The 115,343-nt window shown below is 67.8% G+C and carries 87 protein-coding genes and 1 pseudogene (2 of these 88 only partly in view); 46 read left to right on the top strand and 42 right to left on the bottom strand.

Going from position 1 to position 115,343, the window contains the following annotated elements; all coding sequences use genetic code 11:
* The 15 genes from CKCBHOJB_RS08435 to CKCBHOJB_RS08365 all read right to left on the bottom strand — a co-directional run.
* Nucleotides 1-497: the 5' end (the start) of a hypothetical protein gene (locus CKCBHOJB_RS08435; protein WP_281051524.1), read on the bottom strand. 715 nt of this gene lie to the left of the window's left edge; only the first 497 of its 1,212 coding nucleotides appear in the window; it begins with the start codon at nucleotides 495-497; its stop codon lies beyond the left edge, outside the window.
* A gap of 39 nt (nucleotides 498-536) precedes the next feature.
* Complete coding sequence (locus CKCBHOJB_RS08430; protein WP_281051523.1) at nucleotides 537-1,565, bottom strand: glycosyltransferase; 1,029 nt, start codon at nucleotides 1,563-1,565, stop codon at nucleotides 537-539.
* 158 nt (nucleotides 1,566-1,723) lie between these two features.
* Nucleotides 1,724-2,860 carry a glycosyltransferase gene (locus CKCBHOJB_RS08425; RefSeq protein ID WP_281051522.1) on the bottom strand — a complete coding sequence of 379 codons (1,137 nt, stop codon included), beginning with the start codon at nucleotides 2,858-2,860 and terminating at the stop codon, nucleotides 1,724-1,726.
* On the bottom strand, nucleotides 2,857-3,816 hold the full coding sequence (locus CKCBHOJB_RS08420) for a glycosyltransferase (protein WP_281051521.1): 960 nt from the start codon (nucleotides 3,814-3,816) through the stop codon (nucleotides 2,857-2,859). The genes CKCBHOJB_RS08425 and CKCBHOJB_RS08420 overlap by 4 nt, the downstream gene beginning before the upstream one ends.
* Nucleotides 3,817-3,899: 83 nt before the next feature.
* Complete coding sequence (locus CKCBHOJB_RS08415; RefSeq protein ID WP_281051520.1) at nucleotides 3,900-4,967, bottom strand: glycosyltransferase; 1,068 nt, start codon at nucleotides 4,965-4,967, stop codon at nucleotides 3,900-3,902.
* A complete protein-coding gene (locus CKCBHOJB_RS08410; RefSeq protein ID WP_281051519.1) occupies nucleotides 4,960-6,051 on the bottom strand; it encodes a DegT/DnrJ/EryC1/StrS family aminotransferase in 1,092 nt (363 codons plus the stop codon). Before CKCBHOJB_RS08410 ends, CKCBHOJB_RS08415 begins: the two co-directional genes overlap by 8 nt.
* Nucleotides 6,048-6,458, bottom strand: a complete 411-nt coding sequence (locus CKCBHOJB_RS08405; RefSeq protein WP_281051518.1) for an FdtA/QdtA family cupin domain-containing protein — start codon at nucleotides 6,456-6,458, stop codon at nucleotides 6,048-6,050. The genes CKCBHOJB_RS08410 and CKCBHOJB_RS08405 overlap by 4 nt, the downstream gene beginning before the upstream one ends.
* Entirely contained in the window at nucleotides 6,455-6,673 is a 219-nt protein-coding gene (locus tag CKCBHOJB_RS08400; protein WP_281051517.1) for a hypothetical protein, read from the bottom strand. Before CKCBHOJB_RS08400 ends, CKCBHOJB_RS08405 begins: the two co-directional genes overlap by 4 nt.
* A gap of 20 nt (nucleotides 6,674-6,693) precedes the next feature.
* Nucleotides 6,694-6,975, bottom strand: a complete 282-nt coding sequence (locus CKCBHOJB_RS08395; RefSeq protein WP_281051516.1) for a hypothetical protein — start codon at nucleotides 6,973-6,975, stop codon at nucleotides 6,694-6,696.
* The gene (locus tag CKCBHOJB_RS08390) at nucleotides 6,965-8,287 is read right to left on the bottom strand and encodes an ISL3 family transposase (protein ID WP_281048728.1); all 1,323 of its coding nucleotides are present in this window, start codon (nucleotides 8,285-8,287) and stop codon (nucleotides 6,965-6,967) included. The genes CKCBHOJB_RS08395 and CKCBHOJB_RS08390 overlap by 11 nt, the downstream gene beginning before the upstream one ends.
* Before the next feature lie 84 nt (nucleotides 8,288-8,371).
* Nucleotides 8,372-8,965: a class I SAM-dependent methyltransferase gene (locus CKCBHOJB_RS08385; RefSeq protein WP_281051515.1), complete on the bottom strand. Its 594-nt coding sequence runs from the start codon at nucleotides 8,963-8,965 to the stop codon at nucleotides 8,372-8,374.
* Complete coding sequence (locus tag CKCBHOJB_RS08380; protein WP_281051514.1) at nucleotides 8,901-9,542, bottom strand: HAD family hydrolase; 642 nt, start codon at nucleotides 9,540-9,542, stop codon at nucleotides 8,901-8,903. Before CKCBHOJB_RS08380 ends, CKCBHOJB_RS08385 begins: the two co-directional genes overlap by 65 nt.
* Nucleotides 9,539-10,528, bottom strand: coding sequence for an ATP-grasp domain-containing protein (locus CKCBHOJB_RS08375; protein WP_281051513.1), 990 nt, complete (start codon nucleotides 10,526-10,528; stop codon nucleotides 9,539-9,541). Before CKCBHOJB_RS08375 ends, CKCBHOJB_RS08380 begins: the two co-directional genes overlap by 4 nt.
* 99 nt (nucleotides 10,529-10,627) lie before the next feature.
* Nucleotides 10,628-12,157: an O-antigen translocase gene (locus tag CKCBHOJB_RS08370; protein ID WP_281051512.1), complete on the bottom strand. Its 1,530-nt coding sequence runs from the start codon at nucleotides 12,155-12,157 to the stop codon at nucleotides 10,628-10,630.
* A gap of 496 nt (nucleotides 12,158-12,653) precedes the next feature.
* Nucleotides 12,654-13,217 (bottom strand): transcription termination/antitermination NusG family protein, encoded by a 564-nt coding sequence (locus CKCBHOJB_RS08365; RefSeq protein ID WP_281051511.1) that lies wholly within the window; start codon nucleotides 13,215-13,217, stop codon nucleotides 12,654-12,656.
* 156 nt (nucleotides 13,218-13,373) lie between these two features.
* Here CKCBHOJB_RS08365 and CKCBHOJB_RS08360 point away from each other — a divergent pair, with 156 nt between their 5' ends.
* The 17 genes and pseudogenes from CKCBHOJB_RS08360 to CKCBHOJB_RS08280 all read left to right on the top strand — a co-directional run.
* Complete coding sequence (locus tag CKCBHOJB_RS08360; RefSeq protein WP_281051510.1) at nucleotides 13,374-14,558, top strand: MraY family glycosyltransferase; 1,185 nt, start codon at nucleotides 13,374-13,376, stop codon at nucleotides 14,556-14,558.
* Nucleotides 14,558-15,919 (top strand): O-antigen ligase family protein, encoded by a 1,362-nt coding sequence (locus CKCBHOJB_RS08355; protein ID WP_281051509.1) that lies wholly within the window; start codon nucleotides 14,558-14,560, stop codon nucleotides 15,917-15,919. The genes CKCBHOJB_RS08360 and CKCBHOJB_RS08355 overlap by 1 nt, the downstream gene beginning before the upstream one ends.
* A gap of 70 nt (nucleotides 15,920-15,989) precedes the next feature.
* Nucleotides 15,990-16,646, top strand: coding sequence for a hypothetical protein (locus CKCBHOJB_RS08350; protein ID WP_281051508.1), 657 nt, complete (start codon nucleotides 15,990-15,992; stop codon nucleotides 16,644-16,646).
* An 88-nt stretch (nucleotides 16,647-16,734) separates the two neighbouring features.
* Nucleotides 16,735-17,868, top strand: a complete 1,134-nt coding sequence (locus tag CKCBHOJB_RS08345; RefSeq protein ID WP_281051507.1) for an outer membrane beta-barrel protein — start codon at nucleotides 16,735-16,737, stop codon at nucleotides 17,866-17,868.
* 26 nt (nucleotides 17,869-17,894) lie between these two features.
* Nucleotides 17,895-18,470 (top strand): polysaccharide biosynthesis/export family protein, encoded by a 576-nt coding sequence (locus CKCBHOJB_RS08340; protein ID WP_281051506.1) that lies wholly within the window; start codon nucleotides 17,895-17,897, stop codon nucleotides 18,468-18,470.
* 26 nt (nucleotides 18,471-18,496) lie between these two features.
* A complete protein-coding gene (locus CKCBHOJB_RS08335) occupies nucleotides 18,497-20,767 on the top strand; it encodes a polysaccharide biosynthesis tyrosine autokinase (RefSeq protein ID WP_281051505.1) in 2,271 nt (756 codons plus the stop codon).
* Between the two features lie 42 nt (nucleotides 20,768-20,809).
* Nucleotides 20,810-21,535 (top strand): CpsB/CapC family capsule biosynthesis tyrosine phosphatase, encoded by a 726-nt coding sequence (locus tag CKCBHOJB_RS08330; protein ID WP_281051504.1) that lies wholly within the window; start codon nucleotides 20,810-20,812, stop codon nucleotides 21,533-21,535.
* Nucleotides 21,532-22,215 carry a hypothetical protein gene (locus CKCBHOJB_RS08325; protein ID WP_281051503.1) on the top strand — a complete coding sequence of 228 codons (684 nt, stop codon included), beginning with the start codon at nucleotides 21,532-21,534 and terminating at the stop codon, nucleotides 22,213-22,215. The genes CKCBHOJB_RS08330 and CKCBHOJB_RS08325 overlap by 4 nt, the downstream gene beginning before the upstream one ends.
* Nucleotides 22,216-22,312: 97 nt before the next feature.
* Nucleotides 22,313-23,029 (top strand): response regulator transcription factor, encoded by a 717-nt coding sequence (locus CKCBHOJB_RS08320; protein ID WP_281051502.1) that lies wholly within the window; start codon nucleotides 22,313-22,315, stop codon nucleotides 23,027-23,029.
* A complete protein-coding gene (locus tag CKCBHOJB_RS08315) occupies nucleotides 23,026-24,960 on the top strand; it encodes an ATP-binding protein (RefSeq protein WP_281051501.1) in 1,935 nt (644 codons plus the stop codon). The genes CKCBHOJB_RS08320 and CKCBHOJB_RS08315 overlap by 4 nt, the downstream gene beginning before the upstream one ends.
* A gap of 220 nt (nucleotides 24,961-25,180) precedes the next feature.
* Nucleotides 25,181-25,954: a response regulator transcription factor gene (locus CKCBHOJB_RS08310; protein ID WP_281051500.1), complete on the top strand. Its 774-nt coding sequence runs from the start codon at nucleotides 25,181-25,183 to the stop codon at nucleotides 25,952-25,954.
* A gap of 451 nt (nucleotides 25,955-26,405) precedes the next feature.
* The gene (locus tag CKCBHOJB_RS08305; RefSeq protein WP_281051499.1) at nucleotides 26,406-27,704 is read left to right on the top strand and encodes a TolC family protein; all 1,299 of its coding nucleotides are present in this window, start codon (nucleotides 26,406-26,408) and stop codon (nucleotides 27,702-27,704) included.
* The gene (locus CKCBHOJB_RS08300) at nucleotides 27,691-29,988 is read left to right on the top strand and encodes a type I secretion system permease/ATPase (protein WP_281051498.1); all 2,298 of its coding nucleotides are present in this window, start codon (nucleotides 27,691-27,693) and stop codon (nucleotides 29,986-29,988) included. The genes CKCBHOJB_RS08305 and CKCBHOJB_RS08300 overlap by 14 nt, the downstream gene beginning before the upstream one ends.
* On the top strand, nucleotides 29,985-31,163 hold the full coding sequence (locus tag CKCBHOJB_RS08295; protein WP_281051497.1) for an HlyD family type I secretion periplasmic adaptor subunit: 1,179 nt from the start codon (nucleotides 29,985-29,987) through the stop codon (nucleotides 31,161-31,163). Before CKCBHOJB_RS08300 ends, CKCBHOJB_RS08295 begins: the two co-directional genes overlap by 4 nt.
* Nucleotides 31,164-31,346: 183 nt before the next feature.
* Nucleotides 31,347-41,486: a VCBS domain-containing protein gene (locus tag CKCBHOJB_RS08290; protein WP_281051496.1), complete on the top strand. Its 10,140-nt coding sequence runs from the start codon at nucleotides 31,347-31,349 to the stop codon at nucleotides 41,484-41,486.
* A 325-nt stretch (nucleotides 41,487-41,811) separates the two neighbouring features.
* Nucleotides 41,812-43,083 carry a glycosyltransferase gene (locus CKCBHOJB_RS08285; protein ID WP_281051495.1) on the top strand — a complete coding sequence of 424 codons (1,272 nt, stop codon included), beginning with the start codon at nucleotides 41,812-41,814 and terminating at the stop codon, nucleotides 43,081-43,083.
* A 271-nt stretch (nucleotides 43,084-43,354) separates the two neighbouring features.
* Nucleotides 43,355-43,447: pseudogene (locus CKCBHOJB_RS08280) on the top strand (transposase); the annotation flags it as partial.
* Between the two features lie 51 nt (nucleotides 43,448-43,498).
* Here the strand turns inward: CKCBHOJB_RS08280 and CKCBHOJB_RS08275 are convergent.
* The 4 genes from CKCBHOJB_RS08275 to acnB form a co-directional block, all read right to left on the bottom strand.
* A complete protein-coding gene (locus tag CKCBHOJB_RS08275) occupies nucleotides 43,499-44,488 on the bottom strand; it encodes a cytochrome-c peroxidase (protein WP_281051494.1) in 990 nt (329 codons plus the stop codon).
* A gap of 413 nt (nucleotides 44,489-44,901) precedes the next feature.
* Entirely contained in the window at nucleotides 44,902-46,392 is a 1,491-nt protein-coding gene (locus CKCBHOJB_RS08270) for a Fic family protein (RefSeq protein ID WP_281051493.1), read from the bottom strand.
* Between the two features lie 114 nt (nucleotides 46,393-46,506).
* Nucleotides 46,507-47,385: an HD domain-containing protein gene (locus CKCBHOJB_RS08265; protein ID WP_281051492.1), complete on the bottom strand. Its 879-nt coding sequence runs from the start codon at nucleotides 47,383-47,385 to the stop codon at nucleotides 46,507-46,509.
* Between the two features lie 715 nt (nucleotides 47,386-48,100).
* Complete coding sequence (gene acnB, locus CKCBHOJB_RS08260; protein WP_281051491.1) at nucleotides 48,101-50,698, bottom strand: bifunctional aconitate hydratase 2/2-methylisocitrate dehydratase; 2,598 nt, start codon at nucleotides 50,696-50,698, stop codon at nucleotides 48,101-48,103.
* 286 nt (nucleotides 50,699-50,984) lie between these two features.
* Here acnB and CKCBHOJB_RS08255 point away from each other — a divergent pair, with 286 nt between their 5' ends.
* From CKCBHOJB_RS08255 to CKCBHOJB_RS08245, 3 genes are all read left to right on the top strand, one after another.
* Nucleotides 50,985-51,374, top strand: a complete 390-nt coding sequence (locus CKCBHOJB_RS08255) for a YchJ family metal-binding protein (protein ID WP_281051490.1) — start codon at nucleotides 50,985-50,987, stop codon at nucleotides 51,372-51,374.
* A gap of 103 nt (nucleotides 51,375-51,477) precedes the next feature.
* Entirely contained in the window at nucleotides 51,478-51,861 is a 384-nt protein-coding gene (locus CKCBHOJB_RS08250; RefSeq protein ID WP_281051489.1) for a DUF6394 family protein, read from the top strand.
* Between the two features lie 22 nt (nucleotides 51,862-51,883).
* Nucleotides 51,884-53,620: an NAD-binding protein gene (locus CKCBHOJB_RS08245; protein WP_281051488.1), complete on the top strand. Its 1,737-nt coding sequence runs from the start codon at nucleotides 51,884-51,886 to the stop codon at nucleotides 53,618-53,620.
* 102 nt (nucleotides 53,621-53,722) lie between these two features.
* Here CKCBHOJB_RS08245 and CKCBHOJB_RS08240 read toward each other — a convergent pair whose 3' ends face one another.
* Nucleotides 53,723-53,941 (bottom strand): RNA-binding S4 domain-containing protein, encoded by a 219-nt coding sequence (locus tag CKCBHOJB_RS08240; protein WP_281051487.1) that lies wholly within the window; start codon nucleotides 53,939-53,941, stop codon nucleotides 53,723-53,725.
* A 94-nt stretch (nucleotides 53,942-54,035) separates the two neighbouring features.
* Between CKCBHOJB_RS08240 and CKCBHOJB_RS08235 the strand changes: the two genes are divergently transcribed.
* A complete protein-coding gene (locus CKCBHOJB_RS08235; protein ID WP_281051486.1) occupies nucleotides 54,036-54,944 on the top strand; it encodes a DUF4922 domain-containing protein in 909 nt (302 codons plus the stop codon).
* A gap of 44 nt (nucleotides 54,945-54,988) precedes the next feature.
* On the opposite strand, the gene CKCBHOJB_RS08230 is transcribed toward CKCBHOJB_RS08235, so the two are convergent.
* The 5 genes from CKCBHOJB_RS08230 to CKCBHOJB_RS08210 form a co-directional block, all read right to left on the bottom strand.
* Complete coding sequence (locus CKCBHOJB_RS08230; RefSeq protein WP_281051485.1) at nucleotides 54,989-55,348, bottom strand: YkgJ family cysteine cluster protein; 360 nt, start codon at nucleotides 55,346-55,348, stop codon at nucleotides 54,989-54,991.
* 129 nt (nucleotides 55,349-55,477) lie between these two features.
* Nucleotides 55,478-55,807, bottom strand: a complete 330-nt coding sequence (locus CKCBHOJB_RS08225) for a YkgJ family cysteine cluster protein (RefSeq protein ID WP_281051484.1) — start codon at nucleotides 55,805-55,807, stop codon at nucleotides 55,478-55,480.
* Entirely contained in the window at nucleotides 55,800-56,558 is a 759-nt protein-coding gene (locus CKCBHOJB_RS08220; protein WP_281051483.1) for a UPF0149 family protein, read from the bottom strand. The genes CKCBHOJB_RS08225 and CKCBHOJB_RS08220 overlap by 8 nt, the downstream gene beginning before the upstream one ends.
* Before the next feature lie 54 nt (nucleotides 56,559-56,612).
* Nucleotides 56,613-57,305: a methyltransferase domain-containing protein gene (locus CKCBHOJB_RS08215; RefSeq protein WP_281051482.1), complete on the bottom strand. Its 693-nt coding sequence runs from the start codon at nucleotides 57,303-57,305 to the stop codon at nucleotides 56,613-56,615.
* A 75-nt stretch (nucleotides 57,306-57,380) separates the two neighbouring features.
* Entirely contained in the window at nucleotides 57,381-58,442 is a 1,062-nt protein-coding gene (locus CKCBHOJB_RS08210; protein WP_281051481.1) for a tRNA-dihydrouridine synthase, read from the bottom strand.
* A gap of 184 nt (nucleotides 58,443-58,626) precedes the next feature.
* Between CKCBHOJB_RS08210 and rpmE the strand changes: the two genes are divergently transcribed.
* On the top strand, nucleotides 58,627-58,845 hold the full coding sequence (gene rpmE, locus CKCBHOJB_RS08205; protein ID WP_281051480.1) for a 50S ribosomal protein L31: 219 nt from the start codon (nucleotides 58,627-58,629) through the stop codon (nucleotides 58,843-58,845).
* Nucleotides 58,846-59,024: 179 nt separating this feature from the next.
* Nucleotides 59,025-60,683: a hypothetical protein gene (locus CKCBHOJB_RS08200; RefSeq protein ID WP_281051479.1), complete on the top strand. Its 1,659-nt coding sequence runs from the start codon at nucleotides 59,025-59,027 to the stop codon at nucleotides 60,681-60,683.
* Between the two features lie 11 nt (nucleotides 60,684-60,694).
* Here the strand turns inward: CKCBHOJB_RS08200 and orn are convergent, their stop codons facing one another.
* The gene (orn, locus tag CKCBHOJB_RS08195; RefSeq protein WP_281051478.1) at nucleotides 60,695-61,243 is read right to left on the bottom strand and encodes an oligoribonuclease; all 549 of its coding nucleotides are present in this window, start codon (nucleotides 61,241-61,243) and stop codon (nucleotides 60,695-60,697) included.
* Between the two features lie 202 nt (nucleotides 61,244-61,445).
* Between orn and CKCBHOJB_RS08190 the strand changes: the two genes are divergently transcribed.
* Genes CKCBHOJB_RS08190 through rsgA form a run of 3 tightly spaced genes read left to right on the top strand, consistent with a single transcriptional unit; the run spans nucleotide 61,446 to nucleotide 64,010 of the window.
* A complete protein-coding gene (locus tag CKCBHOJB_RS08190) occupies nucleotides 61,446-62,693 on the top strand; it encodes a M48 family metallopeptidase (protein WP_281051659.1) in 1,248 nt (415 codons plus the stop codon).
* Between the two features lie 28 nt (nucleotides 62,694-62,721).
* Nucleotides 62,722-63,045 carry a hypothetical protein gene (locus CKCBHOJB_RS08185; protein WP_281051477.1) on the top strand — a complete coding sequence of 108 codons (324 nt, stop codon included), beginning with the start codon at nucleotides 62,722-62,724 and terminating at the stop codon, nucleotides 63,043-63,045.
* Nucleotides 63,042-64,010 carry a ribosome small subunit-dependent GTPase A gene (gene rsgA, locus CKCBHOJB_RS08180; protein ID WP_281051476.1) on the top strand — a complete coding sequence of 323 codons (969 nt, stop codon included), beginning with the start codon at nucleotides 63,042-63,044 and terminating at the stop codon, nucleotides 64,008-64,010. The genes CKCBHOJB_RS08185 and rsgA overlap by 4 nt, the downstream gene beginning before the upstream one ends.
* 34 nt (nucleotides 64,011-64,044) lie before the next feature.
* On the opposite strand, the gene CKCBHOJB_RS08175 is transcribed toward rsgA, so the two are convergent.
* Together CKCBHOJB_RS08175 and CKCBHOJB_RS08170 are read right to left on the bottom strand one after the other, a co-directional pair.
* A complete protein-coding gene (locus CKCBHOJB_RS08175; protein ID WP_281051658.1) occupies nucleotides 64,045-64,899 on the bottom strand; it encodes an alpha/beta hydrolase in 855 nt (284 codons plus the stop codon).
* Nucleotides 64,900-65,108: 209 nt separating this feature from the next.
* The gene (locus CKCBHOJB_RS08170) at nucleotides 65,109-67,508 is read right to left on the bottom strand and encodes a DNA internalization-related competence protein ComEC/Rec2 (RefSeq protein ID WP_281051475.1); all 2,400 of its coding nucleotides are present in this window, start codon (nucleotides 67,506-67,508) and stop codon (nucleotides 65,109-65,111) included.
* A 205-nt stretch (nucleotides 67,509-67,713) separates the two neighbouring features.
* Between CKCBHOJB_RS08170 and CKCBHOJB_RS08165 the strand changes: the two genes are divergently transcribed.
* A complete protein-coding gene (locus CKCBHOJB_RS08165) occupies nucleotides 67,714-68,250 on the top strand; it encodes a DUF2062 domain-containing protein (RefSeq protein ID WP_281051474.1) in 537 nt (178 codons plus the stop codon).
* A 55-nt stretch (nucleotides 68,251-68,305) separates the two neighbouring features.
* On the opposite strand, the gene lolD is transcribed toward CKCBHOJB_RS08165, so the two are convergent.
* Complete coding sequence (lolD, locus tag CKCBHOJB_RS08160) at nucleotides 68,306-69,013, bottom strand: lipoprotein-releasing ABC transporter ATP-binding protein LolD (protein ID WP_281051473.1); 708 nt, start codon at nucleotides 69,011-69,013, stop codon at nucleotides 68,306-68,308.
* Complete coding sequence (locus CKCBHOJB_RS08155; RefSeq protein ID WP_281051472.1) at nucleotides 69,006-70,262, bottom strand: lipoprotein-releasing ABC transporter permease subunit; 1,257 nt, start codon at nucleotides 70,260-70,262, stop codon at nucleotides 69,006-69,008. Before CKCBHOJB_RS08155 ends, lolD begins: the two co-directional genes overlap by 8 nt.
* Before the next feature lie 262 nt (nucleotides 70,263-70,524).
* On the opposite strand from CKCBHOJB_RS08155, the gene CKCBHOJB_RS08150 reads away from it, so the two are divergent.
* Nucleotides 70,525-72,450, top strand: a complete 1,926-nt coding sequence (locus CKCBHOJB_RS08150) for a GGDEF domain-containing protein (RefSeq protein ID WP_281051471.1) — start codon at nucleotides 70,525-70,527, stop codon at nucleotides 72,448-72,450.
* On the opposite strand, the gene CKCBHOJB_RS08145 is transcribed toward CKCBHOJB_RS08150, so the two are convergent.
* The 3 genes from CKCBHOJB_RS08145 to CKCBHOJB_RS08135 all read right to left on the bottom strand — a co-directional run bounded on the left by CKCBHOJB_RS08145 (nucleotide 72,447) and on the right by CKCBHOJB_RS08135 (nucleotide 75,864).
* Nucleotides 72,447-74,588: a YgiQ family radical SAM protein gene (locus CKCBHOJB_RS08145; RefSeq protein WP_281051657.1), complete on the bottom strand. Its 2,142-nt coding sequence runs from the start codon at nucleotides 74,586-74,588 to the stop codon at nucleotides 72,447-72,449. The two genes, CKCBHOJB_RS08150 and CKCBHOJB_RS08145, sit on opposite strands and share 4 nt — an antisense overlap.
* Nucleotides 74,589-74,789: 201 nt before the next feature.
* A complete protein-coding gene (locus tag CKCBHOJB_RS08140; RefSeq protein ID WP_281051470.1) occupies nucleotides 74,790-75,437 on the bottom strand; it encodes an RES family NAD+ phosphorylase in 648 nt (215 codons plus the stop codon).
* Nucleotides 75,438-75,468: 31 nt separating this feature from the next.
* Nucleotides 75,469-75,864: an antitoxin Xre/MbcA/ParS toxin-binding domain-containing protein gene (locus CKCBHOJB_RS08135; RefSeq protein ID WP_281051469.1), complete on the bottom strand. Its 396-nt coding sequence runs from the start codon at nucleotides 75,862-75,864 to the stop codon at nucleotides 75,469-75,471.
* A 146-nt stretch (nucleotides 75,865-76,010) separates the two neighbouring features.
* Between CKCBHOJB_RS08135 and CKCBHOJB_RS08130 the strand changes: the two genes are divergently transcribed.
* Complete coding sequence (locus tag CKCBHOJB_RS08130; RefSeq protein ID WP_281051468.1) at nucleotides 76,011-77,099, top strand: hypothetical protein; 1,089 nt, start codon at nucleotides 76,011-76,013, stop codon at nucleotides 77,097-77,099.
* Nucleotides 77,096-78,787 (top strand): single-stranded-DNA-specific exonuclease RecJ, encoded by a 1,692-nt coding sequence (gene recJ, locus CKCBHOJB_RS08125; RefSeq protein ID WP_281051467.1) that lies wholly within the window; start codon nucleotides 77,096-77,098, stop codon nucleotides 78,785-78,787. Before CKCBHOJB_RS08130 ends, recJ begins: the two co-directional genes overlap by 4 nt.
* A 60-nt stretch (nucleotides 78,788-78,847) precedes the next feature.
* Here recJ and CKCBHOJB_RS08120 read toward each other — a convergent pair whose 3' ends face one another.
* Together CKCBHOJB_RS08120 and CKCBHOJB_RS08115 are read right to left on the bottom strand one after the other, a co-directional pair.
* Nucleotides 78,848-82,426, bottom strand: a complete 3,579-nt coding sequence (locus CKCBHOJB_RS08120) for a bacteriohemerythrin (protein ID WP_281051466.1) — start codon at nucleotides 82,424-82,426, stop codon at nucleotides 78,848-78,850.
* Between the two features lie 3 nt (nucleotides 82,427-82,429).
* On the bottom strand, nucleotides 82,430-83,245 hold the full coding sequence (locus CKCBHOJB_RS08115; RefSeq protein ID WP_281051465.1) for an ankyrin repeat domain-containing protein: 816 nt from the start codon (nucleotides 83,243-83,245) through the stop codon (nucleotides 82,430-82,432).
* A 428-nt stretch (nucleotides 83,246-83,673) separates the two neighbouring features.
* On the opposite strand from CKCBHOJB_RS08115, the gene CKCBHOJB_RS08110 reads away from it, so the two are divergent.
* From CKCBHOJB_RS08110 to CKCBHOJB_RS08055, 12 genes are all read left to right on the top strand, one after another.
* The gene (locus CKCBHOJB_RS08110) at nucleotides 83,674-85,932 is read left to right on the top strand and encodes a patatin-like phospholipase family protein (RefSeq protein WP_281051464.1); all 2,259 of its coding nucleotides are present in this window, start codon (nucleotides 83,674-83,676) and stop codon (nucleotides 85,930-85,932) included.
* A 164-nt stretch (nucleotides 85,933-86,096) separates the two neighbouring features.
* Nucleotides 86,097-87,201, top strand: a protein-coding gene (gene prfB / locus CKCBHOJB_RS08105; RefSeq protein WP_281051463.1) for a peptide chain release factor 2 whose coding sequence is annotated in 2 segments (ribosomal slippage) — nucleotides 86,097-86,177 and nucleotides 86,179-87,201 — 1,104 coding nt in all. Because the reading frame shifts where the segments join, the coding sequence is not laid out codon by codon here.
* A gap of 18 nt (nucleotides 87,202-87,219) precedes the next feature.
* A complete protein-coding gene (locus CKCBHOJB_RS08100) occupies nucleotides 87,220-88,491 on the top strand; it encodes a hypothetical protein (RefSeq protein WP_281051462.1) in 1,272 nt (423 codons plus the stop codon).
* Between the two features lie 16 nt (nucleotides 88,492-88,507).
* A complete protein-coding gene (locus tag CKCBHOJB_RS08095) occupies nucleotides 88,508-89,218 on the top strand; it encodes a hypothetical protein (protein WP_281051461.1) in 711 nt (236 codons plus the stop codon).
* 68 nt (nucleotides 89,219-89,286) lie between these two features.
* On the top strand, nucleotides 89,287-90,393 hold the full coding sequence (gene trmA, locus CKCBHOJB_RS08090) for a tRNA (uridine(54)-C5)-methyltransferase TrmA (protein WP_281051460.1): 1,107 nt from the start codon (nucleotides 89,287-89,289) through the stop codon (nucleotides 90,391-90,393).
* 23 nt (nucleotides 90,394-90,416) lie between these two features.
* On the top strand, nucleotides 90,417-93,209 hold the full coding sequence (locus tag CKCBHOJB_RS08085; protein ID WP_281051459.1) for an AAA family ATPase: 2,793 nt from the start codon (nucleotides 90,417-90,419) through the stop codon (nucleotides 93,207-93,209).
* 10 nt (nucleotides 93,210-93,219) lie between these two features.
* Nucleotides 93,220-94,470, top strand: a complete 1,251-nt coding sequence (locus tag CKCBHOJB_RS08080) for a hypothetical protein (RefSeq protein ID WP_281051458.1) — start codon at nucleotides 93,220-93,222, stop codon at nucleotides 94,468-94,470.
* Between the two features lie 181 nt (nucleotides 94,471-94,651).
* A complete protein-coding gene (gene lysS / locus CKCBHOJB_RS08075; RefSeq protein ID WP_281051457.1) occupies nucleotides 94,652-96,187 on the top strand; it encodes a lysine--tRNA ligase in 1,536 nt (511 codons plus the stop codon).
* 69 nt (nucleotides 96,188-96,256) lie between these two features.
* Nucleotides 96,257-98,173, top strand: a complete 1,917-nt coding sequence (gene mnmC, locus CKCBHOJB_RS08070) for a bifunctional tRNA (5-methylaminomethyl-2-thiouridine)(34)-methyltransferase MnmD/FAD-dependent 5-carboxymethylaminomethyl-2-thiouridine(34) oxidoreductase MnmC (protein ID WP_281051456.1) — start codon at nucleotides 96,257-96,259, stop codon at nucleotides 98,171-98,173.
* A complete protein-coding gene (locus CKCBHOJB_RS08065; protein ID WP_281051455.1) occupies nucleotides 98,170-99,315 on the top strand; it encodes a sensor histidine kinase in 1,146 nt (381 codons plus the stop codon). Before mnmC ends, CKCBHOJB_RS08065 begins: the two co-directional genes overlap by 4 nt.
* Nucleotides 99,312-99,983 (top strand): response regulator transcription factor, encoded by a 672-nt coding sequence (locus tag CKCBHOJB_RS08060; protein WP_281051454.1) that lies wholly within the window; start codon nucleotides 99,312-99,314, stop codon nucleotides 99,981-99,983. The genes CKCBHOJB_RS08065 and CKCBHOJB_RS08060 overlap by 4 nt, the downstream gene beginning before the upstream one ends.
* A gap of 135 nt (nucleotides 99,984-100,118) precedes the next feature.
* Complete coding sequence (locus CKCBHOJB_RS08055) at nucleotides 100,119-100,559, top strand: phasin family protein (protein ID WP_281051453.1); 441 nt, start codon at nucleotides 100,119-100,121, stop codon at nucleotides 100,557-100,559.
* A gap of 114 nt (nucleotides 100,560-100,673) precedes the next feature.
* Here the strand turns inward: CKCBHOJB_RS08055 and gltX are convergent, their stop codons facing one another.
* From gltX to CKCBHOJB_RS08035, 4 genes are all read right to left on the bottom strand, one after another.
* The gene (gene gltX / locus CKCBHOJB_RS08050; RefSeq protein ID WP_281051452.1) at nucleotides 100,674-102,080 is read right to left on the bottom strand and encodes a glutamate--tRNA ligase; all 1,407 of its coding nucleotides are present in this window, start codon (nucleotides 102,078-102,080) and stop codon (nucleotides 100,674-100,676) included.
* A gap of 83 nt (nucleotides 102,081-102,163) precedes the next feature.
* The gene (locus CKCBHOJB_RS08045) at nucleotides 102,164-102,958 is read right to left on the bottom strand and encodes an ABC transporter ATP-binding protein (protein ID WP_281051451.1); all 795 of its coding nucleotides are present in this window, start codon (nucleotides 102,956-102,958) and stop codon (nucleotides 102,164-102,166) included.
* A 1-nt stretch (nucleotide 102,959) separates the two neighbouring features.
* Nucleotides 102,960-103,850, bottom strand: coding sequence for an ABC transporter permease (locus tag CKCBHOJB_RS08040; RefSeq protein ID WP_281051450.1), 891 nt, complete (start codon nucleotides 103,848-103,850; stop codon nucleotides 102,960-102,962).
* 99 nt (nucleotides 103,851-103,949) lie between these two features.
* Complete coding sequence (locus tag CKCBHOJB_RS08035) at nucleotides 103,950-104,921, bottom strand: ABC transporter substrate-binding protein (RefSeq protein ID WP_281051449.1); 972 nt, start codon at nucleotides 104,919-104,921, stop codon at nucleotides 103,950-103,952.
* A gap of 199 nt (nucleotides 104,922-105,120) precedes the next feature.
* Here CKCBHOJB_RS08035 and CKCBHOJB_RS08030 point away from each other — a divergent pair, with 199 nt between their 5' ends.
* On the top strand, nucleotides 105,121-108,405 hold the full coding sequence (locus tag CKCBHOJB_RS08030) for an error-prone DNA polymerase (RefSeq protein WP_281051448.1): 3,285 nt from the start codon (nucleotides 105,121-105,123) through the stop codon (nucleotides 108,403-108,405).
* On the opposite strand, the gene CKCBHOJB_RS08025 is transcribed toward CKCBHOJB_RS08030, so the two are convergent.
* Genes CKCBHOJB_RS08025 through CKCBHOJB_RS08015 form a run of 3 tightly spaced genes read right to left on the bottom strand, consistent with a single transcriptional unit; the run spans nucleotide 108,354 to nucleotide 110,567 of the window.
* Nucleotides 108,354-108,764 carry a DUF423 domain-containing protein gene (locus tag CKCBHOJB_RS08025; RefSeq protein ID WP_281051447.1) on the bottom strand — a complete coding sequence of 137 codons (411 nt, stop codon included), beginning with the start codon at nucleotides 108,762-108,764 and terminating at the stop codon, nucleotides 108,354-108,356. The genes CKCBHOJB_RS08030 and CKCBHOJB_RS08025 overlap by 52 nt on opposite strands.
* 43 nt (nucleotides 108,765-108,807) lie before the next feature.
* Nucleotides 108,808-109,392: an ACP phosphodiesterase gene (locus CKCBHOJB_RS08020; RefSeq protein ID WP_281051446.1), complete on the bottom strand. Its 585-nt coding sequence runs from the start codon at nucleotides 109,390-109,392 to the stop codon at nucleotides 108,808-108,810.
* Complete coding sequence (locus CKCBHOJB_RS08015) at nucleotides 109,389-110,567, bottom strand: MFS transporter (RefSeq protein WP_281051445.1); 1,179 nt, start codon at nucleotides 110,565-110,567, stop codon at nucleotides 109,389-109,391. Before CKCBHOJB_RS08015 ends, CKCBHOJB_RS08020 begins: the two co-directional genes overlap by 4 nt.
* Before the next feature lie 193 nt (nucleotides 110,568-110,760).
* Here CKCBHOJB_RS08015 and CKCBHOJB_RS08010 point away from each other — a divergent pair, with 193 nt between their 5' ends.
* From CKCBHOJB_RS08010 to CKCBHOJB_RS08000, 3 genes are all read left to right on the top strand, one after another.
* Complete coding sequence (locus tag CKCBHOJB_RS08010) at nucleotides 110,761-111,918, top strand: iron-containing alcohol dehydrogenase (protein WP_281051444.1); 1,158 nt, start codon at nucleotides 110,761-110,763, stop codon at nucleotides 111,916-111,918.
* 291 nt (nucleotides 111,919-112,209) lie between these two features.
* Nucleotides 112,210-114,384, top strand: coding sequence for a catalase/peroxidase HPI (gene katG, locus CKCBHOJB_RS08005; protein ID WP_281051443.1), 2,175 nt, complete (start codon nucleotides 112,210-112,212; stop codon nucleotides 114,382-114,384).
* 115 nt (nucleotides 114,385-114,499) lie between these two features.
* Nucleotides 114,500-115,343, top strand: partial view of an NADH:flavin oxidoreductase/NADH oxidase gene (locus CKCBHOJB_RS08000; protein WP_281051442.1) — the 5' portion only. Its footprint extends 254 nt past the window's final position; 844 of the gene's 1,098 nt are visible here — the first part of the coding sequence; the start codon lies at nucleotides 114,500-114,502; its stop codon lies beyond the right edge, outside the window.

The following is a 115,343-nucleotide window of genomic DNA, read 5'->3' as shown; positions in this document are numbered from 1 at the left end:
GATGCGATCACGTGCGCGAACTCCGCCGACTTGCGTTCGAAGAACCAGGCGAGCTTGTACTGCAGGCTGTTCTCGTCCCATGCGCCGGCGTCGCGCGAGACCTCGCTGTGGGGTTCGTATTGGTACAGAAAGAGGCGCATGCCCAGTACCGCGGCGCACATGTAGGCGAATGAACCGGCCACCGATCCGAGCGACACGATGTGTCGATAGCCACGACGCCTGAGCCTGGCCAAGGCGGCAAAACCGGCGGCCACATCCTTGGCTTTCTGCAGGAGGCTCATGCCGGGGTGCCAGGTGAGGGCCGTCCATTCCAGTCCTTGTCGCTGCCACTGCTCGACCAGCGCAAGCTGTTCGGCAGTGAGCGGATGCTTTGGGTCTTCGTAAGTAAGGACGTGGAACTTCACCGATGAGGCGGGTGATGCGAGGTAATCCTTGATGTACAGCCAGAAGTTGCCTTGGATCAGCGGGTCGAAGAGCCGGTTGTAGAGAAAGATCACCACTGTGGTTGGGGCTGGGGGCATAGAAGCGGCCATGGTTCAGGTGGGTAAAAGTTGGTGTTGCCGGAGAAGCCCGAATACGCGGTCAAGTTGTCTTTCGTAGGAATGCTCTTCGGCAAACGCTTTGCGCTCGGCCTGCCGTGCGGGGCTGTTGTATTCGTCAAGCCCCTGGATTACTCGACCAAACGCGGCAAGATAGTCCGCGTTGTCGTCCACCATCTCCAGGAGATGGCGCTTGTCCTTGTATTCATCGGTGTAGGTAGCGACTATTACCTTGCCGCTGGCGAGGTATTCCATGAACTTGTGTGGGCTGGCTAATTGAGCCCGGTATTCCGCCGCCTTGTAAGTCACTAGCTGTACGTCGACCCGCTGAAGGATTGCCGGAATGAGCTCGCTACCGACCTTGCCCCACCAGATCACGTTGGGAAGATCTTGGGTGAGCGTGTGGAGCGCGCCGTGTTCGCTGTAGCCGCCAACAAAGTGGAAGCGGACAGCGGGAAAACTTCGTGCAGCTTCTGATAGCAACTCAGCGTCGAGATAGGCGATGTCGAGGTTGCCGATGTACACAGCGTGTGGCCCGGTCTGATCAAACCAAGCCTCCTGTTGATCCGACAACTTAGTCTGGCTTACGTGGGCAGCCAGCCCATGATGAATCTTGAAAGTCCGAGCGTTATGGGGCAGAAGCCGATCACGGATGAAGTCCGTCGTGCAGAAGCAGATGTCTGCGGTGGCGGCGGCTGTTTCTACTTGGAAGTCCTGATTCAGGTCAACCTGGTGATAGATCTTCAAGCGGTCGCCGGCAAAGCGAAGATCAAAGAAACGCGAGTTTTCGAAAAGCCAAATTGCATCTATATGGCAACCGGTAGTCTTTTCAAGTCGGGCGAGCCAGAGCGTCTCGCGCCAGCGCCGCAGGAAGGGTGGATGAAACCTAAGCCCCGCTGCAACCTTTGGCCCGCGCACAACCGTGAGGTTTGGATGTCCGTCGATGGGGGCCAGGAAAAACTCCTGCAAGGACTCATCTGGAGGATCCAAGAAGAAAACAAGATGATCCAGCCTTGCCAAGTTCATCGCGTAGTGGTGCTTACTTACGGCGTGGGCATGCCACGGCTCTGGCGAGATCACTAAAAAAGTTTTTAATTTCAGAGATTCTGCTTTTCGAGATTTACAATGGTCAATTGTTGCTGAATTTCTGTCAGAGCTCGACGACCTTAAGGTATGCACAGCACTTACCTGGCTGTATGGCTGATATAGGTATCTCTAAGGCGGGAACCCACTACATCCGGAGTGAAACGCTCTCGTGCAGATTCAGCGATCGTTACACGATCCCACTTCGATATCTCGGAAAACGCCCTCTCCAAAGCTTCAGTCCACGCTTTATCAGTATTTTCCACCAATAAGCCATTTGTTTTATCAACGAACTCGGGGATTCCGCCTACATTCGATGCAATCACCGGTAAGCCCGAGCATAGCGCCTCCGCACAGACGACGGAGAAGGTCTCGTATTCCGAGGGATGGAGAAATAGATCAGCTGAGCGCATTTCGGAGGCAACAGCGGCCTTGTCGCGAGGCCCAAGGAACACAATGTGCTGCTCCAACTTGGCGCGGTGTACGAACTCCTTCATGGCAGGCAATTGCTGTCCTCCGCCGATCACACGCAACTGGGCAGACGGCCAGCGCGATAGCATTTTCGCGAACGCGGCCATCGCCAGTAGTGGCCTCTTGATTGGCGCCCAACTGGCCACCATTAGGCAGATGGGTCCAAAGGTTTTTGGCGTCGAAGCGGACGGGAAGAACAGGCGCGGATCGACAACGTTCGGAACGACGTGTTTAGGAAAGCGATCGGTTCCCGCAAAGCGAACGATGTCGGTAAGCAGCGCCTGAGAAACTGCCACAACGGGAATGTTGTGATGAAAAATTTCCGCAATCCGTCGGCGGCCCGGGTTCGCTGGCGCGAGGTTAAAGCCGCGGTGATAAGCCGACCAATGCTCCGTAATGACTACCTTGGGTCCGAAGAGCCAGCGGAACAGCTTTGGAAAGCGCAAAAGCGGATAAGCTACATGCACATTCACTACGTCCCACCACCTACGTCCTAGGCGCAGGCGCACGAAAATCAAAAGCAGGAGTGTTAGCCACTCGACTGCCCGCCCTGAGGGAAGGGGAGCGAAGAACACCGCATAGCGCTCGACCTCGCTCGTTTGGCCACATCGCCATTTAAGGCCAGGGCCATCATCACGCACTTGAACATGCCAAAGCTCCTGCCGCACTCGTCCGTGCAGTGCGTCGAAATGTTCCTTGATGAAGGGGGCCTCAAGTTGGTTCCAAGGGTTTCTGTACCAACTAGTGAGGTGAAGTACGGCGGTCAACGTGCAGCCTCCCCACCGTGCCGCCGTTTGGTCAGGAAAAGGCGCACCACCGCTAGTGCGTTAGCAGAGCGGAGGCAGACCCAGCGTAGCTGCAATAACTGCCAGAAAAGTGCCGCGCTGAATTTCCAATGGTGCAGTGCGTAATACTCGCCTTTCCAGTAGAAGTAGCGATAGAACTCGGCCGAAGGCGGTGATGAAAGTAAGGCCGCGTTTTCTCGCAGCCAATGCGCAAACAAAACTCGAGCGCGCATTTTCTCGGCGCCGTCATCCCGCTGCGATGAAATGTTGTCCCCGCTCTGGCGAAATCCGAACCATGCCCGATTCAGCGGGGCGATCAGTGAGCCAGCGCTCGCACGAAGGATCGTTGCGTGATCGCTGCCCCAGCCTTTCGGCAGTTCGACAAAACCGCCGCGCCCCATCAGCGCCTCGCGCCGGAAAATGTTCTCGCCGAGGCTTGAGCCCTGCATCTCGCCCTTGAGTTGCTTCAAGTAGAAATCGTAATTGCGAACCGGGGCATGCAAGGGTACGCCTTCGCTCGTTATGTGCCCAGTTGAGTCTATGACTCGGGCCGGAAATGCGAACACATTGACACCCTCAGCTCGGCCTTCACGCAACGCAGCCATAAACTCGGCCACGCAATTGGGGGCGGGGAGGTCATCATCGGGAATGATCCAGATCCAGGGCTCGCCTTGTGTTAGGTCGAGACAACGGTTCCAATGAGCGGCAAGCGAAACACCGCCCAATCGATTTGCGAAGCGGAAGTAATTGAGCGGAAAACGGCTACTCAACTCTGCGATAAGATCGCTTGGATCTTCGGGTGAGCAATCGTCCCCGATATAAATATTGAACGACTGATCCGATTGTTGTAGCAGCGCATCAAGCAAGGCTAACAGAAAGCGCTTTTTGTAGAACGGTATAACGACTGCAAGAGGATGCTTTAAAGCCTGACTGCTCATGGAAATGCCAAAGGGGTAGAGTGAGTGGCAGCGATAACTATCATTTGAAACAGGCTTATTAACTATTTATCTGTGATGGGTAGCTAAATGAAATTTTTATTAGGCGGCGTCTGACGATAGCGGTCCGTTTGAAATTTGGCGAAAAATGCTTTCGGTTGGTAATGAGGAAATTTACCAAGTAGGCGAGCTGTCTGCCATTTCGCTAACCGCCCTTTGTGAAATATTATCTCGCACAGTAGGCGGCTAAATCTCTGGGCTGTTGATAGTTCATTCCAAGATTTAATTAATGTACAGCGCCGAAGCTCGCTGCATATTAATTTATGATTTATTCGCTCTTCTTTTTTATTGGATAGAAGCTTGAAAAAATTAATTCTACTTTCTATTCTTTTTACGGTGTTAAGCATGTTGAGCTCTTCTTCCTCTATTGAGCTCTTTTGATTGGCTAATGGTCGATTTGAGATGGCTTCTTCATGTGATCGATAATGCAGCAAGGCGATCTCCAAGAAGATAATATCGCGATGATTAATGTTTATTATAAATGAAAAGAGCACGTCTTCTGAAAGGTGCGGGTTTCCGGGGGGTAAGCTAATTTGAAATAAATATTTTCTGTATGCTGCCGAACATCCTTGTATTATTTTTTCATTTGGAGGTTCAGGTTTTAGGTATAGCGGGGGCAGGGAGGAGCTATGCGGTCTGACCACGTTCGAATCTATCACTTGCCCATGTTTATCGATGAGATGTAGAGATGAATAGACTGCATCCGCATTTGGATTTCGTAATAGCGCCCCCACCAGTCTTTCCGTGCGATGGGGAAAGGAGATATCGTCGCCGGCTGCCATCACGATGATACTGCCCTGAACGTCTCGCCCCCGCTCAAACACGTGCTTTAGGACGCCCATGTTGAATGCGTTGCGTACGACCCGGACGGTGTGAGGTCCTTCGTATTCGTCAGCCATCTGTTGCATGATTAGAAACGTCGAGTCTGTCGAGCAATCATCCGAAAGAATGATCTCCAACGGCTCATACGTCTGTGCAAACGCCCCTTCAACCGCCTCGCGTATGTATTTCTCCTGGTTATACGCAAACAGCGCAAACGTAACCAACGGCCGCTCTTCCAGCGGCGGCAGCGTGAATTCCTGATCCTCAGCCACGGCAAACCCCACAAATCACTTCAACACCCTCAGCCGCCATCTGCCCCCCCATCGGCAAGCTCACCACTTCCCTCGCCATCCGCTCCGCCACCGGAAACGCCCCCACCCCAAACCCCATCTCCGCATACGCCGCCTGCAAATGTGGCGGCACCGGGTAATGGATCAAGGTCCCCACCCCCGCCTCATTCAGCCGCTTCACCAGCGCATCCCTCTCCGGATGCCGCACCACAAACAAGTGCCACACCGGCTCCGCCCATTCCGGCACCTGCGGCAGCACCAGCCCGCTCCCCGCCAGCCCCTCCAGATACCGCTGCGCAATCCCCTGGCGCCGCGCATTCCACTCATCCAGCACCCGCAGTTTCACCCGCAGTACCGCCGCCTGGATCGGGTCGAGCCGGCTGTTGAAGCCCTTCACCTCATTCACGTACTTCACTCGGCTGCCGTAGTTGCGCAGCACGCTGATGCGGTCGGCGAGCTCGGGGTCGTTGGTGGTCACTGCGCCGCCGTCGCCGAGCGCGCCGAGGTTCTTGCCGGGGTAGAAGCTCCACGCCACCGCGTCGCCGTGCGCGCCGATGCGGCGCCCCTTGTAGCGCGCGCCGTGCGCCTGGGCGGCGTCTTCCAGCACGCGCAGACCGTGCTTGCGGGCGATGGCGAGGATGGGGTCGAGGTCGGCGGGCTGGCCGTACAGGTGCACCGGCAGGATGACCTTGGTGCGCGGGGTGATCGCCGCTTCGATGCGCGCCGGGTCGATGTTGTAGGTGGCGTCCACCGGCTCCACCGGCACCGGGGTGGCGCCGCACTGGCTCACCGCGAGCCAGGTGGCGATGTAGGTGTTGGAGGGCACGATCACCTCGTCGCCCGGGCCCACACCCATCGCCAGCAGGGCGAGGTGGAGCGCGTCGAGCCCGTTGGCCACGCCGATCGCGTGCTCGGCTTCGCAATAGGCGGCGTATTCGGCCTCGAAGGCGTCGACCTCGGGGCCGAGGATGTACCAGCCGCTGTCAACTACGCGGGCGATGGCCGCGTCGATCTCGGGCTTGAGCTCGAGGTAAGCCGCGTGCAGGTCGAGGAAGGGAACCTTCATGCGCCCCACCTCGCGCGCATGAACTCGGCGTAGTCGCGGTAATAGTCCTCTTCGTCGTAGCGGTTCGAGGCCAGCACCATGCACACCGAGCCGGAGGAGAAGTTGTCCAGCTCGCGCCAGATCATCGGGCACACATACAGGCCGTTGTACGAGCGGTTGAGATGCACGCGCTTCTTGTCCTTGCCGTCATCGAGGATCACGTCGAAGCTGCCCGACATGGCGATGATGAGTTGATGCAGCCCCTTGTGCGCATGCCCGCCGCGCTCGGCGCCGCCGGGCACGTCGTACAGGTAATAGACGCGCTGGATGTCGAAGGGAATGTGGCCGCCGCCCTCGATGAAGGTAAGGTTGCCGCGGGGGTCGTGGATCTTGGGGAGGTCGATGATCTTGCAATCTTCAATGCTCATGGAAACACCACGCTGACGCTGCCATCCAGAAAGCGCCGGTAGCGCTCGCGGGAGGCGGCGATTGCTTTGCCATCCAGTTGGTAGAAATAGTCGAGGTCGGATTCGGCGGTTCGGATTGCGCCGAAACGTTCGTGGAACTGCCACACGCGCTCGTTGCCCTTGCGCACGTCGAACTGCGCGGTTGTCAAGGCGTCTTCAGGGAATTGATAGGTCAATAATGATGACTATCAGGACTTCAGCCTTGATTACTTTGTTGCCAGCCACTGTGAAAGTACTGCGGCCTGGGTTCGTTTTTAGCGACCACATAAATTTCGCCGGCAATATCGGGGTAGCGCTCGCCCAAAACCATGAATGCGTCGAGCATCTCCGGCGTCCAATCGCGTTCTATCTGGCCATTGGAAACCGGTTTTAGCCAATATCCCCCGGAAACTTCTATCGAAAGTCCTGCCTTGAGGAAGTCGCCTCTAAATGATGGCTCTAAGCCGTTTCCAGTGGAAATTGACTTCTCAACATACATGATGGTAGTGCCCGTAGTCGCGGGCGATTGCCGGCACCAAGGGGCTTTGCGGTAGATGCTCGAGCTTGGACATTCGCAGGTAGGCGATCGCGATGAAGTTTTCCGGGTCACGGAAACCTCGGGCGGCGGCTTTCGCCTTCTGCAACAGGCTGTTCATCGCCTCGACGTAGGCGTTGCTGCGCCCGTCGAGCATGCCGCGCACGACACCGCCGAGATGTTCTTTCAAGGTGACCGCCAGGCGCTTGAACGGCTCGAGCCGCGAGCGTCGCGCCCAACTCATCCACTTCGTCAATGCGCCGAGGGCGATTGCTTCGCTGTTACTGTCCCGCGCCTCGCGGTAGACCAGCCGCAGGGCCTGCTTGAGTCGCCAGGCCCGCGCGCTCTTCAGATTCGAGCGCTGCAGCCAGTGCATCGCCTCGAACTGCGCGCGAGTCCAGCTCGCCGAGTCCTTGCGCATGCCCCACAGCAGTTGGCGAAGGGTCTTCTTGCCGTGCACGCCCACCGCCTCGCGGGCCGCTTCTGCCGAGTTGCGCATCTCTTCGCGTCGCACCTCATCCATCGCCGCGTTGGCAAGCGCCACGACGTGAAAGCGGTCATAGCTGATCTGGGCGTTCGGCAGCGACTGCTCGATCCCCTTGGCGTACGCCGCGCTCATGTCGATGCAGGCGTGTTCGATGGTGGCCGGATCGCCGCCATGCACGCGCATATCCTCGGCGAAGGCCCCCAGGGTTTGATGGTCACGACCGGGGCAGGCGAACAGCAAACGCTTGGCCGCCAGGTCATGCACCACGGTGATGTACTGGTGCCCGCGCTTGACGCTGGTCTCGTCAATGCCCACGTGGCGCACGCCCGACATGTCGTCCTTGGCACGGGCCACCTCGACATAGTGGCGCACCCGCCGCCACAGCCGCTTTGGCGCAACCCGCATCTGATTGGCGGCCTGGCGCACCGGCAATTCCCGGCACAGCGACAGGCCCAGTGCCTCGAACAGCAAGGTGAAGCCACTGCCCTCTCGTGCCCACGGCACCGGCAACTGCGTGGTCTTGCCGCAGCCCGAGCACTGCACGCGCGGCACCTCGGCATGCAACCACGCTTCGAACTGGAAGAAATCCAGGTGTCGCCAACTGCGGCGCACGCGGTCATGGATCAACTGATGCTCGAACCCGCATGCCGGACAGGCCGCACGACGGCCGGTGTGCTCAACCTCGAAGTCGATCCGCCGCTTGGCTGTGTTGAGCTCGACCTTGGCGACGTGCCAAGGCGGCTGCAGGCCAAGCGCGGTGGTGAAGAGGGCTTCGATCTGGTTGTTCATCAGGTGCGAGGTCGGCGTCAGTGTCGGGCGGTTGTACCGCCGCAGGTCATGTATGTTGAGAAGTCAATTTCCACTGGAAACGGCTTAGAGCCTAAATGATTCCGGGTTATACACCCGCCTGTGACCATGGTGGTGGTCAGCTTCATTGAGTGATTCCTCAAATGGCAGTAGACCCATTAAGACCGCAGCCTGTCGATGGAGACTTCGACTGTTCGGTACTGCAGCGAGAATTCGGCCACCAGGGCTCAGCCAGTTTGAAGCCCTTCGGAGGATTTCAACGGGATTATCCACATGCTCTAGTACGTGCCCCAGGATGATGTTATCAAACTTGGATTCAGGTACGAATTCCTCGAAAAGCGCGTTTACGACTTCGACCTTTGGGTGCTTTTTCTTGATCGAATCGAGGAATTTTTGGGCCCCGTCGACCACAGTCAACGAAGAGCAAGTGCTCACTAGAAGGTCAGTCATTATGCCTTCAGCTGGTCCAAGCTCTAACGTCGGTCCATCAGTCAGATATCGCTGGAATATACGAAATGACGCCTCTATCGTTGCAGGGTTGACCCCGTATGCGTAAAGACTATTGTCTGCAATGTTTGCTAAACGACTTTTTTCATTAACGGTTTTCAAACATAACCTCCTGTATTGCTTGTTGAAGATCTGACTTGATATCGAGAGCACAAAGATTTGTGTGTGTTTGAAGGTATGCTTTTGATCGTTGTCCTCTGGTTACAGCCAGAAATCGTACTTGCGCCAGATCTGCTGCTGACTCGTCGGATTCTGAGTCACCAATAAATGCAACAGGTGTAACTGTGTGTAGGTAGTTTGCTTTTTCTTGAGAGGCCTCTCGCGGACGGACGACCTCCACATGATCAAATAACGGTGCCAGCGACAACCAGCACAACTGGCGCCTAAGCGCGCGCTCGTTGGCTCGTGCGGTGAGCAGGTGCAGTTGAAATCCCTGTTCGCGCGCATCGCGCAAAGAACGCATAACACCGGGCAATAGGCGGTCCATGCGGAGCCATACATCGGTTTCAACCTGCGTGACCCAAAGCTTGGAAAGCTTGGCCGCGGTAGTGGCGTCGACGCCCTGACTACACATCGCTTTTGTGGTCGACTCACCCGCGCGTTTTGCGCTCCAAAAGGCTTCAATATCCAGTTTTAAGCCTGCGGCGCGGCAGAGGCTGGCTGCGAGCAAAGACTGACGTTCCTTGCAATCCACAAGCGTTCCATCCAGATCGAGCACGATCACGCTCATCTTGGAAGGCTTGTGACGTACTCGATGTATTGACGGGTGACGAAACAATCACCAGTTTCGATCCAACTTGTATCGATGCGATCTATGCCGCGCTCTCCGCACCGGCAGGCATGCATGGCCGAGAAGAAATCGGCCCCGATCGCACAGCTCAGGGCGGTTCCCGCGCCTGGCCTCAAATTTAGATCGGTTACAACCCATTTATCCTTTGCACGCATGACTTGGAAACAGAAGCTTCCCCGTATTTCAAGGGCAAGGCCGATGCGCTGTGCAAGGGTTTCCAGTTCGGCGTCGGCGAACAAGCGAGCCTTTGTGCAGACCCCCGATTTGATTTCAATACGTTCCCTGCAAACCACCGCACAATCGCCAAGCTTCGAATCAATGAAAGCATCGACGGTGACTTCTGGTCCGCTGCACACTTCCTGCACGATGAAATCCTGCAGTTCATCCTCTTTCATTTCAAGGATTGCGTTACGTGTCATGCTCCTTGCGCCTTGGCTGCCAAATCCGTTGCGGGGCTTTACAAAGAAGGACTCCAGCACATTCTGCTGCTCAATATCCTCGATAGTGAATGTCTCAGGTGTTTGGACTCCAATGGTTCGCATGGTCTGGTCGAGAGACAGTTTGTCAGTAGCCAACGACAGATAGCGGTCATCGACGCATACAAAATCAGATGCGGCAAACGTCGCCGATCGGCGCAGCTCGGCGAGTGCAAAGAAGTCGCTGTTTACCGCAGGATAGATGTGTGTTTCGCCAAGTCGATCCAGTACCGAACCAAGTTGCTCTTGGAATTTGAGGTCGCTCGAGGGGACCACTTGAATGAATTCGTCTGCGAGAACCGAGGCGGAAACTAAGTAGGTTGGGTTGATATCCAGAGCAACGATGTGGACCTTGCTGCCCCAAGTGGCACGCAACCGGTGAATCAGCCCATAGGAGACGCCGCTGCCTGCGGCGCATACAACAGCCGTAGAGTGAAGTTGGTCAGACACACGAGCTCCTTGCTGACCGCCTTAGGCGTGACGGCAGCTTAGTAGTTTAGGTATGGGTAGATTGGGTTTGAACAAAATGCTGTCCACAGGCATCAGGATTCATGCAGGTGGTAGTCTGTGGCGGTGTGAAAACAACAGCCACTTTGCACCGGTAAGCCTAAGTACCAATTGGATGATTCGATGATCCGGGCCGAGTAGAAAGGCGAGTTTTCGCAGACAAAAGCCGCTGACCAAGAGGGTCAGAACGAGCCCGACTGCGGTGCCCGGCCACAAAGGCAAATTACGGCATGCGATGAAGGTTGCCCCAAGTGTTGGTAGCCCGAAGAGAGTGATACGAGCACATGCAGATGACCACGCAAAGCTTATGAGGTGGCGGCACACCAGATAAACGGTAAGTATGTAGGCGAGGTAAATCACGAAGAATGCAACCGCGACACCTTCGATGCCCAGAAAGTGGAGCCCTGCTGCGATCAGCGCGGCGTGCAGCAGGTTGGATCCGGTCTCGGTGACGAGGAACCACTTGCCCTTTCCGAGCGCAAGCATCACGAAGCCGAGCGGCCACGAGATCACCCGCCCCAGGCACCCCAGGATGAACCACTGCAGCAGCTCGACCGCGCCGAGGAACTCGCGCGTGTAGAAGATCTGCAGGATCCACGGCGCCAGCGCCATCGTGGCGAGCAGGCCCGGGAGGGCGAGCAGCAGGCCGATCTCGGTCTGCTCGTTGACCATGCGCACCATCGCGGGCTTGTCGGACGCGACGCCGGTGAGGCGCGGGTAGTAGTCGGCGCCCATCGCGCCGAGGACGAAGTTGACGAACATGCCCGACAGCGCGAAGGCGGCGCTGTAGAGGCCGACGGCCTGGGTGCCTTCGTGCTGGGTGATGAGGGTGACGGTGAGGTAGGCGACGGCGCTGCCCATGAGGCCGTTCCACATCATCACCAGGCCGAGCCGGACCACGTCGCCGGCCTCGGCAAACGTCTGCCGCCAGGTGAGCGACACCTCTGGCACCGGCACCCGGCGCGCGAAGTGGAATGACAGCGCAAGCTGGATCGCCGACACGGCGAGCAGGGTGGGGATGATGCCGCGCAGGCCCAGTGCGGCGTAGAAGCCGATCGCCGCCACGGTGCCGGCGGCGGCGCCGTAGATGTTGGCGCGCGCCATGTCGCCGATGCGGCGCATGCCCTGGATGAGCGCCATCTGCCCGCCCGAGAGGTTGCCGAACAGGATGATGACCCCGAGCGCGGCGATGTCGAGGGTGTAGTCGCGGTGGCCGAAGGTGAGCTGGCTGAGCAGCGGGGCGAGCAGCATCATCGCCGCCATGCCGACCAGGCCGGTGAGCCAGCAGATGCGGCGCAGGGCGAGCACCGCGCGGCCGACGGCTTGGTCGTCGCCCTTGCCGACCGCGGCGGCGATCTCGCGCACCGCGCTCGACTGGATGCCCAGGCCGGCCAGCGTGCCGACGAGGCCTTGCAGCGCGCCAAAGCTGGAGATGAGGCCCACGCCGGTGGTGCCGATGAACACCGCGGCGAACTTGACCCGCAGCATGCCGAGCAGCAGGTTGATGCCCGCCGCGCCGCCCATGATGGACGAGGCCTTGAGGATCTGGGCGTAGGAGGATTTGGAGGTCACGGGGTGGGGGTATGTAGGAGCGCCGGTAGGCGCGATTGAGGCGGTGGGGATCGCGCCTTGCGGCGCTCCTACAGGGGGCGGTGCGGTTGGGTTTATGTAGGAGCGCCGGCAGGCGCGAATGGGGCGGTGGGGATCGCGCCTTGCGGCGCTCCTACAGGGGGCGGTGCGGGTGGGTTTATGTAGGAGCGCCGGCAGGCGCGAATGGGGCGGTGGGGATCGCGCCTTGCGGCGCTCCTACAGGGGGCGGTGCGGGTGGGTTTATGTAGGAGCGCCGGCAGGCGCGACTGGGGCGGCAGGCGCGACTGGGGCGGTGGGGATCGCGGCTGCCGCCGCTCGTACAGGAGGCTGTGTATCGTCCGGGCAGGCTACCGCCACTTACGAAGGTTTTTCGTAAGGTTTTTGGCTTACCCGGCAGGAAATCGTAGCGCAGGGCTACGGAAAGATTAAGCAACCCAACCCGGTGCGCGGGCGCCTGCGCCCTGCCCCGGTTACCTATCTACGCTACCCGACGCAAGAGGTCGGGCGAACAGCTGACCTGGCGCTCTTGCCCCAGCAGGGTCATCAGCACCTCGACCCGCTGCCGCGCGCTGCTGGCCACGATGCCGCCGAGCCCGGCCAGCGGGCCGGTGTCGATGTGCACGGCGTCGCCTGGCCGGAAGGGGCTGATGCCGTCTGCGGGCTGGCGCCGGGCCTGGGCCTCGAGCTGCATGAGGTGGACCACCACCGGCTGTGGCAGCACGGCCAACGCCGCGCCGAAGCCCACCAGCGCGCTCACTCCGCGCGTGCTGCGGATGGGCGCGACGCTGAGCCTGCCCTGCCCCGCAGTGCTGACGAACAGATAGCGGGCAAACCACACCGCCTGCTCGCAGCGCCACACGCCCTGCCGCCGTTGCCAGGTGTGATGCATGGGCAGATAGACCGTGTAGCCCTGGCGCCGCAGCTGCTCGGCGGCGTGGTGTTCTTGCCGCGGCTTGGTGAGCACGACATACCAGGGACCGGGCGCCGGTTCGGGTGCCGCGGCATCGGTAAGGTTCAAGTTTTGATCCATCTCGTTTTCCATCCGCGGCCTCGTACGTAACGTTGACCTCTGACTGATAGGTAATGCTACCATATCGACGAAAGCTCACAAAAGCTTTCTTTCCCGGCAAGGAACAGGAACGACCTGCTCCCGACTGCTGCTCGCTACGGGCACCGCTCTGTTTTGATGGAATTTATCGTGGAACTTTACGAGTTCGACAAACCTGGCTTGGCGGTACTCGCTGGCTTCTGCGCGACGCTTCTGGGGGTGAGGTTCTTCGCAAAGCTTGCACCGCAGCTTGGGCTGCTCGACCACCCCGGCGGCCGCAAACTGCATGCCACGCCCACGCCCCTGATCGGCGGCTTGGCGATGGGTGGCCCACTGTGCCTGTGGATGATGCTGAGCGAGCCGTCGATGCTGATGGGGTCCCTGCTGAGCGGCTTCGTCGGCATGCTGGCGGTCGGCCTGGTCGACGACCGCCTGCAAATCCGCGCGCTCGTCAAACTGGCGCTGACCGTGGGGGTGTTGCTGCTGAGCCTGTTCGGTTTCGACCTCCACCTCCAGCAACTGGGCGAACTGCTCCCCGATCGCGCGCTGCAGGTGGCGCCGTGGCTTACCTGGCCGCTGACCTTGTTCGCCGCCGCCGCCCTGATCAACGCCTTCAACATGATCGACGGGCTCGATGGGCTGGCGGGCAGCGTGATGGCGACCGTGCTGTTCTGGCTTGCGGTGGTCCTGGCAACGACGGACTTGCCCAGCGCGCTGAAGATGGTGCCGCTGGTCGCGCTGGCCGGCCTGGCGGGCTTCCTGGCCTTCAACCTGCGGCTCGGGCGGCGGCGGGCGCGCGTGTTCATGGGCGATGCGGGGGCGCTGGCGCTGGGCTTCCTGATCGTGTGGCTGACGATTGCGGGGACGCAGCAGGCCGGGCCGGCGGCGCCGCCGCCGATGGTGATGGTGTGGATCGTCGCCTTGCCGATGCTCGACATGGTGGCGACGATGGCGCTGCGGCTGCGTCGCAGGCGCTCGCCGATGGCGGCCGGGCGCGACCACCTGCACCACTTGCTGTGCCTGCGCGGCATGGGGGTGACGCGGGTGGTGGTGGTGGAAGCGATGGCCAGCCTGGCGTTGGGGGCGGTGGGCGTGCTGCTGTGGCGCGTGGCGCTGCCGGACTGGGTCTCGCTGCTGGGCTTTATCGGGGTGACCGTGACCTTCATGGGCCTCACGCTGGCGGCATGGTCGCGGCTCGAGCAGCAGGTGCCGCCGGCGCATGTGCATCGGCCCGACCCGCATCGGCCGGCACGGATGGCGCGTGCCTTCGATGCCCTCGAGTCGATCGAGCGCCGTCTGGACGAGCACCGCCCGCACGGCAGGGCGCTGCCCTGATGGTCGGTGCGGATAGCTTTGCCTCCAAGGCCCTGGCCGCGTGGTTGCTGGTCCTGCTGGCCTGGCTGCCGCTGCCGCTCGGCAGCACGCAGGACGGGCCGGCGGGCGTGCTTGTGCTGGGCTGCGCGCTGGGTCTGGCCGCCTACGGTGCGCTGCTGTGGCTGGCCCCCGGCACCACGCCGGTGCCGCCGCGCAGCGCGCTGTGGATGGCCGGGCTGCTGCTGCTGGTGCAGGCCTGGGCCGGCGCCCAGCTTGCCCTGGGGCTGAGCGCCGACCCGGGGCAAGGCGCGCGCGCGCTGATGCTGGGGCTGGGCTACAGCAGCCTGTTCGTGATGCTGTGTGCGCTGTTTCGCGAGCGACGGCGACTGACGGCCTTGCTGGTGGTGCTGGTGGCGAGCGGCACCGTGCAGGCGTTCTACGGCGTGTTCATGGCGCTGTCGGGCGCGGACGGGCCGCTGGCACGCCTGGGCTACAGCCATGGCAGCTCGGCGAGCGGCAGCTACGTCAACCGCAACCACCTGGCGGGCTACCTGGTGATGTGTCTCGGCTGCGCGGTGGGCTTGTTGTTCGCCCTGCGCACCGACTCCAGCCGCGCCCTGCCCCGCCTGCTCGAAGCGCTGCTGGGGCCCAAGATGCGCACCCGGCTGGCGCTGGTGATCATGGTGATCGGCCTGGTGATGACGCATTCGCGCATGGGCAACACCGCCTTCGTGCTGAGCCTGGCGGTGACCGGCGCCCTGTTCGCCTGGTACGACAGCCGCCACCGCGTGCGCAACCTGCTGATCCTGGCCAGCATCGTGGTGGTCGATCTGCTCGTCGTCAGCCAGTACTTCGGGCTCGACACGCTGCGCTCGCGGCTGGCGGAGACGCGGCTCGAGGACGTGGTGGTCGACGGCCGCGTGGTGGCGCGCGAATCCGAAGACCGCGACGACGTGGTCGCCTACGCCCTGCCGCTGGCGCAGGCCAGGCCGCTGCTCGGCCACGGCGCGGGCAGCTTCGAGGCGGTGTTCCCGGCTTACCCGGGGCCGGATGTGCTGGGCCATGTGGACCATGCGCACAATGATTACCTGCAGTTCTGGATCGAGTATGGCGCGCTGGCTTCGGCCGCTGCGGCCTTCTTCGTGCTGCTGGCGCTGCGCGAGGCGCTGCAGGCGCTGCGCGAGCGGCACAGCCGCTACCGCAAGGGCCTGGGCTTCGGGGCCGCGATGGGGATCGTCGGCTTGATGGTGCATGCGCTGGCCGACTTCAACCTGCAGATTCCGGCCAATGCGGCCACCTTCGTCGCGCTGTGCGCGGTCGCGGTGCTTGCCAACCGACACCACCACGTACGACGGGTGGATTACCCTCCGGTTTTGATGTAAGCTTTCTCTCATTCCTTGCAGTGCTTGCGTTACCTTTGTTGATTTTTCCGTTACGGCACGGCGATACACGATGACCAACCTGAAACGCACCCTGCGTGCTTTGATTACCTGTTGCGTGCTTTCCGCGCTGCCCGTGCACGCCCAACAATCCCTGCCCGATGCCCTGGCTGCGGCCGGGGTCGTGCTGACGAGCGAGCAAGTCGCCCAGCTGGCGAGTGCCGATTCGCCCGAGGCCGTGGCGGGCTTGATTGCGCAGATCGCGCAGGAAAATGAAGGGCTGGCGGCCGCGATCGTGGCGGCCGCGGTTGCGGCGGCGCCCGAGGCGGCGGCCGCCGTAGTGGCCGCGGCGGTGGCGGCCGTGCCCAGCGCCGCAGCAGCGATCGTAAGCGCGGCGGTGACCGCAGCGCCCGAGGCCGCGGCGGTGATCGTGAGCGCGGCGGTGACCGCAGCGCCCGAGGCCGCGGCGGTGATCGTGAGCGCGGCGGTGACCGCAGCGCCCCAGGCCGCGGCGGCGATCGTGAGCGCGGCGGTGACCGCAGCGCCCCAGGCCGCGGCGGTGATCGTGAGCGCGGCGGTGACCGCAGCGCCCGAAGCGGCGGCGGCAGTTACCGCAGCGGCAAGCGCCGCGGTGGCAGCCGCCGAATCGGTCAGCGCCCCATCGACCCCCACCACCACCACCCCGTCCACCGATTCGGACAGTACCCGGCCCTCCAGCCCCAGCCAGTGAGCCCTGCCCAGTGATGATCAGAACGAATTCAACGCTTGTCGCCGCGGCCGTGCGGCCCGCCATGGCCTGCCTTGCGCTTGCGTGCGCGATGCCGCCCGCCCATGCGATCGACGCCGAGCCGATCCTGCGCCTGGACGGTGGCCTGACCCTGACGCCGACCGTGTCGCTGAGCAGCACCTACGACGACAACATCCGCGCACGCGACAGCGGCGAGGAGGCATCGTGGATCAGCTCGGTGCGGCCGGTGCTGGCTTTCGAGCTGCCTGGCGACAAGGTTAAGAGCCGCCTGAACTATTCGCTCGACCACAAGCGCTACCACGCCAGCAGTAGCGACAACAACACCGCGCACTTCGTGAATGCCGGCAGCGACATGAGCTTCAACGTGCGCAATCGCCTCGCGCTGCAGCTCGATTACAGCCGCACCGAGAACACCGCACCCGACCAGCAGCGCGTCGAGAACGACCGCCCCCGCCAGTTCGACGTGGGTGGCACCTACACCTATGGCGCGCAGAGCGCGACCGGGCAGATTCGCCTGACGGCGCGCGAGAGCCGCCTGCGCTACGACAACGACACGGTGGTCGATGGCGAGCGCCTCAATGCCGACCTGGAGCGCGATTCCCGCACCCTGGGGGCGGCCTTCCTTTACCGCGTGGCGCCGACCGTGCAGGCCGTGGCCGAGGTGCGCGACACGAGCCACAGCTACCTGACCGAGCGCAGCCGTGACGGCGACGGCCGCGACCTGCTGCTGGGTGCGGAATGGGACATCACCGCCAAGACCAGCGGCAGCCTGCGGGTGGGCCGGCAGCAACGGCGCTTCGACGACCCCGGGGTGGCGGACCGCAAGGGCACGACCTGGGCGCTCAACATGAGCTGGGCGCCGCTGACCTACAGCTCGTTCGTGTTCGCCCTGCGGCAGGCCATCGACGAAGGCAGCGACAACGCGGCGGCGATTCGCGCCCGCAGCAGCGCGATCGATTGGCGCCACAGCTGGACCAGCCGCATCGCCAGCACCCTGGGCTACCAGCATGCGCAACGCGATTACGTGGGCGCCGACACCGATCGCAGCGACACCACCGACACCTACCGCGCGGGCCTGAGCTACAGCCCGCGCCGTTGGCTGGATGTGGGCCTGAACTACGCCCACACGCGCAACGACTCGAACCGCAGCGATCAGCGCTACAGCCGCAACAGCGTCGGCCTGAGCCTGACGATGGGCTTTTGAGCGTGGGCCGGAGCTGGGTCGCGTTCATGTTCAGGGGCCTCGAGGACACGCGCTGGATGGCGACGAGATTTTTTGTGTTCGTGCTGGCGCTGGCCGCGGTGTTCGCGGGCAGCGCCGCGCACGCCACCGATGCGGCCGATCCGCAGTACCGCCTGGCGGCCGGCGACGAGATCCGGGTGACGGTGTTCGGCGAGCCTGACCTGACCGTCAACGAGGTGCGCCTGACCGAGGCGGGGATGTTCTCGTTTCCGTTTCTCGGCCTGTTGAAGGCCGAGGGGCTGACCGCGCCCGAGCTCGAACGCGTGATCGGCGACAAGCTGCGCGGAGACTACCTGGTGGATCCGCGGGTGACCGTTTCGGTTCTGAAGTACCGCGAGTTCTACATCAGCGGCGAGGTCTCGCGCACCGGCGCCTACCCCTACCAGTCGGGGCTGACGGTGCGGCGGGCGACCACGCTCGCGGGCGGGCTGACCGAGCGCGCCTCCGAGCGCCGCATCACCATCATCCGCGAAGGCGCGACGGGCCGCGAACCCGAGCGCGCCACCATGGACACCGAGGTCCGCCCCGGTGACACGATCTCCATTGGCCAGGGCTTCTTCTGAGCCGGGCCGCATTCAGAACTGTGAGCATGACCTCCGAAAGCAAGCCTCTGGCGCCGGCGCCAGCCTACCGATTCGCGAGCAAGCCCGATGACGACGGCGCCGGGCTCGACCTGCTGGGTGTGGGTCGAACGCTGTGGGCGCGCAAAGGCTCGATCCTCTTCCTGGTGCTGATCGTGAGCATGGCGGCGACGCTGTGGGCGCTGTCACTGACGCCGATCTACCGTGCGCAGGCCACCCTGCTGATCGAGCCGCGCGCCTCGCGGGTGATGTCGATCGAGCAGATCTATGGCGTGGAGGGTTCGGGCGGCGAGTTCCTGCAGACGCAGGTCGAGCTGCTGCAGTCGCGCGGGCTCGCCGAGCGCGTGGTGCGCGAGCTGGACCTGATCAACCACCCGGCGTTTCAGCCCGCGGCAGCGCCGGCATCGCGCTGGGCGCTGCCCTCGCCTGCGGCGATGATGGCCTGGGCGCGCGAGCGGCTCGACTTCTTGCCGCTGACCTTGCCGGAGGAGATCGCACCGGTCGAGACGCCGTCCGAGATCGACGCGATGGTGGCGCGGCGGGACGCGATTGCCCGTGCCCTGCAGGGGGCGATCCAGGTCGAGCGCCTGCGCGGCACGCAGGTGGTGGGCGTGGCGGTGGAGATGGCCGACGCGCGGCTGGCCGCGCGGGTGGCGAACGCGGTGACGCGCGGCTACATCGACAGCCAGCTCGAGGCGCGCATGGCGATGTCGATGTCGGCCACGAACTGGATGAACGAGCGCCTGGAGGAGCTGCGCGCGAGCTTGCGCCAGGCCGAGGACGCGCTGCAACGCTTTCGCGAGGGACAGGACCTGGTCGACGTGCAGGGCGTGGCCACCGTGGCCACCAGCGAGCTGTCGATGACCGGCACCCGGCTGAACGAGGCGCAGCGCAAGCGCGCGGAGATGGAGAACGAGTACCGCCAGATCCAGAGCGCGCGCGCGAGCGGCTTCGACGCGCTGCTGGCGGTGCCCACCCTGCTGTACAACCCGCTGGTGCAGCAGGCCGCCACCGCCGAATCCAAAGCGCGCGCGAAGGTCGATGAGCTGGCCCAGCGCTACGGCCCGCGCCACCCGACCATGGAGGCGGCGGCCGGCGAGCTCGAGCGCACGCGCGCCAGCCTTCGCGAGCAGGTGAATCAGGTGGTGGCGGGCATCGAGCGCAATTACCAGCTCGCGCTGGCCAACGAACGCGCCCTGTCGTCGGCCTTCAATGCGACCAAGTCCGAGATCCAGGACATCTCGCGCAAGGAGTTCCGCCTGCGCGAGTTGCAGCGCGAGGTGGACGCCAACCGCGCGCTGTACGACACCTTCCTCGGCCGCCTCAAGGAAACCAACGCCACCTCCGACCTCGAGCCCGCCAACGCGCGCATCGTGGACCAGGCGGTGGTGCCCGAGACCCCGGTGCGCCCGCGCAAGAGCACCATCGTCGGTGGCGCGGCGCTGCTGGCGCTGGCGCTGGGGATCGGCCTGGCCCTGCTGCTGGAGAAGCTGAACAACACCTTCAAGAGCACGGAGGACGTCGAGAACGCGCTGAACCTGCCGGTGCTGGGCATCCTGCCGCGGGTGAAGACGCGCGACCGCAGCGAGTCGCTGGCGCTGTTCGCCTCGCCCAAGCACAAGAGCTTTGCCGAGTCGGTGCGGACGGTGCGAACCGGCCTGTTGCTGGCCTTGCGCGAGCGCAAGCACGTGCGGGTGGTGGTGACCTCGGCCGTGCCCGGCGAGGGCAAGACGACCGCCGCGGCGAACCTGGCCCTGGCGCTGGGCCAGCTCGGGCGCGTGCTGCTGGTGGAGGCCGACATGCGACGCCCGACCATGGCGCGTGCCTTTGGGCTGCCGCCGGGCTCCCCCGGGCTGGCCAACCTGCTGGCCGACACCGCGACGACCAAGGACGCGCTGCACCATCTCGACGGCTTCGATCTGATTCCCGCAGGGACGGTCCCGCCCGACCCGCTCAAGCTGATCGCGACCCCGCTGTTCGAAGAGCTGATCACCCTGCTGACCAAGGGCTACGACTACGTGATCATCGACACGCCGCCGACGCAGGCGGTGAGCGACGCGGTGGTGCTGGCGAGCGCGGCCGATGCGGTGATCTACGTCGTGAAGTCTGACAACACCCCGATTCCGGTGGTGGCCAAGGGGGTCGGCCAGTTGCTGCAGAACCATGCGGTGCTGTCGGGCGTGGTCCTGAACCAGGTGGATGTGGCCCGCGCCCAACGCTACGGCTACCGCTATGGCGGCTACTACGACTACTACGGCTACCACGGGAGCAAGAGCTGAAGCGCCACGCAGTCGTGACGCGCTGAACAAGGCTTCGACGCCATGTACGACGTACATTGCCACCTGCTGCCGGGCCTGGACGACGGCGCCGCCGACCTCGAAGAGGGGCTCGCGCTCGCCCGGCTGGCGGTGGCCGACGGGATCACCCACGCGGTGTGCACGCCGCACATCCACCCCGGCCGCCACGACAACACCGCGGCCGGCATCCGCGCGGCCTGCGACGCGTTTCGCGCGGCCCTGGCGGCACAGGGCATCGCCTTGCGCGTGGCCGCGGCCGCGGAGGTGCGGGCCTCGCTCGAGTGCCTCGCGGATCTGCAGGCGGGCGCCCTGCCCTTCGTCGGCCAGCTCGAAGGCCGGCCGGTGCTGCTGCTGGAGTTTCCGCATGGCGAGCTGCCCTACGGCGCCGAACGCATCACCGAGCACATCCTGGCGCAAGGCGTGCTGCCGCTGATCGCCCACCCCGAGCGCAACAAGACGATGATTCGCGACCCGCGCCGGATCCTGCCCTTCGTGCGTCAGGGTTGCCTGCTGCAGCTGACCGCGGGCGCGCTCATCGGCCGCTTCGGCGGCGCGTGCAGCGCGCTGAGCCAGGCGTGGATCGACGACGGGCGCGTCTTCGTCGTCGCCAGCGATGCGCACAACCTCGACCATCGCCCGCCGCTGCTGTCGGCGGCGCGCGCGTACCTGGTCCAAGGCTATGGCGTGGAGGCTGCCGACAGGCTGCTGGTGGACAACCCGGCGCTGCTGACGCGCGCGCTGTTCGCGTGAGCCGCGCGCTGGGCAGGCGGTGCGTCGGCGCCGCGCTGGTGTTGGCGGGGCTCGCGCTGGCCTACCTGGCCGCGCGCATGGTGCTGGCCGGCTTCGCGTACCAGCAGGCGGGGGTGCTGCTGGCGGACTGGGAAAAAAAGGGCGTGCCGCCCCACCCGCGGGCGGCGCAGTTGGCAACGCAGTCTGCGCGGCGTGCGGTCGATCTGGCGGTGAGCCCGAATGGCCGTTACGTCGAGCGCTTGGGCGTGGTCTTGCAATGGCAGCACTTTCAGGCGCCGTTTGGCGCAGCCCACGTGGCGCCGATCCGGCGCGAGGCGCGCGCGGCGTTTCGACAGGCCACGGTGTTGCGGCCGCAGTGGCCGGACGCATGGCTGAGCCTGGCGTACAGCAAACTTTACCTGCTGGAGCTGGATGCGGAGTTCGCGGCGGCGCTCGCGCGCGCTGCGGCGTTGGGCCCGTGGCGTGCGCATGTCAATGCGGGGGTGGCGGAGGTTGGCCTGCTGGCGTGGCCGAGCCTGGACGCCGATGGCCGCGAACTTACGCTGCGTGCGGCAAGGCGCGCGCTGGAGCAGTCGGCCTGGGCGCGCAAGAAGGTGCGTACCGCCGCGCACCATGCGCGCAAGTTGGAAATGCTGTGCGGCGACGCGGCGATGCGCCCTTACCTCGACTGCGGACGCTGATTCTTTACCGTTATGACATGCGTGACGGTCAATTCACGACAAATCGCCTCGCTATGCCTTACCGCTGTCGCCAGCATCGTCTGGACGGAAAACCGCTATGAAGATCGTCGTCTTGGAGGACTATGTCGACCTGCTGCAGGAGCTGGTGTTCATGCTCCAGCACGCAGGCCACGAGGTCAGGGGGGCGAGGTGCATCGCCGAACTGGAAGGCGTGCTCGAAGGCTTCCAGCCCGACGTGCTCTTGCTCGACGCGGATCTACCCGACGGCGATGGCCTGGCGCTCGCCGCGCAGTTGAGCGCGGCCTCGGCATTGGGGATCGTGATGCTGTCGGGAAAGGGCTCGGCCGAGCACCGGGTACGGGCACTGAACTGCGGCATCGACCATTACCTGACCAAGCCCACCGGGCGCGACGAGCTCCTGGCGGTGCTCGAGCGCCTTTACCGGCGGATCGAGCCACGGGTCGCGCCCGCCGCAGCCGCAGTCGCGTTCGCGGGCTGGACGCTGGACCTGTCGCGGCAAGCCCTGCTGGATCCCAGCGGCACGCAGCTGCGGTTGACTCCCGGCGAGCTCGTCCTGCTCGAACCCTTGATGCGCGCGGCGGGGCGGCCGGTGGAGCGGACAAGCCTGATCGCCGCGCTTGGCGAGGACGCCGGCGACTACGACCATCGTCGCCTCGAAGTGCGCATCAGTCGCTTGCGCAGCAAGCTGCGCGCCGCATCGGGTGAGCCCGTGCCGCTACGCGCGCAGTGGGGCGCCGGCTACGTGTTCACGGCCACCTGCCGCGTGCTCGCCGCGCCCTCCGCCGCACCATGATCACCCGCGCCATCGGCCTGCGCCTCGGCCACTGGGTGAGCTGCGTCTGCCGCTGCTGCGCGGCGCTGATCGCCGCTGCGGCGATCCACCCTGCCATCGCCGGACACCCGCCCGCGAGCGACAGCCCGCGCCTGCTCGACCTCGCGGTGCTCGAAGACCCCGCCGGCACGCTGACCCCGGGCGCGGCCGCGGCGCACGAGGGCTGGCGCCCGAGCCCGAAGGGACTGAGCGCCGGCTACAGCGATTCGGTGTGGTGGCTGCGCTTCGCGGTGGCGCAGGCCGCGCCGGGGCACCCGCACGTGGTGCTGCGGCTGAAGCCGCACTTCGTGGACGAGCTGCGTCTGTACCGCGTCACCGACGGCCCCGACGCGAGCTGGCCGGTGGAGGTGGCGGGCGATAGCCTGCCAGCGCGCGCGCGCCCGCTAGCCGGGCTGGCGCCGGCCTTCCTGCTCGACGACGGCCAGATGCCCGTCCAGCACTATCTGCTGCGCCTGCAAACCACCAGTGCGGCCACGCTGGCGCTGGCGCTGATGGACGAGCACGACTACCTGCATGTGCTGGAGCGCGAGGCCTGGCTGACCGGCGTGGATCTGGGCTTGCAGGCGGTGCTTTTGCTGCTGCTGGCGGTGCAGTGGTGGGCGACGCGCAGCCGGCTGGCCGGGTTCGTGCTGCTGGCGGTGGCGGCGCACTTTGTCTGGCGCAACAACGTCAACGGGCTGATGGCGGCGACGCTGTGGGCCGACTGGCCGTGGATGGCCGACCTGGGGGTGAAGCTGGGCGTGTACCTGTCGAGCGCGGCGGTGGTGGCGGTGGTGTATGCGCTGCGCGACGCGTTGGGGCTGCCGCGGGCGCTGCGGGCGCTGCTGGTGGGCTTCATGCTGCTGTCGGTGGCGGCAATGGCGCTGGCGCTGGGCGGGGTGTTTACCGCGGTGGTGCGCCTCTACCTGCCGCTGGGGCTGGCGCTGTACGTCTTCCTGCTGGTGGTGCTGGCGCGCAACCGCAGCCTGCCGCCGCGCCGGCGCCGGCTGGCGCTGGCCGGCTTCGGGGTGTATGCCGCGGTGGCCGCGGCGACGGTGGCCAGCCTGGTGGTGCCGGGCATCTCGCCCGCCCGCACCGCGGCCCTGATGTACATCAGCACCCTGGCCTATGTGGGCACGCTCGCCGGCGCCCACGCCCTGCTGCGCCGCCAGCAGACCGAGGCCGAGGCCGAGCTGCGGGCCGACCTGCGCGCGCGCATGGCCGAGCTGGGCGCCCGCGAGCAGGCCGCGCGCGAGCAGGGCGACCTGCTGCGCATGCTGGCACACGAGCTCAAGACGCCTCTGGCGGTGACCCGCATGGCCACCGACGCCTTGCGCACGTTGCTGCCGGCCACGCCGCCACCGGTGGCGCAACGCCTGACGCGCATCGACAGCGCCGCCGTCAACATGAACGCGCTGGTGGAAAAGTGCCTGCTGCTCGAGCGCGTGGAGGGTTTCTCGCGCCTGCAGCGCCAGCGCTGCCACCTGGGCGAACTGGTGAGCGACGTGGTGGCCGACTGCCGCGCGCCCGAGCGCGTGCACACCGACATCGCGCCGGCGCAGTGGCCCGAGGTGTGGGTGGATTGCGACCCCGACCTGCTGCGCATCGCGGTGGCCAACCTGCTGGATAACGCCTTGAAGTACGCGCCGCCCGACACCCCGGTGGCGGTGCGCACCCGCGCCGGCGACGACATGGTGCACATCGAGGTGCACAACGAAGGCCCGCCCGTGCCAGCCGAAGACCTCGCCCGCCTCTTCGACCGCTTCTGGCGCGCCCGCGAGAGCGAGGGGATTCCCGGCGTTGGGCTGGGGCTGTACCTGGTGCGCATGATCATGCGGCTGCACGGCGGCGACGCCATGGCGCGCTCGGCGGCGGGCGAAGGGACGACGGTGGGGGTGAGGCTGCGGGGGTGAGGCTGCGGGGGGGGTGAGCGGCAGCCGCGCCCCCCCGTCGCGAGCGGCACAATATCACCGGCGGTGCCGACGATCCGCGCCCTGCCCTTGTCGCGATCCGCGCGCTTGTACGCGGCTGCACCGGGTGGTAATGTTCCCATTGAATACACATATCAAAGACTTACAAATACCATCCAAGAACGCCTCGCCCACGGCATGGATGCGCTACCGGGGGCTCGCCATGAAAATCATCGTCGTCGAAGACAACGTCGATCTGCTGCAGGAGATGATGTTCATGCTGCAGCATTACGGGCACTCGGTACGCGGGGCGACCTGTGGCGAAGATCTCGACCGGCAGATTGCCGACGCGCGGCCCGACATGGTGGTGCTGGACGTGGGGCTGCCGGGGGAGGACGGCTTCGCGATCGCCGAGCGCCTGCACCGGTTGCAGCCGGCGCCGGGCGTGGTGATGCTGACAGCGCGCGCCTCGGTGGAGGACCGCGTCCAAGGGCTGAGGTTTGGTGCAGATCATTACCTGGTGAAGCCGGTTGACCGGCGCGAGCTGCTGGCTGTGCTGGACCGGGTGCATCTGCGCGTGCGAGGCGGCGACGCGCGCGCAGTTGTCGAGGCGGACCCGGTTGCAAGCGTGCGCGACGACGCGAACGCGCGCGAGCAGCGCGATACCGCACGCCCCGCGGCAGCGGCCCTGAGCTGGGCGCTCGATGGCGCGCAGTTGCGGATCGCCAGCCCACTGGGAGAAACGGTCGAACTGAGTGCCCGCGAGCACCAGTTGCTGCTCGCACTGGTGCGCGCGGGCGGCCGTCCGGTGGCCCGCAGTGTGCTGCTAAAGGCCCTTGGCCGCGGGGATGGCGAGGCCGATGAACGCGCGCTGGAGGTGAAGGTGAGCCGCCTGCGCAAGAAGCTGCGCGACATCAATGCCGGCGAAGCCCCGCTGCGCGCGGAATGGGGCGCCGGCTACGTGTTTGCCGAGCGCTGCCGGGTGATCACACGCTAAGCCAGGTTCGCGGTCGATGGCCCCCGATGGCTGTGGATTGAGTACCACACCAACCGCCTCTGCAGGCTGAGCCCGATGTCGAAAAATCTTTCGATGAGGCGGATGTTCTCAGCGTGAGCAAGGTGCTGTGTGCTGGCGACGTAAGCACGAAACGCCTTGTCACGCGATCGACCTCGAGCTCGATCTTTCACTCACCTTTGGCAACGAACGATGACTGCGTTGGGATTGCTGGCGCCCGGTCCGGTGGTGGAACGCGGCGGGGAGCGCGACACAAGGCATCTGTCGTATAAATACCCCAATCCGTAGTTTCAGGCCTCAAAGGTAATTACTATCCGAAGTAAAGGATGCGGGATATTATCTGCGCCTAAATTTACGTTACCTTTTGTGGCGCGCCCGCACCCGGCCCTCCGACCCGCGGTCGCGCCCTGCTTGCCTGAGAAAGGAGTTCACCGTGCGCCAGTTTCGAACTGCATCCAGCCCGTCCAAGCCCCGGCTCCGCCCGCTGGGAATCTTGCTGACCATTGGCGCCCTGTTCCTGCCCAGCGCGGGCATGACCGCAGACCTGACACTCGAGGAGGCCCTCGTTACCGCGGTGACGGGCCATCCGTCCGTCGCCGCACGGCAGAGCGAGCGTGAGGCCGCCGGGGCGCGGCTCGAGGGGGCGGAATGGGGACGTTTCCCGTCTCTGTCCGCCCAGCACGGCACGGATCAGTCCGGTCGCCGATTCACCACCGCGCGCGTCGAACAACCGCTGTGGACGGGCGGGGTGATCACTGGCCAGATCGATGGCGCCCAGGCCGGGGTGCGCGGAGCCGACGCCTCGGTGGTGGAGTCGCAGCAGGAGATCATGACCCGTGTGGTCGCCGCCTTCAGCGAGCTGGGCCGGGTGCGCGCGCGTCAGGTTGCGGCGCAATCGAACGTGAAGGAACACGAACGGCTCGCCGCCCTGATCGCACGCCGCGTGAGCAGTGAAGTGAGCCCCGCGAGCGATGGCGTGCTGGCGCAGGCCCGACTGTCGCAGGCGCGCGCCGAGCTGACCCAGCTCGAGGCCCTGGAAGCGCGCGCAAGATCGACGCTCGCCCAGGCCATCTCGCGCGACGTCGACGGCATCGAGCTGCCCGGGCAGCGAATGCTGGGCTACCCCTCGCTCAGCATTGCCACCGACGCCGCGCTCGACTTCTCGCCGGCCCTGCGGCGCCTGACGGCAGAGGAAGAGGCCGCGGCTGCCGAGGTCACCGTGCGGCGCGGCAACACGCGCCCCAAGGTGGTGGCGCGCTACGACCGCACCTTTGGCAACCAGAGCCTGGAAGGCGACCAGTTCTTCGTGGCGGTGGAGTACCAGACCGGCGCTGGCCTCTCGAGCCTCAGCTCGGTCCGTGAGGCGGAGGCGCGGAAGAACGCCACGCGCCTCGCGCGCGAGGCGGCACGCCGCGACCTGGTGGACGGGGTCGCATCCGACTGGGCAGACATGGAGACGCTCGGACGGCAAACCCGAGACCTGCGGGCGCAGGTGGACTCGACCACCGCCGTGTTCGACTCGTTCGTGCGCCAGTACGCGGTAGGCCGCAAGAGCTGGATCGACGTGCTGAACGCCCAGCGCGAAGCCGCGCAGGCCCGCTACGCGCTGGCCGATGCCGAGTGGGGCGCCTTGCGCGCCACCCTGCGCCTGCAGCTCGCCACCGGTGAGCTGCAGGCCGTCACCCTGCTCGACCGCAGCGCCCAGGCACAGGCAGAAAATGCAAGCAACTAAGCAGCCTTCTCCCGCATCGGAAGGCGACGCTCTGGCGATCGCGCTGTCGCGCCTGGCCTCGCTGCAGGGCCACGCGGTTCCCTGGCACCGGTTCTCGATGATGTCCGAGACCGCCGACGGCACGCCGCTCGGCGACCTGCCGCCCGCGCGTCGCGCCCAGGAGTTGTGGCGTGCGCGTTTCCCTGCCGGCGAGATCCGCGAGCAGGCCCTGCCGCTGAACCCCGGCGATGCACCGGCGCTGTGGATCGGCGACCGCGCCCCACATTCGGACGGTGCGGACCACGGCCCCGCGCTGCTGATCGTGCGCGGCGCGCTGTCGAGCGGCGCCCTGAGCTGCACCGACATCGACGGCAGCGTGTGCGAGCTGGCGGCGGAGGCCGTGCGCAAGGGGCTGTTGCTGGTGCTGCGTGCCGACGAACCCGCCGACGAAGCCCCCGCCAGCGCACGCGCCGAATCCGCCCCCAAGGGCCGCAGCGCGGCACAGTGGTTCCGCCACGCCATCTACAAGCGCAAGCGCGTGTTCTTCGAAGGCGCGATGGCCACACTGACGGTCAACGTGATCGGGCTGACAACGTCCTTCTACACCATGCAGGTGTACGACCGCGTGGTACCCACCCAGGGCTACTCCACCTTATGGGTGCTGAGCTTTGGCGTGGTGATGGCGATCGCGATCGAGCTAACAATGCGCCAGGTCCGCAACCGCCTCGTCGATCGCGGCTGCAAGGCCATCGACGAGGAGCTGTCGAGCGTGTTCTTCGGCCACGCGCTGGCGATCCGCATGGACCGGCGCCCGCGCACGGTAGGCACGTTTGCGTCGCAGATCCGGCACTTCGAGTCGGTGCGCAACTTCATGACCGCATCCACGCTGTTCGTGCTGGCCGACGCGCCCTTCGCCATCCTGTTCATCGTCGTGATCTGGCTGATCGCCGGGCCGGTGGCGATCGTGCCGGCGATCTTCTTCCCTGCGGCGGTGCTGGCCGGCCTCGCATTCAGCGGACGGCTCGCGCGCCTGACCGAAGCGCACATGGAGGAGTCGAACCGCAAGAACGGCCTGCTGATCGAGGCGGTGGATGGCATCGAGTCGGTGAAGGCGGCGTCGGCCGAATGGAAGATGCTCGACCGCTGGCGCACGCTCACCAACACCCTGGCGCGCGACGAGGTGGCGATGAAGGACATCACCACGCTGTCGGCCAACCTCACCCAGACCTTGCAGCAGTTGAGCTACGTCGGCCTGGTGTGCGCCGGCGCCTTCGCCATCGGCAACGGCGACCTCACCGTGGGCGGCCTGATCGCTTGCACCATCATCAGCGGCCGTGCGCTGGGGCCGATCGCTCAGGTGTCCGGCCTGATCGTGCAGTGGCAGCACGCGCGCGTCGCGCTGAAGGCGCTCGACGGCATCATGGCGATGCCGGCCGACACCGAGCCCGGCGAGCGCCGCGTGGTGCCCGACCACTGCCAGGGCCGCGTGCGCATGGAGGCCCTGCGCTTCGGCTACACCCAGGACGCGCCGGCACTGGCCGTGGATGCGCTGCGTGTGCAACCGGGCGAGCGGGTGGCCGTGCTGGGCGCGGTGGGCTCGGGCAAGAGCACGCTCATCAAGGTGCTGTCGGGCCTATTCCGCCCCACCGAGGGCCGCGTGTTTCTCGACGACGTCGACATGGCACACCTCGCACCCGAGTTCATCCGCGAGCACGTGGGCTATCTGCCGCAGGACGTGCGCCTGTTTCAGGGCACGCTGCGCGAGAATCTGGCGCTGGGCCTGCCCTCCCCCACCGACGAGCAGATCCTCGACGCCGCACGCCTCACCGGGCTGGACCGCCTGATCGCCGGCCACCCCAAGGGCCTGGGCATCGAGATCAGCGAGGGGGGGCGCGGCCTGTCGGGCGGCCAGCGCCAGCTCGTGGGCATCACCCGCCTGGTGCTTGCGCGCCCGCGCGTGATGCTGCTCGACGAGCCCACCGCGTCGATGGACCCGCAGCTCGAGGACCACGTGGCCGAACGCGTCTTCGGCCACCGTCCGCAGGACACCACCCTGGTCGTCGTCACCCACAAGATGGGCATGCTGCGCCACTTCAGCCGCATCGTCGTCCTCGAGCGCGGCCGCATCGTCGCCGACGGACCGCGCGACGACATCCTGCGTCGCATGCGTGAAGGCGCCCAGCACGCCCAAGCCCAGGCACAGGCACAAGCGCAGCACGGACCGCAGGTTCGGCACATGCGGCCCGGAACGCCGGCCGCGCCGCAGCCTGTGCAAACTCAACCTACTGCCGCAGTCAATTCATGAGCCGCCCCGTACCTCGCCAGCGCCACTCCTTCGAATCAACCGGCGGCCTGCGCCTGAGCGTCTGGGGTAGCGTCATTGCGCTCGGGCTGTTCGGGGCCTGGGCCCATGTTGCCGAGATCGACCAGATCACCCGCGGCCAGGGCCAGATCATCGCCAGCTCGCGCACGCAGATCATCCAGGCCCCCGACGGCGGCGTCCTCGAAGAGCTGCTGGTGCGCGAAGGCGACGAGGTCGAGCGCGGCCAGCTGCTGGCGCGCCTCGAGCGCACCAAGGCGGAAGCCGCCTATCGGGAGACCGAGGCCAAGGTCGGCGCGCTCAGCGCCACGCTGGCCCGCGTACGCGCAGAAATTTTTGGTGGCGCCCCGAACTTCGGCCCGGAAACGGGCGCCTTTCCCGAGTTCCGCCAGAACCAGACCGCCCTGCTGCGCAAACGCCGCGACGCCATCGAGCAGGAAATCGCCGCCATGGATCGCATGCGCAACCTCGCCGTGCGCGAGCTGCGCATGACCGAGCCGCTGCTCGCCACCGGCGACGTCAGTATGGCCGAGGTGCTGCGCCTGCAGCGGCAGGTGGCCGACATCGAAGGGCAGATGACCAACCGGCGCAACAAGTATCTCCAGGAGTGCCAGATGGAGATGAACAAGGCCGAGGAAGAGCTCGCCGGTGCCGTGCAGATGCTGGTACAGCGTCGCGACCAGCTCGCCAACACCGCGCTCAAGGCGCCGGTCAAGGGGACGGTGAAGAACGTGCGCGTGACCACCCGTGGCGGCGTGCTGCGCCCGGGCGACGAGCTGATGCAGATCGTACCCATCGACGACGCACTGGTGGTCGAAGCCAGAGTCAAGCCCGCCGATGTGGCCTTCCTGAAGCCTGGGCTGGACGTCGCGGTAAAGATCGATGCGTACGACTACACCATCTACGGCAGCCTCGACGGCAAGCTGTCCTACATCAGCGCCGACACCCTCAACGAGGACGTCAAGCAGAACGAACAGCCTTACTACCGGGTGCAAGTCGTCACCGAGTCGCCCCGCTTTACCAAGCGCGCCGCGGACAACCTGCAGCTGCAGCCCGGCATGACCGCGACCATCGAGGTCAAGACCGGCCAGAACACGGTGTTGAACTACATCCTCAAGCCGGTGGTGAAGACCTTGAGCGAGTCGATGGGCGAACGGTGACCGACAAGTAATCACACAATCTCACAAAACCTCAAAGCATATTTACCTAGTTTCTTCACAGAGCTGGATTATCCATTTGTCGCACTTGCACCGTATTCGGTTCAGCGGCTAGCATTGGGGTATTGTTACTTACTAACAACAATTACCCGACTCTGAAGCGCCCAATAGAACACGGAAGACACGATGACCACGACCACCAACGCCGCGCCCGCGCCCGCGCCCAACGCAGCCCCCAAGCAAGCCCTGACGCCAACGCCGAACGGCGACCTCACGCTGGCACGCGCACCCGGCGCCGAGTCCTCCGAGATCGAAGGCGCTGACCTAGAAGCGCTCAGGCGCTTCAACAAGGCGCTGCCGCCCGAAACCAAGCGCACCGACAAGCCGGCCGCGAAGAAGAAGGACGAAGAGGAAGAAGAAAAACCCGCGGCTGAAAAGGACGACGAAGCTGCCGCCACGGCCCAGCAGGAAGGCGGTGCGAATGCCGATGACGGCACCCTGCTCGAAGCGGATGCCGGTGCCGGTGAGGCGGCGGCCGGCGGGTCGAGCGCTGGCTCAGGAGAGGGGTTCTCGGCGGCCCAGGTCGCGCTCGGGTCGCTGCTCTTCGGCGGGATTGCCGCTGCTGCGGGCGGCGGCGGGGGCGGAAGCAGCTCGCCAGCCCCCAATGTGGCGGCCGTGATCACTGGCACCGCCAGTGGCACCGTGACCGGAGGCAACGACGGGGCTAAGGCCTCGGGCGATCTCGATCACACCGACGTCGATGGTCCCGACGACGTTTGGCAGGCCGGAACGCTCAAGAGCGCCTACGGCTCGCTGACCATCACCGCCGACGGCAAGTGGGTCTACACGCTGGACGTCGCCGATGCCACCGTGCGAGCGCTGAATGCGGACGAGACGCTGACGGATAGCGTCGTTGTCCGTACCTCCGATGGCACCGAAAAAACGGTAAAGATCACGATCAACGGCGCCAATGACGCGCCGGTGATCACGGGTGATGACACGGGCTCGGTGACCGAGAAGAGCGGGGTTCTCAACGCCACGCCTGGCGTGGCAACCGCCACCGGCGACCTCGACCACACCGATGTCGATAACGACCTCGCTAACGCCGATGACAAGTGGAAAGCCGAAACGGTCACCGGCAGCTACGGCGCGCTGGTGATCGATGCGGCTGGCGCGTGGACCTACACGCTGGACGACACCAACAGCAGCGTGCAGGCGCTCAATGTCGGAGACACGCTGACCGACACGCTGACGGTGGAGACTGGTGACGGCACGACCAAGACGGTGAGCATCACCATCAACGGTGCCAACGACGCGGCCACCGCTACCTTCGTGACATCGGATGACGGCACCTTCACGATCTCTGCCGATGACCAGGACAACGTGGGTCGTCTGACGCTGGCGGGCAATGCGTCGTCCTTGTTCGACAACCCGCCCGGTACGGCCACTTCGCTCGTGAATGACGGAAACGTGAACACCACCTACACCGTCAAGTCCCAATCTGCCCCGACCGCCTACCGCGTGGTGGTGGAAGACGCGGCCGGCGCGCAGTCGGCCGTGTTGAACTCAGAAGGCGATGAGCTGGTGGTCTCCATCGGCTCTGCGTTGAGCAACACCCTGGGGCCGGTCGAATCCAACCAGGCCGCGATCTACTACGGCTTCGGTGGTAACGACACCATCCGCGCGGGTGTCAACGCCGACACCCTCTACGGTGGTGAAGGCGACGACAAGTTCGTCGTGCTCGGCGAGATCCTCGCGGGCGCCTTCGGCAGCGGTTCGTACAGCACCTGGACCGACGAGGCCCTGCAGGCAGCCATCGACGCCCAGGGCTTGACCGACGTTGTCACGGTGGCAGAGCTTCGGGCGGCCAACCTCGCATCCGAGGCAGCCGACGGCGAGCGCATCGTGGGCGGCGCCGGCAACGATACGCTGTACGTCTTCGGTTCGGCCGACCTGACCAACGTCGACGTCGATGCCTCCGTGGAAAACCTCGTCCTGTTCTCCCGGATCGAGCTGACGCGGGCGCAGCTGTTCGAGCTCGACACCATCACGCTGGTGGGCAACAGCGCACACACCATAGTCATCACCGACCTTGCGCCGGGCGAGACGCCTGAGCAGGCGTTCGGGGCGTGGCTGCAGCAGGTGGGTCAGCAGCTCAAGCTCAGCCGTGTCGGCGACCAGAGCAGCCTGAGCCTGACCATCGGCGACGGCGGCACCCCCAAGAACGCGCAGGAGATCTTCGAGTTCCTGGCCAACAACGGCTCGCCGTTCAGCAATGAGTTGTTGTCGGCGGTGACGACGGAGACGCTGACCGACACCGCCTCGCCTGACACTTTCAACAGCGTGATCGGTACGGTCACTGCGACGCCTGGCGGGGCCGCTTACTCGATCTCGGGTGGCGGGGCTGATAGCAGCCGTGCCGGCTTCGATCTCAGCAAGGCAGCCACCTACGGCACGCTGTACCTGAACAGCAACACGGGTGCGTACGAGTACGTTCCCAACGGCGGGGTGATCGAAGCCCGTATCGCCAACGACAGCGAGAGCTTCAACCTGCTGGTGACGGTGGGCGCCGACGTGGTCGGCATCGAGACCCTGGCCATCGACATCGTCGGGGTGAACGACGTGCCGGTGGTGGGCAACTTGCCGGCGGCGCTGCTGGGCAGCGTGACCGAGTCGGGTCACCTGGACGACGGCACGGTGGTTTCGGGCACGTCGAGCATCAGCGGCACGCTGAGCGCGACCGACGTGGACGCTGGTGCGGTGCTGAGCTGGAGCATCGAGGGCACGCCCTCGACCACCTACGGCACGATCGCCATCGATCCGTCGACTGGCGAGTGGACCTACACGCTGGACAACGACCTGGCGGCGACGCAGGCGCTGAAGGAGGGCGAGTCCGTCACGCAGACCTACACGGCACGTGTGACCGACGAGTTCGGTGCGTCTGTGGACCAGACGATCACGGTGACCATCAACGGCACGAACGACGTGCCGGAGGTGACCAACGTGGCCACGGATCTGGTGGGCACGGTGACCGAGGCGGGCAACGAGGACGACGGTGACGTCGTGGCCGGCACGGTGAGCGTGAGCGGCACGCTGAGCGCGACCGATGTGGACGCGGATGCGGTGCTGACCTGGAGCATCGAGGGCACGCCGTCGAGCACCTACGGCACGATCGCCATCGATCCGTCGACTGGCGAGTGGACCTACACGCTGGACAACGACCTGGCGGCGACGCAGGCGCTGAAGGAGGGCGAGTCCGTCACGCAGACCTACACGGCACGTGTGACCGACGAGTTCGGTGCGTCTGTGGACCAGACGATCACGGTGACCATCAACGGCACGAACGACGTGCCGGAGGTGACCAACGTGGCCACGGATCTGGTGGGCACGGTGACCGAGGCGGGCAACGAGGACGACGGTGACGTCGTGGCCGGCACGGTGAGCGTGAGCGGCACGCTGAGCGCGACCGATGTGGACGCGGATGCGGTGCTGACCTGGAGCATCGAGGGCACGCCGTCGAGCACCTACGGCACGATCGCCATCGATCCGTCGACTGGCGAGTGGACCTACACGCTGGACAACGACCTGGCGGCGACGCAGGCGCTGAAGGAGGGCGAGTCCGTCACGCAGACCTACACGGCACGTGTGACCGACGAGTTCGGTGCGTCTGTGGACCAGACGATCACGGTGACCATCAACGGCACGAACGACGTGCCGGAGGTGACCAACGTGGCCACGGATCTGGTGGGCACGGTGACCGAGGCGGGCAACGAGGACGACGGTGACGTCGTGGCCGGCACGGTGAGCGTGAGCGGCACGCTGAGCGCGACCGATGTGGACGCGGATGCGGTGCTGACCTGGAGCATCGAGGGCACGCCGTCGAGCACCTACGGCACGATCGCCATCGATCCGTCGACTGGCGAGTGGACCTACACGCTGGACAACGACCTGGCGGCGACGCAGGCGCTGAAGGAGGGCGAGTCCGTCACGCAGACCTACACGGCACGTGTGACCGACGAGTTCGGTGCGTCTGTGGACCAGACGATCACGGTGACCATCAACGGCACGAACGACGTGCCGGAGGTGACCAACGTGGCCACGGATCTGGTGGGCACGGTGACCGAGGCGGGCAACGAGGACGACGGTGACGTCGTGGCCGGCACGGTGAGCGTGAGCGGCACGCTGAGCGCGACCGATGTGGACGCGGATGCGGTGCTGACCTGGAGCATCGAGGGCACGCCGTCGAGCACCTACGGCACGATCGCCATCGATCCGTCGACTGGCGAGTGGACCTACACGCTGGACAACGACCTGGCGGCGACGCAGGCGCTGAAGGAGGGCGAGTCCGTCACGCAGACCTACACGGCACGTGTGACCGACGAGTTCGGTGCGTCTGTGGACCAGACGATCACGGTGACCATCAACGGCACGAACGACGTGCCGGAGGTGACCAACGTGGCCACGGATCTGGTGGGCACGGTGACCGAGGCGGGCAACGAGGACGACGGTGACGTCGTGGCCGGCACGGTGAGCGTGAGCGGCACGCTGAGCGCGACCGATGTGGACGCGGATGCGGTGCTGACCTGGAGCATCGAGGGCACGCCGTCGAGCACCTACGGCACGATCGCCATCGATCCGTCGACTGGCGAGTGGACCTACACGCTGGACAACGACCTGGCGGCGACGCAGGCGCTGAAGGAGGGCGAGTCCGTCACGCAGACCTACACGGCACGTGTGACCGACGAGTTCGGGGCCTATGCTGACCAGACGATCACGGTGACCATCAACGGCACGAACGACGTGCCGGAGGTGACCAACGTGGCCACGGATCTGGTGGGCACGGTGACCGAGGCGGGCAACGAGGACGACGGTGACGTCGTGGCCGGCACGGTGAGCGTGAGCGGCACGCTGAGCGCGACCGATGTGGACGCGGATGCGGTGCTGACCTGGAGCATCGAGGGCACGCCCTCGACCACCTACGGCACGATCGCCATCGATCCGTCCAGCGGCGTGTGGACCTACACGCTGGACAACGACCTGGCGGCGACGCAGGCGCTGAAGGAGGGCGAGTCCGTCACGCAGACCTACACGGCACGTGTGACCGACGAGTTCGGTGCGTCTGTGGACCAGACGATCACGGTGACCATCAACGGCACGAACGACGTGCCGGAGGTGACCAACGTGGCCACGGATCTGGTGGGCACGGTGACCGAGGCGGGCAACGAGGACGACGGTGACGTCGTGGCCGGCACGGTGAGCGTGAGCGGCACGCTGAGCGCGACCGATGTGGACGCGGATGCGGTGCTGACCTGGAGCATCGAGGGCACGCCGTCGAGCACCTACGGCACGATCGCCATCGATCCGTCGACTGGCGAGTGGACCTACACGCTGGACAACGACCTGGCGGCGACGCAGGCGCTGAAGGAGGGCGAGTCCGTCACGCAGACCTACACGGCACGTGTGACCGACGAGTTCGGTGCGTCTGTGGACCAGACGATCACGGTGACCATCAACGGCACGAACGACGTGCCGGAGGTGACCAACGTGGCCACGGATCTGGTGGGCACGGTGACCGAGGCGGGCAACGAGGACGACGGTGACGTCGTGGCCGGCACGGTGAGCGTGAGCGGCACGCTGAGCGCGACCGATGTGGACGCGGATGCGGTGCTGACCTGGAGCATCGAGGGCACGCCGTCGAGCACCTACGGCACGATCGCCATCGATCCGTCGACTGGCGAGTGGACCTACACGCTGGACAACGACCTGGCGGCGACGCAGGCGCTGAAGGAGGGCGAGTCCGTCACGCAGACCTACACGGCACGTGTGACCGACGAGTTCGGTGCGTCTGTGGACCAGACGATCACGGTGACCATCAACGGCACGAACGACGTGCCGGAGGTGACCAACGTGGCCACGGATCTGGTGGGCACGGTGACCGAGGCGGGCAACGAGGACGACGGTGACGTCGTGGCCGGCACGGTGAGCGTGAGCGGCACGCTGAGCGCGACCGATGTGGACGCGGATGCGGTGCTGACCTGGAGCATCGAGGGCACGCCCTCGACCACCTACGGCACGATCGCCATCGATCCGTCCAGCGGCGTGTGGACCTACACGCTGGACAACGACCTGGCGGCGACGCAGGCGCTGAAGGAGGGCGAGTCCGTCACGCAGACCTACACGGCACGTGTGACCGACGAGTTCGGTGCGTCTGTGGACCAGACGATCACGGTGACCATCAACGGCACGAACGACGTGCCGGAGGTGACCAACGTGGCCACGGATCTGGTGGGCACGGTGACCGAGGCGGGCAACGAGGACGACGGTGACGTCGTGGCCGGCACGGTGAGCGTGAGCGGCACGCTGAGCGCGACCGATGTGGACGCGGATGCGGTGCTGACCTGGAGCATCGAGGGCACGCCGTCGAGCACCTACGGCACGATCGCCATCGATCCGTCGACTGGCGAGTGGACCTACACGCTGGACAACGACCTGGCGGCGACGCAGGCGCTGAAGGAGGGCGAGTCCGTCACGCAGACCTACACGGCACGTGTGACCGACGAGTTCGGTGCGTCTGTGGACCAGACGATCACGGTGACCATCAACGGCACGAACGACGTGCCGGAGGTGACCAACGTGGCCACGGATCTGGTGGGCACGGTGACCGAGGCGGGCAACGAGGACGACGGTGACGTCGTGGCCGGCACGGTGAGCGTGAGCGGCACGCTGAGCGCGACCGATGTGGACGCGGATGCGGTGCTGACCTGGAGCATCGAGGGCACGCCGTCGAGCACCTACGGCACGATCGCCATCGATCCGTCGACTGGCGAGTGGACCTACACGCTGGACAACGACCTGGCGGCGACGCAGGCGCTGAAGGAGGGCGAGTCCGTCACGCAGACCTACACGGCACGTGTGACCGACGAGTTCGGTGCGTCTGTGGACCAGACGATCACGGTGACCATCAACGGCACGAACGACGTGCCGGAGGTGACCAACGTGGCCACGGATCTGGTGGGCACGGTGACCGAGGCGGGCAACGAGGACGACGGTGACGTCGTGGCCGGCACGGTGAGCGTGAGCGGCACGCTGAGCGCGACCGATGTGGACGCGGATGCGGTGCTGACCTGGAGCATCGAGGGCACGCCTTCGGCCACCTACGGCACGATCGCCATCGACGCCGCGACCGGTGTGTGGACCTACACGCTGGGCAATGAGCTGCCGGCGACACAGGCGCTGAAGGAAGGCGCATCCGTCACGCAGAGCTACACGGCGCGGGTGACCGACGACAAGGGTGCGTATGTCGATCAGACGATCGTGGTGACGATCAATGGCACGAACGACGTGCCGATCATCTCCCTCGAAACCGGCGATCTCGCCACCGCAACGCTGACCGACACCTCGGTCGCGGATGACTTGTTCGCTTCCGACACCCTGACAGTGAGGGATGTCGATCTGTCCGACACCGTGACGGCCTCGGTGGTCAATTCGGCCACGGACATCGTCACGTCGGGTCCGCTGGGTACGCTGAACAACACCGCGCTGGCGGGCATGTTCTCGCTCACCGGCGGCAGCATCAACGCGAACCCAAGTGATGCGAACAACCTCACCTGGACCTTCAACCCCGCCGCAGGCGCCTTCGACTACCTGAAGAACGGTGAGTCGCTGGCCATCACCTACACGGTGACGGTCAATGACAGCAAGGGTGGTACCGATACGCAGGACATCACCATCACCATCAAGGGTGCGAACGATGTGCGTTTGACCAGTTACGTGTCGTCTACCTCGAGCAGCTTCACGATCACGGCGTCGGACCCCGACGATACGAGCCTTAAGTTGCCGGGCAACCCGACCACACTGTTCAATGACCAGAATGGCAACCCCACTTCGGTGGTCAACAATGGTTCGCCGACCACCTTCACGGTGGTGGAGCAGACCACGCAGACTTCGTACCGCGTGGTGGTGGAAGATGTGCCGGGTGCGCAGACGAAGGTTCTGAATGCGGACGGTGATGAAGTGGTGGTGTCGCTGGGTACTACGGGCGGCAACGTTTTGCATTCCGTCTCGTCCGTCCAAGCGGGCATCTATTACGGCTTCGACGGCAACGACACCATTACCGGTGGCGTGAACGCCGACACCATCTACGGTGGAACCGGCAACGACACGATCAACGCTGGAACCGGCAACGACTTTATTGCGGGCGAGATCGGTGACGACACCCTCCACGGCGGTGGCGGCCAGGACACGATCTATGGCGGTGATGGTGACGATAAAATCTTCTGGACCAATACCACGGCTGGCGCTGGCGTCACCGCGGACGGTGGTGACGGAAACGACTACATTGACGCCGATACTGACGATGTGGGGGACGATACGCTGGCCGGCGGCCGGGGCAACGACATTATTTATGCCGGAGGCGGGGACGACCGCATCGAGGGAGGCGAGGACAACGATACGCTGAAGGGCGAGGAAGGTGATGACACGCTTCTTGGGGGCGATGGCAACGATTCGCTAGAGGGCGGTAACGGAAACGACAGCCTCAGCGGCGGTTCGGGCGACGACACGATCAAGGCAGGCCTGGGCGTGGATACCATCGTCTCCGGAGCAGGGGCCGATCAGATCTCGCTTGATATTGGTAGCAGCGGTGAGTCGGATTACGTCGTCTATCAGGTCAGCGAGGTGGACGGCGTCCAGACGGCTGCTGATTCGCCCGCCTATGGAGCTACCACGGGATACGATGTCATTACCGGTGTCGAAACAGCGAGAGATGTGCTGGTCTTCAACCAGTTTAAGCCGGGTGCCGGCCGCAAGCTGGATGGGACGAATGGCTCAAGCGTGTGGTCCAATGGTGGCAACGTCACTATCACAAGCACCGCCAGCGTATTGGCCGTCGAGAACTCTGCCGTAGCGGCCGGAGACAGTTTGACCGAAGATATTGCCGCCGCGTTGAATGCAGCATTTAATTTGTCCTCTCTGAAAGACGGTGAGGAAATGCTGTTCAGCGTCAAGGCAGCCAATATCGATGGTGATGAGAATACCAGCCAATACTGGGTGGGCATCTTCAACAACACAGTGGTTGATGATGCGAATAGTGCTAGGGAAATCCAGGTGGTTGCCTTGGTGACCCAGGTAGGTTCGGGCGGTATCGATTGGGACAACTTCCGTAAAGAGGTACCTTCGACCCCGCTGATCGGAGGGACGCCCAACACGTCAAGCCTTTCGTACGACATCACACCGACAGATGACGCAACGGTGACGCCGTTCAGCAACCCTGTGACTGACCCTGATAAGACTCACTTCCCGATCACGGCGGGCAACCGGTTCAAGGGAGCCACCTATGTGTCGGATTTCGTACCAGGTGTGACGCAGTTGCCGGTTCCGCCGACATTCTCGAGCTTTGGTGACAATGAAGTGCACCACGGGCAGTTCGAGGTGTACTACGGTTCGTACGATTCCTTAACGGGAATCTTCACGGTGACCAGTACCCCGTACTCACCCCCCAGTGTGCCTACGTCTCACACTTTGATTCTTTATGACAACGACAGCACGTTGAATGTCGAGTTCATCGAAGGACTTGTGTTTGATGGGTTCATGCAGGAATCGAGCTGGAGTATCACCGAGGGCGGAACAGCAAACGCGACCCTGCAATTCAAGCCGCCGGCCAATACGCTGTACGGTACCCCGGGTGCCGATACATTGGACGGTACTGCATCGGCTGAGTTGATCCAGGGTTTGGCGGCGAACGACTCGCTGTCTGGCGGCGATGGGGTCGATACGATTGCCGGCGGTGCAGGTGATGACACGCTGGTGGGCGGCCTAGGTAATGACGTCTTGATTGGCGGCGTTGGTAACGACACCTTCTCTTATGCGTCGGGCGATGGCCTTGATACCTTCAAGGACTTCGGTGTCAAGGATGTGTACGACACGGACTTCGTGACGACCAGTGGCAACTACAACGTGGTGTCTGCAACTGCGGACCCCTTGGCTGGCCTGAGTTTGAATATCTCCAGTGCCACTGGTGCTGGGGTCTTCCAATTTACTGCCGACTTTGCCGACGAGTTGTTTAACACTGGAAGCGTGCTCGATGGCAAACAGATGGATGCCCTGCTGAGGACCATCGACAGCGACGGTATTGTGGATCTCAATGCCACCAGTGGCCGTTTCATGCTCGTCATGACGGACACCAGTACGGACAAGTCGCACTTGTATCAGGTGGTTGACACGTCCGGCACTGACAGCCGTGTCGGTGGCGGGGATGTCGGCGGGCTGACCTTGGTCGGTATTTTTGAGGAGATGGCTGCCCCCTGGACGAATGGCTACATTGCCTGATCGAGGAGGCTGTTAGCAGGCGGGTGGGCGCGGTTCCACCCGTCTTGGTGCGACCCTCTGCTTCCCACAAGGAAGCAGAGGGTTTCGTTTGACTGTCGCGGACTCAGTTATGGAAAGGTTTCGTATTCGAGATGGGTGAGATGTAGCCCTCGCGGAGCGCTTTTCGCTCAGGCGCTACATGCCCGCAACCATGGAGACGCCGAACATCGACCAGATCTTCCTCCGGGATCGGGTGTGGCCCCTAATTCGGGGACAATGCCTGGGCCACGACCGGTAATTTTCGCCGCCGGGGGCACTGAAGTGGGACCTGCCCGAGCCTTGACCCATGCGCATCCTCTTCCTCCATCAAAACTTCCCCGGCCAGTTCAAGCACCTGGCGCCGGCGCTGGCCGTCGCCGGGCACGAGGTGGTGGCGCTGCCCATGCGCCGGGGCGGGCCCAGCATCTGGCAGGGCGTGCGCGTGTTGCCCTACTGGCCCGCGCGCGGCTCCGCGCCGGGCGTGCATCCGTGGCTCACCGACCTGGAGACCAAGGCGGTGCGTGCCGAGGCCTGCGCGCGGCACATGATGCGCCTGCGCGACGCCGGCTTCGTGCCCGACGTGGTGGTCGCCCACCCCGGCTGGGGCGAGGGCCTGGGCGTGAAGACAGTGTGGCCGGCGACGCGCCTGGGCCTCTACTGCGAGCTGTATTACCAGCGCACCGGGGCGGACGTCGGCTTCGACCCCGAGTTCGCGCAGGCCGACGCGCTCGACGCGATGCGGCTGCGCTTCAAGAACCTCAACCACGACCTGCACTTCGAGCTGGCCGACGCGGCGCTGGCACCCACGCGCTGGCAGGCCAGCACCTTCCCCGAGCCGTTCCGCCAGCGCATCCACGTGGTGCACGATGGCATCGACACCGCGGCGCTGCAGCCGCGCGCCGACGCCTGCTTCACTTTGCCCGACGGCCGCGTGCTGACGCGGGCCGACGAGGTGGTGACCTTCGTCGCCCGCAACCTTGAGCCCTACCGCGGCTTCCACATCTTCATGCGCGCCTTGCCCGAGCTGCTGCACCTGCGCCCGCGTGCGCAGGTGCTGCTGGTGGGGGGCGACGGGGTGAGCTACGGGACGCCGCCGGCGGACGGTCGCAGCTGGCGCGCGGTGCTCACCGAAGAGCTGCGGCCGCGGCTGTCACCCGCCGACTTGGCGCGGGTGCACTTCCTGGGGCAGCTGCCATACCCGCAGTTTGTCGCCATGCTGCAGGTGTCCTCCGTGCACACCTACCTGACCTACCCCTTCGTGCTGAGCTGGAGCCTGCTCGAGGCGATGAGCCTGGGCTGTGCCATCGTGGCCAGCGACACTGCGCCGGTGCGCGAGGTGATCATCCAGGGCGACACCGGGCGATTGGTCGACTTTTTCGACCCGACTGGATTGGCGCAAGGGGTCTCAAGCCTGCTCGACAGCCCCGCAGAGCGGCAGCATCTCGGCCATGCAGCGCGGGCCCTGGTCCGCGCCCGCTATGACCTGAGCGCGATCTGCCTGCCCGCACAGATGGCTTGGGTAGCGCACCTGCACCTGGAAAACCGCCGCCCCGGTTTGCCCGTTTCGGAGCGGCGGTAGCTGCGACCCGCCAGCTCAACCGCCCACCGGCGAGCGGACGCGGTGACCGCTTAGCTAGGAGAGAGCTGCGGTTTAGGGACAATCGCTCCGGGAACTCCGACTCACTGGATAATAAGAGCAGCGATCCGGAGTTTTTCGGTTCTTGATTAGAAACGATGTTCAGCAAATCGCACGGGCGGTAGTAGCATGCCTAGACTGGATATTTGTACAGTTTTTGTACTTAAAGGTTAGCCATACCAATAGAGTGAATCCAGTTTCAACCGGGCTGTCGATGCGCGAGCTTCCTAAACGCTACGGAACCGAAGCGTCGTGCGAGGCCGCTTTGGAGCAGGCGCGCTGGCCGGTGGGGTTTCGGTGCCCGCGCTGGAAAGGGCCCCGCATCGCCTCGCAGCGAAGGGGCCCCCTGCGGCATTATTTACTGCCAGGGATTCGGCGTCTCGTTGGTCGAGGGCGGCAGCAAGGGCATCACGAAGGTCGGCTGGTCGCCAGTCAGCGTCTTGAGGAAGGCGACGATGTCGCCGATCTCCTGCTCGCTGTACTTGCGGCCCAGCTGCAGGCGACCCATGGTCTCCACCGCCTTTTCCAGCGACTCGGCCTCACCGTCGTGGAAGTACGGATAGGTGAGCTCGACGTTGCGCAGCGTCGGCACCTTGAAGTTCATGCGATCTTCGTCCTTACCCGTGACGCCGGCGCGGCCTTCTGCCGTGTTCTTCGTCTTGTAGGGCTCGAACAGACCCATCTTCTGGAACGAGGTGCCGCCCAGCGCCGGACCGTTGTGACAGGCGACGCAGCCGCTTTCCTTGAACAGGTTGTAGCCGGCGAGTTCGCGCTCGCTCAGGGCCTTGTCGTCGCCCTTGAGCCAGTGGTCGAACGGCGAGTTCGGCGTGACCAGGGTTTCCTCGAAGGCGGCGATCGCCTGGGTGATCTTGTCGATGTCGATGCTGGCCGAGCCGAACACCGACTTGAACTCGGCGACGTAGCCGGGAATGGTGCGCAGTGTGCCGACGGCGAGGTCATGGGTGAACGCCATCTCACCGGGGTTGGCGATCGGACCACCCGCCTGCTCCTTAAGGTCGGCCGCGCGGCCGTCCCAGAACTGCGCCACCGCCAGGCTGGAGTTGAGCACGGTGGGTGAGTTGATCGGACCCTGCTGCCACTTGTCGCCGATCGAGGTCTTCAGGTTGTCGCTGCCGCCCATCGACAGGTTGTGGCAGGAGTTGCAGGAGATGAAGCCCGAGCGCGACAGACGCGGATCAAAGTAAAGCTTCTTGCCCAGCTCGACCAGCGCGGGGTTGGTAACCTTGCGGGGCTCGATCGGCTGCACCGGTTCGTCGCGAACGGTGGCGGCCCACGCTGTGCCTGCAAGGCTCAGCGCGACTGCAAGTGCACTCATCTTGACCTTCATGACGTAGCTCCTTAGTGGCGAATTGCGCGCCCGACTGCTTGACATGGCCGATAGGAGACAGGGCAAGAATGAGTCGGCCGATAAGCGTGTTCTCGAGTAAAGTGAGGGTGAAGAGGCGAATGGAACATTCACTTCGACGCCCCGATGCGGAGCGCGCCGACCGTCGCAAAAGGGTCGATACCACCAGTTCGATGAAACAGGGGCCTGCCGCTCGACGGCCCTGAGCGCCGTACGGCAGCTGTCGGCAGCACTACCGTCGCTCAATCGGCGCAGGCTGGCCGGCAGCTGAGGCCGACAAGCTGATTTTCCTATCCGACACGCCTGACCCGCCGAACTCGAAAAATCATCACGACACTCGAATTTTCCTCACAACATCGTACTTTCGCAGCATTCGAGTCGAAAAGCACGAAAACCTACCCCTCGTCGGCCCCCTCCCTCGCGATGAGCCCAAACGACTCGCGCACCACTTCTTCAACACGGTCCAGCACCTCGGCAGGCAGATGGAAATACTGCTTTCGCCGCCTCGCAGAGAGCCGTCCCTGACTCGACTGCGCCATGCGGATCAAGGCCGACAGGTCCTTCCGGGGCAGATCGAACTCTGCGTCCAGTTGCACGAAGGCCTTGTCGTAGCCGCTCAGCCACGCCAGTTCGCGGGGGATCTCGTCCTCCACGGCTTGCTGGATCATGCGGTGCAGGAAAGCCACTTCCCTGCTGGCGTCGAAGAACCGGTAGGCTCTGCTCCCCGGATGCGCCGTCACATGCGGAGCCTCCTCGGCGCGCACGTAGCGCCAGAGCCGCGTCACCGGCTGGGAGAAGGCCGAAAGCACCTCGAGGTAGCTCGGGATGTTCTTCAGGACGACGGCGGACACGGGCACCACCGTTCCTGTCGGCAGCAGCCCCGAGCGCGTCAGCACGTGGTGGATGAGAAACCGGTGCAGGCGCCCGTTGCCATCCATGAAGGGGTGCAGGTAGACAAAGCCGAACGCGGCGGCTGCCGCCTTGACCAGTACATCGGTACAGCGTTGGTCATCGTTGATGAAGGCCTCCCAGCCCCTCATCGCGCGCGCGAGTTCGGCCTGCGGCACCGGAAAGAAGGTGACACGGCCGGTGGCGTCCTCCAGCCAGTTCTGCCTTGTCCGGTAGGAGGCTTCCTGACTGTAGACATCGCGCACGACGGCGTTCTGCAAGCCCACCAGCCAATCCTCGGTGACCTGCATCGTTTCGCCGGCACGCCGGAGCAGTTGAACGAAGCGCTCCTGCTTGTCCGAGCTCGGATGCTCGCGCTCGATCTCGAAGCTGCTGCGGGTCTCTGAAAGGTACAGGTAGCTCAGCGCGCGCTCATGGAGCGACGGGTCCGTCACGGACGCCAGGGTCTCGCGGGCCTTGTCGAGGAGTTCTGGCAACGAAGGCGCGCTCGGCAGCGCCGCGCGCCTCACCACCGGGGAGAAGTCGGCCGTTCCGAGTGCGTTGTTGCGCACGCGGAACTTGCGGTCGTTGGTGGGCTGCCCGGCGGTGACGTAATCGTCCGCAGGAAACAGGTCGACGTAGCCTCCCGCCGGCAAGGCCTCTGCCGGGAGTTCCTGTCCCGTCAGCCACTCCCAAAGATGGCACGCCCGCCGGATGTGCGCGCCGTTGGGCGCCGCGCTCAGCCGGGCCAACAAGTCCTGCGGCGGGAGATGCTCGAACAATGCGTCGATCACCTCGAGATTCACGCCCTCATGGCGCAGGGCAAACTCGAGATGCCCGACCAGCGTGTCCTCGATGGCGACGCCGCGCGGGAAGAGGACGCGGTCGGCCGAATTCACTCGCCGATTGACTGAACCGCTGATCTCCGCCGGCTTCGCCAACGGTCGGACGGCCAGAGAGAGTCGGCTGATGAGTTGTGCGTAGCCAATCGTCGCCATCGGATCCTCGAAATCTGTTCGCTCGACTCGAAATTTCTTAACGGACGTTGGTCTTTAAAACATTCTATTCGAAAATTTGTTGTTAGCGCCGATCAATCAGCACTGCCGAACAGGTCACGCCACACGGCTCTTCGCTTCGGCGAGCTCCAACACCGCCGCCAGGTCACGCCTCAATGCCACCTCCAGCGCCGCCGGCACCCGTCCGCCAAAGGCCTCAACCAACTCCGCGTAGTACCACAGCGATCCATCCTTGCCTCCCGTGAAGCGCGTCCATACCGATTCACCGATCTCCGTCAGATCAAGCAGGATCGCCTGCAGGTTGGCCAGCTTGTCGCAAGCGGAGACGAGAACGCCCTCGCCTTCCGCCGCGCGCAGGTGGGCGAGGTAGAACTCCTTCCGCTCACGCCAGGGGCTTTTCTGCCCTTGGGCATCGGGCAGGCCATCGGTACAGAACTGCACGAGGTCGAGGACCTGGCCACCAAAGGCGTCGCGGATAGGCTCGGCCCACTGCGGACCACCGTCTTCGAGGACGTCGTGCAGCAGCGCGGCGATGACTTGGTCCTCGTTGCCACCGTAGCGTTGAACCAAAGTCGCCACCGCAACCGGGTGCGTAATGTACGGCAATGGCAAGCCAAGAGCGTTCTCGGTCCCTTTGCGGATCTGGCCCGCGTGAGCTTCGAGGGCGAGCGACAGGGCGGTGTCGAACTTCTGCGTCATGAAATGGGCTCCTGAGTGGTCGTTTTTTCGATTGGCATTTTCCGACATCCAAGGCTCGCCCGGTGCGCCCGCTTCGGTATGCTCTCCGTATTTCACCGAACGGTCTCCCCCATGAACCGCAGCGAACGCTTCTACAGGATCGATCAGTTGCTGACCGCCCGGAAGGTGGTCAGCCGACAGGAACTGCTCGATGAGCTCGAGCGGTGAGCCGCCAGCAGGTGTCTGCGCGCGATGCAGAGCTCCCGACTGCCGGAAAGCTCCGCGTGGCGGCCGCATTCCTCGCCTCCGTGCTCGGTCACTACCGTGTCGGCCCTGACAAGCACCCTCACCGTCTCGCCAATTAACCGCCATCGCACGCCGTAGCGATTGTGGTCGAGTTCGATACAGCCCTATGACCCCTCTCGTTTCTGCACCGCGATCAGGTACGCTGTCTTCAACGCGATCGCGTCGTCGAGAGCATGGTGTCGCCGCAGCCCCTTCGTGTCGAAAACGAGCTCGACCGCTGGGCTATCGAACTCCACGAACCGCTGATCGAGGGCGTGTGGCCAAAGGTCCATGCGATCTGTGAACAGACTTTTGAAGGCGGGCTCGTCGTACCAGAGGCTATCCGTGTAAATCATCGCAGGACGCCCGAGAGAGTGGATCCACGATCTGACGGCCCACCTGATCAGCTGATCCGTGGCGCGCTGCTCTCGAGGGCCGAGGAGCGGCAGGACTGACTCGCGAACGAAGTGAGAGCAGTCTTCGGTCGTCCATCCGTCTGAGCGCTCGAGGTAAAGCGCTTCGCCCGTTTCCGCGACAAGTGCGAAAGAGATCAGGCGGGGGGGAGTCGAAGGACGTGAACTCGGTGTCGAGGAAAAGCGGGACGAATCCCATCGTAAGCACCCGCAGGAGTGCGCCCATGCTGGGCGCACAAAACAAAAACCCCCACCAGTAACGACGGGGGTTTTCAGGCGGCTAACTCGCCTTATTTTTTAGACACTTTGGAGCCTTAAACCTCCACAGTGTCAGCAACGGAGCGGAATTCCTCGATCTGGTCGAAGTTCATGTAGCGGTAGATGTCGGCGGCCTTCTTGTTCACCACCTCCACCTGCGCCATGTACTCCTCGACCGACGGAATCTTGCCCATCAGCGCGCACACCGCGGCCAGCTCGGCCGAACCCAGATAGACGCGGGTGTCGATGCCGAGGCGGTTGGGGAAGTTGCGGGTCGAGGTCGACATCGCGGTGCTGCCCTTGCGGATCTGCGCCTGGTTGCCCATGCACAGCGAGCAGCCCGGCATCTCCATGCGGGCGCCGGACTTGCCGAGCACGCCGTAGTAGCCTTCCTCGTTGAGGATCATCGCGTCCATCTTGGTGGGCGGGGCGATCCACAGGCGGGTGGGGATGTCGGACTTGCCGTCCAGCACCTTGCCCGCGGCGCGGAAGTGGCCGATGTTGGTCATGCACGAGCCGATGAAGACTTCGTCGATCTTGTCGCCTGCGACTTCGGACAGCAGCTTGACGTCGTCCGGGTCGTTCGGGCAGGCGACGATCGGCTCCTTGATGTCGGCGAGGTCGATCTCGATCACGGCGGCGTATTCGGCGTCGGCGTCGCCCGACAGCAGTTCGCCGTTGGCGATCCACTGTTCCATGGCCTTGATGCGGCGGCCCAGGGTGCGCTTGTCTTCGTAGCCGTTGGCGATCATCCACTTCATCAGCGTGATGTTCGAGTTCATGTACTCGACGATCGGCGCCTTGTTGAGGTGGACCGTGCAGCCGGCGGCGGAGCGCTCGGCCGAGGCGTCGGTGAGCTCGAAGGCCTGTTCGACCTTCAGGTCCGGCAGGCCTTCGATCTCGAGGATGCGGCCGGAGAAGATGTTCTTCTTGCCCTTCTTCTCGACGGTCAGCAGGCCCTGGCGGATGGCGTAGAGCGGGATGGCGTTGACCAGGTCACGCAGGGTGACGCCCGGCTGCATCGTGCCCTTGAAGCGCACCAGCACCGATTCCGGCATGTCGAGCGGCATCACGCCGGTCGCGGCCGCAAAGGCCACCAGGCCGGAGCCGGCCGGGAACGAGATGCCGATCGGGAAGCGGGTGTGGCTGTCGCCGCCGGTGCCGACGGTGTCGGGCAGCAGCAGGCGGTTGAGCCAGGAGTGGATGACGCCGTCGCCCGGGCGCAGCGACACGCCGCCGCGGGTGCTGATGAAGCTCGGCAGCTCGCGGTGCATCTTGACGTCGACCAGCTTCGGGTAGGCGGCGGTGTGGCAGAAGGACTGCATCACCAGGTCGGCCGAGAAGCCGAGGCAGGCGAGGTCCTTGAGCTCGTCGCGGGTCATCGGGCCGGTGGTGTCCTGGCTGCCGACGGTGGTCATCTTCGGTTCGCAGTAGGTGCCCGGGCGGATGCCCTGGCCTTCGGGCATGCCGCAGGCGCGGCCGACCATCTTCTGCGCCAGCGAGAAGCCCTTGCCGCTGTCGGCCGGGGCCTGCGGCAGGCGGAAGAGCGTCGACGGCGGCAGGCCCAGGGCTTCGCGCGCCTTGGTGGTGAGGCCGCGGCCGATGATCAGCGGGATGCGGCCACCGGCGCGCACTTCGTCGAGGATCACCAGGGTCTTCAACTGCGATTCGGCGATCGCGGCGCCGTTCTTGAGCGCGGTGACCTTGCCGGAGACGTGGTCGACCTTGAGCTCGATCTCGTCGCCCATGTCCATCTGCCCGGCGTCGATCTCGATCGGCAGCGCGCCGGCGTCTTCCATGGTGTTGAAGAAGATCGGGGCGATCTTGGAGCCCAGGCACACGCCGCCGAAGCGCTTGTTCGGCACGAAGGGGATGTCTTCGCCGGTGAACCACAGCACCGAGTTGGTGGCGGACTTGCGCGAGGAGCCGGTGCCGACCACGTCACCGACGTAGGCGACCAAGTTGCCCTTGGCGCGCAGATCTTCGAGGAACTTGACCGGACCACGCACGCCGGCTTCTTCCGGGGTGATGCCCGGACGCGGGTTCTTGAGCATGGCCAGCGCGTGCAGCGGGATGTCGGGGCGCGACCAGGCGTCCGGCGCCGGCGAGAGGTCGTCGGTGTTGGTTTCGCCGGTGACCTTGAACACGGTGAGCTTCTGCGAGGCGGGGACTTCCGGGCGGCTGGTGAACCACTCGGCGTCGGCCCACGATTGCATGACGGCCTTGGCGTTGGCATTCCCGGCGGCGGCCAGTTCCTTGACGTCGTGGAAGTAGTCGAACATCAGCAGGGTCTTCTTGAGACCCTCGGCGGCAACCGCGCCCACTTCGGCGTCGGCCAGCAGGTCGATCATCGGCTTGATGTTGAAGCCGCCCAGCATGGTGCCGAGCAGTTCGGTGGCCTTGGCGCGCGACACCAGGGCACAGGCTTCCTCGCCCTTGGCGAGCTTGGCGAGGAACTCGGCCTTGACCTTGGCGGCGTCGTCCACGCCGGCCGGCACACGGTAGGTCAGCAGCTCGACGAGGAAGGCTTCCTCGCCGGCGGGGGGATTCTTCAGCAGTTCGACCAGTTCGGTGACCTGCTGCTTGGAGAGCGGCAGCGGCGGGATGCCGAGGGCGGCACGTTCGGCGACATGGGCACGGTAGGCTTCAAGCACGGCGACTTCCTCACTATCTAGTGGCGGTGATCGGAAATCCGACCGGGGGTCGCCCAGCCGGAACGGTGGCTATTATATGTCTTTTATAAGACTTGCGGTGCAGTGCACCACCCGGACTTGCCATCCGGGAAAATCCGCCCGATTTTACTCCCGCTGCCGGCACTTGGGCGCATCGGCGTCCAAGGGAAGCGCATCTTCCCGATCGCTGCATCGCGACTGCCAGCGCTGCTGCCGGCTGTAGGCATGCGCGCGTGGCGGCAGACCGGCGAACGGCTACACTTTCGGCATGAAACCCGACACCCCCTGCCCCTGCGGCTCCGGACGCGTGTTCGCGCAGTGCTGCAGCCCCGCCCTGTCCGGCACCCGCCCCGCGGCCACCGCCGAAGCGCTGATGCGCTCGCGCTACACCGCGTTCACGCTGCGCGACAGCGCCTACCTGCTGGCGAGCTGGCACGCCAGCACGCGCCCGCCCACGCTCGACCTCGACGAGACACCGGCACCGAAGTGGATCGGCCTGCAGATCCGCGCGCACCGCCCGCTCGACGCCGACCACGCCGAGGTCGAGTTCGTCGCCCGCTACCGGGTCGGCGGCCGCGCCCAGCGCCTGCACGAGACCAGCCGCTTCGTGCGCGAGGACGGGCGCTGGTACTACGTGGACGGCGACATCCACGACTGAGGCCCGCGCCGCGCCGGGCGCCCCGGTGCCGACGACAGCGGCACCGGGGCGCGCATAATTCCACTGCCGCCGCACGCCACGAACCCGCCACCGAAGGCCAATCATGAACCTCGAAAAAGTCATCTTCGGTTTCTTCATCGTGCTCGCCGCCACGCTGAACTTCGGCTTCTTCGTCGGCGACATCGAGAACCCCGCGCACCACGACGTCTATGAGTTGTTCGCGGCACTGGTCGTCAGCCTGATCGCCACCGTGCTCAAGTTCGGCGACCGCACGCAGATCGGTGCGGTGCATCTGTCGACGAGCCTGGTCGCCGACCTCCAGCTCTTCGCCGCAGCCCTCGTCTGGGGCTACGCCGCGCACGTGTCCGCCGGCGGCCTGACCCCGGAGATGACCGCGCGCGTGGTCTCGCTGTCGGGCGGCGCCCTGTTCGCCAACGTGGTTTCGGTGATCATCCTGATCGCCGAAACCATCATGCAGCGTCGCTGACCGAAGCTCCGAGGCTGCCGCCGTGCAGGCCCTGGCCCGCCACCACAGCGTCTTCTTCCTGATCCTGCGCCGCCTGCGGGCGCCGCTGATCCTGCTCATCGTGCTGTTCGCGATCGCGGTGCTCGGGCTCACCCTCGCGCCCGGGCCGGTCGTCGACGGCAGGACGAGCTACCTGAGCTTCTTCCACGCCTTCTATTTCATCAGCTACACCGCCACCACGATCGGCTTCGGCGAGATCCCCTACACCTTCTCGGACCAGCAGCGGCTGTGGGTGATCTTCAGCATCTACCTGTCGGTGATCGGCTGGGCCTACACGCTCGGCTCGGTGTTCGGCCTGCTCTCCGACCGCAGCCTGCGCCAGGCGATCGCGGTGCAGCGCTTCGTCCGCCAGGTGCGCCGGCTGCGCGAACCCTTCTACCTGGTCTGCGGCTACGGCGAGACCGGCCGCCTGATCTGCGAGGCGCTCGACCGCATGGGCCTGCGCGCGGTGGTGGTGGAGATCGACGAAGGCAAGGTCGGCGAGCTCGACCTGCACGCCTACGCCGCCGACGTGCCGGCGCTGTGCGCGGACGCCGGCAATCCCGAGACCCTGCGCTTCGCCGGCCTCACCCATCCGAGCTGCATCGGCGTGATCGCGCTGACCAACGACGACGCCACCAATCTCGCGGTCGCGATCAGCGCCCGCCTGCTCGCGCCGCGCGTGCCCGCGCTGTGCCGCGCCGAGCACGACGCCACCGCCGACAACATGGCCTCCTTCGGCACGCGCCACATCATCAACCCCTTCGAGCGCTTCAGCGAGGCGCTCGCGCTCTCGCTGCACGCACCGAAGGCCTCGCAACTGATGGACTGGCTCACCGGCGTGCCCGGCACCGAGGTCGAGCAGCGCCGCGACCCGCCGCACGGGCACTGGATCCTGTGCGGCCACGGCCGCTTCGGCCGCCAGATGCTGAGCGCGATGGATTCCGAAGCCGTGCCGGTGACCATCATCGACCTCGACCCCAAGCCCGACGGCGTGCACCGCTGGGTCCAGGGCGACGGCACCGGTGCCAGGGCATTGCTCGAGGCGGGCGTGGAGCACGCGACCGGCATCGTGTGCGGCACCAGCTCCGACACCGACAACCTGTCGATCGCGGTGACCGCGCGCGAGCTCAACAAGGCGCTGTTCGTGATCGTGCGCCAGAACCACGAATCGAACCGCGCCCTGTTCGACGCCTACGATGCCGACATCACCGTGGTGCCGAGCCGGGTGATCGGCCACGAGTGCCTGGCCATCCTCAGCACGCCGCTGCTGGTCCCCTTCCTCGACGAGGTGCGCGCGCGCGACGAGGACTGGTGCGGCAGCCAGCTCGCGCGCCTGACCGGCCGCCTGGGCTGGCGGGTGCCGGAGATCCGCAGCGAGCGCATCAACCTGAGCCGCGCACCGGCGCTCCACCGCCGGCTGATGCGCGGCGAGACGATCACGCTCGGCATGCTGCTGCGCTCGCCTTCGGATCGCGAGCGCACGCTCGACTGCGAAGTGCTGTTCCTCGAACGCGACGACGACGACCACCTGCTGATGCCCGCGGCCGCCACCCGCATCCGCGCCGGCGACGAGCTGCTGCTGGCGGGCCGGCGCGCGGCGCTCAACGACGTCGGCCTGATCATCGCCAACGAACACACGCTGGCCTACATCCTGAGCGGCGAGGACCTGCCGGGCGGCTGGATCTGGGAGCGGCTGTCGCGCCGCAAGCAGGTCCCGTCACGCGCACCCCTGCCCTGAGACGCGCCAACGCTGCCCGCACGCACAGCCGGTGCTGAGCACGGCAACGGCGCGCAGCAGCCGGCGATGCGTCCGCCCTCGCCCGCCCACCGGGCTGACCGCCTACTCGCCAGCGACCAATTCGATCTCTTCCGCGCCGAAACGGACGCGCTGGCCGGGCCGCAGCTTCGCGCGCTTGCGGTTCTCCACCGCGCCATCGACCCGCACCTGCCCCTGCTCGACCGCCGCATGGGCCGCCCCGCCCGAGTCCACCAGTCCCGCGGCCTTCAACAACTGGTCGAGCTGGATGTATTCGCCCCGCACCGCAAACTGCACCGCCATCGCCATCTTCTCCCGTCAGCCTTCGCATGGGCCGCAGCTCGACGTGCCTGCAGCCGTGTCAGAATGGCGGCCATTCTCGCCTGCCCGCTCCAGCATGACCAGCACGCCAGCCTGCCCCGCCCCCACCTGTACCCACCACGCCGTCTCCAGCCTGCTCGACCGCGCCGACGAGGTCATCCGCCGCGCCCTGGAAAGCGGTGCGCTGCAGCCGATCCGTACCGAGCAGTGCTGGCTGGACGACGACGGTTTCCGCTTCTCGGTGCGCTGGGTGTCCTCGCTCGCGCTCAAGGACCGCGCCCGCGTCGACACCGTGATCCGCCGCCAGCCCGGCTTCAACCCCTTCCTGCCGCCGGAACCGGCGCTGACCGTGGCGGCGCTGGGTGACACCCATCTGGTGGTGCTGAACAAGTTTCCGGTGATCGACCGCCACCTGCTGATCGTGACCCGCGCCTTCGAGGATCAGCGCTCGCCGCTGTCGGAGACGGATTTCGACGCCCTCGCGACCATCATCACCGCCCACGGCGGACTGGGCTTCTACAACGGCGGCCGGATCGCGGGCGCCAGCCAGGCCCACAAGCACCTGCAGTGGGTGCCCGAGAGCGCCGCCACGCTCGACGCCTTCATCCCGGCACAACTGCCGCCGTCCGGCGAGGAAGCCTTCGCCAATCCCGCGCTGCCGTGGGCGCACGCCTTCGTGCGCCTCGACCGCGCCCCGGATGCCGCCGCGAAACTCGGCGGCGCAGCGCTCGCAGCCGCGTTCCGCGCCGCCTGCGCCGCACTCGACCTGCCCTGCGCGACCGACCCGATGCCGCCCTACAACCTGCTGGTGACCCGCGAGGCGCTGCTGCTGGTGCCGCGCTCCGAAGAGAAGTGGCAGGACGTCTCGGTCAACTCGCTGGCCTATGCCGGCTCGCTGTTCGTCCGCGACCGCGAGCAGATCGAGCGCCTGCGCGCCTGCGGTCCGCTCGCGGTGCTGGCCGCGGTGGGGCGCGCACCGGCCTGAGCGCTCCCCGTGCGCCCGGCGCCGGCGCGCGGGCGGCGCGCGATTCAGGCCGCGCGCGGCAGCGGGGTGCGCGGCAGCGGCGGCAGGCCGATGGTCGCGCGCAGCTCGTCGCACTTGGGATTGGGGGTGCCGTCCTCGAAATACACAGGGAACTCGCGACACGGCGTCGGACGCTGGTCGTAGATCGTGCATGCCACCTGCTGGCCCACGGTGCCCGACAGCGCCGAGCAGCGACGCGGCACCTGGTTGCTGCCCTTCATGCAACGCATGTTGTGGTTCAGCTTTTCCGTCATCTCCGCCGGCACGAATCCCCCCGGCGCGTCGTCCGCCTCGGCCCAGTAGAACGAGATCCGGAAATGCGTGCAGCAGATGCCGCAGTCGAGACAGGGATTGAAGCCTTCCATGATGGAAATATTGGCCGAGAAAGTTGAAGGGGAGCGGATTCTATCCGCTCCCCTTCACGCTTTGAATCCCTTTTTAATCAATCGCCTGCAAACATATTCGAGGAAATGCTCAGGGGCGTCGTCGGCCCCTCACAGGGGCGGCAGCCCATGGCGCCGGCGCGCGCGATCGCAGGCATCGTCGCCGATGCCGAGCGCGGCATAAGGGGCGAATTCGCGACAGGGCGAAGGCCGGCAGGCGTACAGGCCGCAGCGCACCGACACGCCGATCTCGCCCTCCAGCGCCACGCAGCGCGGCGCGGCCTCGTCGGTGCCGCGCATGCGCACCAGCGTGGCGGTGACCGGCACCGTCAGCGCATCCGGCACGCCGCCGGGCGTGCTGCTGGCGAGCTCGGAGGGGTGGAAATCGACCCGGAAGGCCGCACAGCAGGCGCCGCAGCGCGTGCAGTGATCCTCACGCATCCGCCTGGCCGCTCTCGGCGCCGCAGCACTTCTTGTACTTCTTGCCGCTGCCGCAGGGGCACGGGTCGTTGCGTCCCGGGGCGGCGGCGGCGGGCTTGCGCGGCGGCTCGGTGGACAGCGGCGCCACCGCCGGCAGGCCCATGTCGCGCCAGTGGGCGAAGATGTCGTTGGCGGCCTCGCCGACCGCCGCCAGCCAGCCGAGGCGGGTCTCGTCGTCGGCCTTGGCGGCATCGTCCTCGCCCCACGGGGCGAGGACCTCGTCCAGCGTCTCGCGCACCGCCTCGACCGCTTCGTCGTCGAGACCTTCTTCCCAGCCCTCCGGCCACAGATCCAGGCCCTGCGCGAAGCCGTCGATCCAGGCCTCGCCGAGCTTGAGCCCGTCGCCTTCGGCAACCGCGAAGCAGAACGGCTCCCAGCACGCCTCGTCCTCGTCGTCGAGGCCCATCGTGGCGAGCAGTTCGTTGTGATAGGCCTTGACCAGGCGGATCGCGCGCTGCAGCCCGGTGCCCGAGCCGAAGCCGATCTCGTCGCCGTGCGCGGACCACACGCCCGGCATCCAGCGCTCGGGCGGGATGGGCCGGGGCGAGATCAGCACGCCGGCGAGGTAGCCGTCGAGCATCTCCAGGTCCATGCAGTCCTCGGGCACGATGTCCGAGGTGAGGATTTCCTCGAGCGCCTCGAAATCGTCGTCGCTCAGCAGCTCGACCTTCAGCGACGGGTTATCGACGGGGGTTTCGGGGGCGTTGTTCATGGCAGTCTCCTTAGATCGGCGCCAAGGGTGGCCCAAGCGGCCACCGCGGGCAAGTCAATTCTTCGTGACCGCATCGGCGGCGGACAGATCGACGCCGATGCGGTACAGGGCCTGGCCGGAATCGCGGTATTTGCGCTCGAAGGGCGTCAACGGCACCTCGGCCTCGAAGCACGCCCAGGCCACCGGACGGCCGATCACCTCCTGCAGCGCGACCGCGAACTCCTCGATGTAGACCTGCCAGTTGCTGCGGCATTCCAGCACCCCGCCCAGCTTCGCGATCCACGGAAACACCGGATGCGCGTGCCAGCGCCGGCCGAGATGGCCGATCTTGGGCCAGGGGTTGGGGTAGAGCACGTAGTGACGCGCCAGGCGCAGGCCGGCCTCGTCGAGCAGGCGCCAGAAATCGACCAGGTCGGCACGCACGAACACCATGTTCTTCGGCAGCAGGGCCTCGGGGTAAGGCTTGCGCCGGGTGAGCCGGTCCTCGGACTGGTCGACACCGATCACCCAGTGGTCCGGATACTGGCGCGCGATCTGGATCGTGCTGTGCCCCACGCCGCAGCCGGCGTCCAGGATCAGCGGCGCCTTGCCGTCCCAGCCGGCGAGCGCGGCCTGCAGCGCGGCGCGGTTGTAGTCGGTGAAGGGTTTGCGGAAGGGTGCGGCGAGATGCTTGCGCACGCGCTCGACCAGGGCGTCGTGCACGCCCTGCTGTGCGCTTTGCGGAATACGGGAATTGGCGTAACTCATCGTGTTTCCAGATTGGTGTGGGCGGTGGCTGCGTCCAGCGCCCGGCCCCGCCGGCGTCGCGGCGCCAGGCTGCACTCAGGCCGCGCGCGCCAGCGCATCGTCGAGGTCGGCTGCCGCAGCCGGTGCGCGGCCCCGCGTCGTCCCCCGCACGGGGGTGACGTCCGGTTCCTGCGCCGCCGGCACGCCGTGAGCGCGCAGCACCCCATCCACCTCGGCCAGCGTGCGCAGGCCGCGGATCGCCGCGAACAGCGCCTGTGCGCCAGCGTAGTTGCGCGCGAGCAGGTGCAGCCACTGCTTGATGCGTCCGGGCGCGTGGCGCGGCTCGACCTTGCGCTGCACCCGATCGCGGAACTCGCCGAGCAGCGGCAGCACGGCCTGCCACTCGACGGCGCGCTCGTCGGGATCGGGGGTCGCCAGATGTCCGGCACGGATGCGACGGGCAAGGAAGGGGTCGGCGACCGCGCCGCGCCCGAGCATCACGTCGGCGACGCCCGAAACCGCACGGCAGCGCATCCAGTCGGCGGCGGTCCACACCTCGCCGTTGGCCACCACCGGCACGTCGACCGCCTCGTCCACCCGCGCCACCCACTCCCAGTGCGCCGGCGGGCGGTAGCCGTCGAGCTTGGTGCGCGCATGGACGACGAGCAGCCCCGCGCCGCCATCGACCAGCGCCTGCGCGCATTCGGTCGCCCGCCCCGGGTCGCGCACGCCCAGGCGCATCTTCGCGCTCAGCGGCACGCCGGGCGGCAACGCGCCGGCCACCGCGCGGGTGATGCGAAACAGCAGTTCCGGCTCGTCGAGCAGCACGGCGCCGCCGCGATGGCGATTCACCGTCGGTGCCGGGCAGCCGAAGTTGAGGTCGATCCCCGCCGGGCGCAGGCGGGCGAGCCGCGCGGCGTTGACCGCCATGCACTGCGGATCGGAGCCGAGCAACTGCACGCGCACCGGCGTCCCCGCCGCGGTCGTGCTGCCGTTGTCCAGCTCGGGCGCGATGCGGCGAAAGAAGCGGTCGGGCAACAGCGTGCCCGACACGCGCGCGAATTCGCTGACCGCGTGGTCGTAGCCGCCCGGGCGCGTCAGCGTCGCGCGCAGGACGTCGTCGAGCAGGCCTTCCATCGGCGCAAGCAGCAGTCGCACCCTTTTCCTCCACCGCGAGCGCGGTCGCTATCCATACAGGGGCGCGATTGTACTGCGACCGCCGCCGCGATCCCGCAGTTTTGCGGCCCTTTCCCTTGCGTGCCGGCACGGAGTGCAGGATAATTGCGCGCTTTACTACACAGGGCGGTCACATCCGCCGCCCGCCAGATTCCAGGAAGCCATCATGAAAGCGGACATCCATCCGAAGTACAACGAAGTGAACGTGACCTGCTCCTGCGGCAACACCTTCACCACGCGCTCCACCATGGGCAAGCCCCAGTACCACGTCGAAGTGTGCTCGGCCTGCCACCCGTTCTACACCGGCAAGCAGAAGATCGTCGACACCGCCGGCCGCGTCGAGCGCTTCCGCCAGAAGTACGGCAACGTCCAGCGCGCCAGCTGATTGGACGGGGGCCCGCAGGACGGGCCCCGAGATCGCGGCGACGCCGGACACGGCTCCAGGCAACGCTCCCCGCGATCACCCGACGAAAAGGCAGCCCCGGCTGCCTTTTTTGTTGCGCGTCGTAAACCTCGACCGCATGACGCTTGGCCTGCGGTGCCGGTCCGCCGCAAAATGCCCCCATGATTCGCGAGCCCGCAACTCCCACCCTGTTCCAGCGCCGCATCTACGGCACGGTCGGCCTGACCGTGCTGGTCGCGCTCTACCTGCTCGTCGGGCTCACCGCGCACGACCCCTGGCGCGGCGACGACGCGCGCTATTTCGGACCCGTGCTGGCGATGCTGCGCGGCGAGTCCTGGCTGTTCCCGATGCTCGCCGGGCAGCCGCTCACCGAATACCCGCCGCTGTACTTCTGGACGGCCTCCGCCTTCGCCTGGCTCGGCGGCAGCGTCCTGCCCGTGCACGGCGCCGCGCGCCTGGCCAGTGCCTTCTTCGTCGCCCTCGCGGTCTTCTTCCTCGCGCGCGCCACCGAAACCCTGCACGGTCGCCCGGCACGCACCCCGGGCGCGCTGCTCGCGCTGGGCGCGCTCGGCCTGGTCCTCCATGCGCACGAGACCCAGCCCCTGCTCGCGGTGTTCGCGATGCAGGCGCTGGTGCTCAGCGGCCTCGCCGAGATTCCCGGCCGCCCGCTGGCGGGCAGCCTCAAGGCCGGCATCGGCAGCGCGCTGGCCTTCCTGGCCGGCGGCTTTGCCGGCCTGCTCGTCACCGCACCGCTGCTTCCGCTCGTCCTCCTGTTCAGCCGCGAATGCCGCACGCCGCGCGCGAGCGGTGCCCTGCTGCTCGGGCTGTGCATCGCCCTGATGCTCGCCGCGGCCTGGCCGCTGGCGCTGCAGATGCTGCATCCGGAGCTGTTCACGCTGTGGCTGCGCGCCGAGTGGCTGCGGCTGGCCGGTCCGGCGCTCGACGCCCGCGAGCTGAGCGAACTGCTCGAGCTCGCCGGCTGGTTCATGTGGCCGCTGTGGCCGCTCGCCCTGTGGGCGCTATGGCGCGCGCGCCGCACGCTCGGCGCGCTGCCGACGATGCTGCCGGTGCTGAGCGGCGTGCTCGCGCTGAGCTGGCTGGTGGCGGGCGGAGACCTGTCGCAGGCGCGCTTCCTGCTGCTGATTCCGGCGGGCGCGCTGCTCGCCACGGCCGGCGTCACCACGCTGCGCCGCGGCGCCGCGAGCGCCTTCGACTGGTTCGCGCTGATGAGCCTGGCGGTGTTCGGCGTGCTGGTCTGGCTGGCATGGATGGCACAGGCGATCGGCTGGCCGCCCGGCCTCGCCCGCCACGTGGCCCGCAACGCGCCGGACTTCGCGCTCCCCGACGGCAACTTCCAGCTCGTCGCCGGGCTCGCGATCAGCGCACTGTGGGTCCTGCTGGTCGCGCGCCTGCCGCGCTCGCCCGCGCGCGCGCCGGCGAACTGGGCGATCGGGCTGGTGATGCTGTGGTGCCTGGCGGTGGTGCTGCTGATGCCCTGGTTCGACCACGGCCGCAGCTATCGCTCGGTGGTGGCTTCGCTCGACATCGCAGTGCGCGGCGAACGCAGCGAACAGCCCACGGCCTGCATCGCCACCACGGGGATCCCCGACGCGATGCGGGTCTCGATGGATTACTTCGCCGGCCTGCGCGCGCAGCGCGTCAGCGCCGACGCCACGCCCTGCCCGCTGCTGCTGGTGCACGCCGAACGCCTGCGCCCCTCGGGCAGGCTCGCCCCCGAATGGGAAACGGTGTGGGAATTCCGCCGCGGCGCCGGCAAGCGCCAGGAGACCTTCCGCCTGCTGCGGCGCGCGACGCCCTGAGCGGCGGCCCCTTACTCGAGGCGCAGGAAGTGGTCGCGGTAGTGGCGTAGTTCGGCGATCGACTCGTGGATGTCGGCCAGCGCGGTATGGCTGCCCGCCTTCTTGACGCCCTCGTAGATCTCCGGACACCAGCGCCGGGCGAGTTCCTTGACGGTGGACACGTCGAGGTTGCGGTAGTGGAACCAATTCTCCAGCGCCGGCATCCAGCGCGCGAGGAAGCGGCGGTCCTGGCACACCGAGTTGCCGCACATCGGCGAGGTCCGCGCCGGCACCCACTGCTGCAGGAAGGCCAGCGCCTGAGCCTCGGCCTCCGCCTCGGACACGGCGGACACCTTCACGCGCTCGATCAGCCCGGACTTGCCGTGGGTGTTGCGGTTCCACTCGTCCATCGCGTCGAGCACGCTGTCGGGCTGATGCACGGTGATCACCGGCGCCTCGGCGATGGTTTCCAGCGCCTCGTTGGTCAGCACGATCGCGATCTCGATGATGCGGTCACGGTCGGGTTCGAGGCCGGTCATCTCCATGTCCAGCCATATCAGCGTCTTCGGGTCCTGTGCCATAATCGGTCCGCCTTTTTCGGGCGCCTTGGTGCGAAACAATCAAGGGCGCGATTGTGTCACAGTTCCTGCCCGCCGCAGGTTCCGCGGCGCGTCCGGCCTGCCCGTCCCGGCCGGAGGCATCGCGACCGCGGCGGCAGACGACCGTGTGAAGAGCCTGCTTCAGGACTCGCCGGGCTTTCCCATCCTCGCCACCGGAACCGCGATGAACGCCTTTGCCCTCCTCTTCGTCGGCCTGCTGCTGGCCGGCGTGGCCGCCAAGCTGGCCCTGCTGCGACGCCAGGTGCGCCACGTGCAGGCGCACCGCGATACGGTCCCCGCCGCCTTCGCGGACGCGATCCCGCTGTCTTCCCACCAGCGTGCCGCCGACTACACCGCGGCACGGGCCAGGCTGTCGGCGCGCCAGACCCTCGCCAGCGCGGTATTCCTGCTGCTGATGACGCTGGGCGGCGGCCTGCAGGCCGTGCATGAGGCCTGGGCGACAGTGCTGGCGCCGAGCAGCCTGGTTCACGGTGTCGCCCTGCTCGCCACGCTCGCCGTGCTGGGCTGGGCGCTCGAGCTGCCCTTCGTGCTCGTCCGCAGCTTCGGCATCGAGAAGAAGTTCGGCTTCAACCGCATGACGCCGCGCCTGTTCATCGCCGACACGCTGCGCGAGGGCGTGCTCGCCGCGCTGATCGGCCTGCCCCTGCTCGGCGTGCTGCTGTGGCTGACCGCATCGATGGGCGAGCGGTGGTGGCTGTGGGTGTGGGCTTTCTGGCTCGCCTTCAACGTGCTGGTGATGCTGGTGTGGCCGACCTTCATCGCGCCGCTGTTCAACACCTTCACCCCGCTTGCCGACGAGGGGCTGAAGGCCCGCGTCGAGGCCCTGCTCGCGCGCTGCGGCTTCCAGTCCAAGGGCCTGTTCGTGATGGACGGCTCGCGCCGCTCGGCGCACGGCAACGCCTATTTCACCGGCTTCGGCGCTGCCAAGCGCATCGTGTTCTTCGACACCCTGCTCGACAAGCTCGACGCCGACGAGGTCGAGGCGGTGCTGGCCCACGAGCTCGGCCACTTCCGCCATCGCCACATCGTCAAGCGCCTGGCGGTGCTCGCCCCGGCCAGCCTCGCCCTGCTCGCCCTGCTCGGCTGGTCGATGCAGCAGCCCTGGTTCTTCGCCGGCCTGGGCATGACGGCGACCGATACCGCGAGCGCGCTGGCGCTGTTCTTCCTGATCCTGCCGGTGTTCACCTTCCCGCTCGCGCCCTTCTTCAGCCACTGGTCGCGGGTGCACGAATACGAGGCCGATGCCTACGCTGCCAGCCAGACGCGGGCCAGCGACCTGGTCGCCGCGCTGGTCAAGCTCTATCGCGACAATGCCTCGACGCTGACCCCCGACCCGCTGTACTCGCGCTTCTTCGACTCGCACCCGCCGGCCGCGCTGCGCGTCGCGCGCCTGCAGACCCTGCAGCACTGACACCCCGACAAGAAGAGAGGAGACGGAGATGAGAACGACCCTTATCACGACGGCAGCGCTCGCCCTCGCGCTCGCCCTGCCCCTCGCGGCGCAGGCCGACCCGTTCCCGGACGCCGACCACGCCGCGGCCAAGGACATGCACGACCGCCTGTGCATCGAGTGCCACGAACGCCGCTTCAGCGGCGAGGGCGGCTCGGCCATCTACACCCGCCCCGACCGGCGCGTCACCACCCCGAGCGCGCTGTCGCAGCAACTGACCACGTGCACGACGATGCTCAACCTCGACCTCTTCCCGGAGGACGAGCATCACCTCGCCGGCTACCTGAACAAGCTCTACTACAAATTCGAGTGAGAAAACGCATTCACCCCGGCAACCCGGCCGCAGCGCGCACGCCCGGCATCATCGTCGCCGCCTTCGGTCGTCATTACGAAGTGGACACCGCCGCCGGCCGGCTGCAGTGCTACCCGCGCGGCAAGAAGAGCAACTACGCCTGCGGCGACGCGGTCGAGATCCTGCGCGGCGGCGACGGCCAGGGCGTGATCGAGACGCTGAGGCCGCGCCGCAACCTGCTGTGGCGATCCGACGCCTTCCGCGAGAAGCTGATCGCCGCCAACCTCAGCCACATCGTCATCGTCGTCGCCACCGAACCCGGCTTCTCCGACCTGCTGGTGTCGCGCTGCATCGCCGCGGCCGAGAGCCAGGACATCACGCCGCTGATCGTGCTCAACAAGGCCGATCTGGTAGACCGCCTGCCCGCCGCGCGCGCGCAGCTCGAACCCTTCCGCCGCCTCGGCTACGAGGTGCTGGAAGTCTCCGCCCTGCAGGGCGCGGAACACCTGCGCCAGCGCCTGAAGGGCCTGCACGCGATCTTCGTCGGCCAGTCGGGCATGGGCAAATCGACCCTGACCAACGCCCTGATCCCGGAGGCCAATGCCGCCACCCGCGAGATCTCCGACGCCCTCGACTCGGGCAAGCACACCACCACCTTCGCCCGCCTCTACCCGCTCGAACCGAACGCCAGCGAGGACGCCGCCGAGCCCGGCAATGAGGCAGCCGCGGGCTGGCTGATCGACAGCCCTGGCCTGCAGGTCTTCGGCCTCGCCCACCTGTCGGCGGAGGATCTCGCCGAAGCCTTCGTCGAGTTCCGCCCCCATCTCGGCCGGTGCCGCTTCCGCGACTGTCGCCACGACAGCGAGCCGGGCTGCGCGCTGCTCGCCGCGGTGGCCGCGGGCTCCATCCATCCCCGGCGCTGGGAGCACTTCCGCAGCATCCGCGCCGAAATCGCCGAGGCGAGGCGGCTCAATCCCGGCTGGTGAGGCCTTCGCGCCCCGGGCACGCGCTCGGGCGCCATCAGGCCTCGAGCAGGAAGTCGCGCACCACGGCGATCTGGGCCGGGTCCATCAGCATCGGCGCATGGCCCACCCCGGCGATCTCCACCGTCCGCGCGCACGGCCCGCGCGCCGCCATCGCGGCGAACGTCGCGGGTTCCAGCAGGTCCGATTCCGCCCCGCGCAGCGCCAGCGCGGGGCAGCGAACCGCCTCGTACACCGGCCACAGGTCGATGTCCTCCAGGATCTGCGCGGCACGGAAGACGTCGCCGAGTCCGGGGTCGTAGACCATCTCGAACCCGCCCTGCCCGCGCTCGAGGGCGCGCACCGAATGCACGGTGAGATGGCGCCACTGGGCGTCGGTGAGCGCGCCGAAGGGCGCACCGACCTCGCGGATCCAGGCTTCCGCAGCCTCCATGGTGGGAAACAGCGGCGCCCGCCCGACGTACTGCGCGATGCGCTGCAGGGAGGTCGCAGTGATGACCGGTCCGACGTCGTTGAGCACCAGGCGCGTGATCGGGCTGTGCGGCTGGCTGGCCAGCAGCATGCCGATGATGCCGCCCATCGAGGTGCCGACCCAGTGCACCTCGTCGACGTCGAGGCGCGCGATCAGCGTGACCATGTCGTTCACATAGATGGGAAAGCCGTAGTCGGCCTTCACCTGGAGCCAGTCGCTACGACCGCGGCCGACCACGTCCGGACAGACCACGCGGTATTCGTCGGCCAGCGCGCGCGCGAGGTGGTCGAAGTCGCGCCCGTTGCGGGTCAGGCCATGGACGCAGACCAGCACCCGCGGATTGGCGGGATCGCCCCATTCGGTGTACGCCATGCGATGCAGGCCGTGCGGACCCATGCATTGCACCGTGCGCTGGCGCATCGGCAAGGCCGGCGCGGACACCGCCGAGGATGACGAGGAGAGCTGTTGCGGCATCGATTGTTGCGACATGGTTTGCGGGCGCGGCAGGCAGGAAGCGAGGTCGGTCCCGCAGTCTAGCCCGAAGCGGCGGAGGCGGTGCACGCGCCGCGGGGCGATGGAGCATGTGTGCACGTCCCGTCGTTCAAGGGCGTGGTCGGGCCCCGGCCCGGTCAGCGTCCGTGCCAGTAGCGCGGCCGCTGCTCACGGGCGGCGAACACCTCGACGCCATCGTCGGCGTCGGCCGCGAACACCATGCCGATCGCCCCCTGGGCATCGGTGCGCCAGTTGCGCGCGCCGGCGGCGGCCCAGCGCGCCCACACCTGAGGATGGGGGTGACCGAAGGCGTTGCGGTGACCGGCCGAATGCACGACGTGCGCCGGCAGGGTCGCATCGACGAAGGCCGGCGAGGACGAGGAACGGCTGCCATGGTGGGCGCTGACCACGACCTCGCTGCGCAGGGTATCGGTCGTCGCGCGCGCCAGCAGCGCAGCCTCTGCCGCCGTGCCGATGTCGCCGGTGAGCAGCACGGCGCCCGCCGGTCCCGCGACCCGGAGCACGCAGGACGCGTCGTTGTCGTGGCGGCGGCCGGCGGACTGTTCCGCAAGCGGATGCAGGATCTCGAAGCGCACGCCATCCCAGGTCCACGGCGGCGTCTGCGCGCAGCCGCGCAGTGCCGGCTCGCGCCCGCCCGCCGCCCCGGCGACCGCGATTTCAAGCGCTGACGCAGGCTGCCCGGCCAGCACCTCGCCCACCGGCATCCCGCCGATCACGCTGGCCGCGCCACCGACGTGATCGGCGTCGCCGTGCGACAGCACCAGGCGATCGAGCGAACGTGTTCCCGCCGCGCGCAGGTAGGGCAGGATCACCCGGCTGCCGGCATCGGCCGCGCTGCCATACGGCGGCCCGGCATCGAACAGCAGGTCGTGGCTCCGCGTGCGCACATGGACGGCCAGCCCCTGGCCGATGTCCAGCACCTGCACCTCGAAACCGCCCTCCAATGGCCGGGCGGGCTGCCACGCCAGCAGTGCGCCGAGCACCGCAGGCGCCGCGAGCCGACCCGGCGTGGCGCGCGGCAGCAGCAGCACGGCGACGGCCACCAGTCCGCACGCAAGGAGCCAGGGCGGCGGCGGCGCCTGTTCCCACAGCGCCAGCTCCCAGGCCGCAAGCCAGTGCAGGAAGTCCATCATCAGCCGCGCGGCGAACTCCGCGGGCGCGAGCAGCAAGGCCGTCGGCCACGGCAGCGAAAGCAGCACCAGCGGCGTGATCACGAAGCTGACGAGCGGGATCGCCACCACGTTCGCGAGCGGCGACAGCAGCGGAAAGGACTGGAACTGCGCCACCAGCAGCGGGACCAGCGCCACGCTGATGGCGAGCTGGACACGGACCGCCCCGCGCCAGCCCGTCCGCGCGCGGATGCGCCCGCCGACGCTGGCGAGGATGATCGCCACCGCGCCGAAGGACAGCCAGAAGCCCGGCGACAACACCGCCCACGGATCGAAGAGCAGCACGACCAGCAAGGCGATCGCGAGCACGCGCGAGGGCGCGACCACGCGTCCGCTGAACAGCACCCCGACCGCCACCGCCAGCATCAGCCATGCGCGCAGCACCGGGATGCCGAGCCCCGCCAGCAGCGCATACACGCTCGCCCCGGCCAGCGCGGCGAGCGCACCGGCCTTCTGCGCCGGCATGCGCAGCGCCAGCGCCGGGACCCGGCGCCACAGCAACGCCAGCGCGCCGCCGCAGAACAGGCCGACCAGCGCGATGTGCAGGCCCGATATGGAGATCACGTGCGCAACGCCGGTGCGACGGAACACCTCCCAGTCCGCCGTCCGGATGCCGTCCTGGTCACCCACCGCGAGCGCCACCATCAACCCGCCGTAGTCGCTCCCCGGCATGGCCGCGAGCAGACGCTCGCGCACCGCGGCGCGCACGCGATGCACATGCTGCATCCACGTGCCGGCCCCGCCCTCGAGCCGGAGCGCGTGCTCGCGCACATGGCCGGTGGCGCGGATGCCGCGTTCGAGCAACCAGGCCTCGTAGTCGAATCCGGCCGGATTGACGAAGCCGTGCGGACGGCGCAGCCGCACGCCAAAGGACCAGCGCTCGCCGGGCTGAGGCATCGCCGGCGGCACGCCATCCTCCGCCTCCTGCTCGCGCCAGCTCAGCAACACCCGCCGCGGCACGCCCGCCTGGCCCGCATCGGGCTCGAAGTCGAAACGCCAGCCCCGATCGAGCGCCTGCGGCAGGCCGGCGATCCGCCCGTGCACCACCAGGTCCGCAGCTTCCAGGTCGCCGCGCAGTTCGTCGGCCAGCCGCAGCTCCGCCCGCCAGGCCGACCACGCCACCGCGGCCGCCATGGCGATCGCCGCGCCGAGCAACGAGCACGCCACCCGGCGCAGGACCGGCAGGCGCGCGAGCCCGCGGACCAGGGCGATACGCAACAAGATCGCCATGCCGAGGGCCACCGTGCCCACGGCAGCCCAGCCGTCGACGGCCGCGCGCGTCTGCACCAGGCAGACACCGATCAGGAAGGCGAGCGCGACGATCCTCATGGCATCGAAGCATGCCATATGCATTACTCCGAGACCAGTGCCGGCCGCGTGTCGAACCGTCATCCGTCCCGAACCGCCCCCGTCCGTCCGCCGTGGCCGCAAGCGGTGGTGCCGCACGGACACAAAGCGCAACACGCCCGCCGCGAACCCGGGCCGGGCCGCCGCATCTGACGCTGGCTGCACGCCCGCGCACACCTGCTAGACTTCGCCCGCCCGAGCCATCATGCGCAAGACCCTCAAGCGATTCCTTCCCGACCACGAATCAGTCAGCTCGAATCGCTGGCTGCGGCCGTTCGCGTCCACGCTCCTGCACCCGCGGCTGTGGCACCTGAACCGCCATTCGGCGGCAGGTGCGGTCGCGGTCGGCATGTTCTGCGGGCTGATACCCGGTCCGCTGCAGATGATGGGGGCGGCGATCTGCTGCGTGCTGTTCCGGGTGAACCTGCCGCTGGCGCTGATCACCACCCTGTACAGCAACCCGCTGACGATCGTGCCGCTGTACGTGCTGGCCTTCGGCATCGGCGGGCTGATCCTGGGCAACGGGGACTTCGACTTCACCCCGCCGCCGGACCTGGTGGGCATGAATCCGGCGGTATGGATCGGCGATCTCGCGGCCTGGGCGTCCTCGCTCGGCAAGCCGCTCTTCGTCGGGCTGATCGTGCTCGCCGCCAGCCTGTCGATGCTGTCCTACCTGGCGGTGCGCTGGGGCTGGCGGCTGTGGCTGATCCGGCAGTGGCGGCGGCGCGCACTCAGGCGCTGAACGCCGGTCGCCGCAGCGGATCGCCGCGCTGAGGCGATCCCCGCGGGCTGCAGCTTCAGGACAGGCGACCGTCGCACAGGCGCAGCGTGCGCTGCGCTCTCGCCGCGAGCGTCTCGTCGTGGGTGACGATGACGAAGCTGGTCGCCAGACGCTCGTTGAGCGACAGCATGAGGTCGAACACCGCGCCGGCGGTGCGGCGGTCGAGGTTGCCGGTGGGCTCGTCGGCCAGCACGCAGGCCGGCTGGGTCACCAGCGCACGCGCGATCGCCGCGCGCTGGCGCTCGCCACCCGAGAGTTCGCCGGGCGCATGGTCGAGGCGGTGCGACAACCCGACCTCGCCCAGCATCCGCGCCGCGCGCTCGTCCGCCTCGGCACGCGGCACGCGGCGGATGTACAGCGGCATGGCGACGTTCTCCAGCGCGCTGAACTCCGGCAGCAGGTGATGGAACTGGTACACGAAGCCCAGCGCTTCGTTGCGCAGCCGTCCGCGCGCCGTTTCCGACAGCCCGGAGAAGTCCTGCCCCATCAGGTGCACATTGCCGGCGCTCGGCACGTCCAGGCCGCCGAGCAGATGCATCAACGTGCTCTTGCCCGACCCCGAGGCGCCGACGATGGCGATGCGTTCGCCGCGCGCGACGCTCAGCGTCACGCCGTCGAGCACCCGCACCGCCTCGGCGCCCTCGCGAAAATGCTTGCTCAGGCCCTCGCAGGCCACCACCGGCTGCGCGGCTGCGGCGGACGGGAAGGAAGTGCGATCACTCATAGCGCAGGGCCTCCGCCGGATTCACCCGCGACGCGCGCCAGCTCGGATACAGCGCGGCGAGCAGGGTGAGCACGAAGGACACCGACACGATCGAGCTCACGTCGGCCGGCAGCACCTTCGAGGGCAGCTCGTTGATGTAATAGATTTCCTTGTTCCACAGCGTGGCCCCGGTCAGGGTCTCGAGCGCGGGGATGACCACGTCGAGGTTGTTGGCGATCGCCAGCCCGCCGATCACGCCCGCGGCGAGGCCGACCAGGCCGATGATCGAGCCCTGCAGCACGAAGATGCCCATGATCGAGGCCGGGCTCGCGCCCAGCGTGCGCAGGATGGCGATGTCGGCGTATTTCTCCTGCACCGCCATCACCAGCGTGGACACGATGTTGAACGCCGCCACCGCGACGATCAGGAACAGGATCAGAGTCATCATCGTCTTCTCCAGCGCCACCGCACGGAAGAAGTTGGCGTGGCTGCGCGTCCAGTCGGCCACCACCAGCCCGGGCTCGCTGATCGTCATCGCCAGCTCGCGCGCCACCCGCGGCGCGGCGAAGAGGTCGTCGAGCTTCAGGCGCACCCCGCTCACCGCGTCGCCGAGCCGGTACAGGGCCTGCGCGTCGGCGACGTGCACCAGCGCCAGCCCCGAGTCGTACTCGTACATGCCGGCCTCGAAGATGCCGACGACCTCGAACTGCTTGACCCGCGGCAGCACCGCCGCCGGGGTCACCAGGCCCTGGGGCGCGATCAGCGTCACCTTGTCACCCATCTGCACGCGCAGCGCGGCGGCGAGGTCGCGGCCGAGCACGATGCCGAAGCGCCCGGCCTCGAGCGCGGCGAAGTCGCCCGCCTTCATGTAGCGCCCGAAGTCGGCGACCTTGTCTTCCTCGGCGGGGATCACGCCGCGCACGATGGTGCCGCGCACGCCCTCGTCGAAGGACAGCATGCCCTGCTCCTGCACATAGGGCGCCGCCGCCCGCACCGAGGGATGGCGCAGCGATTCGTCGGCGACCTGCTGCCAGGCGAGCAGCCCGCCATCGACGCTCTGCACCTGCACGTGCGAGGCCACGCCGAGGATGCGGGTGCGCAACTCCTCCTGGAAGCCGTTCATCACCGACAGCACGACGATCAGCGCGGCCACGCCGAGCGCGATGCCGAACATCGACACGAGGGAGATGAAGGAGATGAAGCGGTTGCGCCCCTGCGCCCGCTTGCGCGAACGCGTGTAGCGCAGACCGACGAGAAATTCGTAAGGCATCGACACCGGCTGTCCCGAGTTCTTTTTCGACAAGGCCGGCATTGTGCCCGGGGATGCGCCGGCAGGCGACACCAAAGCGCATGTGAATGTAAATCGCGGGCGGATGCGGCCGCGCGCCCCTCGTTCGGGGCCTCGCGCCCCGACGCCATGGTCATCACTGGCGGTCGGTCGCGATTCATGAAAGACTGGAGTTCCGATCACGTCATCATCAACGCGATCCATGCTGGCGCAGTCGCACCCCCCGTCCGGTCGCTCCCGCGGCTTGCCTCGCCGCGGAATCGCTGCCTGGCTGATCCTCGCCATCAGCCTGGGGGTGACGCTCGCGCTGTGGAAATACCTCGACCGCCATGTCACCGAGCGCGCCCGCGACCGCTTCGCCCATGTCGCCGAGGCCGCACGCGATCTCCTCGTCTCACGGATGCAGGCGCACGAGCAGGTGCTGCGCGGCGCCGCCGCGCTCTTCGCCGCCAGCGATCACGTCAGCCGCGCGGAATGGAAGGCCTATGTCGCCGCGCTCGATATAGAAGAGGCCCTGCCGGGCATGCTCGGCGCAGGCTTCACCGAGATGGTGCCGGCCGCCGCGGTGGATGCGCACGTCGCCGCGGTGCGTGCCGAAGGCTTTCCGGACTACCACATCCATCCCGCTGGCGCGCGCGACCCCTACAGCAGCGTGGTGTATCTCGAGCCCTTCGACGAGCGGAACCGGCGCGCCTTCGGTTACGACATGTACTCGGAACCGGTGCGGCGCGAGGCGATGGACCGTGCGCGCGACAGCGGCCGGCCGGCGCTCACGGGCAAGCTGGTGCTGGTCCAGGAGTACGGCAGCGAGATCCAGCCCGGCTTCCTGATCTATCTGCCCATCTACGCCCAGGCGACCGAACCGGTGACGGTCGCCGCACGCCGCGCAGCCCTGCGCGGCTTCGTTTACAGCACCCTCCGTGCCCACGACGCCATGCAGCGCATTTTCGGCAGCGGCCCCGGTGGGATCGACATCGAGCTCTTCGACGGCGAGATCGCCGAAGACAGGCTGCTGTTCGCCTCGGCGCGACGCAGCGGCACGGCCCGCTTCGTGGTCACCCACTGCATCGAGGTCGCCGGCAGGCCCTGGGTGGCGCGCTTCAGCAGCACTGCCGGGTTCGAGGCCAGCCAGGCGAGCATGGAGCCGGTCCTGATCCTGGCCGGCGGTGGCGCGCTGAGCCTGCTGCTGTTCGCCTTCACCCAGACCGGCGCGCGCCATCGCCGCCGCCTGCAGGCCATCGCGGCGAGCCTGGCGCGCAGCCGCGACGAGTTCCGCACCCTGGTCGAGAACGTGCCCGGCGTGGTGTTCCGCAGCCAGGTCGACGCGCCGTGGGCGGTAATGCACATCAGCCAGGGCATCGAGCCCCTCACCGGCGCGACCCCGGCGGAGTTCATGTCGTCCCGCGTCACCTTCGGCGACTTCATCCTCCGCGAGGACTTCACGGCAATCGAGGAGGCCATCCGGACGGCCCTGGAACGCCGCACCAGCTACGAAGTGGAATACCGGATGCAGGCACGCAACGGGCAGACTCATTGGGTCAGCGAGCGCGGCCGCGTCTATGTCGACCGAGACGGCAAGCCCCTGTGGCTGGACGGCGTCATCATCGACGTGAGCGAGCGTAAGAAGGCCGAGGAGGCGATCCGCAACCTCGCCTTCGTCGACACCCTCACCCATCTGCCCAACCGCCGCTTCCTGCTCGACCGCTTGCGCCAGGGCGTGGCGAACAGCCGCCGCCACGGCCGCCACGGCGCGCTGCTCTTCATCGACCTCGACCACTTCAAGTCGATCAACGACAGCTACGGCCACGAGGCCGGCGACAAGCTGCTGTGCGAGGTCGCGCACCGGCTACGCCTGAGCGTGCGCGAGGGCGACACCGTCGCCCGCCTCGGTGGCGACGAGTTCGTCGTGATGCTGGAGGATCTGGGCGAAACTGCGGAGGAGGCCTGCGAGAAAGGTGTTGCGATCGGCGAGAAGATCCTCGCCGCGCTCAACGAACCCTTCCTGATCGCGGGCGAGCGCCACCGCAACACCCCGAGCATCGGCGTGACCTGCTTCGGCAGCGCGGACGAACGCGCCGAAGACCTGCTGCGGCGCGCCGATGCGGCGATGTACCGCGCCAAGGCCGCGGGCCGCAACCGGCTCGAGACCAACGGCGGAGGCCCGGGCTAGCGTTTGCCGCGCCGGGCGCCGTCCTGCCTGCCGCTCCCTGCCCGCGCACCTTCTTGCCTGGGCCCCGGCTGCACGGGCCCCGGCTTCCGCCCCGGGACGCCCGGCGACCCGGCTTTCTGCGTGCCTTCCTGCTTCCGGCACGGCTTGGCCACCGCGGCCGGCTGGTGTCGCGGCACCAGGCAGTTCGGCCCGTTGCCGATCAGGTCCGCGCGCCCCATGCGCATCAGCCCTTCGCGCAGGATCGGCCAGTTCTCCGGATCGTGCCAGCGCAGGAAGGCCTTGTGCAGCTTGCGGATCTTGCCCGCGCGCGCGGTCTCGACCGCCTCCGAATCCGCCGACACCTTCCTCAGCGGGTTCTTGCGCGAGTGGTACATCGTGGTCGCCAGCGCCATCGGCGTGGGCAGGAAGGTCTGCACCTGGTCGAGGCGGAAATTGTGCTTCTTCAGCCACAGCGCCAGGTTGAGCATGTCCTCGTCGGTCGTGCCCGGATGGGCGGCGATGAAGTACGGCACCAGGTGCTGCTTCTTGCCCGCCTGCGCCGAGAACTTCTCGAACATCTGGCGGAACTCCTCGTAGGCGCCGATGCCCGGCTTCATCATCTTGGAGAGCGTGTTCTCCTCGGTGTGCTCGGGCGCGATCTTGAGCAGGCCGCTGACGTGATGCGTCACCAGCTCCTTGACGTACTCGGACGAGCGCACCGCCAGGTCGTAGCGCAGGCCCGAGCCGATGGTGATGCGCTTGATGCCCGGCACCGCGCGCGCCTTGCGGTAGAGCTCGACCAGAGAGGAGTGGTCGGTGTTCAGGTTCTCGCAGATCCCCGGATACACGCAGGACAGGCGGCGGCAGTTCTCCTCGATCGCCTTGCTCTTGCACGCCATGCGGTACATGTTGGCGGTGGGTCCGCCGAGGTCGGTGATGTGACCCTTGAAGTCCGGCGACTTGTCGCGGATCTCCTCGATCTCGTGGATGATCGACTCGTGCGAGCGGCTCTGGATGATGCGCCCCTCGTGCTCGGTGATCGAGCAGAAGGTACAGCCGCCGAAGCAGCCGCGCATGATGTTGATGGAGAACTTGATCATGTCCCAGGCCGGGATGCGCGCATCGCCGTAGCTCGGGTGCGGCGCACGGGCATAGGGCCGGTCATAGACGAAGTCCATCTCGGGCGTGGTCAGCGGCACCGGCGGCGGGTTGATCCACACGTCGCGCGCGCCGGGGCCTTCGCCGTGGCACTGCACGAGCGCGCGCGCGTTGCCCGGGTTGGACTCGAGGTGGAACACCCGCGAGGCGTGGGCGTAGAGCACCGGGTCGTCCTTGACCTCCTCGTAGGACGGCAGCCGGATCACCGTGCGTGCGCGGTCCGCGCGGCGCGCGGCCAGGCGCTCGGCGGCCGGCACGATCCGCACCGGCTGGGCGCCGTCGGCGGCGGGCTTGGGCGCGGCGGCGGCCGGCTCCATGGCGTAGGGGTCGGGGTGGGCGTCGATGCGGCCGGGCTTGTCGAGCGTGCGCGAGTCGAGCGCGTGCCACTCGTCCGACGGCCGCCAGCCCGGCCTGACCATGAAGGCCGTGCCGCGCAGGTCGCGGATGGACTCGACCGGCTCGCCCGCGTCCAGGCGATGGGTCAGCGCCACCAGCGCGCGCTCGGCGTTGCCGAAGAGCAGGATGTCGGCCTTGGAGTCGGGCAGCACGGAGCGTCGCACCTTGTCAGACCAGTAGTCGTAGTGCGCGATGCGGCGCAGCGAGGCCTCGATGCTGCCGATCACGATCGGCGTGCCGGGATAGGCCTCGCGCGCACGCTGGGCGTACACCGTCACCGCGCGATCCGGCCGCTTGCCGGCCTCGGCGTTGGGCGTGTAGGCGTCGTCGGAGCGGATCTTGCGGTCGGACGTGTAGCGGTTGACCAGCGAGTCCATGTTGCCCGCGGTGATGCCGAAGTACAGCCGCGGCCTGCCGAGCGCGCGGAAGGGCTCGGCGGAGTGCCAGTCGGGCTGGCTGAGGATGCCGACGCGAAAGCCGTGCGCCTCCAGCAGGCGCCCGACAAGCGCCATGCCGAAGCTCGGGTGGTCGATGTAGGCGTCGCCGGTGACGAGAATGATGTCGCATTCGTCCCAGCCGAGCGCGTCCATCTCCTGGCGCGACATGGGCAGGAAGGGGGCGACCCGGCGGCCCGTGACGGCACCGTCGAGAATGCTGGAGATCGTTGATTCGCCGGCGGAAAGCACGGCGTCGGAGGCAGGGTGTGATCGCATGATGGGCGCCATTGTATCGGGCCCCTCCGACGGACGCGCCATCGTTACGACCTCGCCCGCATGAGCCGGGAAGCGACCTCGTCGTTTCGGAGCTCAGGTCCGCCAACGCCTTGCGGCAAAGACCAGCCGCTCGCTGTCGCGTCGCCACACCACGCCATCCTGCAGCACGGCGAGCCACCAGGTCTGCTTGCCCGGATCGGGCCTGGGTGACGCGAACGCGGCGGCATCGAGAACGGCGATGCACCACGCCGGTTCCGGATCGCGCACCGACGGATAAACGATTCCGCCGATCCGGGCCTCGCGCGCGACGCGGGCAAAGGCCTGGGTGGCGCCGTAGTCGGTGGGATGCTTCCAGGCATCGAGGTCGATGGCAAAGGGTGGCTCGCGCAGGTCGGCGACCACGGCGGCGAGCCTGACCCGAAATGCGGTGTGGGCCACGGGCTCGATTCGCTCCAGATCGACTGCGTCGTGGAGGAATTTCCAGCGCCAGTACCCCAGCTCGGCGCAGGCCGTGCGCACACCCTGCGCGCCGTAGAACACGCCGGGGTCGGTGGCGCCCCGAAAGCGCGAACCGCCCCGCCTCGGGTCATATCGAAACGGCGAGGCGAGCAGGTAGTCCAGCGTGGGGACACCGGAAGGCCGAGGAGGCTTGCTGGACTCGAGCAGTTGCTCCAGCACGTCCTGTTCGGCCGCGTCGTCGACGATCTTCATGGTCGAGGCGACGTGCTGGGCTTCGACCATGCGCCAGGCCGGCGCTGCCCAGGCGCGCGCTTCAGACGAGACCGCGAGCGGCGTCCAGATAGTGGACGACACGGACGAGTCCTTCGGTCTGGCCGATGAGTTCGATGGGGCGCGCGTTGAGCGCCTTGTTGTCGCTGTTGAGCCACGCGCGCGCGGTCTTCTCCTCGCCCACGATGGAATCGAGCGAGCGGAACAGGCGCACGAACAGCAGCGCGAACTCCCACTCCTTGCGGTGCTGCTCGAGCTGGTAGTCGCCGGCATGGAGCCGCGTGATGGTCGCCGGGCTCACCCCCAGGACCTTGGCAAGCAGCGCACGCGAAACGCCGAGGCGTTCGGCAGCGCGGGCGACCGCCTTCGAGAGCACGACCGCCGCATTGGCGGTCTGCTCGCCAGCGGTGGCCGTGTTGGTGGCAGCGGATGCAGTCATGGCGCACCTCCTTTCTACAGAAATATTAGTTCATATTTCTTTCTTCTGAAACATCAGTAGAGTCCGAGCGGACGCGGGCCGCTCCTGCCCGCGGCGCCGGCGACGGCACGTGCTAGACTCGCGCCGCTTCCCACCACGTCCTGCCGATGACTCTCCAGCTATTCATTCCCGGGCTGCTGTGGCCCGTGGCCTCGCTGCTCGGGCCCGCCGCCGGGCTCGCGCTCGACGGCCTCGCCACCCTGCTCGGCCGCGGCCGCCGGCAGGTGGGTGCATTCGAGCCCTGCGATCGCCAGCTCGCCCGCCTGTTCGGCCTCGATGCAGCGCCGCTGCCGCTGGCCGCCCTGCGCCGCCTCGGCGAAGCCGACGCGCCGACACCCGAACCCGGCGTGCACTGGCTGTGCGCCGATCCGGTCAACCTGTCCTTCGCGCGCGAGCATCTGCTGCTGCAGGCCTTCCCCGAGGGCGAGCTCGATGCGGCGGAATCCGCCGCGCTGATCGTCGCGCTCAATGACGTGTTCGCCGACCTCGGCCGCTTCGAGGCCTGCGCCCCGAACCGCTGGTACCTGCGCCTGAACGCGCCGACCGAGGTGACGCTGTACCCGCTCGACGACGTCGTCGGCCGGCCGATCAAGCACTTCCTGCCCGAAGGCGCGGATGCGACGCTGTGGCAGCGCACGATGAACGAAGCGCAGATCGTGCTGCACAACCACGCCATCAGCCGCGCCCGCGAGGACGGCGGGCGGCGGCCGGTCAACAGCCTGTGGCTGTGGGGCGCCGGCACGCTCGCCCTGCCCCTCAGGCCGCCGGCCGCCGCCGTGCAGGCCCTGGACCCGCTCGCTGTGGGCCTTGCCCGCGCCGCCGGCGTGCCGGTCCGGGCGCCGGATCTCGCCACGGCGCTAGCGCAGGACACCCTGGTGGTGCTCGACGCGCTGCAGAAACCCGCCCAGCAGCTCGACCTCGACGCCTGGCGCAGGGGCCTGGAGGCACTGGAACGCGACTGGTTCGCCCCCCTCGCCGAGGCCGCGCAACGCGGCCGCATCGACACGCTGCGCATCCTCGCCCCCGGCGACCGCGGCACGCTCGAGCTCGAGCTCCGCCGCAGCGAGCGCTGGAAGTTCTGGCGCAAACCCCATTCCTTCGAGGCGCTGCTGAAGTCGGTCGCCCCGGCGCCGATGACGGTACCGGACGCCCCGCCCCCGACCCGGCCGCCCCTAGACGCACCTCACGACCGATGACCCGCATCCAGTCCCGCGCTGTCCCGCAGCAGGCCTTCAACCGCCTCGCCGATGCCGGCCTGCATCCCCTGCTCGCCCGCCTCTACGCCGCGCGCGGCATCGCCCGCGCCGACGAGCTCGACACCAGCCTGAAGAACCTGCTGCCGCCCGAGGCGCTGACCGGCACGACCGAGGCCGCGCAGCTCCTCGCCGACGCCATCGAGGCCGGCGCGCGCATGGTGATCGTCGCCGACTACGACTGCGACGGCGCCACCGCGTGCGCGGTGGGCGTGCGCGCGCTGCGCGCCTTCGGCGCCGACGTGCATTACCTGGTGCCGGACCGCGTGACCCTGGGCTACGGCCTCACCCCGGCGATGGTGGAGATCGCCGCGCAGCTCGAACCCGAGGTGCTGATCACCGTCGACAACGGCATCGCCAGCGTCGAGGGCATCTCCGCCGCGCGCGCCCACGGCATGGCCACGGTGATCACCGACCACCACCTGCCCGGCGACGTGCTGCCCGAGGCCGACGTGATCGTGAACCCCAACCAGCCCGGCTGCGACTTCCCGAGCAAGGCGCTGGCCGGCGTGGGCGCGATGTTCTACACCATGCTCGCGCTGCGCGCCGAGCTGCGCGAGCGCGGCGCCTTCACCGGCGGCAAGGAGCCCAACCTCGCCGACCTGCTCGACCTGGTCGCGCTCGGCACCGTGGCCGACGTGGTCAAGCTCGACCGCAACAACCGCATCCTGGTCGCGCAGGGCCTCGCCCGCATGCGCGCCGGGCGCCTGCAGCCGGGCATCCGCGCGCTGTTCGCGGTGGCCGGCCGCGATCCGGCGCGCGCCAGCACGATGGACCTCGGCTTCATGATCGGCCCGCGGCTCAACGCTGCCGGCCGGCTGTCGGACATGAGCCTGGGCATCGAATGCCTGATCACCGACGACGCCGGCCGGGCGATGAACATCGCCCAGGAGCTCGACAAGCTCAACCGCGAGCGCCGCAGCATCGAGGCCGGCATGCAGGAAGATGCGCTGAACCGGCTCGCCGGCTTCGACGCCGGCAACCGTGCCACCGTGGCGCTGTTCGAGCCCGACTGGCACCAGGGCGTGATCGGCATCGTCGCCGGTCGCATCAAGGAACGCCTGCACCGGCCCACGATCGCCTTCGCGCGCGCGAACGACGGCGAGCTCAAGGGCTCCGGGCGCTCGATCCCCGGTCTGCACCTGCGCGACGCGCTCGACCTCGTCACCAAGCGCCACCCCGAGCTCATCGTGCGCTTCGGCGGCCACGCGATGGCCGCGGGCCTCACCATCCGCGAATCCGAGCTCGCACGCTTCGACGCCGCCTTCGAGGAGGTGGTGAGCGAACTGCTCGAACCCGCGCAGCTGGAGCGCCGCATCGACACCGACGGCAGCCTCGAGTCCGGCTATTTCGCGCTCGACGCCGCGCGCATGCTCGACAACGAGATCTGGGGCCAGGGCTTTCCGCCCCCCGTCTTCGACGACGTGTTCCGCGTCGAGCGCCAGCGCCTGCTGAAGGACAAGCACCTCAAGCTCGAGCTCTCACGCGGCGGCACGCGCTATGAGGCGATCCGCTTCAACCACGCCGAAGGCGCGGCCGGACAGATCCACGCCGCCTTCCGCCTCGGCGTCAACGAGTACAACGGCGTCGCCAGCGTGCAGCTGATGCTGGAGCATTTCGAGGCCGCCTGAGGACACGCCTTCACCGGCCGCTGCGGCCCCGCGCCGTGGCGCCGCAGCGGTGGGGGCCAACTAGCGCTGCGCGCGCCGGAGCAGCGCCCTCAGCTCCGCCACCAGGCCCTCGCACTGGCTGCGCAGGCGCGGCAGCAGGGCCAGCGCAGAATCCATCCTGCCCTGCCCCCGTGCGGACAAGGCGTCGTGGCCCAGCTGGTGCACCTCACGGTGCAGACGGAAGAGTCGCTGATACTCCGGACGGTGGATGGTATGGGATCGTCCGTCGCCATTCATCCAGTGGGCCAGTCCGCACTGGCGATGGTCCATGAGCGGCGCACGCTCGCTGTGGCCGCACAGCCATTGCTCCAGTCGCAGCAGCCAGCCTCGATGTTCGACCATGGCGTGCAGCAGCGGCATGTCGCGTACGTCGATCGCAGGCTGTGCGCGCCACGACGGCTCCGGCTTCCAGCCAGCGATCCAGCCGGGCAAGGCCGCCGCCGGCATGGGGCGGGCAATGCCATAGCCCTGGGCCTGTTCGCAGCCCAGATGCAGCAGGAGCTCGCCGTGCTCCACGGTTTCCACCCCTTCCGCGATCACCTGCAGGCCGAAGGCCTTGGCCATGCCGACCACGCCCGAGATGATGGACAGGTCGTCCGGGCTGGCGAGCACGTCGCGCACGAAGCCCTGGTCGATCTTGAGCACGCTCGCCGGCAGGTGCTTCAGATAGGCGAGTGACGAAAAGCCCGTGCCGAAGTCGTCCAACGCGAAACTGACGCCCAATTCGCGGCACCGCTGCATGATGCGCGAGACCCTGGCGATGTCCTGCAGCGCACTGCTCTCCAGGATCTCCAGCTGCAGGGCAGCCGGCGCCACATCGGGGAATTCCGACAACAGGGCCTGCAGCTTGTCCACGAACGCATCGTCGAGCAGTTGCAGGCTGCTCACATTCACGCTGATCTGCAGGTGCAGGCCCTGCGCCTGCCAGGCCCGCATCTGCGTGAGGGCGGCCTCGATCACCCAGTCTCCGAGCGCGACCTCGAGCGGGTGGTCCTGCACGATCGGCAGGAAGTCGGCGGGGCCAAGCAGCTGACCCGAGGGCTTCTGCCAGCGGATCAGGGCCTCGGCGCCGATCACGACGCCGGTGCGCATGTTCACCTTGGGCTGGTAATGGAGGACGAATTCGTCCCCACGCAGCGCAGCCTGGATCTCGTCCAGGCGCTCGGCCAGGACACGGGTGTCCTTTTCCCAGGTGGCGTCGTACAGGTGATAGCGGTTCTTGCCATGCAGCTTGGCGTCGAACAGGGCTTGCTGGGCCTGGCGCAGCAGCTGGTCGCCCGATACGGCCATGGGTTGGGGGAACTCGGTGACGCCCACGCTGGCGCCGATCGCGAGCTCGACGCCGTCGATGCTCAGCGGCTCGTTGATCGCCGCGAGCAGGCGCTTGACCTGCACGACATGGGCCTTGGGCTGCTGCAGACGGGTGAACAGCACCACGAATTCGTCCCCGCCGACACGGCTCACGGCGCCCGGCTGGTCGAACAGCACGCGCATGCGCTGGCTCAGTGCCAGCAGCAGACGGTCGCCCAGCGCCGGGCCGAAGCGCTCGGTGGCTTCGCGGAAGTTGTCCAGGTCCACCAGCGCCATGGCCAGGACCTCGCCATGACGCTGTGCGTGCTGCATCTCGCGGCGCAGGGTTTCCTCCAGCGCGCGGCGGTTCGGCAATCCGGTGAGCGGGTCCTGGAAGGCCAGGCGCTGAAGTTCCTCCTGATGCCTCGCCTTGTCGCTGACGTCCTGCACCGTGCCCTCGATCAGGGCCGCACGCCCCTCCTCGCCGGCGGAGAACTGTCCCCTGACCTCCACATGCTTCTGGCGGCCGCCTTCGAGCAGGACCCGATGCTCGACATGCATCCTGCCGAGACTGGCCTGCGCCTGCTCGAGCGCCTGGTGAACGGCCTGCCTGTCCTCCGGGTGGACGCTTTCCAGATAGGCCTCGTGGCTGGGAACGACGCTCCCGGGCGAGCGCTCCAGGATCCGGAAGACTTCGGCCGACCACGTCGCCCGACCGCTAGCCGGATCGAGGATCCAATGCCCGAGGTGCGCCTGTTGCTCGGCGCGTTCGAGCCGGTGCAGGGCCTGTGCGCGTTGCTGGTGCACCTGCCGATGCTCCAGTGCGATGCCGAGCAGGTCGCTCATCAGGCTCAGGAAGTGCAGGACGTCCGCCCCCCACTGGCGTTCCCGGAGCACTGAATCGTTGCCCAGGAAGCCTACGATCCTGCCCCCTGCGCGCAGCGGATGGACGCAGACCGACTGGATGTCCTGCGCTTGCAGGATGGCCTGCTCGGCGTGAGCCTCGGGCGGCATGTCGGCCACACGACGCACCAGCACGTACCCGGGGTCACGCAGTTGGGCCCACCACCAGGGGGTGGCGTCCGCGGGAATCCCTTGCAGATGGTCGATCTTGGGGCGGATGCCGGGCGCACACCACTCATGGGTGTTGTTCATGTATTCACCGTCACCGGTGAGCAGGAACACGTAGCTCCGGTCCGCCTGCAGGTAGGTGCCGCTGCGCTCGAGCGCGCGCCTGATCGCAGCGTCGAAGTCGCCCAGGGACGAGGCCATGAAGTCGGCGGCGAAGTCGCTGATGATCGTGCGCGTGTCGCGCTCGCGCTGGAGCGCGAGTTCGGCCGTCTTGCGCTCGCTGATGTCGGTCTGGGTACCGACCATGCGCAGCGGCCGCCCCCCGGTGTCGCGCGCCACCACCTTGCCGCGCGACTGCAGCCAGCGCACGCCGCCCTGCGCATCCACCACCCGGTACTGATCGCTGAACGCCTCGCCATGGCCGAGGAGATGCGCGAGCAGGTGGCTGCGCAGGCGAGGCCAGTCCTCGGCATGGATCCGCTGCTCGCCGTCCTCCAGAAAGGCCATCCCGGCCGGCAGCGACCAATGATCGACGTGCCCGGGCTCAGGGAGCGCGACCTCGCGCAAGTCGCAATCCCACAAGGTGTCGCGGCTGACGCCGACCGCCGCCTCCCAGCGTTCGTCCTGCTCGCGCAAGGCCTGTTCGGCACGGTGCCGGGCAAAGGTTTCGCGCTCCAGGGCCAGCGTGCGGGTCGACAGCAGCTCGTACATCGAGAGCACACTCTGGATGAGCACCGAAGCCTGTCCGCTCATCGCTTCGACCGCATGCTGCTTGGCGCCGCCCACCCCCACGCCCTGGCGTACCGCCAGCAGCGCGGTCGCCATCCGCTTGTCGTCGTACAGGATGTGATGGGCCAGCCAGCGCGTCAGGAAGGACAGCAGGTCGTCCAGTGCCGGCAAGGCCTCGTGCCGGCTCAGGTCCGCCTGCAGGCCGCGCACCTTGTCCACGAAGCCCTGGTGCGCGCGCCGGTGCGCCACGGCCCACTGATCATCCTGCAGAGCCTCGGCCCAAAGGGCTTCCTCGGCGTCGAAGTGGTAGGCGGTGTAGTCCGCCAGCGCCCCCACGATGCGCTGGGCGCCACCCGGATCCAGGCCACGGACATACTGGCGAGCCAGATCATTGATCAGATCCACCAGGTGGCGATGCTGCTCGTCGATGAGGCCGACGCCCGTCTCGAAGCTCGAGTTCCAGGGAACGATGTCGAAGTCGGGACGAGGGGAGCCAGCGGAAGTCGACATCGATCAGGCAGCGTCCGGCTGCGGGGCGAGACGCGGCGAAGGCGACCGCGCCTGCGCGAGCCGCTCGCGCAGGACGGCGAGGAGCTCCTCGTCGCCGAGCTTCAGGGCCAGGGACAGGGGCGTCTCGCCGTTGCGGGGTCCCGCGAAGGGATCTGCGCCCAGCTCGAGCAACATCAGGGCGATGTCCGGCGTGCCACCGCTGATCGCGAGGGTCAGCGGCGTATTGCCCAGCGGGTCGCGCACATTCACATGCGCCCCCTTGCGCAGCAACAGTTCCACCGCGGCCCTGTAACCCACCGTCGCCTTGCCGCAGGCGACCAGCAGGGGCGTCAGTCCGAGCGGCCCCCTCGCGTTCGGATCGGCATTGCCGTTGATGAGGATCTGCGCGGCGATGGTCAGGCCCCGTGTGAGCGCGAACAGGAGCGGTGGCGTACCGTCTTCGAGCGGCTTGTTCACATTGATGTTCGCCCGCACGAACAGGTCCACGACGTGCTGGTCCCCCTCTTCGAGCGCATTGACGAAGTTCTTGTGCAGGAACGCGATGCCCAGCGAGGTCAGTTCCTGCAAGGCGTATTCCTTGCGCTCGGCCTCCTTGAAGGTCTGCAGTTCGCGCGCGTCACGCAGGCGAATGATGTCGGCAAGCACCGGCGCGGGAAAACCCTTGCGCCCTCCCCGCTTGTCGATCAGCAGGTCGGTGAAGTAGTCGTGGATCTCGGGCGTTTCCCAGAGCGCCTCGATCCTGACCAGGATGCGCTCGAACTCGCGTTCGAGATGGATGGGGTAACTCGTCCCCATGAAAGCGAAGAACGGATGCTTCATGACTAGCGAAAGTTCAGGATCAAGGGCCGCTCGGGCTGGTCACGGTATTTCGCACCAACTCAACAAAGTCGCCATTCGTGATGATATAGATACATTCACCAAAGCTCCACGCGCGCATACATGTCCCGACGTGAGCAAGATCACGCTGCGGATGAAGTAGCGGGCGCGAAGCCGGGGGCGGCAAGAAGATGATGGTGACGCCATGCCATCACTCTACGATCCGCGGCCATCGGGTGGGCTCGACGGCAGCAGCGGTCCGCCCCGCGGCCGAGGGGGTGCTGGTGATGCGCGATGTGCGAGGGATCGCTCATCGCGAGTGGTTCGGGATGCCGACTTGCTGGTCGAGCACTGACACAGATCAGATCGCCCCGAGTATCCGAGCGCGATCATGGCTGCGACCGTCGTCGGAAATGGCTGAGGAAAGCGAGATGAGGACCGATCCAGTAGCGCGGCGTGTTCGATATGGCCTTCAATCACTGTGTTGCGCCCTGCTCGTCTGCCTTGCCCAGGGGCTTGGCGCGGCAACGGAGATCGCCGGGGCGACGCCGGGCGTGCAAGGGGAGCAGGCGCGCCCGAAAGTCGGGCTGGTGCTCGCCGGTGGCGGGGCGAAGGGCGCGGCCCACGTGGGCGTGCTCAAGGTGCTCGAGGAGTTGCGCATTCCGGTTGACTACGTTGTCGGCACCAGCATGGGCGCCATCGTCGGCGGGCTGTACGCCGCGGGCATGACACCGGAGGATATCGAGCGCGCCATCGAGGAGATCGACTGGACCGATCTGTTCGTCGATTCTCCCAGCCGCGCCGATCGCTCCTTCAGGCGCAAGAGCGACGATGCCCTGTACATGTTCAAGGCCAAGCCTGGTTTCGGCGACGGCAAGATCAAGCTGCCGCTGGCCTATATCCAGGGTCAGAAGTTCGATCTGCAGCTGAACCGGCTGACCCGGCAGGTTGCTTCCGTCAGCGATTTCGACAAGTTGCCGATCCCATTTCGCGCCGTCGCCGCCGACCTCGAGACCGGCGAGGAGGTCATCCTCGAGTCGGGCAGCCTTTCGCGGTCGATTCGCGCCAGCATGGCCGTGCCGGGCGCGTTCGATCCGGTCGAGCTCGATGGCAGGCTGCTCGTCGATGGCGGCAGTGCCAACAACATACCGATCAGCGTGGCGCGGGACATGGGTGCCGAGGTGCTGATCGTGTCCGAATTCGGCACCGCCATGCTGACGCGTGAGGAGATCGCATCGGGACTCGATGTCGCCGCGCAGATGATCAACCTCCTGTTCGTCATCAATTCCCGGCAGCAGTTGAAGACGCTGTCCCCCGAGGATGTGCGCGTCTCGGTCGATCTGGGTGAAATCCGTGCAGGAAGTTTCGATCGCGTGCGAGAGGCGATTCCTCTGGGCGAACGGGCCGCGAGGGACACGGCCAGCGCGTTGAGTCGATATTCCGTCAACGAGGAGAATTTCAGGCGCCACATGGCGGCCCGAAGCCCGACCCGGGAGGATCCGCCACGCATCGACTTCGTCCGCATCGACAACAGGTCCGGGGTGAGTGATGAAGTCGTCGCGCACCACCTTTCTGCAACGACCGGCGAACCCCTCGACATCAGCAGGCTCGAGCACGACATTCAGCAGATCTACGGACTCGAGATCTTCGAATCCGTACGCTACGAGATTGTGGACGAGGACGGCAGGACCGGGCTGGTCGTGCGGACCAGGGAAAAGCCATGGGGCCCCGGCTATCTGCAGACCGGCCTGATCACCTCCAGCAACTTCGAGGGCGACGCGGCGTTCAGACTCGGGCTGACCTATACGCGTACTCCGATCAATGCGCTGAACGGGGAATGGAGAGCAGGACTCCAGATCGGCGACGAGCCCGCGCTGTTCACGGAGCTTTTCCAGCCACTCGACGCCGGCGCACGCTATTTCGCTTTCGGCCGGCTTGCCTATCAGACGCGGAACGTGAATGCGTTCGACGATGAGGGCAAGAGAATCGCGGAATTGCATGTCCGCGGTCCGGGAATGGACGTGGGCGTCGGACGGCAGTTCGGCTCCTGGGGCGAAGCGCGGCTGGGCTACCTGCGTCGAAGCGGCGACATCGAGGTCGGTGCCGGCCCCCCTGCCCCGCGTCGGGACTTCGACACCGGCGAGTTCTACCTGCGCTTGAGCGACGACAAGCTCGACAGCCTGTACTTCCCGCGCAGCGGGCACCTGGCCCGAGCCGAGTGGCGGGTGTCGCGCGAGCGCTTCGGTGCGGACACCGACTTCGAGCAGGTCAGTGCCGGCTTCCTGTTGGCCCGCACATGGGGGCGGCACACGCTGGTAGGCGGGCTGACCGTGAACACGACCACCGATGGCACCGCTCCTGCCCAGAGCCTTTACGGCCTCGGCGGCTTCCTGCGTCTGTCGGGCTTCGAGGAAAACAGGCTCAGCGGACAGCAGGCAGGGCTCGCGCGGCTGGTGTACATGCGCCGGATCAACGACATCCAGCAGTTCGAGGCCTATGCGGGTGCCAGCGTCGAGGCGGGCAATGTCTGGGCGAAGACGGGAGACATCGGCACGGGACACCACATCCTGGCCGGCAGCGTCTTCGTCGGCGCGGACACGCCGATCGGGCCGCTGTATCTCGCCTATGGGCACAACGACACGGGAGAAGGGAGCCTGTACCTGTACCTCGGGCCCTTGTTCAGCTTCTAGCGATCGGCACCCCCCGCCGCGCTCGAGCCGCTGCACGCCCGCACCCGCGCCAATGCCGGACCCCTCGGCAGCAACAAGGCGATTGGGGGCGATTGGGGGAGGCGCGTGATTACCCGCCAGGCCCTATAATGCACGGTTTCCCTGATTCAGCCGGAGCAGCAAACATGGAAGCCGAACGCCAGAACGCCATCGCCGAAAAACTCGCCGACCTCGCCGCCCGCGGTCGCGAACTACGGAGGTATCTTTGACTACGATGTGAAAGCATCGAAGCTCGAAGAGGTTAACCGCGCACTGGAAGACCCGGCGGTCTGGAACAACGCCGAGCGCGCCCAGGAGCTCGGCAAGGAGAAGCGCCAGCTCGAGGACGTCGTGCTGACGCTGCAGAAGATCGACGCGCAGTCGCGCGACCTCAAGGACCTGTTCGAACTGGCCGAGGCCGAGGACGACGACGACACCTTCGAGGCGGTCGAGGCCGACCTGGGCGAGCTGCAGGCGGAGGTCGAGAAGCTCGAGTTCCGCCGCATGTTCAGCAACCCGATGGACCCGAACAACTGCTTCATCGAGATCCAGGCCGGTGCCGGCGGCACCGAGGCCCAGGACTGGGCGGGCATGCTCGAGCGCATGTACCTGCGCTACGGGGAAAAGAAGGGCTTCAGCGTCGAGCTGATGGAAGAGACCGAGGGCGAAGTCGCCGGCATCAAGAACTGCACGATCAAGCTCAGCGGAGAGTACGCCTACGGCTACCTGCGCACCGAGACCGGCATCCACCGCCTGGTGCGCAAGTCGCCGTTCGACTCCAACGCCCGGCGCCACACCAGCTTCACCTCGGTGTTCGTGTATCCGGAGGTGGATGACTCGATCGAGATCGAGATCAACCCCGCCGACCTGCGCATCGACACCTACCGCGCCTCGGGCGCCGGCGGCCAGCACATCAACAAGACCGACTCGGCGGTGCGGATCACGCACGAGCCCACCGGCATCGTCGTGCAGTGCCAGAACGACCGCTCGCAGCACAAGAACAAGGCCGAGGCCATGTCGATGCTGAAGGCGCGCCTGTACGAGGCCGAGCTGCGCAAGCGCCAGTCCGAGCAGCAGAAGCTGGAAGACTCCAAGAGCGACATCGGCTGGGGTCACCAGATCCGCAGCTACGTGCTCGACCAGTCGCGCATCAAGGACCTGCGCACCAGCTACGAGGTCGGCAACACCCAGGCCGTGCTCGACGGCGATCTGGACGACTTCATCGCGGCGAGCCTGAAGCAGGGCGTCTGAGGCAGGGGCGTTCCCGGTTTGAGCGACCCCTTCCTGTCCGACTTCCTCGCCCCCGGCGTCGACGCCGACGAAGTGCCCGAGCTGGCGGCGCTGGCCTCGGCGCGCCCGCTGCTCGACGCCTTCATAACGCTGTTCCGCGGCACCGAGGCCGAGGTGCTGATGCGCCTGCTGGTGCTGCGCGAGATCGGCCGCGAGGCCGATTCGCCGCGCTGGTCGCCGGAGGCGCTGCGCGCGCGCTTCAGCTATCTCGACGCGGTCAAGCTCGAGACCGTGCTCAAGCGCCTGCGCGACAACGCCCTGCTGGCGATCGGCGAGGACGGCCACTACGCGCTGTCCGACGTCGGCCGCAACGCGGTGGCCGCGATCGCGATGCTGCTGCGCTTCGGCGAGGAAGAGGATGCCGAACTCGGCTTCCTGACCGCCCAGCTCGCCGGCCTGCAGGCGGTGGGCAGCATCACCCCCGAGGCCCTCGGCCACCTGCTGTCCAAGCTCAACGACCTCAGCTGGCACTTCGAGGAGGCGATCGCCTCCGGCTCCGAGTTCCGCATCCTGGACGCCCGTCGCCGGCTGTCGGCCAACGGGCGCTGGCTCGAGCGCGGCACCGACATCCTCAACGGCCTGCTCGCCGACCCCGAGGTCGACTTCGACATCGCCCGCATCGCGCAGCGCATCGGGCTGGCGCAGTCGCGCCTGGCGCGGGTGGACGCCGCCTTCCAGCGCGCGCTGAACAAGATCGAGGCGCAGCGCGTGACGCTGGGCGGCTCGGGGATCTCGTCCTCGGACGTCGCCGCCTGGCTGCGCAGCCTGGGCGCAGATGCGCTCGCCGGCCTGGCGGCGGACACCTTCGCCGCGGTGCCGGAACTGCCGCTGCTGGCCGGCGGCCACGAACTGCTCGACCGCGCCGAGGCGATGCTCGAAGGCGAGGCGGCCGCCGCCACCGCCGACGCCGACCTGCCGCCGCCGGACAGCACCGGGGCGGACGTCACGCTGCAGGCCGAGGACCTGCGCCTGCTCGAACATTTCGCCCACCGCCTGGAGAAGCTGCCGGCCGCACAGCCGCTGCACCAGGTCGTCGCCGGCGGCGGCTTCGCGCCGGCGAGCTACCGCCTGTCCCTGCTCGCGCTGCTCGCCGACGGCGCCGAGGCCGGCCCCGAGGATGGTCCGGTGGGCGCCTTCATGCGCCTGCCGCTGGAGGTCGAGTTCGGCGATACGCTGACCGCGGTGGGCGAGGACGAGATCGCCGCGATGACGCAGGGCGAGGTGCGGCCGCGCGCCACGGCCTCGACCTGAGCCAACGGGATTCCCCATGGAACACGAACTCAAGACCCTGACCGCGCGCCTGCTCGCCCAGCGCTGGCTGCCGCGCAGCGACCGCCTGGTGCGGCGCGCGCTGGTGGACGAGACCTTCCGCCATGAGCTCGACCGCCGCCTCGCCGACGTCGGCCTGCGCCTGCTGGACAATCCCTACGCCGCCCACGTCGGCGTCGCGCTCGAGGCCGAGCTCGCCGAGCCGGTGTTCGGCGCCGGGCGCGAGTACGCCGCCAGCAACATGGGCCTCACCCGTGACGAGATCGCCCTGCTGGTGATCCTCTGGGCGCTGATCGTGCTGCCCAAGCGCGAGCGCCAGGTCAGCCGCCGCGAACTCATCGACGACGGCCAGAGCGACCTCTTCGGCGGCGGCGACAAGCCGGTGGCGCACGGCGAGACGGTCTCCGGCACGCTCACCGAAGCCTCGCTGATCGCCGACTTCGGCCCGCGCCTGGGCGGACGCACCAAGGTGCGCAACTTCATGCTCGGCAAGCTCGCCCGCCTCGGCTTCATCGAGCGCCGCAACGGCCTGATCGGCGAAGGCCCGCTGCTCGACCTCGCGCTCGACTACCGGGTGATGGCCGACCGCATCATCCACGGCACGCTCGGCGAGGTGCTCGCCGCCGCCGGCCACGCGCTGCCCGAGGCCAATGCCTTCGAACATGCCGATGCGCTGACCGACGAGGACGCTCCCACGGAGGACGCGTGATCGCTCTCATAGCGTCCGTCGCCGCGGCGCGGCCACCCCGCATTTCCGTCACAAGATCCCGCTAATCCATGCCCCTGCCCGACATCGACCCCGCCCGCTACGAGGAGCAGCTCGCCGCCAAGCTCGCGCGCTACCGCGCCGACTTCGCCGAGTTCGCGCTGCCCGAGCCCGCGGTCTTCCGCTCCGCGCCGCTGCACTACCGCCTGCGCGCCGAGTTCCGCCTGTGGCACCACGAAGGCCGCATCGACTACGCGATGTTCGACAGCGCCGACCCGAAGCAGCCCATCCTGCTCGAGACCTTCCCCGCCGCCGCAGAACCCATCGCCACCCTGATGCCGCGCCTGCGCGACGCGCTCCAGGCGAGCGAACCGCTGCGGCGCAAGATCTTCCAGGTCGAGTTCCTCGCCACCCTGAGCGGCGAGTGCCTGGTCAGCCTGGTCTACCACCGCCCGCTCGACGAGGCCTGGGAGGCCGCAGCACGGGAGCTCGCCGCGGCGCTGGACATCCGGCTCATCGGCCGCAGCCGCAAGCAGAAGCTCGTTCTCGAGCGCGACTGGGTGCAGGAGGAGCTGGAGGTCGACGGCGCGCGCCTGCGCTACCAGCAGTTCGAAGGCAGCTTCACCCAGCCCAACGGCGGCGTGAACCAGCACATGCTGTCCTGGGCGCGCGCGCAGGCGAAGAGCGTGGGCGCTGCCCCGCAAGGCGCGGGCGACCTGCTCGAACTCTACTGCGGCAACGGCAACTTCACCGTCGCGCTGGCGCCGCTGTTCGGCCGCGTGCTCGCCACCGAGATGAGCAAGACCTCGGTGCGCGCCGCGCACACCAACCTCGCCGACAACGGCGTGGACAACGTCACCATGGTGCGCATGGCGAGCGAGGAGATCAGCGACGCGCTGGCCGGCGGCCGCGAATACCGCCGCATGGCGGGCGTCGATCTCGCGGGCTACCGCTTCTCCACGCTCTTCGTCGACCCGCCGCGCGCCGGCCTGGATGACGGCACGATCGCGCTGGCCAGAGGCTTCGACAACATCCTCTACATCTCCTGCAACCCGGAGACCCTGCGCGCCAACGTCGCCGCGCTGTCGGAGACACACCGCATTGCGGCAGCGGCGGCCTTCGACCAGTTCCCCTACACCCACCACCTCGAGTGCGGGCTGCTGCTGCAGCGGCGCTGAAACCCCGACGCTTCCGGCGACCCATGTTCCACATCAAGACCCTCGAGCTCGTCCACTGGGATTTCTGGCGGCGCTTCTCGCTGCCGCTGGACGCGCAGATCATCACCATCGTCGGCCCCAACGGCTCGGGCAAGACCACCCTGCTCGACGCCCTGCGCACGCTGTTCGCGCTGCGCTGCTCGGGCAAGCGCGACTTCCGCCGCTACGTGCGCCGCGCCGAGCGCAGCTTCGCGTGGATCCGCGCGGTGGTCGCCAACCAGCCCGGGCACAGCGGCAGGCGGCCCTTCTTCCCCTGCCTGGCCGACGAGGTCACGCTCGCCTGCCGCATCCGCAAGGCCGGCGGCGACTGGATCCGCGACTACACCATCGTCGACGGCAACCTGCCGATCGAGGCGCTCGAGCAGACCAGCGACTGGATCGGCCTGCGCGACTACCAGAACCGCCTGGCCTGGGGCGGCCTGACCCCGGCGATCACCAAGGTGCTGGCGCTGGAACAGGGCGACACCGACAAGCTGTGCGAGTACTCGCCCAAGGCCCTGCTCGAGCTGGTGTTCGACGTCTTCGGCGACAAGGAGGTGCTGGACAACTACCAGGCCGCGCGCGAGGAACAGAAATCCGCCGAGCGCGAACTCGGCGAACTCGGCATCGACCTCGACCGCCTCAAGACCCAGGCCGAGGAGAAGAAGGCCGAGGCCAACCGCTTTCTGGAATGGAAGCAGCTCGCCGACGAGGCCCAGGCACTGGCGGCCGAGATCGTGCCGCGCCTGGAGATCGCCGAACTGGAACGCGAGATCGCCGCCGAGCGCGAGGCCCTGCACCGCGTCGGCCGCGAGCGCGCCGAGAAGCAGGCGGAGCAGCGCGAATCCCGCCAGCGCCTGGACGTCGTGCGCAACGAGCAGGAGGCTGCGCAGGCCGAACGCAAGCGCCTGAAGGAAAGCGACACCGCTTCCGAACAGCGCTACCTCGCGGCCCACGACCGCGTGCGCGACCTCGACAAGCTGCTCGAGGAGCGCGACCTGCTGCGCGCCCAGCTCGCCAGCGAGCACGGCGCCGACGCGGTGGCGCTGGAGAAGGAGCACGAGGAGGCCGATGCCGCGCTCGCCGCCCTGCGCCGCAAGGAGCGCGAGCTGGTCGCCGCCTTCGAGGACAGGACCGACACCCTGCGCGGCGAACGCAAGCGCGCCGGCCCGCCGGGCGACGCCGAGGTCGCGCGCTTTCGCGTCAGGCTCAGCGCCGAGGGGATCGCGCACAGAAGCCTCGCCGAGGTCGTGGAAGTCACCGACCCCGCCTGGCAGGCGGCGCTCGAAGCCATCCTGCGCCCCTACCGCCACCTGATCCTGCTCGAGCGCGAAGCCGACCGCCACCTCGCCTGGGCGCTCGGCGAGCGCGAGCGCTTCCGCCACTTCATCGTGCCCGAACGCGAGACCGCCCCGCCGCCGCGGCCGATGAGCCTGGCCGAGGTGGTGGAATTCGGCGCCCCGGTGCCGCGCTGGCTCGCCGACCTGCTCAACCGCATCCGTCGTGTCGAAAATGCCGAGGCCGCGCGCGAGCTGCCGCGCGAGCAGGAATGGATCACCCGCGACGGCTACCACCGCGAACGCCGCGGCGCCCGTCACCTCGGCCGGCCGCAGGAGTTCCACTTCGGCGAGCTCGCCCGCCAGTCGCGCATCGCCGCGCTGCAGGACGAGATCGCCGGCCTCGACAAGCAGCTCCAGGCCCTGCGCCCCAAGCTCGACGCCGCTGCGGCGCGCCTGACCTCGATCCGCCAGCGCCTGCTCGGCCTGCAGTCGGCGCAGCTGCTCGCCGCCAAGGCCGAGACCTACGCCAGCGCCGAGGCCGAACGGCCCGCCGCGCGCAAGGCGCTCACCGAGGCGATCGCCGAGCGCAGCGAGACGCGCGGCGAGATGGACCGTCTTTCCGACAAGCTCAACGGCATCCAGATCGAGCTCGAGCGCCGCAACCGCGAGCTCAAGGCCATCGAGCTGCGCCTGGCCGACATCGCCCGCGAGCACGGCCCGCGCCGCCACGCCCAGGCCGAGCGCATCTTGAAGCTGCGCCGCCGTCGCGGCGGCATGCCCGCGCACTGGCTGGACGCCAGCGAACTCGCGCTGCTCGCCGACAAGTACGGCGACGCCCGTGGCGCCCGCCTGCAGCTCGAGCGCCTGCGCCGCCACCTGGACGAGGGCGACTGGATCACCGACCCCGCGGTGCTGGTCGTGCGCGACCGCCTCGCCGCCGAGGTCGCGCTGCGCGAGCGCGACTACCAGAACCGCCAGGGCTACTGCACCACGGCGCGCCTGCACACCGACAACGCGCGTGCCGCCTACATCGCCAAGCTGCGCGCCACCGTGCGCCAGTATGCGAAGAACCTGAAGGCGCTCGGCGAACTCGCCAACCTCAGCGTCGACTGCCCCACCCCGCATCTGGACAACGACGACCTCTCGCTCGCCCAGGCCGGGCTGGAGGTGCGCTTCGACTTCGACCGCAAGGGTGCGGTCGGCCTCAACGACGGCGAGGCCTCGGGCGGCCAGCAGGTGATGAAGTCGCTGATCCTGTTGATCGCGCTGCTGATGGACGAATCCCGCCCGGGCGGCTTCGTCTTCATCGACGAACCCTTCGCCCACCTGGACGTCGCCAACATCGACCGCGTCGGCACCTTCCTGCGCGCCACCCGCGCGCAGTACCTGATCACCACCCCGGTCACCCACAACGCCAACGTCTTCGCCCCGGCGCAGCTCACCCTGGTCACGCGCAAGAAGCAGCCGGGCAGCGACTGGGCGCCGCCGATCGGCGTACTGCAGCGGGCAGTGGATTGAGGCAGGGAAAATGAGCCCGGACGCGATCGCCTGGAGCGCACCCGACGCGCGCGGCATCTCCACCGCCGTGCTCGGCAAGGCCAACGCCTCGAGCCTGCGCGGACGCAGGCTGCTCCGTGCACTTCGCGTCCAGCCTGCGGACACCGAGGTCTGGCCAACGGTGTGGCGACGCCTGGCAGCGCAGTGGCTCAAGAGCGCACCCGGCGCCGACACTCGCCTGCAGTGGGACAGCCTGTTGCGCAAGGCCGGGGCCGAAGGCGCCAACACCGCGCTCGCCTTGTACGAGGATCTGCTGGCCCATGGCCAGATCGAGGCCGAGGAAGTCCGCGACCGCGGCGGATGGATGCTGAAGCGGCTGCGCTTCACGGATCCAGCGGCACTCCGCCGGCACCTCGGTCTGCCCGAGCCCGATGCCGACCTGCGCGCCTGGCAGCTGCGGCGCGACACCCTCGACTACGCGGACGCCGATCTCGCGGCGGCCGCCCGCGATCTCGATAGCTGTGCGCCGAAGACCGCGCTGGCACGCGCCGACCTGCTCGACGCGCTCGCACGCTGGCGTGATGCGGGACCGGATGCCGCCGCCCCGCGCGCGGGCACCCGGCGCGACTTCTCCCTGTTCGCGCGCGGCGACACCAAGGCCATCACCGATGCGGACTGGACCTGGCTGGAAGAGCGCTTCGACCTCGCCGCCGACGGCATCGTCGCCCACGCGCCAATCATGCTGCTGCGGGCGACGTTCACGGCACGCACGCACAACGGCAGCCTGGACCTCGGCGCCCTCCCGGCCTTCATCGGCCTGCCCCCTGCTGCCGTCTCGGCCATGGTGAAGATCGAGCCGGCGCCGCGCTGCTGGCGCCTGGTGGAGAACCGCACGGTCTTCGACCGGCTCGCGACGAAGCTTCCCGCCGATGAAGCCCTGGTCTGGCTGCCGGGCTATCCGCCCGGATGGTGGTCGAAGGCCATGTGCCACCTGCTGCGCCTCGGGCCCGCGCCGGCATTCATCGCCTGCGATCCGGACCCGGACGGAATCGCCATCGCCATGCTCGCCGGATCGGCGTGGCAGGCGCTCGGGCTGCCCTGGGCGCCAGACCGGATGGACGCCGACGCCCTCGAACGCCTGCCCGCAAGGCGGGACTTGAGCATGCGCGATCTCGCCCTGCTCGATCGACTGGAAAGAGAAACGCTGCCCCCCGCCCTCATCGCGCTCGCCGCGGCGATGCGCTCGAGCGGCCAGAAGGGCGAACAGGAAGGCTTGTTCTGAACCGCCATCAAGGGCGCGCTCCGGGGACCTTATCCAGCCGTACCCTCGCCATGTGCGCCTCGCGCCCCCTGCCCACGCGGCCCCGGCAATTGCCCCGACCTCCCGGCCCTGCCACAATTACGCCTTTCGCGCCGGCGCCTTGCCGCCACGCATCCGATTCCTCCGCATCGAACACCGAGCCATGGCCGACCAGACCAACACCCAGCCCCAGGACGAAAACCACCTGATCGCCGAGCGCCGCGAGAAACTCGCCGCCTGGCGTGCCAGTGGCCGCGCCTTCCCCAACGACTTCTCGCGCGAGAACACCGCCGGCAAGCTCGACGAGCTCTACGGCGACAAGGAAGCCGACGCGCTGGAGGCCACCCCGGTCGAGGTCAAGGTTGCCGGGCGCATCATGTTGAAGCGCGTGATGGGCAAGGCGAGCTTCGTCACCATCCAGGACCTGTCGGGCCGCATCCAGCTCTACGTGCAGCGCGACGGCGTGGGCGAGGACGTGTATGCCCAGTTCAAGACCTGGGACATCGGCGACATCGTCGGCTGCGTCGGCACCGTGTTCAAGACCAAGACCGGCGAGCTGTCGGTCAAGGCCGCCGAGATCCGCCTGCTGACCAAGAGCCTGCGCCCGCTGCCGGACAAGTTCCACGGCCTCACCGACGTCGAGCAGAAGTACCGCCAGCGCTACGTCGACATGATCATGAACGAGCAGACGCGCTTCACCTTCGTGGCGCGCAGCCGCATGGTGCAGTCGATCCGCAACTACATGACCGGCCACGGCTTCCTCGAGGTCGAGACGCCGATGATGCACCCCATTCCCGGTGGCGCAGCGGCCAAGCCCTTCATCACCCACCACAACGCGCTCGACATGGAGCTGTTCCTGCGCATCGCGCCGGAGCTGTACCTGAAGCGCCTGGTGGTGGGCGGCTTCGAGAAGGTGTTCGAGGTCAACCGCAACTTCCGCAACGAAGGCCTCAGCCCGCGCCACAACCCCGAATTCACCATGATGGAGTTCTACGAGGCGTACGCGAACTACAAGACGCTGATGGACTTCACCGAGGGCCTGATCCGCCAGGCCGCACGCGAGGCGCTGGGCACCGAATCCTTCGTCTACCAGGGGCGCGAGCTCGACCTGTCGAAGCCCTTCCACCGCCTCACCATCGTGCAGGCGATCCGCAAGTACCACCCGGGCTTCACCGAGGAACAGCTGGCCGACGCCGCGTGGCTGAAGGAGAAGATCGTCGCCTTCGGCGAGAAGGTCAAGCCGGGCGGGCTGGGCAGCCTGCAGCTGCAGCTGTTCGAGGCCTGCGCCGAAGCCGAGCTGTGGGAGCCGACCTTCATCATCGACTACCCGGTGGAGGTCTCGCCGCTGGCGCGCGCCTCGGACACCGACCCCGAGATCACCGAGCGCTTCGAACTCTTCATCGTCGGCCGCGAGATCGCCAACGGCTTCTCCGAGCTCAACGACCCCGAGGACCAGGCCGCGCGCTTCCGCGCCCAGGTCGAGGCCAAGGAAGCCGGCGACGAGGAAGCGATGTACTACGACGCCGACTACATCCGCGCGCTGGAATACGGCCTGCCCCCGACCGGCGGCTGCGGCATCGGCATCGACCGCCTGGTGATGCTGCTCACCGACGCACCGGCGATCCGCGACGTGATCCTGTTCCCGCAGATGCGTCCGGAATACTCGGCGGGCGCTGCGGTCCAGGACCGCGAACTCTGAGCGCACCGGCCAGCGCGCAGTGCATCTGGCCGCTGCGCGCTGGCGGATGATTCGCCCGCGGCTCGTCCCATGCAGATCATCCCTGCCCGCCTCGAACACACGCCCGAAGGCGTGCTGTACTCGAGCACCTTCGCCGACGCCTATCACTCGCGCGACGACGCGCTCGGCCAGGTCCGTCACGTCTTCCTCGCCGGCAACGGCCTGCCCGATCGCTGGCAGCGGCGCGAGCGCTTCACCATCGTCGAGACCGGCTTCGGTGCCGGGCTCAACTTCCTCGCCACCTGGGCCGCCTGGCGCGCGGACCCGCTGCGCAGCGCCCGCCTGCACTTCGTGTCCTGCGAGCGCCACCCCTTCCGCCGCGAGGATCTCGCCCGCATCCATGCGTGCTGGCCGCAGTTCGCCGCACTGGCCGCCGACCTGCAGGCGCAGTGGCCGGTGCTCGCCCCCGGCCTGCACCGGCTCAACCTCGACGACGGCCGGGTCACGCTGACCCTCTTCCTCGGCGAGGCCGGCGACGGGCTGGCGCAGCTGGTGGCGCGCGCCGACGCCTTCTACCTCGACGGCTTCGCCCCGGCGAAGAACCCCGAGCTGTGGTCGGAACGCATCTTCCACCTGCTCGCGCGCCTGGCCGCGCCCGGAGCCACCCTGGCGACCTGGTCGGTCGCCGGCAGCGTGCGCGAAGGCCTGCGGCGCGCCGGCTTCGAGGTCGTCAAGCGCCCCGGCTTCGGCGGCAAGTGGCAGATGCTGCGCGGCGAGCTGGCGCGTCCGCTGCCCGACGACGGCGAGCACGACGGCCGGACGATCCGCCACGCGCTGGTGATCGGCGCCGGCATCGCCGGCTGCACGGCGGCGGAGCGCCTCGCCGAGCGCGGGTGGACGGTCGACCTGATCGACGCCGCCGCCCCCGGCCAGGGCGCCTCCGGCAATCTCGCCGGCGTGCTGCGCCCGCTCCCCAGCCTCGACGACAACCGCATGAGCCGGCTCACGCGCGCCGGCAGCCTGTACGGCTGGCGCCACATCGACCGCCTGGCGGCGCGCGGCTTTCCCGTCCGTGCCGCGGCCTGCGGCGTGCTGCATCTGGGGCGCGATGCGAAGCAGGAAGCGAAGATGCGGGCGGTCGTCGAACGCCTGGCGCTGCCCGCCGAGCATCTCGCCTGGGTGGATGGCGCCCAGGCTGCGGAGATCGCCGGCTGCGCGGTGGCCGGCGGCGGCTGGTGGTTCGCCGGCAGCGGCTGGGTGCAGCCACCCAGCCTGTGCGCCGCGAGCCTCGCCGCAGCGGGCGCGAACCTGCGCACGCACTTCGGCTGCCGGGTCGCCGGCCTGCAGCGCGACGCCGACGGCTGGCGCGCGCTCTCCGCCGACGGCGGCGGCACGATCGCCTCGGCGCCGGTGGCGATCCTCGCCGCGGGCGTGGGCGCGCACGACTTCGAGCTCGCGCAGGCCCTGCCGATCGTCAGCGCGCGCGGCCAGGTCTCGCACCTGCCCGCTGTGGCGGGCAGCGCGCCCCGCGTCGTGGTGTGCCGTGGCGGCTACGTCAGCCCCGAGCTCGACGGCCTGCGCTGCGCCGGCGCCACCTTCGCGGTCGATGACGAGGAGCCCGCGCTGCGCGCCGCCGATCACGCCGAGAACCTGGAAAAGCTCGACACGATGCTGCCGGGCTTCGCGCGCGACTTCGACCCTGCGACGCTCGCCGGGCGCGTCGGCTTTCGTCCCGCCTCGCCCGACCGCCTGCCGATGATCGGTGCCGCGCCGGTCCGCGGCATCCCGCCTGCGAGCGCCGGGCTCGCGGACGTAGGTCGTCACCCCGACCTCCATGTGCTGTCCGGCTACGGCGCCCGCGGCCTGGTGTGGTCGGCGCTGGCCGCCGAGCTCCTCGCCAGCCGGCTCGAGGGCGATCCGCTGCCGCTGACCCGCGACCTGTGCGAGGCGGTCGATCCCGGACGCTTCATCCTGCGCCCCGCCTCCACCGGACCGCTCGCCGAATGAAGGCGCGCGAAGTGGACGCGCTGCGCACCGCGCTCGACACGACCGCCTTCCGCCTCGAGGCCACGCAGGATCTCGCCCGCGTCGGCGACTGGGAGCTCGACCGCCACAGCGGCCGCATGCACTGGTCGCGCCAGCTCTTCCGCCTGTTCGATCGCCCGGAGGCGCTCGGCGTGCCCGACATCAACGAGGCGCTCGCCTACTACAGTCCGGCTTCGCTCGAACGCACCCGCGACCTGTTCTGGCAGGCGATCGACACCGGCAAGCGCTGCGCGCTGGAGCAGGAGGTGATCCTGCCCTCAGACCAGGTTCGCCACCACCTCACCGTGATCGTGCCGGTGAGCGACGTCCAGGGCCAGGTGTACAAGCTCTACGGCACCGTGCAGGACATCACCGAGCGCAGGCGGATGGAAGCCGAGCGCCTGGAACACCTTGCCCGCCTGCAGACGCTGTCCCGCCACCTCGTCGCCATCGAGGAGCGCGAGCGCCGCGAGCTGGCCTGCGCGCTGCACGATCGCGCCAGTCCCAACCTGGCCGCGCTGCGCATCCTGTTCGCCAACCTCGCCGCCCATCTCTCCGAGACGCTGCCTGCCACGGCGCGCGCCGGGATCGGGCCGATGCTCGACGACGCCGCCGCGCTGCTCGCCGACACCACCGCCGGCATCCGCGAGATCTGCACCAACCTGCGCCCGGCCACGCTCGACTACGGCGGCCTCGCGCCCGCGCTCGACGAGTACGTGAGCCAGTTCCGCCGGCGCACCGGGCTGGACGCGACAGTGGAGATCGCCCCCGGCACCGACACCCGCGTGCTCACCCACGCCGCGAAGTCGCTGTGCTTCCGGCTGGTCCAGGAGGCGCTGACCAACTGCGCCAAGCATGCGCGGGCCGGCGGCGTGCGTATCCGCCTCGAGCATCAGGCCGACCGCTTCCGCCTGACCGTGACCGACGATGGCGTCGGCTTCGACCTGTCCCGGCTCGGCGAGGCGGGGAGCACCCCCGGACTGGGCCTGATCACCATGCGCGAACGGGTCGAGCTCGCCGGCGGCCGTTTCCGGCTGCGCACCCGGCCGGGCGAAGGCACCGCGATCGTGGTCGAGCTGCCCTGCCCGCCCGCATCCGTCCCGTCCCCGGAGCCGCCGCGATGAGCCTGCACATCGTCCTCGCCGACGACCATCAGATGTTCCGCCACGCGCTGCGCGCGCTGCTGGCACGCGAGCCCGGGCTCGAGGTGATCGCCGAGGCCGCGAGCGGCGAGGAGGTGCTGGCGATCGCCGCCGCGCAGCCGGTCGACCTGGTGTGCATGGACATCGCCATGCCGGGCATGAACGGCATCGAGGCCACCCGCCGCCTGCTGGCGGTGAATCCGGGCATCCGCGTGATCGGGCTGTCGGCCTTCGCCGACCGCCAGTTCGTCATCGACCTGCTCGACGCCGGCGCGCGCGGCTACATCACCAAGGCCGAGGCCGGCGACGAGTTGCTGCGCGCGATCCACACCGTGTGCGAGGGCCGCACCTACCTGTGCCCCGACGTCGCCGCCACGGTGACCAGCGCCCTGCTCGACCGCGACAGCCTGTACGCCGCCGCCCCCCGGCTCACCGAGCGCGAACGCCAGGTGCTGCAACTGATCGCCGCGGGCCTGACCTCGGCGCAGATCGGCGACCGCCTGCACATCGCCGCATCGACGGTGGAAGTGCACCGCCGCAACCTGATGCGCAAGCTCGACCTGCACAACATCGCCGAGCTCACCCGCTACGCCATCGCCCGCGGCATCAGCCCCGCGGCGGGGCCGCCCGACGGCGGGGCACCGGGCTGAGCGGGGCGGGCAGGCTCGTACTACCGGTTTCACGGTAGATGAAACACGGCAAACGGGGTATGTGCCCGGAGTGGGCAATGACCTAAGATCCCAGGTCGAGGACATTCCCACGGCATCATTCCCGGAGACATTGCCATGACGATCCATCCCGCCTACCAGAAGCTCGCCGAAACCGCACACAGCAATGTCGAGCAGATGCAGGCCTACGCCCTGATCGCGCTCGACGCCTCGGAAAGGCTGCTCGCCATCAACTTCGGCGCCGCACGTTCGGTGTGCGAAGCGCTCTCCACCGCACCGGCACCGCTCGCCGGCGCAGACGTCCAGGACACGCTGGCGAAGCAGGCCGTCGCGCAGACCCGCAGCCTGGAACAGTTCGGCGACTACGTGCGCCGCATGAATGAAGTCTGCGTGGACACGCAGAACGAATTCGTCGAACTGGGCAGCCGCCAGTTCGAACAGTTCCAGCAGTCGATGAACGCCCTGCTGCAGGAAGCACGCACGCTGAACCTGGTGAGCCCGCTGGAAGCGACGACCGCGCCCGAAGCGCGCAGCCGCGGCATGCGCAAGGCCGCCTGAAGCCCCGCGTCCGCCTGAAAGCACGAAAGCCCCGGCTCGCCGGGGCTTTCGTCTTGTTGGGGGTACTGCGGTCGGGCGCGCGGGGGGAACGATCGCCCCCGCCCGCCCCGGCACTCACAGATGGCGATCGAGGCGGGCCAGCACGCGCTCGCGCCCGAGCACCTCGAGCACCGCGTCGATCGCGGGCGTCTGCGGCACGCCCAGCACCGCGACCCGCAGCGGGATCGCCACCTGCGGCATCTTCAGGCCGTGCTCGCCCATCGTGTCCTTGATCGCCTGGCTGAGCGCCGCCTTGTTCCACTCCGCTGCCGCCAGGCGCGCGCGCAGGCTGGCGAGCGCCGCCTTCGCGACTTCGCTCAGGTGCTGGCCGATCACCTCCGGCGCCGGATGCACGTCGGAGACGAACAGTTCGGCGGCATCGGCCAGTTCGTTGAGGTTGGCGACCCGATCCTTGTACAGCGCGACCACCGCTTCCAGCGTCACACCGGTCTCGGGATTCACCTCGCGGCGCGCCAGGCGGTTGGCGACCTCGGCGGCGAGGAAGCCGTCGTCCGCCTTCCTGATGTACTGGGCGTTGAGCCAGTTGAGCTTCTCGGTGTTGAACTGCGCGGCCGAGGGCGTGATGTGGTCGAGGTCGAACCACTCGACGAACTGCTCGCGGCTGAAGACCTCGTCGTCGCCATGGCTCCAGCCCAGGCGCGCCAGGTAGTTGATCACCGCCTCCGGCAGGTAACCCTCCTCGTCGTACTGCATCACGCTCACCGCGCCGTGGCGCTTGGAGAGCTTGGTGCCGTCGTCGCCGAGGATCATCGACAGGTGCGCATAGAGCGGCACTTCGGCACCGAGCGCGCGCAGCACGTTGATCTGGCGCGGGGTGTTGTTCACATGGTCGTCGCCGCGGATGACGTGGGTGATGCCCATGTCCCAGTCGTCCACCACCACGCAGAAGTTGTAGGTCGGCGTGCCGTCGGCGCGCGCGATGATGAAGTCGTCCAGTTCGGTGTTGCTGATCTCGATGCGGCCCTTGACCAGGTCGTCCCAGGCGACGACGCCCTCGGTCGGGTTGCGGAAGCGCACCACCGGCTGCACGCCCTCCGGGGGCTGCGGCAGGGTCTTGCCGCGCTCCGGACGCCAGCGCCCGTCGTAGCGCGGCTTCTCGCCGCGGGCACGCTGCTCCTCGCGGATGCGGTCGAGCTCTTCCGTCGACATGTAGCAGTGGTAGGCGGTGCCGGCGGTCAGCATCTGCTGGATGACCTCCTTGTACCGGTCCATGCGCTGCATCTGGTAGAACGGGCCCTCGTCGTGGGACAGGTCCAGCCACGCCATGCCGTCGAGGATGGCCTGCACCGCCTCCGGCGTGGAACGGGCGACGTCGGTGTCCTCGATGCGGAGGATGAACTTGCCGCCGTGACGGCGGGCGAAGGCCCAGGAGAACAGCGCGGTGCGCGCACCGCCGATGTGGAGGTAGCCGGTCGGGCTGGGGGCGAAGCGGGTGCGGACGGGACGGGAAGCGGAGGTCATCGTTGCGTTCGGTGGTGTTTCGTTTGAATTCGGGTGATCAGGCGGGTCGTGCGGACGGACGGTGTGTGGAGAAGGACTCGGACTCAGCCCAGCAGCAGCGCGTCGTCGTCGATCTCCTCGCCGCGCACCTTCTCGAACATGTCGAGCAGGTGATGCACGTCGAGGCCTTCGCGCTCGGGGCCGGACACATCCAGCACGACCCGGCCCTGGTGCAGCATCACGGTGCGCTGGCCCACATCCAGCGCCTGGCGCATCGAGTGCGTCACCATCATCGTGGTGAGCTTGTGCTCGGCGACGATGCGCACGGTGAGCTCCAGCACGAAGGCCCCGGTGCGCGGGTCGAGTGCCGCGGTGTGCTCGTCCAGCAGCAGCAGGCGCGAAGGCTGCAGCGCCGCCATCAGCAGGCTGACCGCCTGGCGCTGGCCGCCGGAGAGCAGGCCGATGCGGTCGGACAGGCGGTTCTCCAGGCCGAGGCCGAGCGTGGCGAGCTGGGCGCGAAACTCCTCGCGCAGCGCCGGCTTGACCGCGAACGAGAAGCCGCGGCGCTCGCCGCGCATCTTGGCCAGCGCCATGTTCTCCTCGATGGTGAGGTCCTCGCAGGTGCCGGCGAGCGGATCCTGGAACACGCGGGCGACGTGGCGCGCGCGCGCCCACACCGGCTGGCGGGTCATGTCGATGCCGTCGATCTCGATCGTGCCGCTGTCGACGCGCTGCTCGCCGGAGACGGCGTTCAGGAAGGTGGACTTGCCGGCACCGTTGGAGCCGATCACGGTCACGAACTGCCCTGTCGGGATCTCCAGCGTCATGCCGCGCAGGGCCTGGGTCTCGATCGGCGTTCCGGGGTTGAAGGTCAGGCGCAGGTCGGTTGCTTTCAGCATCTCAGTTCCCCTTCTTTCCGGACCAGTGGGCGCGCAGCTTGGGTACCACCAGCGCGACCGTCACCAGCACCGCGGTGACCAGGTTGAGGTCCTGCGCCTGCAGGCCGATGAAGTCGGAGTTGAGCGCGAGCGCGATGAAGAAGCGATAGACGATGGCGCCGACGATCACCGCGATCGTAGCCAGGTAGAGCTTGCGCGAAGGCAGCAGGCTCTCGCCGACGATCACCGCCGCCAGGCCGATGACGATGGTGCCCACGCCCATCGAGATGTCCGCACCGCCCTGGGTCTGCGCGAACAGCGCCCCGGCCAGTCCGACCAGCGCGTTCGACAGCGCCATGCCGGCGAGCACCGCCAGCCCGGTATTGACGCCCTGGGCGCGCGCCATGCGCGCATTGGAGCCGGTGGCGCGGATCGCCAGGCCGCTCTGGGTCGAGAAATAGGCATCGAGCAGCAGCTTGACCGCCAGCACCACGAACACCAGCAGCAGCGGGCGGAAGACGTAGTCGGCCAGGGCCTCGGGCTGCAGCAGGTTGAAGACGGTGGGCTCCATGATCAGCGGCACGTTGGGCTTGCCCATGATGCGCAGGTTGATCGAGTACAGCGCGATCATCATCAGGATGCTGGCGAGCAGGTCCATGATCTTGAGGCGCACGTTGAGCCAGCCGGTGATCAGGCCCGCGACCGCGCCGGCGATGGTCGCCACGATGGTCGAGGTGAAGGGATCGTAGCCGGCGGCGATCATGGTCGCGGCGACCGCGCCGCCGAGCGGGAAGCTGCCGTCGACGGTCAGGTCGGGAAAGCGCAGCAGGCGGAAGGAGATGTACACGCCGAGGGCGACCAGGCTGAAGATCAGACCGATCTCCAGCGCCCCGAGCAGGGTGTAGAGGGACATGAGGAATACCGTTGGAGAGAAGACGACGCGGGCGCCCTGGGGAGAGCGCCCGCCGCGGCCGGCACCGGCCGACCGCGTGCGGGTCCGGCCGGACCGTCCTTACTGGACGACCTTGGAGGCGTCCTTGACGAGCTCGTCGGACAGGGTGACGCCCTGTTTCTGGGCCGCGCCCGGGTTCACGTGCAGCTCGAGCTTGTTGCTGGTCTCGGAGGCGATGGCGCCCGGCTTCTCGCCCTTGAGGATGCGCACCACCATCTCGCCGGTCTGCACGCCCAGCGCCTTGTAGTCCATGCCGTAGGCCGCGACCGCGCCGCGCGCGACGCTGTCGGTATCGGCCGCGACCAGCGGGATCTTGGCGTCCATGCCGACCTTGACCAGGGCCTCGTAGGCCGACACCACGTTGTTGTCGGTGCTGGTGTAGAACACGTCGACCTTGCCGATCAGGCTGCGCGCGGCCGAACCGACGTCGACCGAACGCGGTGCCGCCGCATCCACCAGGCTCATGCCGTGCCCGGGCAGCAGCTTGCGCATCTGCTCCAGCACCACCACCGAGTTGGCCTCGCCCGGGTTGAACACCATGCCCACGCGCTTGGCGTTGGGGCTCACGCGCTTGATCAGCTCGATCTGCTTGTCGAGTTCGAGGGCGTCGGAGACGCCGGTGACGTTGCTGCCCGAGGCCGCCATCGACGGCACCAGCTTGGCCGCCACCGGATCGGTCACCGCCGAATACACCAGCGGAATGTCCTTGGTCGCCGCCGCCACGGCCTGCGCCGAGGGGGTGGCGATGGCGACGATCACGTCCGACTTGTCGCCGACGAACTTGCGCGCGATCTGCGCCGCGGTCCCGGTGTTGCCCTGGGCGCTCTGGTACTGCCACTTGAGGTTCTTGCCGTCTTCGAAGCCGGCGGCGGCGAGCGCCTCCTTGACGCCATCGCGGACGGAATCGAGCGCCGGGTGCTCGACGATCGCGGTGATCGCCACCGATTTCTGCTGCGCATGGACCGGCGCAGCCATCGCGAACGCCAGCGCCAGCGCGCCGAACAGCACCTTGCGGGACGTGGTGAAGGACATGAAGGGCTCCTTTGCGGCCATCCAGGCCAGGCAGTGAGAACACGCGCGGTCGGCGACCACGCCCTTGAAGAAGATACGAGGGCGCGATTTTAACAGCGCGCCAGCCGTGCGCGATTGCGGTGGACCCGAAACTTCGCCGCCGGCCGGGCGGGACACGCCCGCCCTTGCCCTGAAGACTGTATTTTTTTACAGTCTACGAATGATCGAAGAGTACGCCGAACTTCACTGCCTGAGCAATTTCAGCTTCCAGCGCGGCGCCTCGCACCCCGAGGAGCTGGTCGCGCAGGCGGCCGCATTCGGCTACACCGCGATCGCGCTCACCGACGAGTGCTCGCTCGCCGGCGTGGTGCGCGCCCATCGCGCGCTGCAGGCCCTGCCCGCGGAGCAGCGCCCACGGCTGATCATCGGCAGCGAGTTGCAGCTCGCGGACGGCCCCCGCATCGTGCTGCTCGCCACCGACCGCGCCGGCTACGCACAGCTGTCGCGGCTGATCACCCGTGCCCGACGCGCCGCCGCCAAGGGGGCATACCGCCTCACCCGGGCGATGATCGACCACGCCTGCAAGCTGCCGCTACCGCCTGCCAGCCCCGGCGAGGCGGGCGACCGCCTGGACGGCTGCCTGGCCTTGCTCATTCCACCCGCCGGCTTTCCGCCCCGTGTCGGCCTCGAGACGGCGGCGGCGGACCTGCAGGCCGAGGCCGAATGGCTGGCACAGCGCTTCCCGAGTCGCGCGTGGATGGCGGTGACGGTGCGGGTGGACGGCCGCGACCGCGCGCGCATCACCTGGCTGCGCCGCGTCGCGCGCGCCGCCGGCATCCCGGCGGTGGCGGCCAGCGGCGCACTGATGCACGACCCCGCCCGCCGCCCCCTCGCCGACGTGATGAGCGCGCTGCGCCTGCACTGCAGCGTGGCCGAGGCCGGGCTGGCGCTCGCCGCCAATGCCGAGCAGCGCCTGCACGACCGCGACACCCTCGCCCGCCGCTACCCGCCCGCGCTGCTCGCCGAAACCCTGGCGGTCGCCGGGCGCTGCAGCTTCTCCCTGGACGAACTGCGCTACGAGTACCCGGCCGAACTCGTCCCCGCCGGCGAAACCCCGGCAAGCTGGCTGCGCCGGCTGGTGGAGGGGGGACTGCGGTGGCGCTACCGCGGACAGGACGCCCCCGCGGGCCTCCGCGTCGCCACACCCCCCACGACCGCAGCCATGGACCCGCCCGCCGACGACCCCGCGCCACCCTCGGTGCGCGCGCAGATCGAGCACGAACTGGCGCTGATCGCCGAGCTCGGCTACGAGTCCTATTTCCTCACCGTGCATGACATCGTCCGCTTCGCCCGCGGCGAGGGCATCCTGTGCCAGGGCCGCGGCTCGGCGGCGAATTCGGTGGTGTGCTGGGCACTGGGCATCACCGAGGTCGATCCGACGCTGGGCATCATGCTGGTCGAGCGCTTCATCTCGCGCGAGCGCAACGAGCCGCCCGACATCGACGTCGACTTCGAGCACGAGCGGCGCGAGGAGGTGATCCAGTACATCTACCGCAAGTACGGCCGCGAGCGTGCCGCGCTCGCCGCCACCGTGATCAGCTACCGCGCCCGCAGCGCGCTGCGCGACGTCGGCCGCGCGCTCGGCCTGGACGAGACGCAGATCGAACGCCTGACGCGCGAGCACCACTGGTTCGACGGCCGTAGCATCCTGCCCGAACGGCTGATGGAGGCCGGGCTCGATCCCGCCAGCCCGGTCAGCCGACGGCTGGTGGCGCTGACCGAGGAACTGATCGGCTTTCCGCGCCACCTGTCGCAGCATGTCGGCGGTTTCGTCATCGCCCGCGGCCGGCTCGACGAGCTGGTGCCGGTCGAGAACGCCGCGATGCCCGAGCGCACCGTGATCCAGTGGGACAAGGACGACCTCGACGCCGTCGGCCTGATGAAGGTCGACGTGCTCGCGCTCGGCATGCTGTCGGCGCTGCGCCGCGGGCTGGCACTGGCGTCGGCCTGGCGCGGCCGGCCGCTGACGCTGGCCAGCATCGAGCGCGAACGCGCCGAGGTGTATGACATGCTGTCGCGCGCCGATTCGGTCGGCGTGTTCCAGGTCGAATCGCGCGCGCAGATGACCATGCTGCCGCGCCTCAGGCCGTGCCGTTTCTACGACCTGGTGGTGGAGGTTGCCATCGTGCGCCCCGGCCCGATCCAGGGCGGCATGGTCCATCCCTACCTGCACGCGCGCGATCGCGTGGCGCGCGGCGAGGACCCGATGGACGGCCTGCGCGACGAGATCCGCGGCGTGCTCGCGCGCACGCTCGGGGTGCCGATCTTCCAGGAACAGGTGATGCAGCTCGCGGTGGTCGCGGCCGGCTTCACAGGCGGCGAGGCCGACCAGCTGCGGCGGGCGATGGGCGCCTGGCGGCGCAAGGGCGAGCTCGAACGCTACCGCGAGAAGCTGCTCGCCGGGCTGGCGCACAAGGGCTACGACGCCGACTTCGCCCAGCGCCTGTGCCAGCAGATCGAGGGCTTCGGCAGCTACGGCTTCCCCGAATCGCACGCCGCCAGCTTCGCGCTGCTGGTGTATGCCTCGGCCTGGCTCAAGTGCTTCGAGCCCGCCGCCTTCCTCGCCGCGCTGCTCGACAGCCAGCCGATGGGCTTCTACTCGCCCTCGCAGCTGATCCAGGACGCGCGCCGGCACGGGGTGGAGGTGCGGCCGGCCGACGTCACGGTCAGCACCTGGGAGTGCACGCTGGAAGCCACCGCCGGGGAGCCGGACACGGACGCGTCACCTGTGCGCCCGCAGCCCGCGGTCCGCCTCGGCCTGCGCATGATCCGCGGCCTCGCCCGCGACGCCGCCGCGCGCATCGTCGCCGCCCGCGACAGCCGCACCTTCGCCGACACCCAGGACCTCGCCGCCCGCGCCCGGCTGGATGCCGGCGAACTGCGCATCCTCGCCGCCGGCGGCGCGCTCGCCGGCCTCGCCGGGCACCGCCGCCAGGCCCTGTGGCAGGCGAGCGGCGCGGCACCCCTGCCCGGCCTGCTCGCCGGCGCGCCCGGCGGCGACGTCGCCGTCCCCCTCGCCGCCCCGGCCGAGGCCGAGGACCTGCTCGCCGACTACGCCCGCCTCGGCTTCACCCTCGGCCGCCACCCCTTGTCATTCGTGCGCGACGAGCTCGTGCGCCTGCGTTTCCTGACCGCCGCCGACATCGCCGTGGCGCCGGACCGCATGCTCGCCCGCGGCGCCGGCCTGGTCACCTGCCGCCAGCGCCCGGGCACCGCCAAGGGCACGCTGTTCGTCACCCTGGAGGACGAGACCGGGCTCACCAACGTCATCGTCCGCCCCGAGCTCTTCGAGCAGCAGCGCCGCATCCTGCTCGGCGCACGGCTGATGGGGGTGTTCGGCCAGATCAGCCGCCAGGGGCGCGTCGTGCATCTGGTGGCGAGCCGGGTGGTCGATCACTCCGCGCTGCTCGGCGCGCTCGACGCACGTAGCCGCGACTTCCACTGAAGCGCGGCGAGCGCCAGCACCAGCCAGCCGGCCAGCAGCATCAGCCCGCCCAGCGGCGTGACCAGGCCGATGCCCCGGGTGCCGGCGAGGGTGAGCAGGTAGAGGCTGCCGGAGAAGCAGACGGTTCCGGCGACGAAGAGCCCGCCGGCGAGCTTCGCCAGCCGGCACGACGCCAGCGCCGGCGCCAGTCCGAGCGCCACCAGCGCCAGCGCGTGGTACATCTGGTAGCGCACGCCGGTCTCGAACACCGCCAGCATTTCCGCCGACAGCACCACACGCAAGCCGTGCGCGCCGAACGCACCCAGCCCCACCGCCAGCGCGGCGGACAGGGCGCCGATGACCACCAGTACTCCATTCATGCTTTCGATCCCGGGTTGATGCATTCCGCCTCGCCGATCCCGCTCAGCGCGCCGTCAGCCAGTCGGCGACGAAGCGCTGCGCATCCGGCAGCCAGGCGCGGAAGTCGTGTTCGAAACCCTCGGCCGCGGCGACGAACTCCGCCTCGCCGCCGGCGAGCGGATTCGGCTGGCGCGCACGGCGCGACATGCGCGCCAGCACGTCGGCGATGCCCTCCAGTTCGGCATAGGACTGCAGCCAGTCCTCGCGCGCCATCAGCGCGAGGGCGTGGTGCGCGCCCGCGGGCAGCTCCACCAGCCGCATGCCGAGCTGGCGATACACGCCCGCACAGTAGTGCGCCAGCGCATCGTCGCGAAAATCCGCCCAGTCACGCGCCAGCAGGTGGTCGTAGAAGATGTCGACCAGCACCCCGGCATAACGCCGGCGCGGCGCCGACACCCGCGCCCGGCTGGCGCAGAAGGCCGGATGGGTCTCGGCGAAGACATCGATCGCGCGATGCAGCGCCACCCCGCGCGCGAGGTCTTGCGGGAGCCCTGCGGGCAGCGGCCCCTTGATCCAGTCGCCGACCACCCCGCCGACGATCAGCGCCGGCGACTCGCCGGCCAGCAGCGCATGGGCGAGGAAGTTCACGCGCCCTGCCCCGCCTCGCGCCGGCGCAGCACGGCCAGCCACAGCAGCGCGCCGCCCGTCAGGCCCAGCGGCAGCAGCGAGCCGACGTTGAGCAGCGTCCACCCCTGGGTCGTCACCAGCGCGCCGGACGCGAACGAGGTCAGCGCCATCACCGCGAACACCGCGAAGTTGATCGCCGCCTGCGCTTTGTCCTTTTCCTCCGGACGGTAGGCCTGCATCGCCAGCGTGGTGCTGCCGGTGAACAGGAAGTTCCAGCCCACACCGAGCAGGAAGAGCCCGATCAGGAACTGGTGCAGGTCCTGCCCCGACAGCGCGACCGCGACGCAGGCGAAGTTCAGCCCCACGCCCAAACCCATGATCTGCAGCACGCCGAAGCGCTTGATGAGGTGGCCGGTGAAGAAGCCCGGCGCGAACATGCCGATCACGTGCCACTCGAGCACCAGCGCGGCGTCCGAGAACGGCATGCCGCACACGTCCATCGCCAGCGGGGTAGCCGCCATCAGCAGGTTCATGACCCCGTAGCCCATCGCCGCGCCCAGCGTGGACACGATGAACACCGGCTGGCGCACGATCTCGCCGAGCGGCCGGCCGCCGCCGGCGCCGGCCTGCCTGTTCGGCTCCGGTGGGAAGGAGATGCCCGCCATCACCGCCATCGACACCAGCGCCACCACCGCCAGCGCCAGGTAGGAGCCCATGAAGGGCGCGCCCGTGGCCTCGCGTGTGTAGTTGGCCAGGTTGGGGCCGATCACGGCGCCGATCAGGCCGCCCGCCAGCACCAGCGACACCGCCTTCTCGCGGAAGGACGGCGGCGCCAGCTCGGCGGCGGCGAAGCGGTAGAGCTGGCCGTTGGCGCTGTAGTAGCCGGCGATCACCGTCCCCGCCACCAGCAGCCAGAAGCTCCCGATCGACAGCGCGAAAGCGCACAGCAGCGCGGTCAGCAGGGCTACCAGCAGCCCGAGCTGGAACGAGGTCCTGCGCCCCCAGCGCTGCTGGCTGCGCGCCACCAGCCCGGTCGACAAGGCCCCGCCGACCACGTAGCCCATCACCGGCAGGGTCGCCATCCAGGCCGCCGGCGCCAGGCTGAGGCCGACCAGGCCGTTGATGGCGATGAAGACCACGTTGTTGGTCAGGAACAGGCCCTGGGCGATGGCCAGCAGCCACAGATTCTTCTTCATAAGGAAATGCTTTTCTTTGCGCGAGAGCGAAATGTACCCCTTAATCCGGGCTGCGTCCCGGCCGGGTCGGGAGGCTTGTGGAACGATCGGCGCCCCGTCTGTTCTATCCTGAGTGAAATCGACGGCCGCCGGCAGGGTGCCGCGGCCCGTCCACCGAATCACCGCGCGCTAGCGCGTGCTCAAGGGAGAATCCATGCACGACTTCGAACTCTACAACCCCACCCGCATCGTCTTCGGCCAGGGCAGCATCGCCCGCCTCGCCGACCTGGTTCCCGCCGAGGCCCGCGTGCTGATCCTCTACGGCGGCGGCAGCGCCGAGCGCAACGGCACGCTGGCCGAGGTCGAGGCCGCGCTCGGCCGCCACCACGTGCAGCGCTTCGGCGGCATCGAGCCCAACCCGACCTACGAGACGCTGATGCAGGCGGTCGAGCTGATCCGGCACGAGAAGCTCGATTTCCTGCTCGCGGTGGGCGGCGGCTCGGTCATCGACGGCACCAAGTTCGTCGCCGCCGCGGTCGATTATCCCGGCGACCCGTGGCACATCCTCGAGACCCGCGGCAAGGAGATCACCCGCGCACTGCCGATCGGCACCGTGCTGACCCTGCCCGCCACCGGCTCGGAGGCGAACTGCGCCGCGGTCGTCACCCGCAAGTCGCTGCAGGCCAAGCTCGGCTTCGGCCATCCGCTGCTCTACCCGCGCTTCTCGCTGCTCGACCCGGTCAAGACCTACACCCTGCCGCCGCGCCAGATCGCCAACGGCGTCGTCGACGCCTTCGTCCATGTCACCGAGCAGTACCTGACCCAGCCGGCGCAGGCCGCGGTGCAGGACCGCTACGCGGAGGCCCTGCTGCTCACCCTGATCGAGACCGGCCCGCAGGCGCTGGCCCGCCCCGAGGACTACGACGTGCGCGCCAACCTGATGTGGGCGGCCACCCAGGCCCTGCATGGCGTCGTCGGCGCCGGCGTGCCGCAGGACTGGGCCACGCACGTCATCGGCCACGAGCTCACCGCCCTCTACGGCCTCGACCACGCGCAGACGCTCGCCATCGTGCATCCCAACCTGCTGCTGGAGCGGCGCGACGTCAAGCGCGCCAAGCTGCTGCAATATGCCGAGCGCGTGTGGGGGCTGCGCGCAGGCAGCGATGACGAGCGCATCGAGCTGGCGATCGCCAGCACGCGCGCGTTCTTCGAGTCGCTGGGCGTGAAGACGCGTCTCGCCGACTACGGCATCGGCGCCGAGGCGGTCGAGCGCGTGGTCGCCCAGCTCGAGGCGCACGGCATGGTCCGGCTCGGCGAAGACCGTGCGGTCGACCTGGCGATGAGCCGGCGCATCGTCGAGGCCTGCCTCTGACGCCGGCGTCCCGACCTGCGGGCGGGGCCTTGCGCGTGCCCGCCCGCAGGTCGGCATCGATAGATTTTTTTAACACTCAAAAACTCAATAATAGCATTTAACAATAATGCTCATTGACTCGCAGATGCCCGGCTTTTGCTAGTCTGCGGCTGTGAGCAGAACACGAGCACCGGAGAACGCGCCCCCGGCGGCGCTTCCAGGCAGCCCCTGCACGACTGCTCGAGCACGACCCGGCTGGTCGATCACGCTGTTCTCGACCTGTAACGAACGACGCGACGAAAGGAGATGGCAATGAGTGACAACAACACCCAATCCGCAGACAAGTGCCCGGTGATGCATGGCGGCAACACCGCCGCGAGCGATTCCGTGATGGCCTGGTGGCCGAAGGCGCTGAACCTGGACATCCTCCACCAGCACGACACCAAGACCAATCCGCTCGGCGCCGGCTTCGATTACCGCGAGGAGCTGAAGAAGCTCGACGTCGACGCGCTCAAGAACGACCTGAAGGCGCTGATGACCGACAGCCAGGAGTGGTGGCCGGCCGACTGGGGTCACTACGGTGGCCTGATGATCCGCATGGCCTGGCACGCCGCCGGCACCTATCGCGTGGCCGACGGCCGCGGCGGCGGCGGCACCGGCAATCAGCGCTTCGCCCCCCTGAACTCCTGGCCCGACAACGGCAACCTCGACAAGGCGCGCCGCCTGCTGTGGCCGATCAAGAAGAAGTACGGCAACAAGGTGAGCTGGGCCGACCTCATCATCCTCGCCGGCAACATGGCCTACGAGTCGATGGGCTTCAAGACCTTCGGCTTCGCCTTCGGTCGCGAGGACATCTGGCACCCCGAGAAGGACATCTACTGGGGCTCGGAGAAGGAATGGCTCGCCCCCAGCGGCAGCGAGGGCTCGCGCTACTCCGGCCAGCGCGACCTGCAGAACCCGCTCGCCGCGGTGATGATGGGCCTGATCTATGTGAATCCCGAAGGCGTGGACGGCAAGCCCGACCCGATCAAGACCGCCCACGACATGCGTGTGACCTTCGCCCGCATGGCGATGAACGACGAGGAGACCGTGGCGCTCACCGCCGGCGGCCACACCGTCGGCAAGGCGCACGGCAACGGCAGCGCGGCCAACCTCGGCCCGGCACCGGAAGGCGCCGACCTCGATGAGCAGGGCCTCGGCTGGATGAACCACACCACCCGCGGCATCGGCCGCGACACCGTGACCAGCGGCATCGAGGGCGCGTGGACCTCCCATCCGACGAAGTGGGACAACGGCTACTTCGACATGCTGTTCAAGCACGACTGGTGGCTGCAGAAGTCGCCCGCCGGCGCCTGGCAGTGGGAGCCGGTCAACATCAAGGAAGAGGACATGCCGGTGGACGTCGAGGATCCGTCGATCCGCCGCAAGCCGATGATGACCGACGCCGACATGGCGCTGCGCTTCGACCCCGAGTACCGCAAGATCGCCGAGCGCTTCCGCAACGACCAGGCCTACTTCGAGGAGGTCTTCGCGCGCGCCTGGTTCAAGCTGACCCACCGCGACATGGGCCCGAAGGCGCGCTACATCGGCCCCGACGTTCCGGCCGAGGACCTGATCTGGCAAGACCCCGTGCCCGCCGGCAGCAAGGACTACGACGTCGCCGCGGTGAAGGCCAGGATCGCCGCCGCCGGCCTGTCGGTCGGTGACATGGTCGCCACCGCCTGGGACAGCGCCCGCACCTTCCGCGGCTCCGACTACCGTGGTGGCGCCAACGGCGCGCGCATCCGCCTCGCCCCGCAGAAGGACTGGGAAGGCAACGAGCCGGCGCGCCTGGCCAGGGTGCTGGCGGCGTACGAGAAGATCGCCGCGGAGACCGGCGCCAGCATGGCCGACCTGATCGTGCTCGGCGGCAACGTCGGCCTGGAGCAGGCGATCAAGGTCGCCGGCTTCGAGGTCGAGGTGCCCTTCGCGCCCGGCCGTGGCGATGCCAGCCAGGCGCAGACCGACGTCGAGTCCTTCGAGGTGCTCGAACCGGTGCATGACGGCTTCCGCAACTGGCAGAAGGCGCACTACGTCGTCCAGCCCGAGGAGATGCTGCTCGACCGCGCCCAGCTGCTCGGCCTCACCGCGCCCGAGATGACCGTGCTGATCGGCGGCCTGCGCGTGCTCGGCACCAACCACGGCGGCAGCCAGCACGGCGTGTTCACCGACCGCGTCGGCGCGCTGACGAACGACTTCTTCGTCAATCTGACCGACATGGCCTACAGCTGGAAGCCCACCGGGCGCAACAGCTACGACATCGTCGAGCGCAAGAGCGGCGCGAAGAAGTGGACCGCGACCCGGGTCGACCTGGTGTTCGGCTCCAACTCCATCCTGCGCGCCTACGCCGAGCTCTACGCCCAGGACGACAACCAGGAGAAGTTCGTGCGTGACTTCGTCGCCGCGTGGACGAAGGTCATGAACGCCGACCGCTTCGACCTCAAGTAAGCTTCACCCCCTCGCCCGCCCGCAGCATGCACCAGGCCTGCTGCGGGCGGCTTCATTTGATCCCCGGCGCGCGCCCGAACGCGCATCAGCAACAGCAAGGAACCGCAGCAAACCCATGTCCGCACTCTTCCAGCCCTTCAAGCTCAAGGCCGTCACCCTTCGCAACCGCATCGCGATTCCGCCGATGTGCCAGTACATGGCCACCGACGGCGTCGCCAACGACTGGCACAAGGTGCATTACCCCGCCATCGCCCGTGGCGGCGCCGGCCTGGTGATCGTCGAGGCCACCGCCGTCGCACCCGAAGGCCGCATCACCCCGGCCTGCCTCGGCCTGTGGAACGACGCCCAGGCAGAGGTCCTCGCCCCGATCGCCGCCTCGATCAAGGCCGCCGGCGCCGTGCCCGGCATCCAGATCGGCCATGCCGGCCGCAAGGCCAGCGCCAACCGTCCGTGGGAAGGCGACGACCACATCGCCGAGGGCGATCCGCGCGGCTGGGAGACGATCTCGCCCTCGGCCACCGCCTTCGGCGCCAACCTGCCGAAAGTGCCCAAGGCGATGACGGTGGACGACATCGCGCGCGTGCGCGCCGATTTCGTCGCCGCCGCCCGCCGCGCGCGCGACGCCGGTTTCGAGTGGCTGGAGCTGCACTTCGCCCACGGCTACCTCGGCCAGAGCTTCTTCTCGGTGCACGCCAACCAGCGCGACGACGCCTACGGCGGCAGCCTGGAGAACCGCAGCCGCTTCCTGCTCGAGACGCTGGCTGCGGTGCGCGAGGTATGGCCGGAGAACCTGCCGCTGACCGCCCGCTTCGGCGTCATCGAGTACGACGGCCGCGACGAGGAAACGCTCGCGGAATCGATCGAGCTCACGCGCAACTTCAAGCGCGGCGGCCTGGACCTGCTCAGCGTCAGCGTCGGCTTCTCGACCCTGCAGGCCCAGGTGCCCTGGGCCCCGGCCT

Origin of the sequence: Thauera sp. GDN1, from assembly GCF_029223545.1 — a bacterium.
GTDB lineage: Bacteria > Pseudomonadota > Gammaproteobacteria > Burkholderiales > Rhodocyclaceae > Thauera.
Note: the sequence above shows the minus strand (reverse complement) of the source record. Positions and strands in the feature narration are given on the sequence as shown.

What these genes read in the sequence shown, in the direction of transcription:
- CKCBHOJB_RS08040 (WP_281051450.1), bottom strand. Translation starts at nt 103,850, where the DNA reads ATGTCCCTCTACACCCTGCTCGGGGCGCTGGAGATCGGTCTGATCTTC.
- CKCBHOJB_RS08265 (WP_281051492.1), bottom strand. Translation starts at nt 47,385, where the DNA reads ATGCGGCCGCCACGCGGAGCTTTCCGGCAGTCGGGAGCTCTGCATCGC.
- CKCBHOJB_RS08430 (WP_281051523.1), bottom strand. Translation starts at nt 1,565, where the DNA reads ATGAACTTGGCAAGGCTGGATCATCTTGTTTTCTTCTTGGATCCTCCA.
- CKCBHOJB_RS08140 (WP_281051470.1), bottom strand. Translation starts at nt 75,437, where the DNA reads ATGGTCGAAGCCCAGCACGTCGCCTCGACCATGAAGATCGTCGACGAC.
- CKCBHOJB_RS08175 (WP_281051658.1), bottom strand. Translation starts at nt 64,899, where the DNA reads ATGCGCCAGCGCACGGTGCAATGCATGGGTCCGCACGGCCTGCATCGC.
- gltX (WP_281051452.1), bottom strand. Translation starts at nt 102,080, where the DNA reads ATGACCTCCGCTTCCCGTCCCGTCCGCACCCGCTTCGCCCCCAGCCCG.
- CKCBHOJB_RS08295 (WP_281051497.1), top strand. Translation starts at nt 29,985, where the DNA reads ATGAGCCGCCCCGTACCTCGCCAGCGCCACTCCTTCGAATCAACCGGC.
- CKCBHOJB_RS08315 (WP_281051501.1), top strand. Translation starts at nt 23,026, where the DNA reads ATGATCACCCGCGCCATCGGCCTGCGCCTCGGCCACTGGGTGAGCTGC.
- CKCBHOJB_RS08145 (WP_281051657.1), bottom strand. Translation starts at nt 74,588, where the DNA reads ATGTCGCGCCAGGAGATGGACGCGCTCGGCTGGGACGAATGCGACATC.
- CKCBHOJB_RS08420 (WP_281051521.1), bottom strand. Translation starts at nt 3,816, where the DNA reads ATGAGCAGTCAGGCTTTAAAGCATCCTCTTGCAGTCGTTATACCGTTC.
- CKCBHOJB_RS08350 (WP_281051508.1), top strand. Translation starts at nt 15,990, where the DNA reads ATGACCAACCTGAAACGCACCCTGCGTGCTTTGATTACCTGTTGCGTG.
- CKCBHOJB_RS08355 (WP_281051509.1), top strand. Translation starts at nt 14,558, where the DNA reads ATGGTCGGTGCGGATAGCTTTGCCTCCAAGGCCCTGGCCGCGTGGTTG.
- CKCBHOJB_RS08390 (WP_281048728.1), bottom strand. Translation starts at nt 8,287, where the DNA reads ATGAACAACCAGATCGAAGCCCTCTTCACCACCGCGCTTGGCCTGCAG.
- CKCBHOJB_RS08130 (WP_281051468.1), top strand. Translation starts at nt 76,011, where the DNA reads ATGACTCTCCAGCTATTCATTCCCGGGCTGCTGTGGCCCGTGGCCTCG.
- CKCBHOJB_RS08015 (WP_281051445.1), bottom strand. Translation starts at nt 110,567, where the DNA reads ATGAAGAAGAATCTGTGGCTGCTGGCCATCGCCCAGGGCCTGTTCCTG.
- CKCBHOJB_RS08065 (WP_281051455.1), top strand. Translation starts at nt 98,170, where the DNA reads ATGAAGGCGCGCGAAGTGGACGCGCTGCGCACCGCGCTCGACACGACC.
- CKCBHOJB_RS08185 (WP_281051477.1), top strand. Translation starts at nt 62,722, where the DNA reads ATGAGAACGACCCTTATCACGACGGCAGCGCTCGCCCTCGCGCTCGCC.
- CKCBHOJB_RS08170 (WP_281051475.1), bottom strand. Translation starts at nt 67,508, where the DNA reads ATGGCATGCTTCGATGCCATGAGGATCGTCGCGCTCGCCTTCCTGATC.
- CKCBHOJB_RS08190 (WP_281051659.1), top strand. Translation starts at nt 61,446, where the DNA reads ATGAACGCCTTTGCCCTCCTCTTCGTCGGCCTGCTGCTGGCCGGCGTG.
- CKCBHOJB_RS08060 (WP_281051454.1), top strand. Translation starts at nt 99,312, where the DNA reads ATGAGCCTGCACATCGTCCTCGCCGACGACCATCAGATGTTCCGCCAC.
- CKCBHOJB_RS08290 (WP_281051496.1), top strand. Translation starts at nt 31,347, where the DNA reads ATGACCACGACCACCAACGCCGCGCCCGCGCCCGCGCCCAACGCAGCC.
- CKCBHOJB_RS08095 (WP_281051461.1), top strand. Translation starts at nt 88,508, where the DNA reads ATGGAACACGAACTCAAGACCCTGACCGCGCGCCTGCTCGCCCAGCGC.
- CKCBHOJB_RS08200 (WP_281051479.1), top strand. Translation starts at nt 59,025, where the DNA reads ATGATTCGCGAGCCCGCAACTCCCACCCTGTTCCAGCGCCGCATCTAC.
- CKCBHOJB_RS08250 (WP_281051489.1), top strand. Translation starts at nt 51,478, where the DNA reads ATGAACCTCGAAAAAGTCATCTTCGGTTTCTTCATCGTGCTCGCCGCC.
- CKCBHOJB_RS08045 (WP_281051451.1), bottom strand. Translation starts at nt 102,958, where the DNA reads ATGCTGAAAGCAACCGACCTGCGCCTGACCTTCAACCCCGGAACGCCG.
- CKCBHOJB_RS08030 (WP_281051448.1), top strand. Translation starts at nt 105,121, where the DNA reads ATGATCGAAGAGTACGCCGAACTTCACTGCCTGAGCAATTTCAGCTTC.
- CKCBHOJB_RS08055 (WP_281051453.1), top strand. Translation starts at nt 100,119, where the DNA reads ATGACGATCCATCCCGCCTACCAGAAGCTCGCCGAAACCGCACACAGC.
- CKCBHOJB_RS08225 (WP_281051484.1), bottom strand. Translation starts at nt 55,807, where the DNA reads ATGCGTGAGGATCACTGCACGCGCTGCGGCGCCTGCTGTGCGGCCTTC.
- CKCBHOJB_RS08300 (WP_281051498.1), top strand. Translation starts at nt 27,691, where the DNA reads ATGCAAGCAACTAAGCAGCCTTCTCCCGCATCGGAAGGCGACGCTCTG.
- CKCBHOJB_RS08335 (WP_281051505.1), top strand. Translation starts at nt 18,497, where the DNA reads ATGACCTCCGAAAGCAAGCCTCTGGCGCCGGCGCCAGCCTACCGATTC.
- mnmC (WP_281051456.1), top strand. Translation starts at nt 96,257, where the DNA reads ATGCAGATCATCCCTGCCCGCCTCGAACACACGCCCGAAGGCGTGCTG.
- CKCBHOJB_RS08405 (WP_281051518.1), bottom strand. Translation starts at nt 6,458, where the DNA reads ATGAGCATTGAAGATTGCAAGATCATCGACCTCCCCAAGATCCACGAC.
- CKCBHOJB_RS08365 (WP_281051511.1), bottom strand. Translation starts at nt 13,217, where the DNA reads ATGGAAAACGAGATGGATCAAAACTTGAACCTTACCGATGCCGCGGCA.
- CKCBHOJB_RS08240 (WP_281051487.1), bottom strand. Translation starts at nt 53,941, where the DNA reads ATGGCGGTGCAGTTTGCGGTGCGGGGCGAATACATCCAGCTCGACCAG.
- CKCBHOJB_RS08025 (WP_281051447.1), bottom strand. Translation starts at nt 108,764, where the DNA reads ATGAATGGAGTACTGGTGGTCATCGGCGCCCTGTCCGCCGCGCTGGCG.
- CKCBHOJB_RS08410 (WP_281051519.1), bottom strand. Translation starts at nt 6,051, where the DNA reads ATGAAGGTTCCCTTCCTCGACCTGCACGCGGCTTACCTCGAGCTCAAG.
- CKCBHOJB_RS08085 (WP_281051459.1), top strand. Translation starts at nt 90,417, where the DNA reads ATGTTCCACATCAAGACCCTCGAGCTCGTCCACTGGGATTTCTGGCGG.
- recJ (WP_281051467.1), top strand. Translation starts at nt 77,096, where the DNA reads ATGACCCGCATCCAGTCCCGCGCTGTCCCGCAGCAGGCCTTCAACCGC.
- CKCBHOJB_RS08320 (WP_281051502.1), top strand. Translation starts at nt 22,313, where the DNA reads ATGAAGATCGTCGTCTTGGAGGACTATGTCGACCTGCTGCAGGAGCTG.
- CKCBHOJB_RS08165 (WP_281051474.1), top strand. Translation starts at nt 67,714, where the DNA reads ATGCGCAAGACCCTCAAGCGATTCCTTCCCGACCACGAATCAGTCAGC.
- CKCBHOJB_RS08275 (WP_281051494.1), bottom strand. Translation starts at nt 44,488, where the DNA reads ATGAAGGTCAAGATGAGTGCACTTGCAGTCGCGCTGAGCCTTGCAGGC.
- orn (WP_281051478.1), bottom strand. Translation starts at nt 61,243, where the DNA reads ATGGCACAGGACCCGAAGACGCTGATATGGCTGGACATGGAGATGACC.
- CKCBHOJB_RS08345 (WP_281051507.1), top strand. Translation starts at nt 16,735, where the DNA reads ATGCCGCCCGCCCATGCGATCGACGCCGAGCCGATCCTGCGCCTGGAC.
- CKCBHOJB_RS08220 (WP_281051483.1), bottom strand. Translation starts at nt 56,558, where the DNA reads ATGAACAACGCCCCCGAAACCCCCGTCGATAACCCGTCGCTGAAGGTC.
- CKCBHOJB_RS08155 (WP_281051472.1), bottom strand. Translation starts at nt 70,262, where the DNA reads ATGCCTTACGAATTTCTCGTCGGTCTGCGCTACACGCGTTCGCGCAAG.
- trmA (WP_281051460.1), top strand. Translation starts at nt 89,287, where the DNA reads ATGCCCCTGCCCGACATCGACCCCGCCCGCTACGAGGAGCAGCTCGCC.
- CKCBHOJB_RS08110 (WP_281051464.1), top strand. Translation starts at nt 83,674, where the DNA reads ATGAGGACCGATCCAGTAGCGCGGCGTGTTCGATATGGCCTTCAATCA.
- CKCBHOJB_RS08115 (WP_281051465.1), bottom strand. Translation starts at nt 83,245, where the DNA reads ATGAAGCATCCGTTCTTCGCTTTCATGGGGACGAGTTACCCCATCCAT.
- CKCBHOJB_RS08330 (WP_281051504.1), top strand. Translation starts at nt 20,810, where the DNA reads ATGTACGACGTACATTGCCACCTGCTGCCGGGCCTGGACGACGGCGCC.
- CKCBHOJB_RS08230 (WP_281051485.1), bottom strand. Translation starts at nt 55,348, where the DNA reads ATGGAAGGCTTCAATCCCTGTCTCGACTGCGGCATCTGCTGCACGCAT.
- CKCBHOJB_RS08285 (WP_281051495.1), top strand. Translation starts at nt 41,812, where the DNA reads ATGCGCATCCTCTTCCTCCATCAAAACTTCCCCGGCCAGTTCAAGCAC.
- CKCBHOJB_RS08270 (WP_281051493.1), bottom strand. Translation starts at nt 46,392, where the DNA reads ATGGCGACGATTGGCTACGCACAACTCATCAGCCGACTCTCTCTGGCC.
- CKCBHOJB_RS08235 (WP_281051486.1), top strand. Translation starts at nt 54,036, where the DNA reads ATGACCAGCACGCCAGCCTGCCCCGCCCCCACCTGTACCCACCACGCC.
- CKCBHOJB_RS08340 (WP_281051506.1), top strand. Translation starts at nt 17,895, where the DNA reads ATGTTCAGGGGCCTCGAGGACACGCGCTGGATGGCGACGAGATTTTTT.
- CKCBHOJB_RS08380 (WP_281051514.1), bottom strand. Translation starts at nt 9,542, where the DNA reads ATGAGCGTGATCGTGCTCGATCTGGATGGAACGCTTGTGGATTGCAAG.
- CKCBHOJB_RS08255 (WP_281051490.1), top strand. Translation starts at nt 50,985, where the DNA reads ATGAAACCCGACACCCCCTGCCCCTGCGGCTCCGGACGCGTGTTCGCG.
- CKCBHOJB_RS08080 (WP_281051458.1), top strand. Translation starts at nt 93,220, where the DNA reads ATGAGCCCGGACGCGATCGCCTGGAGCGCACCCGACGCGCGCGGCATC.
- CKCBHOJB_RS08310 (WP_281051500.1), top strand. Translation starts at nt 25,181, where the DNA reads ATGAAAATCATCGTCGTCGAAGACAACGTCGATCTGCTGCAGGAGATG.
- CKCBHOJB_RS08135 (WP_281051469.1), bottom strand. Translation starts at nt 75,864, where the DNA reads ATGACTGCATCCGCTGCCACCAACACGGCCACCGCTGGCGAGCAGACC.
- katG (WP_281051443.1), top strand. Translation starts at nt 112,210, where the DNA reads ATGAGTGACAACAACACCCAATCCGCAGACAAGTGCCCGGTGATGCAT.
- CKCBHOJB_RS08215 (WP_281051482.1), bottom strand. Translation starts at nt 57,305, where the DNA reads ATGAGTTACGCCAATTCCCGTATTCCGCAAAGCGCACAGCAGGGCGTG.
- CKCBHOJB_RS08395 (WP_281051516.1), bottom strand. Translation starts at nt 6,975, where the DNA reads ATGTATGTTGAGAAGTCAATTTCCACTGGAAACGGCTTAGAGCCATCA.
- CKCBHOJB_RS08120 (WP_281051466.1), bottom strand. Translation starts at nt 82,426, where the DNA reads ATGTCGACTTCCGCTGGCTCCCCTCGTCCCGACTTCGACATCGTTCCC.
- CKCBHOJB_RS08035 (WP_281051449.1), bottom strand. Translation starts at nt 104,921, where the DNA reads ATGTCCTTCACCACGTCCCGCAAGGTGCTGTTCGGCGCGCTGGCGCTG.
- lolD (WP_281051473.1), bottom strand. Translation starts at nt 69,013, where the DNA reads ATGAGTGATCGCACTTCCTTCCCGTCCGCCGCAGCCGCGCAGCCGGTG.
- rpmE (WP_281051480.1), top strand. Translation starts at nt 58,627, where the DNA reads ATGAAAGCGGACATCCATCCGAAGTACAACGAAGTGAACGTGACCTGC.
- CKCBHOJB_RS08010 (WP_281051444.1), top strand. Translation starts at nt 110,761, where the DNA reads ATGCACGACTTCGAACTCTACAACCCCACCCGCATCGTCTTCGGCCAG.
- lysS (WP_281051457.1), top strand. Translation starts at nt 94,652, where the DNA reads ATGGCCGACCAGACCAACACCCAGCCCCAGGACGAAAACCACCTGATC.